The sequence below is a fragment of the Pseudomonas sp. 5Ae-yellow genome, assembly GCF_014077575.1.
Taxonomy (GTDB): domain Bacteria; phylum Pseudomonadota; class Gammaproteobacteria; order Pseudomonadales; family Pseudomonadaceae; genus Halopseudomonas; species Halopseudomonas neustonica.
Genome location: NZ_JACGWE010000001.1, coordinates 114,694 through 229,273, shown reverse-complemented (window position 1 = coordinate 229,273; position 114,580 = coordinate 114,694). Strand labels below are relative to the sequence as shown.

The 114,580-nt window shown below is 57.2% G+C and carries 102 protein-coding genes, 4 tRNA genes and 1 riboswitch (2 of these 107 running past the window's edge); of the genes, 54 read left to right on the top strand and 52 right to left on the bottom strand.

Annotation, left to right across the window (positions count from 1 at the left end):
- Positions 1–105: the 3' end of a GMP/IMP nucleotidase gene (gene yrfG, locus H4J77_RS01080; protein WP_182246867.1), read on the top strand. The gene continues 558 nt to the left of window position 1, outside the view; the window shows 105 of its 663 coding nt (coding positions 559–663); its start codon lies beyond the left edge, outside the window; it ends in the stop codon at positions 103–105.
- A 287-nt stretch (positions 106–392) separates the two neighbouring features.
- Here yrfG and rimK read toward each other — a convergent pair whose 3' ends face one another.
- Positions 393–1,298, bottom strand: coding sequence for a 30S ribosomal protein S6--L-glutamate ligase (gene rimK, locus H4J77_RS01075; RefSeq protein WP_123888424.1), 906 nt, complete (start codon positions 1,296–1,298; stop codon positions 393–395).
- Positions 1,299–1,342: 44 nt separating this feature from the next.
- Positions 1,343–1,804 (bottom strand): ATP-dependent zinc protease, encoded by a 462-nt coding sequence (locus H4J77_RS01070; RefSeq protein WP_123888425.1) that lies wholly within the window; start codon positions 1,802–1,804, stop codon positions 1,343–1,345.
- A 102-nt stretch (positions 1,805–1,906) separates the two neighbouring features.
- Here H4J77_RS01070 and H4J77_RS01065 point away from each other — a divergent pair, with 102 nt between their 5' ends.
- The 6 genes from H4J77_RS01065 to H4J77_RS01040 all read left to right on the top strand — a co-directional run bounded on the left by H4J77_RS01065 (position 1,907) and on the right by H4J77_RS01040 (position 5,412).
- Complete coding sequence (locus tag H4J77_RS01065) at positions 1,907–2,314, top strand: RNA-binding S4 domain-containing protein (protein WP_123888426.1); 408 nt, start codon at positions 1,907–1,909, stop codon at positions 2,312–2,314.
- Positions 2,315–2,349: 35 nt separating this feature from the next.
- The gene (gene hslO, locus H4J77_RS01060; protein ID WP_182246662.1) at positions 2,350–3,231 is read left to right on the top strand and encodes an Hsp33 family molecular chaperone HslO; all 882 of its coding nucleotides are present in this window, start codon (positions 2,350–2,352) and stop codon (positions 3,229–3,231) included.
- 174 nt (positions 3,232–3,405) lie between these two features.
- Positions 3,406–4,953 (top strand): phosphoenolpyruvate carboxykinase, encoded by a 1,548-nt coding sequence (locus H4J77_RS01055; protein WP_123888428.1) that lies wholly within the window; start codon positions 3,406–3,408, stop codon positions 4,951–4,953.
- Positions 4,954–5,154: 201 nt separating this feature from the next.
- Positions 5,155–5,230, top strand: a tRNA-Asn gene (locus H4J77_RS01050).
- A 14-nt stretch (positions 5,231–5,244) separates the two neighbouring features.
- Positions 5,245–5,321 (top strand) — tRNA-Pro (locus H4J77_RS01045).
- Positions 5,322–5,336: 15 nt separating this feature from the next.
- Positions 5,337–5,412, top strand: a tRNA-Lys gene (locus tag H4J77_RS01040).
- Positions 5,413–5,653: 241 nt separating this feature from the next.
- On the opposite strand, the gene H4J77_RS01035 is transcribed toward H4J77_RS01040, so the two are convergent.
- Positions 5,654–6,976 (bottom strand): NAD(P)/FAD-dependent oxidoreductase, encoded by a 1,323-nt coding sequence (locus tag H4J77_RS01035; RefSeq protein ID WP_182246660.1) that lies wholly within the window; start codon positions 6,974–6,976, stop codon positions 5,654–5,656.
- Between the two features lie 177 nt (positions 6,977–7,153).
- Entirely contained in the window at positions 7,154–7,330 is a 177-nt protein-coding gene (locus H4J77_RS01030; protein ID WP_123888430.1) for a DUF3094 family protein, read from the bottom strand.
- A 245-nt stretch (positions 7,331–7,575) separates the two neighbouring features.
- Between H4J77_RS01030 and H4J77_RS01025 the strand changes: the two genes are divergently transcribed.
- Positions 7,576–8,262, top strand: coding sequence for an energy-coupling factor ABC transporter permease (locus H4J77_RS01025; RefSeq protein WP_182246658.1), 687 nt, complete (start codon positions 7,576–7,578; stop codon positions 8,260–8,262).
- A 62-nt stretch (positions 8,263–8,324) separates the two neighbouring features.
- Complete coding sequence (locus H4J77_RS01020) at positions 8,325–8,540, top strand: hypothetical protein (protein ID WP_123888432.1); 216 nt, start codon at positions 8,325–8,327, stop codon at positions 8,538–8,540.
- A gap of 72 nt (positions 8,541–8,612) precedes the next feature.
- Here H4J77_RS01020 and H4J77_RS01015 read toward each other — a convergent pair whose 3' ends face one another.
- A complete protein-coding gene (locus H4J77_RS01015) occupies positions 8,613–9,320 on the bottom strand; it encodes an SIMPL domain-containing protein (RefSeq protein WP_182246656.1) in 708 nt (235 codons plus the stop codon).
- Positions 9,321–9,472: 152 nt separating this feature from the next.
- Here H4J77_RS01015 and H4J77_RS01010 point away from each other — a divergent pair, with 152 nt between their 5' ends.
- The gene (locus tag H4J77_RS01010) at positions 9,473–10,750 is read left to right on the top strand and encodes an ATP-binding protein (protein WP_182246866.1); all 1,278 of its coding nucleotides are present in this window, start codon (positions 9,473–9,475) and stop codon (positions 10,748–10,750) included.
- Positions 10,740–11,294 carry a response regulator transcription factor gene (locus H4J77_RS01005; protein WP_182246654.1) on the top strand — a complete coding sequence of 185 codons (555 nt, stop codon included), beginning with the start codon at positions 10,740–10,742 and terminating at the stop codon, positions 11,292–11,294. Before H4J77_RS01010 ends, H4J77_RS01005 begins: the two co-directional genes overlap by 11 nt.
- Positions 11,295–11,421: 127 nt before the next feature.
- On the opposite strand, the gene H4J77_RS01000 is transcribed toward H4J77_RS01005, so the two are convergent.
- Positions 11,422–12,252, bottom strand: coding sequence for a Tim44 domain-containing protein (locus tag H4J77_RS01000; protein ID WP_259364655.1), 831 nt, complete (start codon positions 12,250–12,252; stop codon positions 11,422–11,424).
- Between the two features lie 123 nt (positions 12,253–12,375).
- Between H4J77_RS01000 and H4J77_RS00995 the strand changes: the two genes are divergently transcribed.
- Positions 12,376–13,407 carry a Glu/Leu/Phe/Val dehydrogenase gene (locus H4J77_RS00995; protein ID WP_182246650.1) on the top strand — a complete coding sequence of 344 codons (1,032 nt, stop codon included), beginning with the start codon at positions 12,376–12,378 and terminating at the stop codon, positions 13,405–13,407.
- 23 nt (positions 13,408–13,430) lie between these two features.
- Here the strand turns inward: H4J77_RS00995 and H4J77_RS00990 are convergent, their stop codons facing one another.
- The 18 genes from H4J77_RS00990 to H4J77_RS00905 all read right to left on the bottom strand — a co-directional run bounded on the left by H4J77_RS00990 (position 13,431) and on the right by H4J77_RS00905 (position 37,285).
- On the bottom strand, positions 13,431–14,249 hold the full coding sequence (locus H4J77_RS00990; RefSeq protein WP_182246648.1) for an SDR family oxidoreductase: 819 nt from the start codon (positions 14,247–14,249) through the stop codon (positions 13,431–13,433).
- A gap of 19 nt (positions 14,250–14,268) precedes the next feature.
- A complete protein-coding gene (locus H4J77_RS00985; RefSeq protein ID WP_123888438.1) occupies positions 14,269–14,733 on the bottom strand; it encodes a hypothetical protein in 465 nt (154 codons plus the stop codon).
- A 58-nt stretch (positions 14,734–14,791) separates the two neighbouring features.
- On the bottom strand, positions 14,792–15,586 hold the full coding sequence (locus tag H4J77_RS00980; protein ID WP_182246646.1) for a TatD family hydrolase: 795 nt from the start codon (positions 15,584–15,586) through the stop codon (positions 14,792–14,794).
- A gap of 173 nt (positions 15,587–15,759) precedes the next feature.
- The gene (locus H4J77_RS00975; RefSeq protein WP_123888440.1) at positions 15,760–17,349 is read right to left on the bottom strand and encodes a peptide chain release factor 3; all 1,590 of its coding nucleotides are present in this window, start codon (positions 17,347–17,349) and stop codon (positions 15,760–15,762) included.
- Positions 17,350–17,706: 357 nt separating this feature from the next.
- Entirely contained in the window at positions 17,707–21,534 is a 3,828-nt protein-coding gene (locus tag H4J77_RS00970) for a DUF1631 family protein (RefSeq protein WP_182246645.1), read from the bottom strand.
- An 86-nt stretch (positions 21,535–21,620) separates the two neighbouring features.
- Entirely contained in the window at positions 21,621–23,423 is a 1,803-nt protein-coding gene (atzF, locus tag H4J77_RS00965; protein ID WP_182246644.1) for an allophanate hydrolase, read from the bottom strand.
- Complete coding sequence (gene uca, locus H4J77_RS00960) at positions 23,420–27,034, bottom strand: urea carboxylase (RefSeq protein ID WP_182246643.1); 3,615 nt, start codon at positions 27,032–27,034, stop codon at positions 23,420–23,422. Before uca ends, atzF begins: the two co-directional genes overlap by 4 nt.
- An 87-nt stretch (positions 27,035–27,121) precedes the next feature.
- Entirely contained in the window at positions 27,122–27,763 is a 642-nt protein-coding gene (locus tag H4J77_RS00955; RefSeq protein WP_123888444.1) for an urea amidolyase associated protein UAAP2, read from the bottom strand.
- Between the two features lie 11 nt (positions 27,764–27,774).
- Entirely contained in the window at positions 27,775–28,491 is a 717-nt protein-coding gene (locus tag H4J77_RS00950) for an urea amidolyase associated protein UAAP1 (protein ID WP_123888445.1), read from the bottom strand.
- A 28-nt stretch (positions 28,492–28,519) separates the two neighbouring features.
- Positions 28,520–29,302, bottom strand: a complete 783-nt coding sequence (locus H4J77_RS00945) for an ABC transporter ATP-binding protein (protein ID WP_123888446.1) — start codon at positions 29,300–29,302, stop codon at positions 28,520–28,522.
- Positions 29,302–30,120 (bottom strand): ABC transporter permease, encoded by an 819-nt coding sequence (locus H4J77_RS00940; protein ID WP_123888447.1) that lies wholly within the window; start codon positions 30,118–30,120, stop codon positions 29,302–29,304. Before H4J77_RS00940 ends, H4J77_RS00945 begins: the two co-directional genes overlap by 1 nt.
- Positions 30,121–30,294: 174 nt before the next feature.
- A riboswitch (guanidine-I (ykkC/yxkD leader) is annotated at positions 30,295–30,396 on the bottom strand.
- 226 nt (positions 30,397–30,622) lie between these two features.
- Positions 30,623–31,744, bottom strand: coding sequence for an alpha-hydroxy acid oxidase (locus H4J77_RS00935; protein WP_182246642.1), 1,122 nt, complete (start codon positions 31,742–31,744; stop codon positions 30,623–30,625).
- Positions 31,744–32,427 carry a Fe2+-dependent dioxygenase gene (locus H4J77_RS00930; RefSeq protein WP_182246641.1) on the bottom strand — a complete coding sequence of 228 codons (684 nt, stop codon included), beginning with the start codon at positions 32,425–32,427 and terminating at the stop codon, positions 31,744–31,746. Before H4J77_RS00930 ends, H4J77_RS00935 begins: the two co-directional genes overlap by 1 nt.
- A 70-nt stretch (positions 32,428–32,497) precedes the next feature.
- Entirely contained in the window at positions 32,498–34,753 is a 2,256-nt protein-coding gene (locus H4J77_RS00925) for a TonB-dependent siderophore receptor (RefSeq protein WP_182246639.1), read from the bottom strand.
- Positions 34,754–34,907: 154 nt separating this feature from the next.
- Positions 34,908–35,663 (bottom strand): energy transducer TonB, encoded by a 756-nt coding sequence (locus tag H4J77_RS20145; RefSeq protein ID WP_182246637.1) that lies wholly within the window; start codon positions 35,661–35,663, stop codon positions 34,908–34,910.
- A complete protein-coding gene (locus H4J77_RS00915; RefSeq protein WP_182246635.1) occupies positions 35,660–36,088 on the bottom strand; it encodes a biopolymer transporter ExbD in 429 nt (142 codons plus the stop codon). Before H4J77_RS00915 ends, H4J77_RS20145 begins: the two co-directional genes overlap by 4 nt.
- Positions 36,085–36,480, bottom strand: coding sequence for a biopolymer transporter ExbD (locus tag H4J77_RS00910; RefSeq protein WP_158611237.1), 396 nt, complete (start codon positions 36,478–36,480; stop codon positions 36,085–36,087). Before H4J77_RS00910 ends, H4J77_RS00915 begins: the two co-directional genes overlap by 4 nt.
- Entirely contained in the window at positions 36,470–37,285 is an 816-nt protein-coding gene (locus H4J77_RS00905; RefSeq protein WP_218565702.1) for a MotA/TolQ/ExbB proton channel family protein, read from the bottom strand. The genes H4J77_RS00910 and H4J77_RS00905 overlap by 11 nt, the downstream gene beginning before the upstream one ends.
- 473 nt (positions 37,286–37,758) lie before the next feature.
- On the opposite strand from H4J77_RS00905, the gene H4J77_RS00900 reads away from it, so the two are divergent.
- A complete protein-coding gene (locus tag H4J77_RS00900; protein WP_123888454.1) occupies positions 37,759–38,922 on the top strand; it encodes a type III PLP-dependent enzyme in 1,164 nt (387 codons plus the stop codon).
- A 180-nt stretch (positions 38,923–39,102) separates the two neighbouring features.
- Positions 39,103–39,852 carry a hypothetical protein gene (locus tag H4J77_RS00895; RefSeq protein WP_182246633.1) on the top strand — a complete coding sequence of 250 codons (750 nt, stop codon included), beginning with the start codon at positions 39,103–39,105 and terminating at the stop codon, positions 39,850–39,852.
- A gap of 50 nt (positions 39,853–39,902) precedes the next feature.
- On the opposite strand, the gene H4J77_RS00890 is transcribed toward H4J77_RS00895, so the two are convergent.
- The 8 genes from H4J77_RS00890 to H4J77_RS00855 all read right to left on the bottom strand — a co-directional run bounded on the left by H4J77_RS00890 (position 39,903) and on the right by H4J77_RS00855 (position 51,851).
- Positions 39,903–43,142, bottom strand: coding sequence for a DUF3427 domain-containing protein (locus H4J77_RS00890; RefSeq protein ID WP_220469194.1), 3,240 nt, complete (start codon positions 43,140–43,142; stop codon positions 39,903–39,905).
- A gap of 76 nt (positions 43,143–43,218) precedes the next feature.
- Positions 43,219–44,124 carry an SDR family oxidoreductase gene (locus H4J77_RS00885; protein WP_182246631.1) on the bottom strand — a complete coding sequence of 302 codons (906 nt, stop codon included), beginning with the start codon at positions 44,122–44,124 and terminating at the stop codon, positions 43,219–43,221.
- Between the two features lie 239 nt (positions 44,125–44,363).
- Positions 44,364–45,059: an urea ABC transporter ATP-binding subunit UrtE gene (gene urtE, locus H4J77_RS00880; protein WP_182246629.1), complete on the bottom strand. Its 696-nt coding sequence runs from the start codon at positions 45,057–45,059 to the stop codon at positions 44,364–44,366.
- A 3-nt stretch (positions 45,060–45,062) separates the two neighbouring features.
- A complete protein-coding gene (gene urtD, locus H4J77_RS00875; protein ID WP_123888459.1) occupies positions 45,063–45,899 on the bottom strand; it encodes an urea ABC transporter ATP-binding protein UrtD in 837 nt (278 codons plus the stop codon).
- Positions 45,899–46,954 carry an urea ABC transporter permease subunit UrtC gene (urtC, locus tag H4J77_RS00870; protein ID WP_259364668.1) on the bottom strand — a complete coding sequence of 352 codons (1,056 nt, stop codon included), beginning with the start codon at positions 46,952–46,954 and terminating at the stop codon, positions 45,899–45,901. The genes urtD and urtC overlap by 1 nt, the downstream gene beginning before the upstream one ends.
- A gap of 81 nt (positions 46,955–47,035) precedes the next feature.
- On the bottom strand, positions 47,036–48,703 hold the full coding sequence (urtB, locus tag H4J77_RS00865; RefSeq protein WP_123888461.1) for an urea ABC transporter permease subunit UrtB: 1,668 nt from the start codon (positions 48,701–48,703) through the stop codon (positions 47,036–47,038).
- Positions 48,704–48,807: 104 nt separating this feature from the next.
- Entirely contained in the window at positions 48,808–50,109 is a 1,302-nt protein-coding gene (gene urtA, locus H4J77_RS00860) for an urea ABC transporter substrate-binding protein (RefSeq protein WP_182246625.1), read from the bottom strand.
- A 560-nt stretch (positions 50,110–50,669) separates the two neighbouring features.
- Positions 50,670–51,851, bottom strand: a complete 1,182-nt coding sequence (locus H4J77_RS00855) for an acetyl-CoA C-acyltransferase (RefSeq protein ID WP_182246623.1) — start codon at positions 51,849–51,851, stop codon at positions 50,670–50,672.
- Between the two features lie 217 nt (positions 51,852–52,068).
- Between H4J77_RS00855 and H4J77_RS00850 the strand changes: the two genes are divergently transcribed.
- The 4 genes from H4J77_RS00850 (at position 52,069) to H4J77_RS00835 (ending at position 57,238) form a co-directional block, all read left to right on the top strand.
- Entirely contained in the window at positions 52,069–53,751 is a 1,683-nt protein-coding gene (locus tag H4J77_RS00850; protein WP_182246621.1) for a fatty acid--CoA ligase, read from the top strand.
- Positions 53,752–54,196: 445 nt separating this feature from the next.
- A complete protein-coding gene (locus H4J77_RS00845) occupies positions 54,197–55,558 on the top strand; it encodes a DUF1329 domain-containing protein (protein WP_123888465.1) in 1,362 nt (453 codons plus the stop codon).
- A 264-nt stretch (positions 55,559–55,822) separates the two neighbouring features.
- Positions 55,823–56,467: an MBL fold metallo-hydrolase gene (locus tag H4J77_RS00840; RefSeq protein ID WP_182246619.1), complete on the top strand. Its 645-nt coding sequence runs from the start codon at positions 55,823–55,825 to the stop codon at positions 56,465–56,467.
- 117 nt (positions 56,468–56,584) lie between these two features.
- Positions 56,585–57,238 (top strand): OmpA family protein, encoded by a 654-nt coding sequence (locus H4J77_RS00835; protein WP_182246617.1) that lies wholly within the window; start codon positions 56,585–56,587, stop codon positions 57,236–57,238.
- A gap of 83 nt (positions 57,239–57,321) precedes the next feature.
- Here H4J77_RS00835 and H4J77_RS00830 read toward each other — a convergent pair whose 3' ends face one another.
- Genes H4J77_RS00830 through H4J77_RS00820 form a run of 3 tightly spaced genes read right to left on the bottom strand, consistent with a single transcriptional unit; the run spans position 57,322 to position 61,636 of the window.
- Positions 57,322–58,242 (bottom strand): acyltransferase, encoded by a 921-nt coding sequence (locus H4J77_RS00830; RefSeq protein WP_123888468.1) that lies wholly within the window; start codon positions 58,240–58,242, stop codon positions 57,322–57,324.
- Positions 58,243–58,292: 50 nt separating this feature from the next.
- Positions 58,293–60,434: a phosphate acetyltransferase gene (gene pta / locus H4J77_RS00825; RefSeq protein WP_182246615.1), complete on the bottom strand. Its 2,142-nt coding sequence runs from the start codon at positions 60,432–60,434 to the stop codon at positions 58,293–58,295.
- Positions 60,431–61,636 carry an acetate/propionate family kinase gene (locus tag H4J77_RS00820; protein ID WP_182246613.1) on the bottom strand — a complete coding sequence of 402 codons (1,206 nt, stop codon included), beginning with the start codon at positions 61,634–61,636 and terminating at the stop codon, positions 60,431–60,433. The genes pta and H4J77_RS00820 overlap by 4 nt, the downstream gene beginning before the upstream one ends.
- Before the next feature lie 225 nt (positions 61,637–61,861).
- On the opposite strand from H4J77_RS00820, the gene H4J77_RS00815 reads away from it, so the two are divergent.
- The 3 genes from H4J77_RS00815 (at position 61,862) to H4J77_RS00805 (ending at position 64,286) form a co-directional block, all read left to right on the top strand.
- Positions 61,862–62,347: a peptidylprolyl isomerase gene (locus H4J77_RS00815; RefSeq protein ID WP_123888471.1), complete on the top strand. Its 486-nt coding sequence runs from the start codon at positions 61,862–61,864 to the stop codon at positions 62,345–62,347.
- Positions 62,348–62,503: 156 nt separating this feature from the next.
- A complete protein-coding gene (locus H4J77_RS00810) occupies positions 62,504–63,091 on the top strand; it encodes a TetR/AcrR family transcriptional regulator (protein ID WP_123888472.1) in 588 nt (195 codons plus the stop codon).
- Between the two features lie 85 nt (positions 63,092–63,176).
- A complete protein-coding gene (locus tag H4J77_RS00805) occupies positions 63,177–64,286 on the top strand; it encodes an NADH:flavin oxidoreductase (protein ID WP_182246611.1) in 1,110 nt (369 codons plus the stop codon).
- A 21-nt stretch (positions 64,287–64,307) separates the two neighbouring features.
- Here the strand turns inward: H4J77_RS00805 and H4J77_RS00800 are convergent, their stop codons facing one another.
- The gene (locus H4J77_RS00800; RefSeq protein ID WP_182246609.1) at positions 64,308–65,510 is read right to left on the bottom strand and encodes a glycosyltransferase family 1 protein; all 1,203 of its coding nucleotides are present in this window, start codon (positions 65,508–65,510) and stop codon (positions 64,308–64,310) included.
- Between the two features lie 53 nt (positions 65,511–65,563).
- Complete coding sequence (gene cysZ / locus H4J77_RS00795; protein ID WP_182246607.1) at positions 65,564–66,307, bottom strand: sulfate transporter CysZ; 744 nt, start codon at positions 66,305–66,307, stop codon at positions 65,564–65,566.
- Positions 66,308–66,445: 138 nt separating this feature from the next.
- On the opposite strand from cysZ, the gene H4J77_RS00790 reads away from it, so the two are divergent.
- The 5 genes from H4J77_RS00790 to H4J77_RS00770 all read left to right on the top strand — a co-directional run bounded on the left by H4J77_RS00790 (position 66,446) and on the right by H4J77_RS00770 (position 71,308).
- Complete coding sequence (locus H4J77_RS00790; RefSeq protein ID WP_182246605.1) at positions 66,446–67,045, top strand: peroxiredoxin; 600 nt, start codon at positions 66,446–66,448, stop codon at positions 67,043–67,045.
- 113 nt (positions 67,046–67,158) lie between these two features.
- Positions 67,159–68,106, top strand: a complete 948-nt coding sequence (gene trxB, locus H4J77_RS00785; RefSeq protein WP_123888476.1) for a thioredoxin-disulfide reductase — start codon at positions 67,159–67,161, stop codon at positions 68,104–68,106.
- A 111-nt stretch (positions 68,107–68,217) separates the two neighbouring features.
- Entirely contained in the window at positions 68,218–68,934 is a 717-nt protein-coding gene (locus H4J77_RS00780; protein WP_182246603.1) for a ZIP family metal transporter, read from the top strand.
- Positions 68,935–69,065: 131 nt separating this feature from the next.
- Positions 69,066–69,380 carry a DUF2388 domain-containing protein gene (locus H4J77_RS00775; RefSeq protein ID WP_182246601.1) on the top strand — a complete coding sequence of 105 codons (315 nt, stop codon included), beginning with the start codon at positions 69,066–69,068 and terminating at the stop codon, positions 69,378–69,380.
- The gene (locus H4J77_RS00770; protein WP_259364651.1) at positions 69,377–71,308 is read left to right on the top strand and encodes a DUF4105 domain-containing protein; all 1,932 of its coding nucleotides are present in this window, start codon (positions 69,377–69,379) and stop codon (positions 71,306–71,308) included. The genes H4J77_RS00775 and H4J77_RS00770 overlap by 4 nt, the downstream gene beginning before the upstream one ends.
- Before the next feature lie 102 nt (positions 71,309–71,410).
- On the opposite strand, the gene H4J77_RS00765 is transcribed toward H4J77_RS00770, so the two are convergent.
- Positions 71,411–71,497, bottom strand: a tRNA-Leu gene (locus H4J77_RS00765).
- A 152-nt stretch (positions 71,498–71,649) separates the two neighbouring features.
- On the opposite strand from H4J77_RS00765, the gene queA reads away from it, so the two are divergent.
- The 5 genes from queA to secF all read left to right on the top strand — a co-directional run bounded on the left by queA (position 71,650) and on the right by secF (position 77,078).
- Positions 71,650–72,699: a tRNA preQ1(34) S-adenosylmethionine ribosyltransferase-isomerase QueA gene (gene queA, locus H4J77_RS00760; protein ID WP_182246599.1), complete on the top strand. Its 1,050-nt coding sequence runs from the start codon at positions 71,650–71,652 to the stop codon at positions 72,697–72,699.
- 5 nt (positions 72,700–72,704) lie between these two features.
- On the top strand, positions 72,705–73,823 hold the full coding sequence (gene tgt / locus H4J77_RS00755; RefSeq protein ID WP_182246862.1) for a tRNA guanosine(34) transglycosylase Tgt: 1,119 nt from the start codon (positions 72,705–72,707) through the stop codon (positions 73,821–73,823).
- 59 nt (positions 73,824–73,882) lie between these two features.
- Positions 73,883–74,218, top strand: a complete 336-nt coding sequence (yajC, locus tag H4J77_RS00750) for a preprotein translocase subunit YajC (protein WP_123888480.1) — start codon at positions 73,883–73,885, stop codon at positions 74,216–74,218.
- A 63-nt stretch (positions 74,219–74,281) separates the two neighbouring features.
- Entirely contained in the window at positions 74,282–76,153 is a 1,872-nt protein-coding gene (gene secD / locus H4J77_RS00745) for a protein translocase subunit SecD (RefSeq protein ID WP_182246597.1), read from the top strand.
- A gap of 10 nt (positions 76,154–76,163) precedes the next feature.
- Complete coding sequence (gene secF, locus H4J77_RS00740; RefSeq protein WP_123888482.1) at positions 76,164–77,078, top strand: protein translocase subunit SecF; 915 nt, start codon at positions 76,164–76,166, stop codon at positions 77,076–77,078.
- A 348-nt stretch (positions 77,079–77,426) separates the two neighbouring features.
- Here secF and suhB read toward each other — a convergent pair whose 3' ends face one another.
- On the bottom strand, positions 77,427–78,242 hold the full coding sequence (suhB, locus tag H4J77_RS00735; RefSeq protein WP_123888483.1) for an inositol-phosphate phosphatase: 816 nt from the start codon (positions 78,240–78,242) through the stop codon (positions 77,427–77,429).
- Positions 78,243–78,377: 135 nt separating this feature from the next.
- Here suhB and trmJ point away from each other — a divergent pair, with 135 nt between their 5' ends.
- The 12 genes from trmJ (at position 78,378) to der (ending at position 90,415) form a co-directional block, all read left to right on the top strand.
- Positions 78,378–79,157, top strand: coding sequence for a tRNA (cytosine(32)/uridine(32)-2'-O)-methyltransferase TrmJ (gene trmJ, locus H4J77_RS00730; protein WP_182246595.1), 780 nt, complete (start codon positions 78,378–78,380; stop codon positions 79,155–79,157).
- Between the two features lie 2 nt (positions 79,158–79,159).
- Positions 79,160–79,978, top strand: coding sequence for a serine O-acetyltransferase (gene cysE, locus H4J77_RS00725; RefSeq protein ID WP_123888485.1), 819 nt, complete (start codon positions 79,160–79,162; stop codon positions 79,976–79,978).
- 9 nt (positions 79,979–79,987) lie between these two features.
- Positions 79,988–81,142, top strand: coding sequence for an IscS subfamily cysteine desulfurase (locus H4J77_RS00720; protein WP_182246593.1), 1,155 nt, complete (start codon positions 79,988–79,990; stop codon positions 81,140–81,142).
- Positions 81,143–81,258: 116 nt separating this feature from the next.
- Positions 81,259–81,690, top strand: a complete 432-nt coding sequence (ndk, locus tag H4J77_RS00715) for a nucleoside-diphosphate kinase (protein WP_123888487.1) — start codon at positions 81,259–81,261, stop codon at positions 81,688–81,690.
- Between the two features lie 39 nt (positions 81,691–81,729).
- Positions 81,730–82,884, top strand: a complete 1,155-nt coding sequence (gene rlmN / locus H4J77_RS00710; protein ID WP_123888488.1) for a 23S rRNA (adenine(2503)-C(2))-methyltransferase RlmN — start codon at positions 81,730–81,732, stop codon at positions 82,882–82,884.
- A 23-nt stretch (positions 82,885–82,907) separates the two neighbouring features.
- Positions 82,908–83,657 carry a type IV pilus biogenesis/stability protein PilW gene (pilW, locus tag H4J77_RS00705; protein WP_123888489.1) on the top strand — a complete coding sequence of 250 codons (750 nt, stop codon included), beginning with the start codon at positions 82,908–82,910 and terminating at the stop codon, positions 83,655–83,657.
- A gap of 2 nt (positions 83,658–83,659) precedes the next feature.
- Positions 83,660–84,631: a RodZ domain-containing protein gene (locus tag H4J77_RS00700; RefSeq protein ID WP_182246591.1), complete on the top strand. Its 972-nt coding sequence runs from the start codon at positions 83,660–83,662 to the stop codon at positions 84,629–84,631.
- Positions 84,632–84,645: 14 nt separating this feature from the next.
- A complete protein-coding gene (ispG, locus tag H4J77_RS00695) occupies positions 84,646–85,758 on the top strand; it encodes a flavodoxin-dependent (E)-4-hydroxy-3-methylbut-2-enyl-diphosphate synthase (RefSeq protein ID WP_123888491.1) in 1,113 nt (370 codons plus the stop codon).
- A gap of 24 nt (positions 85,759–85,782) precedes the next feature.
- Positions 85,783–87,060 carry a histidine--tRNA ligase gene (hisS, locus tag H4J77_RS00690; protein WP_259364649.1) on the top strand — a complete coding sequence of 426 codons (1,278 nt, stop codon included), beginning with the start codon at positions 85,783–85,785 and terminating at the stop codon, positions 87,058–87,060.
- Between the two features lie 40 nt (positions 87,061–87,100).
- Positions 87,101–87,745: a tetratricopeptide repeat protein gene (locus tag H4J77_RS00685; RefSeq protein ID WP_123888492.1), complete on the top strand. Its 645-nt coding sequence runs from the start codon at positions 87,101–87,103 to the stop codon at positions 87,743–87,745.
- The gene (gene bamB / locus H4J77_RS00680) at positions 87,745–88,890 is read left to right on the top strand and encodes an outer membrane protein assembly factor BamB (RefSeq protein WP_123888493.1); all 1,146 of its coding nucleotides are present in this window, start codon (positions 87,745–87,747) and stop codon (positions 88,888–88,890) included. The genes H4J77_RS00685 and bamB overlap by 1 nt, the downstream gene beginning before the upstream one ends.
- A gap of 91 nt (positions 88,891–88,981) precedes the next feature.
- Positions 88,982–90,415: a ribosome biogenesis GTPase Der gene (gene der, locus H4J77_RS00675; protein ID WP_123888494.1), complete on the top strand. Its 1,434-nt coding sequence runs from the start codon at positions 88,982–88,984 to the stop codon at positions 90,413–90,415.
- A gap of 66 nt (positions 90,416–90,481) precedes the next feature.
- Here the strand turns inward: der and H4J77_RS00670 are convergent, their stop codons facing one another.
- Complete coding sequence (locus tag H4J77_RS00670; RefSeq protein ID WP_182246589.1) at positions 90,482–91,588, bottom strand: alkene reductase; 1,107 nt, start codon at positions 91,586–91,588, stop codon at positions 90,482–90,484.
- Between the two features lie 139 nt (positions 91,589–91,727).
- Here H4J77_RS00670 and H4J77_RS00665 point away from each other — a divergent pair, with 139 nt between their 5' ends.
- Positions 91,728–92,108, top strand: coding sequence for a helix-turn-helix domain-containing protein (locus H4J77_RS00665; protein ID WP_182246587.1), 381 nt, complete (start codon positions 91,728–91,730; stop codon positions 92,106–92,108).
- A gap of 15 nt (positions 92,109–92,123) precedes the next feature.
- On the opposite strand, the gene leuA is transcribed toward H4J77_RS00665, so the two are convergent.
- From leuA to xseA, 3 genes are all read right to left on the bottom strand, one after another.
- A complete protein-coding gene (gene leuA, locus H4J77_RS00660; protein WP_123888496.1) occupies positions 92,124–93,794 on the bottom strand; it encodes a 2-isopropylmalate synthase in 1,671 nt (556 codons plus the stop codon).
- Between the two features lie 209 nt (positions 93,795–94,003).
- Complete coding sequence (locus tag H4J77_RS00655; protein WP_182246585.1) at positions 94,004–94,834, bottom strand: M23 family metallopeptidase; 831 nt, start codon at positions 94,832–94,834, stop codon at positions 94,004–94,006.
- Between the two features lie 3 nt (positions 94,835–94,837).
- Complete coding sequence (gene xseA, locus H4J77_RS00650; RefSeq protein ID WP_182246583.1) at positions 94,838–96,214, bottom strand: exodeoxyribonuclease VII large subunit; 1,377 nt, start codon at positions 96,212–96,214, stop codon at positions 94,838–94,840.
- Between the two features lie 135 nt (positions 96,215–96,349).
- Between xseA and guaB the strand changes: the two genes are divergently transcribed.
- Positions 96,350–97,819 (top strand): IMP dehydrogenase, encoded by a 1,470-nt coding sequence (guaB, locus tag H4J77_RS00645; protein ID WP_123888499.1) that lies wholly within the window; start codon positions 96,350–96,352, stop codon positions 97,817–97,819.
- 84 nt (positions 97,820–97,903) lie between these two features.
- Positions 97,904–99,484: a glutamine-hydrolyzing GMP synthase gene (guaA, locus tag H4J77_RS00640; RefSeq protein ID WP_182246581.1), complete on the top strand. Its 1,581-nt coding sequence runs from the start codon at positions 97,904–97,906 to the stop codon at positions 99,482–99,484.
- Between the two features lie 149 nt (positions 99,485–99,633).
- Here the strand turns inward: guaA and H4J77_RS00635 are convergent, their stop codons facing one another.
- Positions 99,634–100,509 carry an AraC family transcriptional regulator gene (locus tag H4J77_RS00635; protein WP_182246579.1) on the bottom strand — a complete coding sequence of 292 codons (876 nt, stop codon included), beginning with the start codon at positions 100,507–100,509 and terminating at the stop codon, positions 99,634–99,636.
- Between the two features lie 166 nt (positions 100,510–100,675).
- On the opposite strand from H4J77_RS00635, the gene H4J77_RS00630 reads away from it, so the two are divergent.
- Positions 100,676–101,119 (top strand): putative quinol monooxygenase, encoded by a 444-nt coding sequence (locus H4J77_RS00630; RefSeq protein WP_220469193.1) that lies wholly within the window; start codon positions 100,676–100,678, stop codon positions 101,117–101,119.
- A 55-nt stretch (positions 101,120–101,174) separates the two neighbouring features.
- Here the strand turns inward: H4J77_RS00630 and H4J77_RS00625 are convergent, their stop codons facing one another.
- The 6 genes from H4J77_RS00625 to H4J77_RS00600 form a co-directional block, all read right to left on the bottom strand.
- Entirely contained in the window at positions 101,175–102,470 is a 1,296-nt protein-coding gene (locus H4J77_RS00625) for a sodium:proton antiporter (RefSeq protein WP_182246577.1), read from the bottom strand.
- A gap of 139 nt (positions 102,471–102,609) precedes the next feature.
- On the bottom strand, positions 102,610–103,251 hold the full coding sequence (locus H4J77_RS00620; RefSeq protein ID WP_182246575.1) for an ABC-type transport auxiliary lipoprotein family protein: 642 nt from the start codon (positions 103,249–103,251) through the stop codon (positions 102,610–102,612).
- Positions 103,248–104,186 (bottom strand): MlaD family protein, encoded by a 939-nt coding sequence (locus tag H4J77_RS00615; protein ID WP_123890392.1) that lies wholly within the window; start codon positions 104,184–104,186, stop codon positions 103,248–103,250. Before H4J77_RS00615 ends, H4J77_RS00620 begins: the two co-directional genes overlap by 4 nt.
- Positions 104,187–104,189: 3 nt before the next feature.
- Entirely contained in the window at positions 104,190–104,996 is an 807-nt protein-coding gene (locus H4J77_RS00610; RefSeq protein ID WP_182246573.1) for an ABC transporter ATP-binding protein, read from the bottom strand.
- Complete coding sequence (locus tag H4J77_RS00605) at positions 104,993–106,132, bottom strand: ABC transporter permease (protein WP_182246856.1); 1,140 nt, start codon at positions 106,130–106,132, stop codon at positions 104,993–104,995. The genes H4J77_RS00610 and H4J77_RS00605 overlap by 4 nt, the downstream gene beginning before the upstream one ends.
- Positions 106,133–106,185: 53 nt before the next feature.
- Positions 106,186–106,731 (bottom strand): YhcB family protein, encoded by a 546-nt coding sequence (locus tag H4J77_RS00600; RefSeq protein ID WP_220469192.1) that lies wholly within the window; start codon positions 106,729–106,731, stop codon positions 106,186–106,188.
- Positions 106,732–106,748: 17 nt separating this feature from the next.
- Between H4J77_RS00600 and H4J77_RS00595 the strand changes: the two genes are divergently transcribed.
- Together H4J77_RS00595 and zapE are read left to right on the top strand one after the other, a co-directional pair.
- Entirely contained in the window at positions 106,749–107,552 is an 804-nt protein-coding gene (locus H4J77_RS00595) for an alpha/beta hydrolase (RefSeq protein ID WP_404940745.1), read from the top strand.
- Positions 107,553–107,766: 214 nt separating this feature from the next.
- A complete protein-coding gene (gene zapE / locus H4J77_RS00590; protein ID WP_123890396.1) occupies positions 107,767–108,858 on the top strand; it encodes a cell division protein ZapE in 1,092 nt (363 codons plus the stop codon).
- Here zapE and H4J77_RS00585 read toward each other — a convergent pair whose 3' ends face one another.
- Together H4J77_RS00585 and H4J77_RS00580 are read right to left on the bottom strand one after the other, a co-directional pair.
- Complete coding sequence (locus tag H4J77_RS00585; protein WP_123890398.1) at positions 108,859–109,872, bottom strand: GlxA family transcriptional regulator; 1,014 nt, start codon at positions 109,870–109,872, stop codon at positions 108,859–108,861.
- Between the two features lie 145 nt (positions 109,873–110,017).
- Positions 110,018–111,058: an NADP(H)-dependent aldo-keto reductase gene (locus tag H4J77_RS00580; RefSeq protein WP_182246571.1), complete on the bottom strand. Its 1,041-nt coding sequence runs from the start codon at positions 111,056–111,058 to the stop codon at positions 110,018–110,020.
- A gap of 266 nt (positions 111,059–111,324) precedes the next feature.
- Between H4J77_RS00580 and rplM the strand changes: the two genes are divergently transcribed.
- From rplM to H4J77_RS00555, 5 genes are all read left to right on the top strand, one after another.
- Positions 111,325–111,753: a 50S ribosomal protein L13 gene (gene rplM, locus H4J77_RS00575; RefSeq protein ID WP_123890402.1), complete on the top strand. Its 429-nt coding sequence runs from the start codon at positions 111,325–111,327 to the stop codon at positions 111,751–111,753.
- A 12-nt stretch (positions 111,754–111,765) separates the two neighbouring features.
- On the top strand, positions 111,766–112,158 hold the full coding sequence (rpsI, locus tag H4J77_RS00570) for a 30S ribosomal protein S9 (protein ID WP_123890404.1): 393 nt from the start codon (positions 111,766–111,768) through the stop codon (positions 112,156–112,158).
- A 266-nt stretch (positions 112,159–112,424) separates the two neighbouring features.
- Positions 112,425–113,018, top strand: a complete 594-nt coding sequence (gene petA, locus H4J77_RS00565; RefSeq protein ID WP_123890406.1) for a ubiquinol-cytochrome c reductase iron-sulfur subunit — start codon at positions 112,425–112,427, stop codon at positions 113,016–113,018.
- Complete coding sequence (locus H4J77_RS00560; protein ID WP_182246569.1) at positions 113,018–114,241, top strand: cytochrome bc complex cytochrome b subunit; 1,224 nt, start codon at positions 113,018–113,020, stop codon at positions 114,239–114,241. Before petA ends, H4J77_RS00560 begins: the two co-directional genes overlap by 1 nt.
- Positions 114,241–114,580: the beginning of a cytochrome c1 gene (locus H4J77_RS00555; RefSeq protein ID WP_123890410.1), read on the top strand. The gene runs 449 nt beyond the window's last position; the window shows 340 of its 789 coding nt (coding positions 1–340); the start codon lies at positions 114,241–114,243; the stop codon falls past the right edge of the window. The genes H4J77_RS00560 and H4J77_RS00555 overlap by 1 nt, the downstream gene beginning before the upstream one ends.

Sequence of the window (114,580 nt, the reverse complement as noted above, 5' to 3'; positions counted from 1 at the left end):
GGTCATCTATTGGCAGTACGCGAACCAGATAGTCGCGGCAGCGCGCGCGATACTGAAGAGTTTGACGCTGTTGAAGACTACGCTGCGTTGATTGCGGGGCTTTGAGCTTCGCTAAGTCGCAAGCGCCAAGCTGCAAGCCGCAAGCCGCAAGCCGCAAGCCGCAAGCTAAAAGCTAAAAGCTAAAAGCTGATCGGGGTGGGTTGCGGGTGTTGGGTGTTGGGGCAGGCTTAGAGCTGGAAGCTAGAAGCTTGAAGCTAGAAGCTAGAAGCGTGGGCAGCTTTTTTTAGGTGTTTGGAGCGGGTTGCGATGCTTGCGGTTGATCGGTTTGCACTGATCCCGCTTGCTGCTTGCCGCTTGCCGCTTGCCGCTTCTAGCTTTGAGCTGGCGCCGGCTTAGCCGGTGCCCTTGGTGCTGGTCTTGTTTGGGCGCCAGTTCTTTTCTATATGCTGGATGATCAGGCCTGCAACGTCCTTACCGGTGGTCGACTCGATGCCTTCGAGGCCGGGCGAGGAGTTGACTTCCATTACGACAGGACCATGGTTGGAGCGCAGGATGTCGACCCCGGCTACATTCAGCCCCATCACCTTGGCGGCCCGCACTGCGGTCATGCGTTCTTCCGGCGTGATCTTGATCAGGCTGGCGCTACCGCCGCGATGCAGGTTAGAGCGAAACTCGCCGGCTTTGGCCTGGCGCTTCATCGCCGCGATCACCTTATCGCCAACGACCAGGCAGCGGATATCGGCACCGCCTGCTTCCTTGATGTATTCCTGCACCATTATGTTGGCTTTTAAGCCCATAAAGGCTTCCAGGACGGACTCGGCCGCCTTTTCGGTTTCGCACATGACGACCCCGATACCCTGGGTGCCTTCCAGCAGTTTGATCACCAGGGGAGCGCCGCCGACCATGTTGATCAGGTCGGGAATATCGTCCGGCGAATGCGCGAAGCCGGTTACCGGCAGGCCAACACCGCGACGTGACAGCAACTGCAAGGACCTTAGCTTGTCGCGCGAGCGGCTGATGGCCACTGATTCATTGAGGGGGTAGACGCCCATCATCTCGAATTGGCGAAGTACCGCCGCACCGTAAAAAGTGATCGAGGCCCCGATACGCGGAATGATGGCGTCAAAGCCTTCGAGCTCTTGCCCTTTGTAATGAATTGACGGCTTGTGGCTGGCGATATTCATATAGGCACGCAGCGTATCGATGACTCGTATCTCATGGCCGCGCTCGGTCGCAGCCTCCACCAGGCGACGGGTGGAATAGAGGTTTGCGTTGCGTGACAGAACCGCAATTTTCATGGTGTTTCCTTAAAGCATTGGTGCGGTGTTGGGGTGCCGATAGTTCAGGCAAATTCTTTGGTTTGTGGCTTGTCTTGCACGAAACGTAACCCAGGGTTTATGACCAGGTTGCCATCCAGCATGGCAGTGCAGCCCATCAGCATGCGATAGCGCATGGACTTGCGACAGGTCAGCGTAAACTCGACAGGCCAGCTTCGATCGCCGAGGACCATTTGCGTGCGAATGGTGTGTCGCTCCTGCAGATGGCCGTTCGAACTTTTAACGCGTTTGAGTTCTATTAGTTGTGCTTCGCATTTTGTGGTTCGCTGCTTGTTGCGGCTGCCCGTGTGCGCATTGAAGCGGACCCAGGTTTCACCATCGCGTTCAAATGTCTCGATGTCGCTGGCATGCAGGGAAGAGGTTTTGGCGCCGCTGTCGATTTTTGCCAGAATCTGATCAATGCCAAGAGCAGGCAAACCCACCCATTCACGCAGACCGATAACGGTTAAATGGTCAAAGGTTTTCACACTTTGTTCTCCAGACCTTGGGCCAATTGCGCGCATCATGCGTTAACGCAAGGTTTTCGACAAGCCTGTTAAACTGCAGGGCGAAAGGGGAGTACAGACGTTATGCAGCAGGATGGCAAGTTACGCTTGGATAAATGGCTCTGGGCCGCGCGTTTCTTCAAGACGCGAGGGCTAGCCAAGGCCGCTATCGAGGGCGGCAAAGTGCAGTGCCAGGGCGAGCGCTGCAAGCCGAGCAAGGAGATTCGTGTCGGTGATCGGCTACAGGTTCGCCAGGGCTTCGATGTGCGCGACGTGGATGTGCTGGTGCTTAGCGAGCAGCGCCGGGGCGCGCCGGAAGCGCAAGCGTTATATGCCGAGACGGATGACAGTATCAGTCGCCGTGAAGCGGCTATCGCTCAGCGAAAAGCCCTGGGTGCGGGTGGTTTGATCAGCGAACATCGGCCAAATAAGAAGCAGCGCCGGCAAATTCATCGCTTTCGCGATGAACGTAATGCACCTAGTGATGATTGATTGGGTATAATTCCGCCTTTTGCGAGGAGTCCAGCATGGCGTCGCAAGACATTACCCAGCGCTTTCTGTTCGAGAACGCCGACGTGCGCGGCGAAATGGTATCGGCAGATCAGAGCTATCGCGAGATCCTTGCCAAGCACGACTATCCCGAGCCGGTAAAGGCGCTGTTGGGCGAAATGCTCGCAGCAGCGGTGCTGCTGTCCACCACGATCAAGTTCGACGGCTTGCTGATTCTGCAGGCCAAGTCCGAGGGACCGCTCTCTACGCTGATGGTTGAGTGCTCCAGCGACCAGGCGGTTCGCGGCATCGCCCGTTACGCCGATGACTTGCAAGAAGGCAACCTGACGGAGCTCATGCCCGATGGCGTGCTGGCGATTACCATTGACCCTGCCAACGGGCAGCGCTACCAGGGCATAGTGTCCCTGGAAGGCGGCTCGCTGGCGGCAGCTTTGGACGGCTACTTTGCCAACTCCGAGCAACTGCCCACCCGTTTCCGGCTGCAGGCCGATGGCCGCATAGCGCGTGGCTTTCTGCTGCAGGCGTTACCGGCCGACCGCCAGCTCGACCCCGAGGATCGCGCTGCTACCTGGCAGCACCTGAATGTGCTGGCAGATACCCTGACAGCGGAAGAACTGATCGGTCTGGACAATGCGACTGTGCTGCATCGCCTGTTTCATCAGGACGATCTGCGACTTTTTGACGCACAGGCTGTCCGCTTTGAATGCAGCTGCTCGGCAGAGCGCTCCAGTAATGCGCTGGTCAGTCTGGGCAAAGATGATTTGCTCGCATTGCTGCAGGAGCAGGGTGGTCGCATCGAAGTTGATTGCCAGTTCTGTAACGCCCGCTACGAGTACGATGTTGACGCAATCGAGGCGCTTTTTAGCGCCGTAGACGAGCATGCGCGCCAGCTGCACTGACAGATGAGCGATCAGATTTAGCGCTGCAGGTATTTTTTTGGCATAATGGCGCGCCTGCGCGCTGAGTCAGCGCTGTATCAATGGATGATCAATAAACCCTATACCCCCACGCGCTGAGGCCGAATTGTCGGTCTTTCTGGAATATTCGGTCTAAGTCGAAGAGGACTATGTTTGATGACACAAGCTACCAATACTGTGTACACCGATCTGAGCATCGCTCAGCTTATTGAGCTGGCTATTCAGCGCAAGGAAGGCCAGTTGGCTGACAACGGCGCATTGGTAGTCAAGACCGGCGCACGTACAGGCCGCTCGCCAATGGATCGTTTCATTGTTGAAGAGCCTTCCACTCAGGATGCCGTCGCTTGGGGCCCAATCAATCGTCCGTTCCCGGCCGACAAGTTTGCTGCCCTGTGGGATCGTGTTGCAGCCTACCTCGGCAACTGTGAAAGTTTTGTGTCACATGTGCACGTCGGCGCTGACCCTGAGCATTACCTGCCGGTAGTGATGGAAACCGAGACGGCATGGCATAACCTCTTTGGCCGTACTCTGTTTATCAATCCGCAAAGCTATAACCCGTCTGCGAAGGGCCAGTGGCAGATCCTCAATGCGCCTCACTTTGAGTGTGAGCCAGAGCGAGACGGTACCAACAGCGATGGTTGTGTGATCCTCAACTTTGCCGAGCGCAAGGTGTTGATTGCGGGTATGCAGTACGCAGGTGAAATGAAGAAGGCGATGTTCTCCGTGCAGAACTTCCTGCTGCCAGCCAAGGATGTATTGCCAATGCACTGCGCCGCCAACGTTGGCGATGACGGTGATACCACCTTGTTCTTCGGTTTGTCCGGTACTGGCAAGACAACCTTGTCTGCCGATGAGTCGCGCAATTTGATTGGCGATGATGAGCACGGCTGGGCCGAAGGTAGCGTCTTCAATATTGAAGGTGGCTGCTACGCCAAGTGTATCGATCTGTCGCAGAAGAATGAGCCGGTGATCTGGAATGCCATCAAGTTTGGCTCCATTGTTGAGAACGTGGTGATTGATCCCGTCACTCGTACCGCCGATTACGCCGATGTTAGCCTGACGCAGAACACCCGCGCGGCTTATCCGCTGGTGCACGTCGAGAAGCGCGTTGAAGCCAACCGTGCCGGCGAGCCTAACGCCATCATTTTCCTGACGTGTGATTTGACCGGCGTATTGCCTCCGGTATCCATTCTGAATAACGAGCAGGCTGCCTATCACTTCCTGTCGGGTTACACCGCACTGGTTGGCTCTACCGAGATGGGATCGGGCAGCGGTATCAAGTCCACCTTTTCTACCTGCTTTGGTGCGCCTTTCTTCCCGCGTCCGGCGGGCGAGTACGCTGAGTTGCTGATCAAACGTATCAATGCGTTCGGCAGCAAGGTTTATCTGGTCAATACCGGCTGGACTGGCGGTTCTTACGGCGAAGGTACGCGCTTCAGTATTCCGACTACCCGTGGCATCATTTCTGCCATTCAGTCGGGCGCGCTGATCGGTACCGAGACTGAGCACCTGCCAGGTATCAACCTGGATGTGCCAAAGGCCGTACCTGGCGTTGAGACCAAGTTGTTGAACCCACGTAACACTTGGGCAGACTCAGCTGCTTACGACAAGGCTGCAACCGATTTGGCCGCGCTGTTTGTTGAGAACTTCAAGAAGTTCGACGTTGCTGACAGCATCGTTGCAGCGGGTCCTCAGCTGAGCTGAAGCCTGTGCTGTAGCGCTTGACAAAACCCGCCGCATGGCGGGTTTTGTGTTTCTGGGTGACTGTATGGGTGTTTACATAGCACATTGAAATAAAAGACATAAAAAAGGTTGACAGCTTTGCGCTGGCAGGTAAAATGGCGCGCCTCAGCAGGGGATATGTAGCACCAACCACTACCCAGGCTGAGATGTTTTGAAGGTAATTCCGCGATAGCTCAGTTGGTAGAGCAAATGACTGTTAATCATTGGGTCCCAGGTTCGAGTCCTGGTCGCGGAGCCACTTCTAAGCAAGTTCGGGGTATAGCGCAGCCTGGTAGCGCGCCTGCTTTGGGAGCAGGATGTCGAGAGTTCGAATCCCTCTACCCCGACCATTTTTTTTGAGCATTGGGTCGTTAGCTCAGTTGGTAGAGCAGTTGGCTTTTAACCAATTGGTCGTAGGTTCGAATCCTACACGACCCACCACTCAATCCCTCGCAAGACCCTCCGTATTTCGCTAGTCTCCGTAATTACCCTTCTTTTTATGCTTTTGCTTCTCGACCTGATTCGTCGGGGCTTCTTCGTGTCTGATTGATAGGCTTCGTCGATGTCTTGAGCGTCCAGGCATGACCCAGGCCCCTATTCTTCGTGCAAGGGTGCATGTGGGCTTTCAGGCGAGTTTGAAGCGTTAAAGGAAGGGCAGTGTAGCCCTTCCTTTTGCAAAGCCTTAGTGCAGCTTCAGGCGTGGCTCTGTGGAGCGACCGAACCTATCACTGAGCATCAGCATCATGGTCCTTGGCAGGCCATACAGGGCTATCTGGTGCAGACGGTACAGCGAGACGTAGAACATGCGAGCCAGCCGACCTTCCAGCATGACATTGCCAGTCAGGTTACCCATCAGATTGCCTACCGCACTGAAGCTCGACAGTGAGATCAGTGAGCCGTAGTCACGATAGCGGTACTCTTCCTGTGGTTTGCCCTCAAGCAGCTTGCGCAGGTTCTTGGCGAGCAGGCTGGCCTGTTGATGAGCCGCTTGCGCGCGTGGCGGCACAAAGCGACCTTCATCACCCATAGGGCATGCGGCGCAATCACCAAAGGCGAAGATCCGATCCTCGCCTTTCACCAATAGGGTGCGCTCAACCTCGAGCTGGTTGATGCGGTTAACCGGCAGGCCCAGCTGAGTCAGAAAGGCCGGTGCGCGGATGCCTGCCGCCCACACCTTGAGCGTCGCCGGAATCTCCTCGCCATTGGCCAGCACCAGACGGTCTTCCTTCACCTCCTTCACTGCCGAGCCGGTGTGCAGTTTGACGCCCAGGTCCTTGAGCACCTGCGTGACCGGGCCGCTGATGCGCTCGGGTAATGCGGGCAGCAGGCGTTCGCTGGCCTCGATGATGTTGATGTTGAGATCTTCCGGGTTGATACGGTCGAAACCATAGGCCTTGAGCATCTGCGCCGCGTGGTGCAGTTCGGCAGCCAATTCAACACCGGTCGCGCCGGCGCCGATAATGGCGACGTTGATCGGCTGACCAGGGCCTTGTAAGTCCGTTGTTTGGGTTTTCATGTACTGGTTTAGCAGTGCGCGGTGAAAGCGCTCAGCCTGCGCACGGGTGTCCAGAAAGAGGCAGTGATCAGCAGCGCCGGCGGTGTTGAAGTCGTTGGTGGTGCTGCCGACCGAAATGACCAGGTAATCGTAGTCCAGTTGTCGACTGGCGATCAGCTCGTTGCCCTTTTCGTCAAGAATCGGCGCCAGGGTTATGCTGCGCCGTTCACGGTCAAGTTCGGTCATGGCGCCCAGTTGGAAGCGGAAATGGTTCCACTTGGCCTGGGCAACATAGTTGAGCTCATCATCGGTGGAGTTCAGCGAGCCAGCTGCTACCTCGTGCAGCAGAGGCTTCCAGATGTGGGTCATGTTGGTATCGACCAGGGTGACACTGGCCTTGCCTTTCTTGCCCAGCTTGCGGCCCAGCGTGGTGGCTAGTTCAAGGCCGCCTGCGCCGCCGCCGACGATCAGGATTCGGGGTTGCGGGCTAGCCTGTGATGCATCTGACATAGGTGTTTACTCACGGAAGTATAGGAAACCGGCGTCAGTCAGGCTCTGCAGGGCCAAAGATCGGTATCGGGACGATCTGACGTGTCATGGCGGCTTTGAAACCGTCGCTGCAACGCTACGTCCTGTTGCTATGCATGTCCTTGTCTTGCGCGTTATGCGCTGGCGAACCAGTCTGCGCTAGGCGACCACTAACTGCCCGAGCATGCGCGAGAGCAGACCCAGGACTACAACCGATCCGGCGACCAATGCGAGCAGAATCCAGACCTTGAACGGTCTGCGTGGCACCTGGTGTATGGGTGACTCGAGGTACTTGTCGACCCGTTGCTGATCTTGCGGGTTCAGGCGACTGGACATGCGATGACCTTTTTTTGTCGGCGGCGCAGTACATTGCTGCGCGGGGGGCTTGACTGACTTTGTAATCATTCTAGCCCTCTGTTGCGGTTATTGCATCAGTCGCTGCTAGCGGGCGGGTAAACTGGTGACATTGCCGGAGCTGCACTGAAATTGAGTCACTGCTGGCAGGATTCTGCGCTGTTGCCAAGGCTGAGATTCGCGTCGCTGGCTGCTATTATGTCCAGCTGTTGATCAGGAGGTTGCGCATGCTCTCTGCCGATTTGCTGACACCCGGTCAGCTTGTTATCTGTGCGCTGCTTTACGCAGTGGCGTTGCTGTGGGCATTGATGCGCGTGCGTTGGGTTGAATTGATAGCCGATACGCGACGTCATCACCTGTTCTTCGGCAGTGTTTTTGCTCTTTTCGTGCTTTGGTTGGTGCGACGCGAGTTCGATAACGGGCTAACGGTGCACTTCATTGGCCTGACTGCGGTCATGCTGATGCTCGACTGGCCGCTGGCAATTGTCGCCGGCAGCCTGGCGCAGCTGGCTTTGTGCCTGTTGGGGCTGGATGACCTCGCCGCGTTGGGCGCCAATGGGCTGCTGCGCATTCTGGTGCCCGTTGGTATCACGCTATTGCTCAGCCGCGCTTTGGAGTCTTTTCAGCCACGCAATCTTTTCCTCTACATATTTGTCAGCGGTTTTTTTGCAGCCGGCCTGGCGGCAGCGGCCACAGTGCTGGTGGGCATGGGGCTGTTGCAGTGGTCGGGTGCCCTGCAGCCGCCCGCCAGTTTTCTCGAATTGTGTGGTTATCTGCTGCTGGTGATGTTCCCGGAGGGCTTCATCAATGGCACGGCAGTGACTGCGCTGATCGTGTTTCATCCGGATTGGGTCGATACTTTTGATACCGACCGTTATCTTCAGGAGCCATTCGATCACGACGGAAAATCCTGAGACAGATCAATGCCCGCGATACCGGATTATGCATAATTGGTGTTTTACACAGGAGAGCGTAAATGTCCGCATACAAAATAGCGAAGGAAGTGATGGCGCAGGCAATTGAACAGGCTGCAGCGGCTGGTTATGACGAGCAGGCGCTGGCGCGGGGATTAATGACTGAAGTGATCAATGTTTACAAGCGCGGGCGTAGCCATGCGGATATCGCCAGCGAGTTGGCTTTTCTTGCTGACAACCTCAACGATGACGAAGATTACGCCTTCATGCGGCCATGATGATGAAGTGTCTGCTGGCGGGGTAGTCCACGCCCGATTCAGGATTGAAAAGGGCGTGGCTGGGAAGCGTGCTTACAGGCCTTGAACTTCGATGGTGCCATCGGCGCTCACGGTAACGTCAGACTGACCGCCAGCCACTTCAGGTGTGCTCATTTCCATATCGGCGGACATCATCATTTTCTGTTGACCGCGGTAGCGCATGGGCTGCATGTACTGGGTGTTCAGGTTCAGGTTGACGATTTTATAGCCAGCGCCGCCCAGGCTGCGCGTAGCAATGTTGGCGCGTGACTTGAACGCCTCAATGGCATCGGCGACCAGAGTATCTTCGGTTTTGCTGCGGCTATCAGCAGATAGGCTGAACTGCATGTCGGCCAGGCTCAGATCGCCCAGCAGCTCGCCGGTAAGGGCAGAAATCGCGGCGAAGTCGCTACCTTCGATAACGATCTCGCCACGTTCGCGCCAGCCGATGATGTTCTCACGCTTCTCGTCATAAACCGGTTGGCTGCTGCGGTTACCGCTGCTGACACTGACTTTGTCTTCAGCGCGTGCGGTTTGCAGCGCTGCGTTCAGGGTTCGAGTGATCTTCTCTGCCAGTTTGGCCGGATCCTCGTCCTGTGCTTCGGTGAACAGGGTCACGCTCATGGTGTCATGGTTAACCGACTGCTCGACCTGCGCGTGCAGAGAAACCTGGTTGTAGCGCAGGGGCTCTGCCTGAGCACCAGCGGCGAGTAGACTCATACCCAGAAACAGGCCGGACAGGGGAAGGTGAAGTGAACGCATAAAGTAGGTCTCCTTGATCTTGCGTAATCTGACCCGATACTAGCGCACAGGTTCCGCTCTCCCAAGAATCCGTGCTTTGTGCGACCCTGTGTCGCGCGAGGCGCTAGCCTCGCCCGCCTATACTGGAGTTTGGTATGTCCACGCGATCATTCATGAGCCCTAATACATTGGCGTTATCGCCCTCGCGTCAGAATTTGTGGCGCTTGATCCTTATCCGTTTATTGGTATTGCTGGCGCAAAGCGTATCGGTCCTGGCCGCGTACCTAAGCGGCTGGTTTCCCTTGCCCTGGGGGCCCTTGCTGTTAGCGCTGGGTGGGTCTGCGCTGGTTAGCATCCTGACGCTGTTACGGCTGGGACGAGGCTGGCCGGTAACGAATCTGGAATATGGCCTGCAGTTGCTGTTCGACATGTTTATCCACAGCGTGCTGCTCTACTACTCAGGCGGACCAACCAATCCCTTCGTATCCTATTATCTGGTGCCCCTGACCATTGCGGCGGCCACTTTGCCCTGGTTCTTTACTGCCGTACTGGCGGTGGTCGCGGTCACTTCCTACAGTGCGTTGCTGGTCTGGTATGAGCCGCTGACGGCATTTGATATTCCCTTGGGCGGTGGCCTGGTTAGCCTGCATGTTATTGGTATGTGGCTTAATTTTGCCATGAGCGCCGGTTTGATCAGCCTGTTTGTTGTGCGTATGGCCGACGCGCTGCGCCAGCACGCCGAACGGTTGGCTGAGCGTCGCGAGCAAAGCATCCGCGACGCTCAACTGCTGGGCATCGCCAGTGTGGCAGCAGGTGCCGCACACGAGCTGTCAACGCCGTTATCAACCATGAGTGTGCTGCTCAAGGATCTGAGCAAGGACTATCCCGAGCCCGAGTTGCAGGAGGACCTGGCGGTACTCCAAGAGCAGGTCAGACTGTGCAAGGAGAGCTTGCAGCACATGGTGCGTAGCGCGGAAGATAATCGGCGTCAGCCAGAGCGGATTGAGCCTGCGGACAGCTGGTTGCGAGCCATGCTGGCGCGCTGGCAGTTGATGCGTCCCGAGGTCTCGTGGCAATGGCAGCCGCTGCCTGGCGGTGAGGTGCCCTGTTTGCAGGCTAGTCCGGAGTTGGGGCAGGCCATGCTGAATCTGTTGAATAACGCGGCGGATGCCTGCGCCGAGGGTATTCGTATCAGCCTTGAATGGGACCAACGCTTTATAACCCTGCGCATCCATGATCGTGGGCCGGGTGTGCCGTTGCATATTGCCGAGCAGCTGGGCACCGCTTTTCTAACCACTAAGGGCAAGAAAGGCTTTGGCCTTGGCTTGTTTTTAAGTCAGGCCGCCGTTGAGCGCATCGGTGGCACGGTAAGACTGTTCAATCAGGATGAGGGTGGTACCTTGACTGAAGTGATATTGCCGATTGCACAGGAGATCAGGCATGAGCGATGAATTAAGCCCGGAAGAGCAGCCACTGCTGTTGTTGGTAGATGATGACCCCACTTTTACGCGGGTACTGGCGCGTGCACTGAGTCGTCGCGGCCTGAGGGTAGATACCGCCGGTGGTGCCGAGGAAGCAATGCAGATCGCCCGTGAGCGTCAGCCGGACTTCGCCGTACTCGATCTGAAGATGGAGGGTGACTCCGGTTTGGTGCTGATGCCACGCTTGCTGGAACTCTATCCCGATCTAAAAATTGTCATACTGACCGGGTATTCCAGTATTGCGACCGCTGTTGAAGCGATCAAGCGGGGGGCCTGTAACTATCTGTGCAAGCCAGCCGACGCGGATGACGTATTAACCGCGTTACTGTCCGATCAGGCCGACCCCGACACCTTGGTGCCGGAACACCCAATGTCGGTTGACCGGCTACAGTGGGAGCACATCCAGCGGGTATTGGCAGAGCATGACGGCAACATTTCTGCCACAGCGCGTGCCTTGGGAATGCACCGCCGAACGCTGCAGCGCAAGTTGCAGAAGCGGCCTGTCAGGCGCTGATAAGCTTTCCAGGCTTGAAGCTTCAAGCAATAAAAAAAGCCCGAGCCGATCTCCGGCACGGGCTTCTCACTGTTTCTAGCTTCTAGCTTCTAGCTTCTAGCTTGATACGAACGCGCCCGCGGCGCGCTCAGTTCTGCCTGATCCCGGTAATGATCCATGGTTGACCTTCACCGTCGGCGCGTTCTAGCGCCCAGCTTTCGTCAAACCGATGTCCGGGGTCTTCAGCACTATCGCGGTCCAGGCCGGTAAAGCTAACCGTGACCAGTGTGCGGCCCTGGGTCTGGGTAACCCCATCCAAGCGAACGTCGAGGTCGTCGACAAAGCCGTTCGCGGTAGGTGGTTGCTCCTCGCGTGCCTGCATCAGTTGTGTCAGCAGCTGCGGGTTGAGATATTCGGCCATGCCGGCAGTGTCGCCATCGCGCCAATGACGCTGCAGGGTGTAAAAGTGCTCTGTGGCTGCACGCAGAAACAGCTCCGCGTCAAACCAGGCCGGTGCGTCCTGTTGGGCGGGGTCAGCACGAAACTGAGTGCTGGCGGCTGACGCTGCCTTGTACTGCGGCGTTGCCTCGCGCTGCACGGGTGCGCCACCGGCCGGCTGTAACTGTGGCTGCGGGCGGCGGCTGAACAATTTGAACAACATGAAAGCAATCAATCCGAGGATCAGAATGTCGAATAGCTGAAAGCCTTCGAAGCCATCGCCGAAAAACATGGATGCTAATAATCCGCCGGCAGCAATACCGGCCAGGGGGCCGAGCCAGCGGTTGGCACCGGAGCTGGCTGCGGCCGCGCCCGGTTGTTTGCCTGGTGCGGCTTGCTGATCGCGCGGAGCCTGCTGGCGCTGAGCTGGCTGGCTTTGATGGCTTGGGGTGCTGCCGAAGCTTTTACCACCGCCCATGCGACGGGCTTCGGCGTCGGGAACGCTAACGGTGATCATCAACAAAACAGTTAGAAACGGCATTAGCCAGCGCATGTTTTACTTCTCCGAATAAAAGGACTACCAGTTTGCCAAAGCGTCACGGGTAACGAATAGGATTAGTGTGTATTGTTGTTTCAGACAACCAGCAAAGCAGGAGAGGCCTAAATGTTCACAGCAATGCGGGCGGAGCGTATGCAGGGGCTGCATTTCTTTTCAGACCAGGCAAGCGGGCTGGAGGCTATCGTTGCTATCCACAACACTTACCTTGGGCCGGCGCTGGGTGGCTGCCGTTACCTTCCTTACAATAGCCTTGATGAGGCGGTTGCCGACGCCATGCGTTTGGCACGTGGTATGAGTTACAAAGCCGCGCTTGCTGGGCTTGAACAGGGCGGGGGCAAAGCCGTCATCTTGCGACAGCCCCACGTTGCCAATCGCGCGGCTCTCTTTGAGGCCTTTGGCCGCTGTATCGAATCCTTGCGCGGTGGCTATATCACCGCCATGGACAGCGGTACCAGCAGCGCTGATATGGACTGCATTGCCCAGCAAACGGGCCATGTAACCAGTACTACCGAAGCGGGTGATCCCTCACCCCACACCGCCCTGGGTGTATTGGCTGGCATAAGGGCTGCCGTGCGGGCGCGCCTGGGGCAGGAAAGCCTCAGTGGCGTTCGTATAACTGTGCAGGGACTGGGCAATGTGGGTTATGCGCTGGCCCAGCTACTGCACGCTGAGGGAGCCGAGTTGATGGTCAGTGACCTGGATCAGGGTAAGGTACGCTTGGCTGAAGAGGAACTGGATGCGCAGCCGCTGGCACTGGATGCGGTATACGAAGCGCCTTGCGATATCTTTTCACCCTGTGGACTCGGTGGTGCGATCAATCAGCGCAGCATCTCGTTATTGCGCTGCGCTGCGGTGGCGGGCGCAGCCAACAATCAGCTGATAGACATTGATATGGCCGATCAACTGGATGCGCGTGGCATTCTCTATGCGCCGGATTATGTGATCAATGCCGGCGGCTTGTTACATGTGGCGTTGACGCATCGAGGTGTGGCGCACGGCAAAATAGCGGCACGGGTCAAGGCCATAGGTGAGCGGCTGGATAGCATCTTTACGCAGAGTCAAAGCGAAGGGCGCTCGCCGGCAGAAGTCGCTGATCGCCAGGCAGAGCGCATAATCTATCCTGACGCCTCGGGTTAAGGCGTCAGCTCAGTAACAGCGCATTATTCCAGCTTGAAGCGTTTGCGCATGCGTTTGTCGAGCATGGACAGCGGCAACCAACGCTTCAGGCGCACCATGCTGCGTGCGCTGTGGCCAATCAGCGCCTGTTCCGGGCGGACCGGATTCTTCACGTAACCCAGCAACTCCTTGGCAAAGTCTGCAGCACTGGTGGATTGGGCGTTCTGCGACGCCTTGGCGCGTGCTTGCACGGCTTTTTCCCAAGGCTTGAACCAGGATGTTTCTGCCATGGTGATGGCGGCGCTGGCGTTATTACCGAAGTCCGAAGCAATAGCGCCCGGCAGCACCGTCAGTACCTGAACACCAAAGGGGTGCAGCTCCATCCGCAGGGCATCGGAAATCGCGTGCAGCGCGGCCTTGGAGGCGCAGTACACGCCGGAAAACGGCGTCGTGGTTACGCCAGAAACGCTACCGATATTGACGATCAGGCCTTTGCTGTCGCGCAGTAAGTCTGCGGTGTCGCGCACCAGTTGCAGCGGCGCAAAGACATTGGTGTCGAATTGCTTGAGCAGGGTGTCGCGATCCGCATCCATGATCGGTCCCATGGCACCGTAGCCAGCGTTATTGATCAGCAGGTCCAGGCGGCCGGCCTCTGTGCGCAGGCGCTCTGCGCAGGCTTGCCGCTGCTCTGCGTTATTCACATCCAACTGCACGGCAATGGCGCCCCGAGCGACCAGCGGTGCCAGTGTTTCCGGATTGCGGGCCGTGGCCCAGACCTGATAACCGGCATCCAGGCAGCAATGGGCCAGTGCCTGACCGATACCGGTGGAACAGCCTGTGATCAACGCGACTTCTTGTGGCATCTTTTATTATCCTTGTTGGTTAGTTGATGAATTCTGCGCTGACCTCATCGGCCTGGTAGTCCAGCTCGGCTTCGCGGTAGCCGCGTCGCAGGCGCGGCACGCTGAAACACAGCTTTACCTGCTCACCGGGTGCCAGGCGAGTAGGGCTGCTGAAGTCCAGCGCCACGCCAGCATCCAGCAAATTGGTGTTGTAGCCCGGTTGGCTAGCCACCAGCTGCCAGTGAATGTGCTGCACCGCTGAGTCACTCTGGTTGCTTATACGCACCACCAGTGGTTTGCCAAACTCACATTGCTCAGGCTGGTAGGCGAGGTCGAAAGCCAGTTGCTCTACTCGCTGGGCTTGTTGCCACTGCAGCAGGCCCATGACCAGGCCCAGCAGCAGGCCCAGACCCGCCAGCACGCCGCTTACCGGCAGCATCACCCTGGGGAAGCGCAACAGTAGAACCAGCCAGACCAGAAAAATGGCAACGCCTAGAAAAGGCATGGGGTTTCTCCTCGGTTTGCCACTTGGAAAGACTCTCGACTGTAACAGACCGCCCTGCTCAAGACACTGGCGTGGTGGCCCAGTCGAATAATTCACAGCTGTTATGCCAGCACTGCTCGGCGAACTGCTGCACTGGTTGTTTGCGCAGCTCAGCCAAGTGCCTGGCGATCGCAGGAATATTTTGCGGGCTATTACGTTGCGACACCGCGAAGCTGGGCGGCATATCGGGTGAGTCGGTTTCCAATACGATGCTATTGGCAGGCAGTTGGGCGATAGTGCGATGCATTCGTTTGGCCTGGGGCCATGTTGCGGCTCCGCCAATACCGAGTTTGAAGCCCAGCTTGAGATACTCCTGCGCTTCTTCCAGGCTGCCAGAAAAGGCGTGGATGATGCCGCTGCGCTGGAGTTTGAATCGCTTTAAGGTAGCAATACATTGCGCATGTGCGCGACGCACGTGCAGCAGCACGGGTAGCGAGAAGTCGGCCGCCAGTGCCAACTGCTGTTCAAACAGCTGTTGTTGGGCGTCGCGGTCGGTATTGTCGAGGTAGAAGTCCAGACCAAACTCGCCTACGGCACAGAGTTGGCGGTGGCCGCTGCAGTTCTGCAGTTGCTGGCGCAGTTGATCCAGGTGCTGCGGCTGATGCTCGGCACAGAACATCGGGTGCAGGCCGAAGGCTGCGTGCAACATGGGCTGCTGCTGAGTCAGTTGCCATACTTTTTGCCAGTTGCTGGCGGCCACCCCCAGTACTACCAGTCGCTCGACACCCAGCTGCAAGCAATCATCCAGCACCGCGTCACGGTCGTGGTCAAAGGCGGCGAAGTCCAGGTGGGTATGGGTATCTATGTAGCGCATTGGCTAACGCTACGCTGGCAAGCCGCAAGCCGCAAGCCGCAAGCCGCAGACTTCGAGCCTCAAGCCTCAAGCCTCAAGCTTCAAGCGAAAAGCCCGAACCAAAACACTGGAACGGGCTTCTAATTGCTTGCAGCTTGCAGCTTGCAGCTTGCAGCTGCGCGTAGCGTAGCGCGTCAGTGATGCTCGCGGGTTGCGCGGAAGGCGATGTCGGGCCAGCGTTCTTCGGTCAGGCTGAGGTTAACGCGGGTAGGGGCCAGATAGGTCAGGTGGCCGCCGCCGTCAATCGCCAGGTTGTCGGTGGCCTTGTTGCTGAATTCTTCCAGTTTCTTGCGATCACTGGACTCGACCCAACGCGCTGACCAGACATTGATCGGCTCATAAATACACTCGACCTTGTATTCCTGTTGCAACCGTGAGGCAACTACATCGAACTGAAGCACACCAACCGCGCCAAGGATGATGTCGTTGTTGCGCTCCGGGAAGAATACCTGGGTGGCGCCTTCCTCAGCCAGCTCCTGCAGGCCCTGACGCAACTGCTTGGATTTCAGCGGGTCCTTCAGGCGCACGCGGCGAAACAGCTCAGGTGCGAAGTGCGGGATGCCGGTGAAACCGATCTTCTCGCCTTCGGTAAAGGTGTCGCCAATCTGAATGGTGCCGTGGTTGTGCAAGCCGATGATGTCGCCAGCCCAAGCCTCTTCCAGATGCTCGCGCTCGGCAGCGAAGAAGGTCAGCGCGTCGGCGATACGTACATCCTTGCCGGTGCGCACGTGATGCAGCTTCATGCCTTTTTCGTAACGGCCGGAACAGATACGCAGAAACGCGATACGGTCGCGGTGTTTGGGATCCATATTCGCTTGAATCTTGAACACGAAACCGCTGAACGAGGCTTCAGTCGGCTGAACTGTACGCTCGTGGCTATCGCGAGGTTGTGGTCGTGGAGCCCAGTCGACGATGGCATCGAGTACCTGGTCGACGCCAAAGTTACCCAGTGCGGTGCCGAAGAATACGGGGGTCATTTCGCCTTTGAGAAACGCTTGCTCGTCAAACTCGTGGCAGGCGCCCTGCACCAGTTCCAGCTGCTCGACAAAGTCGTCGTAGAGGTCGCCCAGGTGAGCGCGCGCTTCGTCCGAGTCGAGCCGGTCGATGGTTTTGGTTTCCGTGCGCTCGTGGCCATGTCCTGCCTCGTAAACGATGATGCAGTCGCGCTTGAGGTGATACACACCCTTGAAGTCGCGGTAGCAACCGATCGGCCAGGTGATGGGCGCAGCCTTGATGTTGAGCACGTCTTCGATTTCATCCAGCAGCTCAATCGGGTCGCGTATATCGCGGTCGAGCTTGTTGACGAAGCTGACGATGGGCGTATCGCGCAGACGGCATACGTCCATCAGGGCGATGGTGCGTGGCTCAACCCCTTTACCGCCGTCGAGTACCATGAGCGCTGAGTCGACGGCGGTCAGGGTGCGGTAGGTATCTTCCGAGAAGTCTTCGTGGCCGGGGGTATCGAGCAGGTTGATCATGCCGTCACGATAAGGGAACTGCATCACCGAGGTGGTCACCGAGATACCCCGTTCCTTCTCCATTGCCATCCAGTCGGACGTAGCATGGCGGTCGGATTTCCGCGACTTGACGGTGCCGGCTACGCTGATCGCTTGCCCCATCAGCAGCAAGCGCTCGGTGATTGTGGTCTTACCAGCGTCAGGGTGAGAGATAATGGCGAAAGTGCGGCGTTTACCGACTTCCTGTGCGATTGGAGCGTTCGACATCAGCAGAGGTATTCCAGATTTTTTGCTGCCGGCGCAGCCTGATTGGCGTGGCGGGCGGCTTTAAGCGAAAAGTGGTGGTCATTTTCCCTGATCCGCGCGGTATACACAATCGACAGGACACAAATGCATCGGCTGTCGCCCCCCGAAGCTCGGGCATCTTCAGCTTTTTAAGCGCCTATTCTGTCTCCGGTATGACGCAAGTCGACAAGGCTTTATGCGCGACGATCCGGGTAATAATCTGCGCCTGCTGTGCCGTTGCTGCTAATCCACCGGCCGATAGCTGATTCCGGCAGTGACCTGCGCACTCGGGGATGTGTCAGGGACCCTTAGCGTTGGGCGGATTATTTAGGCGGTTTCTCAGAAGCGTGGATTGTTGCGCAGATCCAGTTGATCAAGCATTACTGGCATACCAAACTGGTAGCCTTGCGCATAATCCACGCCGATATGCGTCACGGTGTTGAGAATCGCTTCACTGCTGACATACTCGGCGATAACCTTTTTCTTCAGGTAATGGCCCATCTCGGTGATGGATTTGACCAGAGCGTAGTCGACATCGTTGGTATTGATATCGCGCACAAATGCACCGTCGATCTTGATGAAGTCCACTGGCAGGCGCTTTAAGTAAGAGTAGGACGATTGGCCTACACCAAAGTCGTCGAGCGAGAAGCGACAACCGATGCTGCGCATTTCCTTGATGAAATCAGCAGCGTCGTCGAGGTTGGTGACCGCTGTGGTTTCGGTTATCTCGAATACCAGCTTGTTGCGCGGGACCGGGTAGCGCACCAGTGCGTCAAAAATGAAATCCAGGAAGGTTTCATCGTTCATGCTGTGGCCCGACAGGTTGACCGAAAAGCCACCAAACAGGTGCAGTTCGTCCAGGTGGTCGTACATCCACTGCAATACATGCTCGATCACCCAGCGATCTACCGCGGCCATGCGGTTGTACTCCTCGGCAAACTTGATGAACTCGGCGGGTGGCGAGTCTTCACCATGTTCATCCAGCACGGTGAGCAGTACTTCGTAGTGCGCTAGGGTGCGCGCGCTGCCGTTGATCGGCGCGATCTTCTGGCAGCGTAGCTTCAGGTTATCGTTGTCCAGTGCACGATTGATGCGGGTGACCCAGGCCATTACCTCGTCCAGAGCTTCCAGCCGCTGGTCGCCCGGCCGCACTACCTGCACGTCTTTATAACCGGTTTTCTTGGACAGGCTGGTCGCCGACTCGACTGCACGTAATAACTCCATGACCTTGTGGTTGCTGCGGTTCAAGCCGACCAGCGCCAGCGCGGTCTTGATAACAAAACTATGCTCTTCGTACTCAAAACGCTTTTCTTCGACGACGCCCTTGAGTTCGCGTGCGCTGCTGTAGCCAAGGGTTTCGGCATCTTCCTGCAGTAATATGGCGAACTGGTCAGCTCCCATGCGACCAACCAGACTACCCTGCTTGAGAAAGCTGCGCAGGCGCTGTGCAAGCGTGCTGAGAAAGCGATCCCCGGCTTCGTAGCCGCAGGTGTTGTTGATCACCTTGAACTGCATTATGTCGATAAAAATAAGGCTGAACCGCTCGGTCTCCTCGTTAGCGCCAGCTACAGTTTGTGCCAGTGTTCGGCAGAATTCTTTGCGGGTTAGAAATCCGGTAAGAGGATCGTGACAGGAGTCGAAGGCCAGCTTGTCGTAGACTTTCTGCACCAGCGCATCGAACCCTTGCTCAACGGCGGGCAGTGCCGCATCACTGAGCAGTACCAGGTTTCCGTCGCGCAGCAGGGTGGCCACCCGCTCCAGCGGCAGTTCGAGTTTTTGTGTGCCCTGGTGATTGGCAAATACATAGTGGCTGTGGTCATCGGCAGTCCAGGCCAGTTGCACCAGTTTTTCCTGTAGTTGGCCGTGACTCAGTTCAAACCACTGGGATACTTTCAGGCCACGCGCGCGTTTGATCCAGCGTTGCAGTGATAGCCCGCCATCGGGCAAGGCATCCAGGCGGTCCTGCAAGCTGGGTTCTGCTCCCAGCGGGTCCTGATAGGTGCCGATGCTGATGTCGTTGGGGTCGGTATCCAGCATCTGCCTGACCTGCGCCACCAGTTCGAGGTGGCTCAACTGGCCTTCCGGTATCTTGGAAAGCCCTCTTTCGACCAGCAGCAGCAAGTTCTCTTCGCCGAGCGGTTTTTCCATTGAGGTTAGACGGGTGCTATCGCGGTTGGCCGCCAGTTGCTCAATGACCTGCAGCGTTATTTCCCAGGAGCGGCTGGACATTCCTTCACGCAGGTAACTCAGACGCATCAGGTCGCGCCAGCCATTTTCCAGAAGCGAGATAACCGGTTGCGGTATGGGGGCAGTCAGGACGCGCTCCAGCTCGCATTGAATCTGCCTATTGGCATGGCGCAGCCGTTGCTGCCCATCGCAGCCCTGACGAATGCGCTGCAGGTTACGTTCGATCAGGCGTTTTTCGCGGCCGACCAGTTGATCCAGTCTGTCGATGCTTTGGCTGAAGCCTTTACCGTCGGTTTTGTCCGCCAGAATCCCGCCGATGGCCTCGCGAATAGCAGGGGTATTGGCGGCTAGATTGCTGCTGCCTTTATCGGCCAGCAGGGCAATGTAATTCAGTGCCTGACGGGCGGGATGAGCTTCGGCTGAAAACAGCTCAGGGTCCTGCAAAATGGCGCGCAGCAGCGGCACCTGCAGTTTGCGGAACTCATCACGCAGATCGGCGTTGATGCGGTCGCTCTGCAGGATACTGTCGAATAAACCTTCGATGGTATCGGCGGCGTCCTGTTCCTGCTCGGATAGCGGTTGAGCGCTGCCCTTGGCTTGCCGCAGTAGTTCTTTCAGTGCGCCAGTCTGCACTAGCTGCACATCACCTCTAATCAGGCTTTCCTGCAATTGGCCAAGTTGTTGTGCGGTGGCTTGGCTGTGGTGTCCATCACTATCGCTGGCAGCGACCGTTTCACCTGTCGCTTGGCGGCGCAGGCCCATCAGCTGACTAACAGTGCCGTAGGCTGAAGGCGGCTCGGCAGACGCCGCTGTATCCGACTCTTTCTCCAGCGTGCCGGTGACGTTTTCTTCTGCCGCCAGTGATTTGCTGGGCGGCGCGGTAGCCTTGCTGCTTTCTTCGGCCTCAGCTGCTGACTCGGGGCGATTCAGCAGCGCCTGTTCGGCCAGATACTGGGCTATGTCAATGTCCGGCAGAATGTCGGCATCAATAAACACTTGATTCAGCTGCTGGTAGAAAGCCTGGAGTTCGCCGAGCAGGGTTTTCTGCAATACGGCATAAACCACCTGTAACTGGGCGTGCGGCAACTGCAGGTGGTGAATTTGTTCAAAAAAACCGTTACATAGCGCCGCCGGGGAAAAAGGGTTGGGCGGGCGCTGACCATCGCGTTTGCCAAAGGCTGCATCGATACGAACCTGCAGCTCTATCAGTGCGTCACGTTGTTTCAATTCAGCCTTGGAGATGGCAACCCTCACCAGTAGCCAGTCTTCAAAGTCGTCCTTGGTGATCAGCTCCAGTGGCGAAGCTCTCTTGCTTTGGTCAGCCGCGGATATGCCCGCTAGCGCGTAAATGCCTTTGCTGAGTGCCATGGCGTCAGCAATGATGCATTGGCTGAGGCTGGCAAAAATGCGCTGGCGGTCCTTGCGAAACTGTTTGGTGGCAATAAGAAAGTGCTGCTGCGCACTGGTGTCGTGTTGCTGGTCTGCGGCGGCGAAGAGTTCATGCTCGAGTTGATGGCAAAACCCTGCGTACTGTTGCCGCAAAAAGTCGTGCAGCACCCGACAGGCGGACTGCATTAGGCTCTTTTTGTGTCGCTCGCTGAGTGCCGGCTGACTGCTGGCCAGGCTGGTGGATTGTTTGTTCTCTTGCGCCTGCGCGACCGAGAGATGCTGCAATACTCGGTAGACGGCGGGATCGGGGTTGGGAACGTGCAGGCCAGCGCCTTGTGGGGTCAGGCGAACAATAGCAACGGGTAAGCGCAGATATTGTTGCGCCTGGCGGAAACTGATGCTGGCATTACTATGGTCTGCCGCCACGCGCCTGAGACTGTTGATGATGCCGCCGGCGATGGCGGCATCAAAGCTAACCTGCAGGCCGCCCTGACTGTACTCGACGATGGTGCAGTGGTGACTGTCTCCTTCCGCCACTGAGAGCACGGCATCAACGTTACATATCTGGCGAGGGAACTTCCGCTTTTCCATAAACTGCACCCAGATCGACTACTTGGTCTGAAATCAGTTTATGTGCTGTGTTGGTAAAAGTCTCGTTTCCCCTTTTTATCCCTTGTTCAGCGTTGTGCCATATAAGCGCGCCAGCCACCCAAGGCAGAAATATCGCTGCTGCCTTCGAGTCCGTAGGGTTCACAGATAAAGCCGCAGACCCAGCTACCGTCGGCAATCTGCACCTTGCCGATGCCCAGCGGTGCTGGAATGCCAGCGACAAAGCTGCCGAACTCGCTCTTCGGCATAGACCATATTTCCACCTCAATAGCCACGCCTGCCGCTTCATCGCGAATCAATCCGGGACGGAACGGCGGGCCGCCGGCCAGCGCATACATCAGGTAGTGGGGGGATGTTTGGGTATGTTGTTTGAGTACCGCACCGCGCTCCAGTAACTGCCAGTTCAGCGGCAGCCCTTCAAGGTGCGCACCGCAGACCAGCACGTCGATGCTGTCGGGGTTGCCGACTGCCTGGCCGCTAAGGGCCGGTTGTGGCAGATCCAGCGCACCCTGGGGCAAGGGTAGCGTCTGCTGTATGCGGTTGGCGATGGACAGCAGCGCACGGTCGCTGAACGCTGGGCCGACCAGGGTGATGCCGAAGGGCAGGCCGGCTTCGGTGAATGCCGTGGGTACCGCGACCGAGGTCATGTCGACCAGGTTCATGTAATTGGTGTAGTAGCCCAACTGGCTGTTGCGCAGAATCGGCTCTTCGAGCATTTCGGCGATGGTAAACAGGCGGCCAGCGGTCGGCGTCAGCAGGCAGTCGAGCCCCTTGAGCTGATCATGACAGGCCTTTTTCAACTCCTCCAGTCGGTACTGCGCCTTGAACAGCGCGGTAGCGGGTGGCTTGCCACCGGGCGCTATGATCTCGCGAACCACCGGGAAGATGGCCTCGGGGTTGTCATCGATCAGCGGCTGTGCAGCCAGGTAACGTTCGGTGACCCAAGGGCCTTCGTACAGCAGCAGGGCGGCTTCGTTGAAGGGTGTGTAGTCGATGGTGACCAGCTCGATACCGGTAGCGGCGAGCTTTTCCAGGGTCGCGGCATAGGTGGCGGCGTAGGCCTGGTCACCAAAGAACTGTAAATGCTCCTCGGTCAGTACACCGATTTTTAGCGCACCACCACGGCGACCGTATTGGCGGTTCTGATTGTTGAACGGATTAGCGCGGCTATAACCGTCGCGGCTATCGAAACCTTCGGCGCAGGCCAGAACGCTGTTGGCGTCATCACTGTTCAGCGCAAAGATGCTGATGCAATCCAGGCTGCGGCACGCCGGTACCAGCCCGCTGGCCGACAGTAGACCACGTGTGGGTTTCAGTCCTACCAGGTTATTAAAGCACGCGGGTACTCGGCCTGAGCCGGCGGTATCGGTACCCAGGCTGAAGGTGGCCAGGCCCTTGGCGACAGAAACCGAGGAGCCGGCGCTGGAGCCGCCGCTGATGTAGTCAAAATCAAAGGCATTGTGACAGGGGCCGTGCGGTGAACGCGTGCCGTTCAAACCGGTGGCAAACTGGTCCAGGTTGGTCTTGCCGATCGGGATGGCGCCTGCGTCGATCAGCTGCTGCACTACCTGCGATGACTCGGCAGGCGTATAAGCAAAGGCGTCGCAGCCGTTGGTGGTAGCAACACCCGCCAGGTCGATATTGTCCTTGATGGCAAAGGGTACACCCCAGAGCGGCGTGGTAGCCGGGTCCTTGGTTGCCAGCGCATCGAGATAAGGCTGATGCTCGGTTTCGGTCAGCAGGTAAATCCAGATGTTGTGGTCGGATAAAGTGACGGCTTGCTCACGAATACTGGCCAGCAGTTTGGCCGGGGTAAGGCTGCCTTCACGGTAGGCCTGCTTCAGGCCTGTGATGCTCATATCAATTTTCATGCTGGGTTCTCCTGCGCAGCGTCCTGCAATACCACCAGCGGCTGGCCGGCGTGTACGCGGCCACCGGCCTGCTGCAATACGTGGGTGACGACGCCGTCGCACGGCGCCTGTAAAGGGATTTCCATTTTCATGGATTCAAGAATCAACAACACCTGGCCCGCCTTGACCTGATCGCCGACCTTGACCGCTGCTTGCCACAGGCTGCCGGATACGGGGCTATCGACGCCCACGCTATCCTCGGGCCAACTAATGTCATCAGCGGCGTCTTCCAGCTCCTCGCTTGCGAAGTTGAACTGGCCGTTGGCGTGCCACTGGCGCAGCTCCTCGGTGAATGCGGCGTTACGCTGTTGCTTGAAGGTGTCGATTTCGTCGGCGTTATCGGCAATGAAGGCCTCGTGCTCGGCCAGACTGAAATGGCTTTCTTCAATGCGCAGTGGATACCGGCCCTGCGGGAAGTCGCGGCGAATCTGCTGCAGTTCGTCGTGGCTGACTTCATAAAACCGGATCTGATCGAAGAAGCGCAGCAGCCAGGGCTTGCTGAATTCGCGGGTCTGGCGGTAGCGGTTCCACATCTGCAAGGTGCGGCCGACGAATTGGTAGCCGCCGGGGCCTTCCATGCCGTAAACACACAGGTAGGAACCGCCGATACCGACCGAGTTCTCTGCTGTCCAGGTGCGCGCCGGATTGTACTTGGTGGTTACCAGGCGGTGCCGTGGATCGGTTGGCGTGGCGACCGGCGCGCCGAGGTACACATCACCCAGGCCCATGACCAGGTAGGAGGCGTCGAACAGCACCTGCTTGACGTCGTCGATGCTATCCAGCCCGTTGATTCGGCGGATGAACTCCAGGTTGCTCGGGCACCAGGGCGCGTTGCTGCGTACCGATTGGGTATATTTCTCAATGGCCTGCTGGCAAGCCTCGTCATCCCAGGACAGCGGAATATGCACGATGCGCGAAGGCACGGACAGCTCGTTTAGCCGCTCGGACAGCGCCTGCTCGCCCTTAAGTAGATGTTCCAGTAGCGCTGCATGGCTCAACTGCTGGCTGTCAAAATGCAGTTGCAAAGAGCGTATCCCCGGCGTCAGCTCGCGCATGCCGGGTAGCGGGTTTTGCTGCAGCCACTGCATCAGCGCGTGCGCACGGAAGCGCAAGCGAATATCCAGCATCTGCTCGCCATACTCGACCAGCAGGAAATGATCGCCGGCGGCGCGATAGACGATCTCGTCGCCAAATTGCTCAGCGGGCAAGCGCTTGATAATAGGCGTTTGTGGCGCGACGGGCTGCCACTCCAGCGGTTGCGCCTGCAAATTATCGATAGCGCTGATTTGGGCCGCCTCCAGTGCGACCGCCTGCTCGATGCTGATTGGAACGAAGCGCACGGTGTCACCGGCGCGCAGTTGGCCCAGCTTCCATAGGTCAGCGGTGATTACGGTTGCTGGGCAGACAAAGCCGCCTAGCGAAGGGCCATCCGGACCCAGAATGACCGGCATGTCGCCGGTGAAATCCACGGTGCCGAAGGCATAAGCATTGTCGTGAATGTTGGAAGGGTGCAAACCCGCCTCGCCGCCGTCTTTGCGCGCCCAGTCGGGTTTGGGGCCGATCAGGCGCACGCCGGTGCGGCTGGAGTTGTAGTGAATTTCCCAATCGGTATTGAAGAAGGTCGCTACATCCTCGTCCGTGAAAAAGTCCGGCGCACCGTGCGGTCCGTAAATGACGCGCACTTCCCACTGGTTGTCGAGGTTCGGGCGTAGGGCGTCTGGCACGCTGGCGCTCGCCACGGTGCTGGCACTGCTGTCCAGATGCAAGACGTCGCCGGTACGCAAAGCGCGGCCGTTGTGCCCGCCGAATTTACCGAGGGTAAAGGTCGACTTGGAACCCAGGTAGTCCGGGCATTGCACGCCACCGAGCACGCTCAGATAGGCGCGGGTGCCGGATTCCTTGATGCGGCCCAGGGTCAGGGTTTGGCCAGCGGCAACATCGATGACCTGCCACAGGGCAACGGCCTGATCATCCAGTCGTGCGTCCAGCGGCGCACCGCTGAGCACGATCTGGGTCGCCTGGGCGAAACGCAGCGTCGGGCCTTGCAGGGTGATTTCCAGGCCCGCAGCGTCTTTGGCGTTGTTCAGCAGACGATTGCCGAGCCGGAAGGCATAACTATCAAAAGGCCCGGAGGGCGGCACGCCCACATCCCAGCTACCGGCGCGGCCGGGAAAATCCTGAATGGTGGTCTGGGTGCCGCCGGCCAGCACGTCAATGCGTGCCGGGCTGTAGCGAAAGCTGTTCAGATAGCGTGTGGTCACTTCACCGGCAGCCAGCACCGGATCGCGACTCAGCGCACGCAGATAATCGAGGTTGGTTTCGCTGCCATACAGGCGGGTGGCGTCCAGCGTGCTTTGCAGCTTGCTCAGTGCCTGCTCGCGAGTTTCAGCATGCACAATCACCTTGGCCAGCATGGGATCAAAGTAGGCGGGTACTTCCAGCCCGGATTCGATCCAATGGTCGATGCGAATGCCGTCACCTGACGGAAAGACAACCTCGCTCAGCAAACCTGCGCAGGGCTGAAAGTCGCGGTACGGATCTTCGGCATACAGACGCACCTGTATGGCATGGCCTTGGGCTTGCAGGTTGGCGCGTTGTGCATCCAGATCTGGCGCATCGCCAGCGGCCAGGCGAATCATCCACTCGACCAGATCAACACCGTAAACCTCTTCGGTCACGCCGTGCTCAACCTGCAGGCGGGTATTCACTTCAAGAAAGTAAAATTCGTGGCTGTCGGCGTCGTAGATGAATTCTACGGTTCCGGCGTTGCGGTAGCCGATGCTGCACAGCAGGTTCTCGGCAGTGCTATGCAGCTCGGCGCGAATCGCGTCAGTCAGGTTGGGCGCAGGGCATTCCTCCACCACTTTCTGATTGCGGCGCTGGCTGGAGCAGTCGCGCTCGCCCAGCGCCAACGCCTTGCCTGCGCCGTCACCGAACATCTGCACTTCAATATGCCGGGCGCGAGCGATAAATTTTTCCAGGAACACGCCATCATCGGCGAAGTTGCTGGCGCCAAGCCGCTTGACGCTGTCGAACGCACCGTTCAGCTCTTCCAGACTGTGGCACAGCTGCATACCGATGCCACCACCACCGGCGGTGCTTTTCAGCATCACAGGGTAGCCAATACGCTCGGCGGCTGCTTGCGCGGCACTCAGGTCTTGCAGCAGATCGGTACCCGGCAGCAGAGGCACGCCGGCCTTCTCGGCCAGCTCGCGGGCACGGTGCTTGAGGCCAAACTCCACCATCTGTTCCGGTGTGGGTCCAATAAAGGCAATGCCGGCCGCCTCGCAGCGGCGCACGAAGTCGGCATTTTCACTGAGAAAGCCGTAACCGGGATGGATGGCCTGAGCGCCGGACTCGGCCGCAATTGCCAGCAGCTTATCGACCTTCAGGTAGGTATCGGCTGCGGCGCCGTCACCCAGGCAAAAGGCTTCATCGGCCAGCCGCACGTGCAGGCTTTCAGCGTCGCACTCGGCGTAGACCGCGACCGAACCAATGCCCATATGGCGCAGGGTGCGAATAATGCGCGTGGCGATGGCGCCACGGTTGGCAATCAATACTTTATTGAACATCACTCTAGCCTTTGCCGGGCCGTCCCAGACATAAAGTACGACAGTGGTCGTCCACTGAAGCAGGTGAATCTTGGTGTTCGCGGCGAATCAGTTATCCCAGACCAGCAGCTCAACCGGCGTCGGGTTGTAACCGTTGCACGGGTTGTTCAACTGCGGGCAGTTGGAAATCAGCACGACCACATCCATCAGGGCGGTCAGCTCAACGTACTTGCCGGCGCCGGAAATACCGTCTTCAAAGGTCAGACCGCCGTCGCTGGTAACCGGAACGTTCATGAAGAAGTTGATGTTGTGGGTAATGTCGCGCTTGCTGATGCCGTATTCGGGATGCTCGGCTACTGCCAGCATCCAGCTGTCGCGGCAGGAGTGCATGCAGCGTTTTTCCAGGTCGTAACGGATAGTGTTGCTTTCGCTGGCGCAGGCGCCGCCCAGGGTGTCGTGGCGGCCACAGGTGTCGGCGACGATCTCCAGCATGGGGTTGTTTTCATTGGAGCGGATCACCGAACCAGCGGTGAGGTAGACATTGCCCTGTTCGCGCAGGGTGTCGGTCACGCTGTAACGCTCGACCGGGTTGGCGGCGCTGAAGAACAGGGTGTCGGCGGCCTGATTGCCTTCCAGGTCGAGCAGGCGCAGGGTCTGTCCGGCCTTGACGGTACCGATGTAGTAATCGCCGGCGCCGATGGTGCTGCGTTGCGAGGCCGTCTCGGGTTGGCGTGAGCTGGTCTTGATCATGGTGTCCTCGCTTACTTGCCCAGGTGATACAGGGCGTTGTTCATGAAGCCGCGCTGGTTTTCCGGGCGGAAGTTGCGGCAGTAGTCGTCATCGTCCACCGGGTCGGCGGGTGTCAGATCAATCTGCACCGGCGTGTAGGGATAGCTTGCGGCATTGTTCAGTGGGTGTGGGCAGGTGTGCAGCAGCACCAGAGTGTCCATCTCGAAGCGCAACACGACCTCGCTGCCCGGTTTGCTGTGCTGTCCGTCGAGCGTCATGTTGCCGTCGTCGTCGGTAGCGATCTTGCTGAACAGGTTGAGGTTGGCGGCCATGTCGGCACGGCCCAGCCCGTATTTGGCCAGCTCGACCAGGAAGGCGTCATAGCCATTCTGATGCCAGTCGTTGCGGTCGTGCTGATAATCACGTTGGCCCCAGCGCGCCTTGACCTGCTCGGCATTGCTGTTGCCGCACACGGTTTCGTGCCAGCCGAGGCTGTCTTCAACGATGGAGGCAAACACCCGCCCCATATCGGAGTACAGGCAGTTGCCCTTGCTCAGCTTGAAGGTGTGCTGGCCCTTGAGCGTATCCGGTGCGTTGTAGCGCTCCAGCAGGTTCTCCGGGTTGTAGAACAGCATGCCAACGTTGGCGCCGCCGTTGATATCGGTCAGGCGCATCTGCACTCCCTTGCGCACGCGCAGGGACCAGTGGCTGGCGCCGGGAATTTCTGTGTTGTAGTGAGTCATGCTCATTACCCTTGTCTCCGTGGCTGTTTAGCGCTCAGCTGGCACTGTGGGCCAGCAGCGGCGCTATGGCTTCTGCAGTGGTTTTAGCTGCCGGTTGCCGCGCGCTGCTATCGACCGGCAGGTCGTAAGTGATGGTGGCGCCAAACGCCTGCGGGGCGTGTGGGTCCTGCCGCACCTTGTCGAATACCCAGAGACGGGTGCCGAGATAAAAGCCTTCCTTGATGTCGTGGGTCACCATGAAGATGGTCAGTTTGTGTTCTTTCCACAGGCGCAGCACCAGTTCGTGCATATCGGCGCGTATGCCGGGGTCGAGGGCACCAAAGGGTTCGTCGAGCAGCAGAATGCGCGGTTTTCCGAGCAGCGCCTGGGCAATCGCCAAGCGTTGTTTCATGCCGCCTGATAGCTCGTGTGGGTACTTTTTCAGTGCATGCCCCAGGCCGACCTCGTCAAGTATTGCCTCGGCGTCCAGCCGCGCCTGTTTGCGCTTGGCGCCGAACAGGTAACCAGTCAGGCCTCGTTGGGCAAAGCCAACGGCGGACATGACGTTGTCCAGAACGGTCATGTGCGGGAATACTGAATACTGCTGAAATACGATGCCGCGATCCGGGCCTGGCTCGTCGGCGATAGGCTTGCCGTCGAGTAGCAACTCGCCGCTGGTCGGTGATTCGGTGCCCAACAGCATTTTCAGAAAGGTACTCTTGCCGCAGCCGGAGGCGCCGACCAAGGTGACGAACTCGCCTTCCTTGACCTTGACGTTCAAGCGCTCAAGCACCGGGTTGCCGTCGTAGCTCTTGCCCAGGTTGTTCACTTCAATCATTAGTTGCCTCCTTGTACGTTCCAGGGGAACAGTCGGCGGCTCAGGGTCGCCAGCAGCCAGTCGAAGAGAAAGGCCAGCAGGGTGATCCAGGCGACATAGGGCAGGATGACGTCCATCGACATATAGCGGCGGACCAAAAAGATGCGATAGCCGAGACCATCGGTAGAGGCAATGGCTTCAGCGGCGATCAGAAACAGCCAGCCAGCGCCCAGCGACAGACGAACGGCATCGATCAGCTTGGGCATCAACTGTGGCAGTAATACTCTGACCATGATCTGGCTGGTGTTGGCGCCCAGCGTCTGTGCCTTGACCAGTTGCTCACTCGGTATCTCCTGCGTGCGCCGCAGCAGATCGCGGGCGATGAAGGGGGTAATGCCGAGCACGATCAACATCACCTTGGATAGCTCGCCCAGCCCGAAGATGATGAACAGCACCGGCAGGATCGCCAGCGGAGGGATAAGCGAAACCACCGTCAGTAGCGGGCTCATGCTGGCGTTGATCACGGGCAGCGCGCCCGTTAGCAGGCCGATTGCCAGGCCGATACTGGCGGCAATGGCAACACCCATGCCGAGCCGTTTCAGGCTGCTGGCGGTATCCACCCAAAAGATGTAATCGCCGCTGCGCTTACTGGGCTCCAGTGCCATGCGATCAATGGCCGCGCCCATTTGACTGAAGGCTGGCAGCAGCTTGTCGTTGGGGTTGGCCTCCAGGCGCGCGTCGGAGGCCACGATGTAAACCAGCAACAGGAGCACGAACGGCAGCAATCCGATAAAGACTCGGGTGACTGGCGTGGGGGACAGATTGATCAGTCGCTTCATGGTGTTTCCTTGCGGTGGGGTAGTGCCCCAAAGGGTTCAGCGGGACGAATTAAAGCCGCTCGCCGGTCATTAACGTTGCGATGGTGCAAAGCAGGTGGGATAGCGCGGATAGCTTCTTCATCTTGAACCTCTCAGTCAGTGACACGCGGAGCACTCCTGGCGTTTTCGCCAATAGTCTCCCGGGCTTTTGTCCCGCCGTGTAACCTTTGTCTGAAAGGTCGAGTGCTCTTGGACCAGTCACTGAACAGCTCAGCCGGAACCCTAGCGCTCTATTTGCAAATTGTGGTGTCGCGCAATAAAACGGAGTGCGAACACATTACTCAAAGCAATATACAGACCAAAAACCTGACCATGCGTTTATTCAGGCCCTACAGGACTGTAGTCGGCGGGATTAGCAGAGTAAGTGCTCGTTAGTGGGGCGCCCGCTTTTGTGTGGCGCACTGATTTGGTGCTATGTGCTGCTGGGCGCCTGCCCGTCGGGTGCGGGCAGGCTAACCGGCAGCTACGGGCTGGCTCGCCAGAGGGAGGCGGGAGTGATGTCGGCGATGGTTGCCGTGCCCGCCAGCGCCATGCTGACTTCCAGTTCTTCGCGCAGGATGCGCAGCATATGCGCGACGCCCAGCTTGCCAGCAACGGCCAGTGCGTAGAGCTGTGGTCGCCCAAGCAACACAGCATTGGCGCCCAGCGCGATGGCTTTGAATACATCGGTGCCACGCTCGATACCGCCATCCATCAATAGGGCAAAATCCGCCCCAACTGCCTGTCGAATGGATGGCAGCAGATCGATGGGTGAGGGTACGGAGTCCAGCGTGCGGCCGCCGTGGTTGGAAATAACCGCGCCAGCCAAGCCCATTTGCTGCGCTTTTTGTACATCGGCCGGATGCAGTAGCCCTTTCAGGGTAATCGGCAGGCGGGTTTGCTGCTGCAGCCAGGCGATGTCATCCCAGTTGGGCACCTCGCTCATCATGCCCTGAAAGACGATGCTCTGGCTGGGCTCGAAGCTGGCGCTGGGCAGCGGCGGGCGATCCTTCAAATTGACCGCTTCCACGCCGGGCGGCAGCTCATAACCGGCCCGCTGCGCGCGGTTGCGAATGCCGTGCAGGGGCGCGTCTACCGTGACCATCAACTGGGTGTACCCGGCAGCCTCGGCGCGGCGTACCAACTGCAGCGTGAAGTCCCGGCTCTGCTGCATGTACAGCTGGAACCATTTGGGCGCGCTGCAACGCGCGGCAATGGCCTCAAGGCTGACACTCGACAGGGTACTGGTAACCATGCCGGTTTCCAGCACGCTGGCAGCGTCGGCCGTGGCCAGCTCGCCTTCGGGGTGCACCAGCGTCTGAAATGCCACCGGCGCCAGCAGCAAGGGATGCCGCAACCGCTCACCCAGCACTTGGGTATGGGTGCCGCCAGCGGTGCAGTCGACCAGCGCCCGCGGCAGTATTTGCAGGGCATCCAACGCGCTGCGATTGCGCTTCAGGCTCAGCTCATCAGCACCGCCCCCGGCGATGTATTCCATGATGGCATGCGGGATGAACGCTGGCGCGTAGCGCGCGTAATCGGCCACGCTGACGAGGTCGGTTGGGATGGTGCTCAGTGGTTTACGGTACTGGGTTGTGTCAGACATCAGGTATCGGCCCATTGGCGGATCAGATTGTGATAAACCCCCGATAACCGCACCACGTCGTCATGGCCTGCGCCCAGTTCGGCGGTCAAGGACTGCACGCTTTGATCCAGCTCGAACAGGGTTTCGCGCTGCTGGTTGCTGCGCACCATGCTTTGCAGCCAGAACACCGCGCAGGTGCGGGCGCCATCGCTGACCGGGGTGACGGTATGCAGGCTGGTGGACGGATAGAGCACCAGGTCACCGGCGTTGAGCTTGACGCGCTGGCTGCCGAAGTTGTCTTCAATGACCAGTTCGCCGCCCTCGTACTCCTGCGGATCACACAGAAACAGGGTAGCCGACAGGTCGGTGCGAATCGGGGTGGGGTTGCCGGGTACGTAGCGAATGGCGTTGTCCACGTGCAAACCGTAGGTGTTGCCGGTGCGGTAACGATTGAACATCGGCGGAAAGATTCTGAGCGGCAGTGCCGCAGAGACAAAGGTTGGCTGTTGCGACAGGGTATTGATGATCACATCGCCCAGTTGTTGGGCAATCTTGTTGTCCAGTGCCAACTGCTGATTGTGTTTCACCTGCTGCGCCTGGCTGCCAGCGGTAGTGCTGCCATCCTGCCACTCGGCTGCGTCCAGATGACTGCGGATCTTGCTGACCTCGCTGGCGGAGAAGACCGCCGGAATAACGATGATCATGTCTTCCTCTCCCTGAAACAAAACAGCGGCGGAGTTGCCCCCACCGCTGTTGTTAACTCTACTTTAGGCGTTAGAACTTGTAACGTGCCGTCAGCTGAGCATTCCGGGCTTCGCCCTTGTAGACAATGCTGCCGCCGCGATAAACGGCAGTGTAATAGTCTTTATCAAAGACGTTCTGCAGGTTGGCGCGCAGGTCGAGCTGCTCGTTGACCTGGTAGCTGGCAAACAGATCGTACACGGTGTAACCGTCCAGTTTGATGCTGCCGCTGGCGCCCTCATCCGGTTGGCCGCCGAGCATTTCGCTGGAGTAGGTCATGGTGCCACCAAACGCGAAAGCGGGCGTCAACTGATAACGCAATTGGGCGTTGGCACTTTTCTCTGCGAAGTTGGCTTTGGAGCGGCCCTCGTTTTCTTCGTCAAAGGACTTGAGGGTATCCGAATTCATTACCGCCGCCCCGATCTGGCCGCTCAGGTTGTCGGTGATGTTACCGGATAGGCCCAGTTCGACGCCGTGGACGCGGTTCTTGCCGGTGTTCAGGCTGCCGCCGGTCTGATAAGAGTCGTTACCGCCCTCAATGACGTCATCCTTGGTGGTCTGGAACACGGCTGCAGTCAGCAGCAGACGATGATCCAGCAGGTTCCATTTGGTACCCAGTTCCCAGTTGGTCGACTGTTCTGGATCAGCGGACGCGTAATTGCCTGCGTCGTCGACACAGATGCCACCATAACCGCAGTTGGTGCCGGCGTCGGCTTCGCCACCGTTGATGTTGGAAGACGTGCTCCAGCTGACGTAGACATTACCGTGCTCCCAAGGCGAGTAGACCACACCCAGGTGGCCGTTCCAGAAGCCATCGTCATATTCGTAGGTTGCCGCAGGAATAATCACGCCGCCACGGCCGGTGCGCTCTTCGGTGTCCAGTGCGTAGTCGAACCGGTCGTAGCGCACGCCACCGAAGACTTCCCAGTCTTCATTGAGGGTTACCGTGTCCATCACGTAGGCCGAGATGGTTTCCAGCTCCAGTGCACTGAGCTTGTCACTGCGAGTTTTGGTGCCGCTCCAGGCGTTGTTGTCGGGGTTGTAGGGGTCGACCACAACACTGCTGGGCGTAGCGGAATAGCCGCCGGCATCGGTTTGCTCGTTAGCGTACTCGCCACCGACGATTACGGTGTGGCGTACGTCGCCCCACATCTTGTCGATAGTCAGGTTGGTCTGGTTACCGATGTAGTCGTTTTCCTGCCAGCCACCAAAGCTGCGCGTTCCACCGCTACGCGAGCTGTAGGCCGTCACGATATAGCTGTTCTCGGTTGAGCCGACCCGGCTCTTGTTTTCCAGCTTGACGCCGTCACCCAGCTCCCACTCGAAGCCCAGGGTGAAAATGTCGGCGCCGGTTTCCTGGAAATCCAGACCGCTTTGGCCAACGTACTTGGCGTCGTCATCGGGCTTGCCGTTGTTCATGAAGGTGCCGGGGTCGGTACGGTCGTCACTGCGGGCGTAGTAATAGTCAGCCAGCACCTTGAACTCGTCCAGCGGTTGATACACGCCGGACAGCAGGGCGCCTTCACGGCGCTTTTCCGCAGGGGCGCGGTCGGGCACTTCGGCTTCGGTGTACAGGCCGTTGAAGCGAATGGCCACCTCGTCAGAAAGCACCTTGTTGGTGTCCAGGGTGTAACGCTGGAAGGCGTCGGTGCCCAGACCGCCTTCTACGGTCGTGAAGTCATCCCAGATATTGGCTTTCTTGGTCACACTGTTGACCGCGCCGCCGGTAGAGCCACGGCCAGCAAAAGTGGAGCTGGGGCCCTTGGCGATTTCGATCTGTTCCAGTGCGAAGGTTTCACGGGTGATCAGGCCCGGGTCACGCAGGCCGTCGGTGTAGATGTCGCTGCGCGCTTCATAACCGCGAATGATGTAGCGGTCGCCAAAGGAGTTGCCACCACCTTCACCCGTACCCAGGGTGATACCGGGCTGGGCGCTGAGGATGTCCTTGAGTTCGGTCTTGCCGGAATCTTCGATAGCGCTTTTGGTGATGACCGTCATGGTCTGCGGTGTATCGGCAATCTCGCGGGTGTGACGTGAGTCTGATAGCACGCGTGCCTTATAGGGTGCGGCTTCTTCGGCGTAAGGGTTGGCCTCAGCGGCAATGCCCGAGTCCTCAACAACCAGGGTGTCGAGATTTACTTCATCCTCGGCGGCGTAAAGGTTGCCGACCATAGTGCTCGAGATGGCGAGTGCCAGCGAGGTAGCCATAACACGCTGGCCATTATTTTTACGCAGGCTCGGCTCCATGCTTGGCTGGCTTGTACGTTTGATGCTGTAGTTCGATGACATGCTTTTTCCTTTAGATGGTGTCCTTGGCTCTCCGGCTTGGTTCCCGGATACCTCTCTGTTGGAGGTTTCCCGGGTGCGGAACAGGCCTGGCGGTTGGCGCCGCGACTATCGGTATCTACTTATCAGGCTTAAGGCTCGGATCGGGTTTGGCTCGCTAACGGCCGTTGTTAAGTTTGAACGCTACGGGAATCGTGATAGTGAGCTGCTGCTCGGTCATCTCGTCACTGAACTCGGGAAGCGGCGTGGCACGCTCCAGCATGTCGAGTACCGCATCATCCAGGCGTCTGTAGCCTGAACTGGTGCGAATACTCGCCTGGCTGACCGAACCGTCCCGGGCGACGACAAAAAACAGGGTCGCTGTGCCTTCTTCGTTGCGCCGACGCGACGCGGAAGGGTAGCGTTTGTTGCGCGCCAGCTTGGACGCCAGCATCGAGTAATAATTTTTGGTCGCTCCGCTTTGCCCGCCAGAGGTATTCGCATTACCTGATCCGGTGGACTGCTTGAGCTGAGTTGTATCGGTTTGGCTATCGCCCGACTCAACCGCCGCCGTGTTGCTGACGTCCTGGTTCACTGGTTCCTGCACCGGCTCGGGTTCGCGTGGTGGTTCGGGCTCGGGCTTGGGCGGTGTCTTCACCTGCGCGGCCGCTTGCTGGCGTGGCGGTGCCGGTGGTGGTTCTGGCGGCGGTGGTGGCGCAGTCACCTTTGGTTTAGGTGGTGCGACCTCTTCAGGCTGCTCGGTTTCCTGTGCTTCGCCCAGGTCGCCAAGCATGCCCAGGTCTATTTCAATGCCTTGCAGGCCTTGTTCTGCTGCGTCACCTTTGGGGTCGTTATACGCCAGTACGGCGAAAGCAGCCAAATGCGCCGCGAACGCCAGCAAAATAGCGACAATCCAGTGCTGTGGACGAATCATGGCGCTTCACCACTGGGCTGTGTCAGCAGGGTAATACGGCGGAAGCCGGCTGCTTTGATGCTGCGCATCACGGCTTGCAGTGTCTCAACCGGCACCTGGCCGTCCGCCTTGACCGCGATGCTGAAACTTTCAGGGTCGCTTGCTTGTTCAAAGGCGGCTACCAAGGGCTGCTCAAGCGCCTCCAGGGTGATCTCCTGATCGTTCAGCCAGAGGACTTCATCGGCATCGATCAGCACGCGCGGCGCATCGGCGTCGGTTGGGGCTTCACTGATGGACTCCGGCGGCTCGATGAACTGCGCGTCCTGTTCGCTGATCTGGCCGGCCACCATGAAGAAGATCAGCATCAGAAACACGATATTGATCAGCGGAATCAACTGATCATCGGTGTTGTCCTTGCGCGGCGCTTCCTGACCAGTGAAGTTCATGGCAACACTCCGGTCATGGAGACTTTGTCGGCACCGGCTTTATGCAATTGGTCCAGCACGGAAACCAGCGTCTGTGTTTTTACTCCGGCGACTGCCTCAACCGCGTACACGGCATCCGGCTCGGCGGCGACCAGCGCGGTCAAGCCAGCAAGGTCTTGCAACGCAAAGCGCTTGCCGTCGTGGCTGAGCTCACCCGAATCGCTTTCAATACGGATCAACTCGACGCTGTCGGGGTTGCTCTCGGTCTCATTGGCCGATGACAGGCTTATTTGCCGCCAGTGCATAAAATCCGAAGACAGCATGAAAAACAGCAGCAGAATAAACACCACATCAATCAGCGGTGTCAGGCTGATGCCGCGGCGCTTCTTGCCAGGAAAGGCCTCAAGCAGCATTGGCGATCTTTCCGCTCTGCTGTGGCTTGGGCTGGTGCGTGAATACCTGGGTAACCGCATCGTTCAAGCTAGCGGCGATGCGCTCAACGCGTCGTTCCAACCAGCTGTGAATAGCTACCACAGGAATGGCTACAGCCAAGCCAACTGCGGTGGTCAGCAGTGCTTGCCAGATGCCGCCAGACAGAATAGAAGGGTCGACCCGACTGCCGGCAGACTCCATCTGCTGGAATGCCTCGATCATGCCCAAGACCGTGCCCAGCAAACCCAATAGGGGCGCCAGATTGGCAATGACCTCAAGCGGGCGCAGCAGTAATTTGAGTTGATTCAGCCGATAGCTGGCTACTCGCTGGACTTCTTCGCGTAGCAGCGTCTGATCGGCACCCTTGCGCATTCCGCGCATCGCCAACAGAAGTACCGCCGGCACTGTTTGGCGGGTGTTCAGTTGTTCGATTGCTGCCTCGGTTTCGCCTTTGTGCCACAGCGAGAGACTGCGGTTCACCGCGCGCGCGCCCTCGGGGCGGGGCAGGTTGAACTGCCACAATTTGATCAGCAGGATGGTCAGCGCGACTATCGACATGGCGAGCAGAATCCACACCACGGGACCGCCAACGACTAACCAGCCCTTAACCGTCTCGGCGACAGTGGTCGCCGCAACGGCATTGTCATGCAGCCCGTTTACTATCTGTTCAGCAGGCAGCTGCGAGGGATCAGCAACAGCGGCGGCAGTGTCCGGCCCTGCAGGAAGAGTGGAGGCGTTGGTGACGGCTGCGCCTGAGGCGTCAGTAGTAGCGGCTTCAGTGCTCACGGGAGACTCCAGATAAAATTAGAGGCGCAAATGATAGATGTTCGCATTTTCATTGGCAATGCCTTTATTGAACCTGTGTCGCGCTTTCCCTGTTTCTATTCTGTAAGGCCAATTTGATTAGCTACTATTGACCCTAAGGTCACTTGGTTTTATGGTTCGCTCCGAACGTTGAGGCTGGCACGATCCATACGGCTCAAGTACTGACGACGAGACAGCAAGGCCGCGGGTTATAGCGGGCTTATTGCTTTCGGCGCACGCCTTGGGAAGTAGGCGAACCAAAGTGGGGATACTGATCAGACGTTCGCACCCCCGGGTTGTGTGTTGGCTAACAGCGTTCAGAGTCGCTTCCGTCGGAAAGCGTGCCGTATGGTTTCTGCACTGCGCAGGGGCATTGGTACGCGTGCCTGCCCTGCATCTGATCTTCCTGCCCCCACGCGGTCCGCAACCAGAACTTACGCTTTGGAGCCGACGCCATGTCTATCAAGCTTGATGATTATTTCGACCGTGAGACCTTCAGCCGCATCAAAGAGCGTGCTGAGCAACTCGAAACCCCCTTTCTGGTCGTAGACCTGAAAACCATTGACCGCGCCTACGACGAACTGGTCAGCGGCTTCCCGTTCGGCAAGGTCTATTACGCCGTCAAAGCCAACCCCTCCAACGAAGTGCTTGAGCTGCTGAAGAACAAGGGCTCCAACTTCGACATCGCCTCCATCTACGAGCTGGAAAAAGTGATGGCGCTGGGCGTCAAGCCCGAGCAGATCAGCTTTGGCAATACCATCAAGAAAGCACGCCACATCCGCGCCTTCTACGAGAAGGGCGTGCGTTTGTACGCCACTGATTCTGAGGCCGACCTGCGCAACATTGCCAAGGCCGCACCGGGTTCCAAAATCTACGTACGGATTTTGACCGAAGGTTCTACCACCGCTGACTGGCCGCTATCGCGCAAATTTGGCTGCCAGACTGACATGGCTATGGATCTCCTGGTGCTGGCCAAGGAACTGGGCCTGGAGCCCTACGGTATCTCCTTCCACGTGGGCTCGCAGCAGCGCGATATCGGCGCCTGGGATGCTGCCATCGCCAAGGTCAAAGTGATCTTCGAGCGCCTGAAGGAAGAAGACAATATCACCCTGAAGATGATCAATATGGGCGGTGGCTTCCCGGCCAACTACATCACCAAGACCAATACCCTGAAGACCTACGCGGAAGAAATTACCCGTTTTCTGCAGGAAGATTTTGGTGATGAACTGCCCGAGATCATCCTTGAGCCTGGCCGCTCTCTGATCGCCAACGCCGGTATTCTGGTCAGCGAAGTGGTGCTGGTCTCGCGCAAGTCGCACACCGCGCTTGAGCGCTGGGTGTATACCGACGTGGGCAAGTTCTCCGGCCTGATCGAAACGATGGACGAGTCCATCAAGTTCCCGATCTGGACCGAAAAGCAGGGCGAACTGGAAGACGCCGTGATCGCCGGCCCGACCTGCGACAGCGCCGACATCATGTACGAAAACTACAAGTACGGCCTGCCGCTGAACCTGGCTATCGGCGACCGTATGTACTGGCTTTCGACCGGCGCCTACACCACCAGTTACAGCGCCATCGAGTTCAACGGCTTCCCGCCGTTGGAGGCGTTTTACGTTTGACGTAGCAGGTAGCGGCAAGCTTTAAGCTGCAAGAGAAACCCCGCGTCGGTAACGGCGCGGGGTTTTTTGTTGCAGGCATGGGTCGCAGTTTTGATAGGTCGTGTGGCTTGTGCCTAACAGGCGGCTCTGGAGTTTGTTAGAGTCCGCGCAGGATAGACACAACTGCATATAGGGAGTCGTATGCTTGAGTTTGCTTTGTGGGGTTTGCTCGGGTTGGTGCTGATCGGACCATTGTTTATGAATACTGTTGGCCCCTTTATCGTTTGGCGCACGCAAAAAATTCCAACCAGTGTCCAGTTTGAACCACTATCCGATGACGAGTTTTTTGTGCAATGCACAGAAGCTGTCCCCTATTTGGATGAGCAGATGGGCGATGCTGGGTTTGTGGTGGTAGGTAACTCGTCGTTGAGCGACACGCACACCGCAACTTACTTTCGGGTCTATTGGCATGAGCAGTTAAAACTGGCTGGGACGGTTGTTGGTACCACTGCCACCAACCAGCCGGATTTCACTTACTGCGAACTCTCGCAAAAATTCTCCGATGGCCGCTGGCTGAACGTCTCCAACAGCAGCAGTCCGGAAGCTTACCCTGAACTGTCGATCAAACAGAGCTTTCGGTTTCCGGATGTTCTCGAGGTTGGGCAGTTGTTGTCACGCCATGCTCAACTGCGGCACCGCCTGAAGCGCGACAAGCAACCCGTTGCCTACCAGGCCGATCAAGGCTTTGCCGAGATCGCCGCCTTCCTGCGTGAAGAGTCAGATTTGCTGCTGGCCAAAGGGCTGCTGAAACCTGAGGTCGACACGAATGGCAAGCGCTCACTAACACTCCACGGCGCCTTCGCGATGACCTGGCGGTCGGTGTGGCCGGGGAGGGTGATTCTTGCTGCTGTGGGGAGGTGGCGGCGGCGAAGGCTTCTCGGTCAGGCTTGATGACGGATTTGATAATGCAGGCGCACCTGCCGGGTGCGCGGTTTGATAAATTAGCCAACCAACACGGAGAATTCTTTAAACATTGCCGCAGGCAACGGTTCTTGCAACCGCCAGGTAATGCTCATTGGTTTATTGCCATGCGACTTTTCCAAAACGGCCGGGCCGCACGCTATATAAGGCGACTGTTTGTTGGTTCTGACGAACAACTGAAAACGCCAACCGTTATCTGGGCTTTGCAGGTAGCGTTGACCTGTTTTGGTCATTGGGCCAGCCGAGTTCTGTGATTGCCAGTGAAATAGGTCATTGCTAATTGCATAGTCGTGATAAGCCACGCCTTCATGCAACGCGTTGCTCTTGTCCAGGGTTACAAAAAGCAGCTCGGTATTGATGTCCTTTAGCGCTAGAACCCCTGCTTGGAATGGGGCACGTTGGGCCCCAGTCAGAAAGCCGACTGCGGTGAGGATCTCGCGTATTTGGTAAGCACCGTGTAGCTGCAACGGTGTGTGTTCCATTTGACGGAGGGGTTTAGTTTGGCGATCTACATGCGCGAGGAGGTACTCACTTAGCTCTACCAGCTCTTGGCATACTGTTGGGGTCTTTTGCAGGCGGTCTAGGAATTCGGCGCCTGTACCTGTCTGCATGTGTTGCCCATCGATTTGATACGCGAGCATCTGGGCTCTTAGGTGTTCTTGGGGGGTGTTAAGGCTATACCGCCCTCGTTTTTCGCCCACTTTGTGCAATAACGTAAGTTGTTGGACGTCGTTGACATGCAAAAGGCTGGAGAAGCGGCGGCTGAAATAGTTTTCTTCATCGTCTACTGGTTCTGTGAGTAAGCCTGCAGCGCGCTTCAAGTTCGTCCAACCTGTGTTACCGCTGCTTGTATCGCGGTAAATATCGTTGATATCGAGATGTTGGTCTTTAAGAAAGTCTGCCAGGTTTGGGGGGCGGCCTGAATTTAGCTGTGCGTAGCCGCTTAGTTCGCGTTGTAGCTTTTTCCAATTCTGATTGAGTGTGTTGCGAAGGCTACGCAGGATTTGCTCTCGGGCTTGCTTCTGCAGTTGCATATGGCAGCCGCTAGGCAGTCGTGCAAAGCCCTTCTCGACTCCTTCAAGAAGCTCGCGCTTGTTTAGTCCGGTGATACTGCTATACAGCAGGTCAAAGCGATAGTGCTCAGCATGTTGGCCGACAAAGTCGAGCACCAAGCAGCTCTTTTTTCGGTCGTGCAAACGCAAGCCGCGCCCTAGCTGCTGCTGGAATACCGTGGCGCTTTGCGTGGGCCGCAGTAATAGCAAGGTGTCTACAAAGGGCAGGTCGACACCTTCGTTGAAAATGTCCACGGTCACGATCGCGTGAATGCTTCCAGCTTCCAAATCTTTGGGGATCTGTGCACGTTCTTGCTGAGATGTGCCGGCGGTAATCACTTTGCTAATGATGCCCAGTTCGTTGAATAACTGACTCATAAACTCTGCATGCGCGACGTTTACGCAGAATACCAAGGTGCGGCAATCGCGAGGGTCGGTGACAAGCTCATTCCACGCTTTAACGACGGATTTGGCGCGTTGGACGTTGTGGCTAATAAGCATGCCTAGTGCAGCTGTTTCTTCCGCGCGTTGCCACGGTACGGAACTCAGGTCGGTCTCATCATCACAAGCGTAGTATTCAAATGGGCACAACAACTGCAAATCTAGCGCGCGCCAAAGGCGCAGTTCTGCGGCGGGAGAGCCGTCAGGACGGTTATTGAAGTGGTGGAGGATGTTTTGTCCGTCTGCCCGCTCGGGAGTAGCCGTAAGGCCGAGCAGAATCTTTGGTTGGATTGCTGAAATCAGTTTTAGAAAGCTCGCCGCTGCTATGTGGTGGCACTCATCAATAACGACAGTGTGCCAATAGTCAGGGCCGAGTGTGGCTATCAAATCGCGATTGTTGACAGTGGTAATGCTGGCGAACAAGTGGCTGTGGTTGTCAGGCTCATGGTTGCCGTCTAGGAGCTCGCCAAAATTAGCATCGTTGAGTACTTGGCGATACACGTGACGGGCTTGCCGTAAGAGCTCGGATCGGTGTGCGACAAAAAGCAAGCGCGGCCGACCTCCGACTGATCTGCAGTTTGCCCTGTAGTCGAATGCAGCCATGACCGTTTTACCTGTACCGGTTGCAGCCACCAGCAGGTTGCGCCATCTTCCCATAGCGCGCTCGCTTTCAAGCTGCTCAAGGATCTCCTGTTGGAAAGGCTTAGGTGTGACTTCCAGAAAGGTGGTTACAGCTGGACCGAAGCCGTGACTATCCTCTCGCTTGAGAGAGGCCTTCAGGAGTTGACGGTGTTGAGGGTCATCAGGGTTGTAGTGCTGAAATTCGCCGTCTTCCCAGAGGGTTTCAAAGTGTGCCTGGGCCCGGTGAAATAGATTGTTCTGGCCTTTTTCTGTGAACTTTACTGTCCACTCCAGCCCACCCATGAGGGCTGCGCCTGATAGATTGGCGCTACCTACATAGGCAGAACCGAACCCGGTCTCTCGCTGAAAAATCCACGCTTTGGCGTGCAGTCTAGTGCGCCTGCCGTCGAGCGATATGCGTACTTCCGTATTGGGCAGCTGTGCGAGCATGTCGAGCGCTTTTTGCTCAGTTGCGCCGGTGTAGGTAGTAGTTAGAACGCGAAGTGTGGTTTGTGACCTACCTTGGGCATCTGCGCTGGTTATGCGCTTCAAGGTGTCGATGATCTTGCGAACGCCGGAGACGGTTATAAAGCTGACCAAGATGTCTACCTGATCGCAGCAAGCCAGCTCTGCCTGCAGCTCATGTAGTAGGGGCGGGGAGTCCCTGCCTGCGGTGAACAGCCATGGCTGGGCCAAGCCAATACTCGGTAAATCAGGCATTGCCGCGACGGGTGATACGGCCTTTAGCAAGGAAGGGGGTAGCGCAACTTCGGGCAGACCCAAATGCATTGCACGTAGCTGCAAGAAGCGGACTAGCTCATTGATCAGCTCAGCTTGAGCGAGTGATTTATTGTTCTCGGTTACTCTAGTCTCCGCGAGAGTACGTGACAGCAGCTCAGTGAGTAACTCTGCAAGTCGTTCGTGGCTCCACTCTGGTGCAAGAGGCTCCGTCTGCTGATATAGCGGAGAATCAACGAGTTTTTCCTGTATGTCGGTTGTGATTAGTGCGTCATAGAGTCCTGGCAATAAGTGGTCTGACATACAGGCGTCCTTGTCGTTAACAGCGGCGACCAGGTTAATAGCTTTCGTTTGTAGGATCGAGCACAAACAGTATCCACCCAAACAAAAAGCCCGCCCCTTTTGCAAGGAGACGGGCTCTTCAGACTTGTTTCCAGCTTTCGACCTTCAGCTTAGCGTTTGCGGCTTAAAGCTTAAAGCGCCGTTAGGCAAACTTCTGGATGTTAGCCATCAGTTCACGCAGTGCTTCGATGTTGTCTTTTGGATGCACGGCGCCTTCGAAGTTGCACAGTTGCTCGAAGTTGGCTGCAACGTCTTCCGGGGTGAAGCCTTCATCGGGATTGAAGCCGATGCCCAGTGAACGCTCCCAGCGTACTTTACCCATCCAGCCGCCGCCGACTTCGAACAGGCTGCCGGTTTCTTTGCAGTCGTCGGAGCAGAGGAAGGCAACCAGCGGGCTGACCAGCTCAGGCTTGAGCTTTTCGAACGCGCCTTCTGGGAACAGACCTTCAGTCATGCGCGTGCCGCCGGTAGGGGCGATGGCGTTGACGAAGATGTTGTTCTTGCGGCCTTCGATGGCCAGGGTGCGGGTCAGCCCGTACAGGCCCAGCTTGGCCATGCCGTAGTTGGCCTGGCCAAAGTTACCGTAGATACCGGAGGTGGACGCGGTGAAGATGACGCGACCGAAGTTGCTGTCCTTCATGTGCGGCCAGGCAGCGTGGGTCACTTTGTAAGCGCCTTCAACGTGAACCTTGTAAACCAGGTCCCAGTCGGCATCGCTCATCTTGACGAAGCTCTTGTCACGCAGGATACCGGCGTTATTGACGACAACGTCAACACGGCCAAAGTTGTCCATGGCGCACTGAACGATTTTCTCGCCGTCGATCACGTTGTCAGGGTTGGCAATCGCAGTACCGCCAGCGGCTTTGATTTCTTCAACAACCTTGAGTGCTGCATCGCTGTTGGAGCCTTCACCCTGGGTGCTGCCACCCAGATCGTTAACGATGACTTTGGCGCCATGCTTGGCGAACAGCAGGGCGTGCGCGCGGCCAATACCGCCGCCAGCGCCGGTTACGATGACAACTTTGTCGTCAAAACGAATATCGCTCATGGGGTGTTCCCTTCAGTGTGCGGATGAAAAATCGGAGCTCAGTGTCGAACAGTCGTTTGATTAAGGCAAGGGCAGCCTGACGGGTGAATAGCTTGATATAAACCGTATTCAGTCTACCAAGTGAGTCTTTGATCGGGTTTTACGTGAGTTGATTAGCGGCAGGGCTTTATCATGCAGATATCGATTGTCGGTAACAATGACGGATCAGGCGTGATTCAGGCGCCCGAGCCGTCAGCCTGTTAAACGGTGAGATAACGCTGAATCAGCTCATCATCCAGCGTCTCCATCTCGCCGTTAGCGACCACCCGGCCACGCTCCATGATAAAGAAGTGCTCGGCTACGCGACGGGCGAAGGGCAGCTTTTGCTCGACCAACAGGACGGTCAGTCCCAGCTCGCTGTTGAGCTTGCGGATCACCTCGCCAATGTCGCGCACGATATTCGGCTGAATGCCTTCAGTCGGCTCATCCAGAATCAGCAGCTTGGGATCGAGCACCAGTGCGCGGCCAATCGCCAGCTGCTGCTGTTGCCCACCGGACAGGTCACCGCCACGGCGGTGCTTCATTTCTTTGAGTACCGGGAACAGTTCGTAGATGTGCGGTGGTATCTGTCGTGCCTTGTCGGGGCGCGCGCCGAGCGAGATTTTCAGGTTCTCCTCGACGGTCAGCAGCGGAAAAATCTCACGCCCCTCTGGCACGTAACCGATGCCCGAGCGGGCGCGGTTTTCGGTGCTCATGCGGGTGATGTCCTGCCCCTTGAGGCTCAGCTGTCCGTCGCGCACCGGTAGTAGGCCGGTAATGCATTTGAGTAGCGTCGTTTTGCCCACGCCGTTGCGCCCCAGCAGACAGCTGCAGCTACCTTCTTTCAGTTCCAGATCAAGATCCCAGAGAATGTGGCTCTGGTTGTAAAACTGGTTGATGCCTTGAATATTCAGCACGCCTTATTCCCCCAGATAAACTTCGACCACACGCGGATCGCTCTGTACTTGATCCATGCTGCCCTCGGCTAGCACAGAGCCCTGGTGCAGCACCGTGACCTTGTTGGCGATGGAGCGTACGAACGCCATGTCGTGTTCCACCACGATCACCGAGTGACGGCCTTTTAGCGAGGTAAGCAGCTGCGCCGTGTGCTCGACCTCTTCACCGGTCATGCCTGCCACCGGTTCATCCACCAACAGCACGCGTGGGTTCTGCACCAGCAGCATGCCGATCTCCAGCCACTGCTTCTGGCCGTGGGAGAGTGCGCCGGCTTCCTGTTGGTAGTGGTTGGTAAGGCCGATCTGGGTAAGCACTTCATCGATGCGGTCACGCTGCTCGCCACTGAGATGATGATTCAGGGTGTACCAGACGTGTTTGTTGGAGGCAGTGGCCAGCTCCAGATTCTCGAACACCGAGAGCGCCTCGAAGATGGTCGGTTTCTGAAACTTGCGGCCGATACCACCGCGCGCTATCGCATGCTCCGACAGCTTGAGCAGGTTGATGCGCTGACCAAAGTAGACACTGCCGCTATCGGGTTTGGTCTTGCCAGTAATCACATCCATCATGGTGGTTTTACCGGCGCCATTGGGGCCGATAATGCAGCGCAGCTCACCATCGTCGATGTACAGGTTGAGGTTGTTCAGCGCCTTGAACCCATCAAAGCTGACGCTCACATCCTCAACGTAGAGGATCGGGCCGTGTTTGGTATCCAGTGACTTGTCGAATGTTGGCGTTGGCTGGACCAGGTCGAATACCTGGTCCGGGCGCCAGGTTTCGCGCAGGCGGTTTAGTGGATTCATTATTTTTCTCCCTTGCGGCGGAAACGATCAAACAGGCCGACAATGCCCTTGGGCAGCAGCAGAGTAACCAGTACAAACAGGCCGCCGAGGATGAACAGCCAGGTTTCCGGCGAGTAGGTAGTAAAGAAGGTCTTGGCATAGTTCACGCTGAACGCCCCGACAATGGCGCCAAACAGGGTGCCGCGCCCACCGGTTGCGACCCAGACCACCATTTCGATCGAGTTGAGTGGCGCAAACTCGCCAGGGTTGATGATGCCGACCTGCGGCACATAAAGCGCACCGGCCACGGCAGCCAGCATGGCGGAGAAAACGAACAGCCAGAGCTTGTAGCTTTCTACCTGATAACCGCAAAAACGCGTGCGGCTCTCGGCGTCGCGGATCGAGACGATGACGCGCCCGGCACGGGAGGTGACGATATAGCGGCAGGCCAGATAGCCGAGCACCAAGGCAATGGCTGAGGCGATAAAGAGGCCCACGCGGGTAGCTTGCGCGGCGAGATCAAAGCCGAGTATTTCCTTGAAGTCGTTCAGGCCATTATTGCCGCCAAAGCCCATCTCGTTGCGGAAAAAGGCCAGCATCAGCGCATAGGTCAGGGCCTGGGTGATGATGGCAAAGTACACCCCGGTTACCCGCGAGCGAAACGCCAGCCAGCCGAAGGCGAGGGCCAGCAGGCCGGGCACCAGCAGCACCATCAGCATGGCAAACCAGAACATATCAAAACCCTGCCAGTACCAGGGTAGTTCTTGCCAGTTGAGCACCACCATGAAGTCCATCAGCTCGGGGTGGCCATAGACGCCACGGTCGCCGATCTGGCGCATCAGGTACATGCCCATGCCGTAGCCGCCGAGGGTGAAGAAGGCGCCATGGCCGAGCGACAGGATGCCGGCATAGCCCCAGATCAGGTCCACCGAGAGCGCGAGCAGGGCAAAGCAGAGAAACTTGCCGAGTAGCCCGACAGTAAAGTTGGAGATATGGAGCGGTGAATCACCGGGCACCGCCAGATTACATATGGGTACGATAATCGCCATGAGGACCACCAGGCCCAGCACCAGCATTCCGCCCCGATCACTGAGTAACAGTCGTTGGGTTAGCATACTTCCCTCGTTAAATTTATTTGCTTATGGAAGGCGGGGCGATCAGTCAGCCGCCGCCCGTCCTTTTTGCGGGAAGAGTCCCTTGGGCTTTTTCTGGATGAACAGGATCAACATGATCAGCACCAGTACCTTGGCCAACATGGCGCCGGCATAGGGCTCAAGAAAGTTGTTGATCAGTCCCAGGCTCATGGCGCTGACCAGCGTGCCCCAGAGGTTACCTACGCCGCCAAACACCACCACCATGAAGGAATCGATGATGTAGGCCTGGCCGAGATTGGGTCCCACGTTGGTCAGCTGTGAGAGCGCGACACCGGCGACGCCAGCCACGCCCGAGCCAAGGCCAAAGGTGAGGGCGTCGACCCAGCTGGAGCGCACACCGACGGCACGAGCCATGGCGCGGTTCTGTGAGACGGCGCGTACCTTCAGGCCGAGCGTTGTGCGCTTCATGACCAGCATCAGCGCAAAGAACACCATCAGCCCGAAGATCAGGATGTAAAGACGGGTATAGGTGATCGACAGCACCGGGTTGATGCTCAGCGTGCCGCTGATCCATTCCGGCGAACTGACCGAACGGTTGAGTGGGCTGAACAGGGTCCGCACGGCTTGTTGCAACACCAGGCTCAAACCAAAGGTAGCGAGCAGGGTTTCCAGCGGGCGACCATAAAGGAAGCGAATCACCCCGCGTTCGATGGCGATGCCCACCAGCGCGGTAATCAGAAAGGCGGCGGGTACGGCAATCAGCAGGCTCCACTCGATCAGATCCGGGAAGAGCACCTGCACGCCCCAGGTGGTGTAGGCGCCAATCATGATGAGTTCGCCGTGCGCCATGTTGATCACGCCCATCACGCCGAAGGTGATGGCCAGGCCGATAGCGGCGAGTAATAGAACGGAGCCCAGGCTCAGGCCGAAGAACAGGTTCTCGACAAAGCGGTAGAAGCTGATGCGACTCTGAATCGACTCGATGGCCTCGGCAGCGGCACTGCGTAGCTCAGCGTCGGCATCGTTCTCGGCAATGCCGCGCAATGCGTTACGCGCTTCCTGCTCCAGCGAGCCGCTGAGTTCATCGATGGCGGCGAGGCGGATGGCGCGGTCATCCGATTGCAGCTGGTAGACCGCAAGTGCGGTAGTGATCGCGTCCTGCACCCGGCCGGAATCTTCGACTTGCTGATGGGCGCGCAGTAACGCGGCGGTTTCGTCGTCTACGCCATCGCGAATAAAGCGCTCTACTGCAGCATAGCGCTTGTCGGTATTGGGGTGGTTGAGGTTGAGTTGCGCCACCTGGCCGCGCAGTTGGGTGCGCAGGCTGTTGTTGACCGGAATACGGCGCAGCCGCTGCGTGCCGGTCAGGTCGGCGCCGCTGAGGGCGTCAGTCAGACGCTCACCGTCGCGGATCGCGATCACCGGCGGTTTGTCCTTGTTGGCCAGCAAGTCACCGGCCACTAGAGCGTTGAAAACATCGGCCAGGCGTTCATCGCTCTGGCTGGAAAGCTGGTTAACGGTGGCAGCACGGTCACGCAGGCTGCCGCCGGCCAGTTGTTGTACCAGTTGCTCGAAGGTGGGCTGTTGCGCCTCCGCAGCTGCGGTGGACGGCGTCTCTTCGGGCGCGGAATCGGTTGTTTGCGCGTTGGCGTGCAAAGGCAGCAGGCAGGTCAGCCAGAGCAGCACAGCGGGCAGGGTATGCCGGGGTGTAATGCGGCAAAGTGGGTTCATAACTGCGGTCCTGAAGGTGTTATTCCGGGGCAAGCAAAGGAGGTGTGGTTGTACACACCTCCCGCTCCGCTGGCGCCTATTGCCGCCAGCGGGTTCGATCCTGCTTATTCTTCAGCTTGGGCGCCGACGCAGGTTTTGGTTTTAGTGTTGTAGTTGCCGCAGCTGATCGGAGCTGTCCAGTCGGAGATCAGATCCTTGCTGCCTTCCAGATAGTCGGACCAGGCATCGCCGGGCACCAGCTCATCTGTGCTGGAGACCGTCAGGAACTGGCCGTCATCCTGGATTTCACCGATCAGCACTGGCTTGGTGATGTGATGGTTGGGCAACATGGTGCTGGTGCCGCCGGTCAGGTTGGGTACTTCTATGCCCACCATGGCATCGATTACCTTGTCGGTATCGGTGGTGCCGGCTTTCTCAACTGCTTTTACCCACATGTTGAAGCCAATGTAGTGCGCTTCCATCGGGTCATTGGTGACGCGTTTCTCGTCGCCGGTGAACTGATGCCAAGTGTTGATGAAGGCTTCGTTTTCTGGCGTGTCTTCACTCATGAAGTAGTTCCAGGCAGCCATATGGCCAACCAGCGGAGTGGTATCGATACCGGACAACTCTTCTTCACCTACAGAGAAGGCAACCACCGGAATATCTTCAGCGGATACGCCCTGGTTACCCAGCTCGCGATAGAACGGCACGTTGGCATCACCGTTGATGGTTGAAACCACTGCGGTCTTTTTACCGGTGCTGCCGAAGCGTTTGATCTCGGCCACAATGTTCTGCCAGTCGGAGTGACCGAAAGGCGTGTAGTTGATCATGATGTCATCTTCCGCCACGCCGGCTGACTTCAGGTAGGCCTCCAGAATGCGGTTGGTGGTGCGCGGGTAAACGTAGTCGGTACCGGCCAGTACCCACCGCTCTACACCCAGTTCGTCTTTCAGGTAATCAACCGCCGGAATCGCTTGCTGGTTTGGCGCGGCGCCGGTGTAAAACACGTTACGTGATGATTCTTCACCTTCGTACTGCACGGGATAAAACAGCATGCCGTTCAGCTCCTCGATCACCGGCAATACTGATTTGCGTGACACCGAGGTCCAACAGCCAAAGATGGCATCCACATGGTGCTGTTCCAGCAATTCGCGGGTGCGCTCGGCAAACAGCGGCCAGTTGGACGCCGGATCAACGACTACCGGTTCCAGCTTCTTGCCGAGCAGGCCGCCCTTTTTGTTCTGCTCTTCAATCAGCATCAACATAGTGTCTTTCAGTGTGGTTTCTGAAATCGCCATGGTGCCGGACAGCGAATGCAGTACGCCGACCTTGATAGTTTCTTCTGCCTGCACGCTCAGCGCGCCGAGCGCCATACTGCAAGCTACGCCAAGTGCGCCAGCCTTTTTGACCAGATTCTTCAGTTTCATGGGTACATCTCCATTGTTGTGATTGTGTCCAGTTGGGGTAAAGACAGCATTGCGCCGAGGCCACCAGGACCTTTGCCGCTGCAAGGAGTAAACAAGGCGTCCGCAGGCAGGTTTGGCGCGAGGCGCTGGCCGTTGCCGGATGGGCGTCGCGGAGGAATTGGAAGACGGGTACGGCGGGCTGCCATGACCGCGAAGCGGCAGTGGCTCTTGGTGCTCTGGTGGTGCCCCTGTAATAAGCGAGTCATCGGTGTCCTGTCCGTCGCGGTTGATTGCCTTGTAGGCTTCAAGAGCAGAGCAGGGACCGTGCCAAAACTTGACAATGTGTGACATTGTCAAAAAAAGTGACGTTAAAACAACGGTTTGTAGGCTTTTCTGGCAGGGCTGCCAGTAGGTTGGCGCGAATCGCAGCGCATCACCCGCGCAGATGCATGCGCCTATTTGGTGCGTCGCTCCAGCTTGGTGCGTTGCTGATTGATGCAGGGATGGGCCGGATAGGAGAGGGCGTAAATGCGAGCGCTTAAAGAAGAGGTGGCGCCAAGACAGCGCCACCTCTGGAAGGCTTAGATCAGTTCGATAGCGATAGCCGTTGCTTCACCACCACCAATGCACAGCGAGGCCACACCGCGCTTACCGCCAGTGTTCTGTAGTGCGTTGATCAGCGTGATGATGATGCGCGAACCCGTTGAGCCAACCGGGTGTCCCTGCGCGCAGGCGCCGCCATAGATGTTGACCTTGGCGTGATCCAGATTGTGCTCACGCATGGCCAGCATGGTCACCATGGCAAAGGCTTCGTTGATTTCAAACAGATCGACGTCTGCAACGCTCCAGCCCGTCTTGGCAAACAGATTGCTCATGGCGCCAACGGGCGCAAGGGTGAATTCGCTAGGGTCCTGACTCTGGGTCGCATGGCCGACGATACGGGCGAGTGGCTTCAGGCTTCTGCGTTCAGCTTCGGCTGCACTCATCAGCACCAGCGCACTGGCACCGTCGGAGATTGAGCTGGCGTTGGCGGCGGTAATGGAGCCGTCTGACTTGAACGCTGGCTTCAAGCTGGGGATTTTGTCCAGGTTGGCGTTGTGTGGCTGCTCATCGTGTTTGACCACTACTTCACCCTTGCGGGTTTTTACCGTGACCGGGACGATTTCCTTGTCCAGCACGCCGCTCTCGATTGCTGCCTGGGCGCGCTTTAACGACTCAATGGCGTAGGCGTCCATGTCGGCACGGGTGATGTCGTTCTGGTCGGCGGTATCCTGTGCAAAGGAGCCCATCAAGCGGCCGCTGCGCGCATCTTCCAGGCCATCGAGAAACATGTGGTCCTTGATCTCGCCATGGCCCATGCGCAGACCAGTTCGGGCCTTCTCCAGCAAATAAGGTGCATTGGACATGCTTTCCATGCCGCCAGCGACCATGATGCTGTTGCTGCCCGCCTTGATCAAATCATGCGCGAGCATCACGGCTTTCATACCAGAACCACAGAGTTTGTTGATGGTGGTGCAGCCAGTTGCGGCGGGGAGCCCGGCGTTGAGGCTGGCCTGGCGGGCAGGGCCCTGTTTCAAGCCAGCAGGCAAGACACAGCCCATGATGACTTCTTCTATGGCGTCGGCTTCAATGCCTGCACGGCTAACGGCTTCACGAATGCTCAGTGCGCCAAGCTCGACTGCGCTGATGCTGGAAAGGCTGCCCTGAAAGCCGCCCATGGGCGTGCGTGCTCCGCTGACGATGACAATACTGTTGTCGGACATGTTTATTGCTCCGGTATTATATTTTCTGACTACGGTTTGAATATTAGTCACAAGGCGACTTTTACTTACAATAATACCCTTAATGAGCTCAGATAAAATCCGTATCATATTTAGCGTTTAAGCTACCTGCGCTATTCTCTAGACTGCTTTCGAGTGGTCGCGTGAGCTCTAGCAAAGCTCCCATGCCCTGACAATCCCAACAACACTAGGTCATTTCATGCTCAATACTCGTATCCTCAAGCCCACAGACGAGGCACGCTCCACGCCCCTGCTGATCAAGAATCTGCTACTTTCCGGTCAGCGTTACGAGCGTACCCAGGAAATTATCTACCGCGATATCAGCCGGTACGATTACGTTACCTTTAATGAGCGCGTCTGCCGCCTGGCCAATGCGTTGACCAAGGCTGGCGTCAAGGCTGGCGATACGGTCGCCATGATGGACTGGGATAGCCATCGCTATCTGGAGTGCATGTTCGCTGTGCCCATGCTTGGCGCGGTTATGCATACCATTAACGTACGCCTGTCGCCGGATCAGATTCTCTACACCATGAACCACGCTGAAGACGTTGTGGTACTGGTTAACAGTGAATTTGTACCCATATACAAGGCCATCGAGAATGACCTGACGACGGTTACCACCACCATTTTGCTGACTGACGAAGAAAGCAAAGTAGCTGATCTACACGGTCTGGCGGGTGAGTATGAACAATTGTTGGCCGCCGCCGAGCCTACCTACGAATTTGCCGATTTCGATGAGAACTCGGTTGCTACTACCTTCTACACCACGGGGACTACGGGTAACCCGAAGGGCGTCTACTTCACTCATCGTCAGTTGGTGTTGCACACGCTGTCTCAGGTAGCGTCACTGTCCGGGTTGGATAGCGTGCGTCAGCTGGGTAACCGTGATGTCTATATGCCAATCACGCCGATGTTCCACGTCCACGCGTGGGGTATTCCCTACACCGCCACCTTGATGGGGGTTAAGCAGGTCTATCCAGGCCGCTATGAGCCTGAGATGTTGGTCAAGTTGATCAAGGATCACGGCGTGACCTTCTCGCATTGCGTACCGACCATTCTGCAGATGGTGCTCAAAGCCGAGGGAGCCAAGGACCATGACTTTGGTGGTATGCGTGTGATTATCGGCGGCAGCGCCCTGAATCGTTCGCTGTTTGATTTAGCCAAATCCAAGGGTATGCATCTGGGCGCAGCCTACGGTATGTCGGAAACCTGTCCTTTGATCTCGGCGGGTTACGTCAACCTTGAGCTGGAAGCCGGTAGTGAAGATGACCGCATTTCGCACTTGATCAAGGCCGGGGTCCCTGGGCCTTTGGTGGAAGCGAAAATCATGGCGCCAGATGGCTCCTTTTTACCCAATGATGGTAAGACGCAGGGCGAATTGGTTTTGCGCGCGCCCTGGCTGACCCAAGCCTATTTCCGTGAGCCTGAGAAAAGCAAGGAGCTCTGGGCTGGCGGCTGGATGCATACCGGTGATGTGGCTACCATTGACCCGATGGGCTTTATCGACATTCGCGACCGCATCAAGGACGTTATCAAGACTGGTGGTGAATGGTTGTCTTCGCTGGAGCTGGAAGATCTGATCAGTCGCAGCGCGTCAGTCAGTGACGTAGCTGTGGTCGGTATTCCTGATCCGCGCTGGGACGAGCGACCCTTCGCACTCGTAGTTGCGGCGGCAGGGCAGCAAGTGACGGCGGCCTCGTTGTGTGAGCACTTACAGCCATTTGTCGACGACGGTCGCATCAATAAGTGGGCGATCCCCACACAGATTGCGGTTGTCAGTGACATTCCCAAGACCAGTGTCGGCAAGCTTGATAAAAAGCGGATTCGTACCGAAATTGCACAATGGATTGAGTCGGGCGACGACTGTATTTCATCCTTGTAAATCGCGCCCTGCGTGACCGCTAGCCGCCAGCCGAGCAATCGGTTGGCGGTTTTTTTGTGCGTAGCAAGACGCTGATCAATAGTTGCTTACTGTCTCATTTTTGTGGCTGCAATACGGTATCAATTTGTCTTGCAGATCGCGTAAATCAAGCGCTTCAGCGCTGTATGATGAAGTGCCAAGTGCTCTGGTGTGGGACACTTGGGCTTGATTGCCTGCACGCCAGCCTATAAAGTGCCCATCTCCTCAAGGAATATAAAAAGCCTAATAATCCTGAACGCTGTGATGTCACCGTCTAATATGTCGGTACAACACGGGCGTTTTCGTGCGTCCGCTTCAGTGGCGGGCGTAATGGCAGTGCTTCCTTGTCGTCACCCGTCCGGCCTTCTGCTGTGCACTGTGTCAGCAGCGCTGAGCCGTAAATAAACAAGCAAAACAGGGCGAATCGATGAAACCCATTATCCTTGCTTCTACTTTCCTGGCCTCTGCGCTGGCTGCTCAGATCAGCTTTGCTGCTGCCGATGCCCAGCAAGTTGCCGAACTGGGCAATTCTCTCACTCCTGTCGGCGCTGAAGCGGCCGGCAACGCGGCGGGCACCATCCCCGCCTGGACCGGTGGTTTGGCAACTGATGCTGCTGCGGTTGATGCAAATGGCTTTTTTGCCAACCCTTATGCTGACGATCAGCCGTTGTTCGTTATCACTGCGGCCAACTACGAAGAGTATGCCGATAACCTGGCTCCCGGTCAGATCGCCATGTTCAAGCGTTATCCTGAAACCTTCAAGATGCGCGTGTTTGAAAGTCGCCGCAGCGCCGCCCTGCCGCAAGCAGTGAATGATGCGGCCAAGCACAACGCAGCCAATACCGAGCTGGTTGCCGGCGGCAATGGCTTGACCAACTATCAGATGGCTTATGCTTTCCCAATCCCCAATGACGGCCTTGAGGTTATCTGGAACCAGATTACGCGCTACCGTGGTGCTTCACTCCAGCGCACCGTTACGCAGGCCACGCCTCAGGTAAATGGTAATTACAACATTGTGCGCTTTGTAGAAGAGTACGTGTTGCCTAGTGCGCTGAGCGATTATAGCGCCGGCGACAGCACTGAAATGCTGTATTACTTCAAGCAGCAGGTGACGGATCCGAGCCGTCTGGCCGGTAATGTGCTGTTGGTACACGAAACCATCAACCAGGTCGCCAACCCTCGCATGGCGTGGATCTACAACGCCGGCCAGCGCCGCGTGCGCCGCGCACCTCAGGTTTCCTATGATGGTCCAGGTACCGCAGCTGATGGTATGCGTACCTCTGACAATCTGGATATGTACAACGGTGCGCCCGATCGTTATGACTGGAAACTTAACGGCAAGCGCGAGATGTTTGTTTCTTATAATAACTTCGAGCTGGCCTCGCCCGACGTCAAGTACGATCAGATCTTTAAAGCAGGTCACATCAATCAGGATCTGGTGCGCTATGAGCTGCACCGTGTCTGGGATGTTGAAGCAACCGTCAAGCCGGGCGAGCGGCATATTTATGCCAAGCGTCATGTCTTCCTCGACGAGGATTCCTGGCAGGCGGCTCACATCGATCATTACGACGCGCGCGGTGAGCTGTGGCGTGTGGCCGAGGCTGAGACCCTGCAGCGCTTCCCGGACAAGGTGCCTAGCTATGCTATGGAGACCCTGTATGACCTCATGGCCGGGCGTTATCTGGCAATGGGCATGAACAACGAAGAGCGCAGCAATTATGACTACAGCTACAAGGCGTCAAGCAATGACTTCACGCCAACTGCGCTGCGTCAGGCAGGTGTTCGCTAACTAGGGTGCTATCGAGCCAGCGTGCGGTACGCTCGCTGGCTTCGCCCGTAAAATAGGTGTGTGGAAGCGATTCCGCGCGCCTTTTTTTATTCCTGCAGGGTGTCTCTACGATCCGAGCAGGCTCTGACTGTTGCTGTTTTAGCGCGCTGACGGTAGCCGCGGCTTTTGCATCCTGCGAAAGAAAAAACAGGCGCTGCTGGGTATACTGATTGCTATTCGATATAAGGCTTTGGCCTTTTCGCCCTGGCCCCTACAGGAGTTTGCATGACAGCCCTGCAACCCGCGCTGATCCGCGAGACTTTCCCGGTAGGTCCGCTGCAGTGCAATTGCACCATCGTTGGCGACCCGGTGACAAAAAAGGCACTGGTAATTGACCCCGGTGGTGATCATCAGTTGATTCTGGATCGCCTGGAGGCGCTCGGCCTGAAGGTGGTAAGTATCATTCACACCCACGCGCACTTGGACCACTTTCTTGCTTCGGGTGAAATAAAGAAAGTGACTGGCGCTAGTTTACATCTGCATAAAGAAGATCAATTTCTTTGGGATAACCTGGAAATGCAGTGCAAGATGTTTGGCGTGCCCTATAAGCCGGTACCGGCCCCTGATCAGTGGCTGCACGATGATGAGGAGTTGGCGTGCGGTTGTGGTGTCGCTTTGCATACACCCGGGCACACGCCGGGCTCAATGAGTTTCTGGTTTGAGCGGGACAAGTTGCTGATTGCGGGCGATACTCTCTTTCGTGGTGGCATTGGCCGCACGGATCTGTGGGGTGGTGACTATCAGAAAATTGAACGATCTATTCGTGATCGGCTCTATAGACTGGATGAAGAGGCTGTAGTGGTAACTGGCCATGGTCCAGATACACGTATCGGTGACGAAATTCGCACTAACCCCTTTATTCGCGGTTAGTGTGAGTGATCAGCCTGTCTGATACAGCGTTAAGGGAGAGTGCCGTTGACGCTTGTCCGGCCCCATCTCCTGTTATGGTAGTAGATGTTCAAGATAATAGATGAAAGGGAAATAATTATGAAAAGCCAAGCTTTGATTGCTGCCGGCGTATGTGCGCTGGTATTGACCGGTTGTACTAATAATCCTTACACCGGCGAAGAACAGGCAGGTAAGTCTGCAATTTATGGCGGTATCGGTGCGGTAACTGGCGCTGCTATCGGTGCTGCTACCTCCAGTAGCAAGGATCGTGGCAAGGGTGCACTGATTGGCGCCGCAGTCGGCGGCGCTGCGGGCGGTGGTTATGGTTTTTACGTAGACAAGCAAGAACAGCGTCTGCGTCAGGAGCTTACCGGGACAGGTGTGCAAGTTGTCCGCAATGGCGACAGCATTCAGCTGGTGATGCCGGGTAATATTACTTTCGCGTCCGGCTCTGCTGATATTTCGAGCAGCTTCTATCCCACCTTGAACTCGCTGGTGAAGGTGTTCAAGGAATTTGATCAGAACGGCATCAATATCGTCGGCCATACCGACAGCACTGGCTCCAACGAACTGAACATGCGTTTGTCCCGTGAGCGTGCCAGCGCGGTAGCGGCTTACCTGTCGGGTCAGGGCGTGCCTGGCGGTCGTATCAGCAGCGCGGGTGTAGGTCCTAGCCAGCCAATTGCCAGCAACGATACCGAGTCGGGTCGTGCGCAAAATCGCCGGGTAGAAATTAACCTGCGTCAGTTGTAATACGCAGTAAAAAAGCCGCGCCGGATCATTCCGGCGCGGCTTTTTTGTGCGCGTATGCTGTCTTTAAAAACGTACTACGGGTGTTACTTTTTGGCGCGGTCAGCCGGGGTAGGGTACTGGGCGTGCAGTCGAGCCAGGTGCGCGTCCTTATCGACCCAAAGTTGGTTTACCCAAGCCTGAAATTCGGCCCTGAACGCTTCATCATTCTGGTAATCCTTGCCAAGAAACTCGGGCGGAATCGGCTTTAGCTCACAATGTATGACTACCTCTGGAACCTTGCCGCTGAGCAGGTCCCAGAAACTGGGATTACCGCCTGGGTAGTGAATGGTGATGTCCAGCAGTGAGCGTAACTGATTGCCCATCGCGTCCAGCACAAAGGCAATACCGCCAGACTTTGGCTTGAGCAGGTAGTTGAAAGGTGATTGCTGTTCAGCATGCTTGGCCGGTGTCAGGCGCGTGCCTTCGAGGAAGTTGAATACTGCGACCGGCGTGGTCTTAAACTTTTCGCAGGCTTTACGCGTGGTTGCCAGATCCTGACCAGCCTTCTCGGGGTGCTTGGCCAGATACGCCTTGCTGTAGCGTTTCATAAACGGAAAATCGAGCGCCCACCAGCATAGACCGATGATGGGTACCCAGATCAGCTCCTGCTTGAGGAAGAACTTGAGCATGGGCATGCGACGATTCAGTACGTGCTGTAGGGCAATGATGTCTACCCAGCTCTGGTGGTTGCTGGTGACCAGATACCACCCGCGGTAGTCCAGTTGCTCCAGGCCTTCTATTTCCCAGCGGGTATTGCCGGTCAAGGCCATCCACCCGCTGTTGCAGAGTATCCAGAATTCCGCAACGCGGATCATGATGATCGTGCAGCGTTTCTGCAGCGTGGGAATAGGCAGAAGCTTGACCAGCGCCAACAGAAATAGAACTGAAGCGCAGCAGATGGTATTCAAGGCCAGTAATAGGATAGCCAGGGTGCCGCGCAAAAACGCTGGCAGGAATGAAAGCATGATGTTGGGCTCTTCGGCAGGACCGCCTTAAGGCGGTCATTCTCGTTATGTTATTGGTTTTTATAGGCCTGTATAGCCGTCAAGGCTATGGTGTAAACGATATCGTCTACCAGTGCCCCTCGTGACAGATCGTTAACCGGTTTGCGCAGTCCCTGCAACATCGGGCCGACACTGACGACGTTGGCGCTACGCTGGACTGCCTTGTAGGTGGTGTTGCCGGTGTTCAAGTCTGGAAACACGAACACGGTGGCTTGACCGGCTACCGGACTATCTGGCGCTTTCTGCCGACCAACGCTGGCAATGGCGGCGGCATCATACTGGAGCGGGCCGTCGAGCAACAACCCTGGTTCGCGCTCCTTGGCCAGGCGGGTGGCCTCACGTACTTTCTCGACCTCACTGCCACTGCCTGAGCTGCCGGTTGAATAACTGATCATCGCGACCTTGGCTGGGATGCCGAATGCTTCTGCCGAACGCGCGCTCTGGATGGCAATTTCTGCCAGGTCTTCAGCGCTGGGGTCTGGGTTTACCGCGCAGTCACCGTAAACCAGAACTTGCTCGGGTAGCAGCATAAAGAAGATGGAGGACACCAGGTTGTAGCCAGGTGCCGTCTTGATCAGCTGAAAAGCCGGGCGGATCGTATTGGCTGTGGTGTGAATGGCGCCGGAGACCAGGCCGTCGACTTCATCCAGTGCCAGCATCATGGTTCCCAGCACCACGTTGTCTTCCAGCTGTTGCAGCGCCATGGGTCCATTAAGGCCCTTGCCTTCGCGCAGCTTAACCATGGGGGCGACGTAACGCTCGCGTACCTCGTCCGGGTCTACTATCTGTAGCCCCTCAGGTAAGGTGATGTGCTGCGCGCGGGCAACGGCTTCAACAGCGTCGCGCTTGGCCAGCAGTATGCAGTTGGCAATGCCGCGACGCTGGCAGATGGCAGCGGCTTGCACGGTGCGCGGCTCATCGCCTTCGGGCAACACAATGCATTTGGCTGCACGCTGGGCCTGACGTACCAGCTCATAGCGAAACGCGGGTGGTGACATGCGTTTTTCGCGGGGCGTATCGCAGCGCTTGGCGAGCCAGGTTTGATCAATGTGCGAGGCGACAAAGTTGGTGACGCGTTCGGCGCGGTCACGGTCATCAATGGGGATCTCGCGGTTCATGCGGTCGAGCTGAGTGGCGGTGTCAAAGCTGTTGGTGGCAACGCCGAGGATGGTCAGCCCCTGATCCAGTGCGGGCTGGCATAACTGCACCACTCGCGGATCAGGCGGCATGTCGCCGGTCAGCAACAGGCCGGCCAACGGCGTGCCAGCCAGTGACGCCAGGCTGCTGGCGATGATGATATCGTCACGGTCGCCTGGGGTAACTATCAATGTGCCCGGTTTAAGCCGGTCGATAATATTGGGTACCGTGCGTGCGCAGAGCGCTATCTCCATTACACGGCGCTGGTGCATCTCGCCGGGATGATAGATGGTAGTTTTCAGTAAGTTGGCAATGTCGGAAGTGCGTGGCGCGTTGAGTTCGTCCTGCCAGGGTACGCAGCCAATCAGACGAAAGTCTTCAGTGTCCAGTCGGGCGGATGCTGTTTTCAGTTCCTGTGCGAACGTTTTCAGCGTGCTTTTTAGTGCACGTCCGTCTGGCACATCGGCCAGTGCTTCGTCTTCCAGTCCGTGTACCTTGTTGACGATGACCCCAAGCACCTTGGGATGCGTTGGTCCACCGAATGCCTGGGCGTGAATCTCTATGCGATCAGCCAGGGTGGCCATGTCGTCGCCATCCGGTGTGGTGACCAGGATGACATCGGCATCCAGACTTTTGGCCAGAGCCTGATTGATCTGCGCGGTATAGCTGCTTTGGCGCGTGGGTACCATGCCTTCGACCACCACTACATCCGCATCCTGTGCGGCCTGCTGATAACGCCCGACCATTTCTTCCATCAGGTCGTCCAGTTCGCCGATCGCCAGCAGATGTTCTACTTGTGCCAGCGGCATAGCAGGGGGCGGCGTTAGTCCCAGGGTGCGGCTGATCAGTTCGGTGGAGCGCTCGGGGCCTTCATCGCCAGGGTGTGGCTGGGCAATGGGCTTGAGAAAGTGCACGCGCAAGCCGGTGCGTTCGAGTGCACGTATCAGCCCAAGGCTGGTAGAGGTGAGACCGACGCCAAAGCCGGTAGGGGCGATAAAGAAAGTATGCTGGCTCATGCCGGGGTTTCCATCTCCAGGTGCTGACGATCTAGAAGGGTGAGGCTTTCTTCGGCAATCTGCCGCTCCTCATCCGTGGGTATGACCAAAATGGCGGGCGAACCTGTTGCTTCAATGCGGCCCGCTTCGCCGCGTTTCAGCGCGCTATTGCGGTCCGGATCGACGCGCAGGCCCATGACCGCCAGATGGCTCAGCGTGAGGGCACGCGTGAGTGCCGAGTTTTCGCCGATACCGCCGGTGAAGATCAAGCCATCGACGCGCGGCAATGCGACGGCAAGGCCGGCCAGTGAGCGCGCGAGGCGGTAGCAGAACACCTCAATGGCCAACTGGGCGCCGCCGTGGCCTTGAGCGCGAGCCTGCTCCAGCTCGCGCATGTCGTTCGACAACCCGGAAAGACCAAGCAGGCCGCTCTCGCGATTCAGTAGGCGTTCAATGCGGGGTAGATCCCAGCCCAGGGTGCGCGCCAGATGCGCGTGCAGGTTAGGGTCTACATCGCCGCTACGCGTGCCCATGACCAGGCCTTCCAGCGGTGTCAGTCCCATGCTGGTGTCCATGCTTTTGCCATCGAGGATGGCGCAGCTGGAACAGCCATTGCCCAAGTGTGCGCTAAGCCATGCGCCAGCCGTTTCGGCGCGACCGGTCAGCAGGCTGGCCTGATGCGCTACATATTGATGGCTGGTGCCATGAAAACCATAGCGGCGCACGCCGTGTACGGCGTACAGCTCGTCGGGTAGCGCATAGCGGAAGGCGTGCGGTGGCATGCTTTGATGAAAGGCAGTGTCGAATACCGCGACTTGCGGAATATCCGGCAACAGTTTCATGGCGGCACGAATCCCGCTCAGGTTAGCTGGGTTATGCAGGGGCGCCAGTGGTGCATTGGCCTCGATACCGGCAAGCACTTCATCGTTGATCAGGCGTGGCCCGGTAAACTGCTCGCCGCCGTGAACGACGCGATGGCCCACCGCGCTGATCGGTTGATCGAGGTGCGCGTCGAGTAGTGGCAGTAGCGCATTCAATGCATCTTGATGGTTGGCGTCGGGTAGGCTGCATTCGCTGCCACCCGGAAAGCTGTAACTGGCTTGCGGGGTATTCAGGCGTTCGGCCTGAGCTTCAAATACGGGTTTTGAACTTCCCTGTTTACGCAGTGCCAGCTTGATAGATGAGCTGCCACCGTTGATGACCAATACCAGGCGGTGTGTCATGGTAACGTCAATGTTCCTGTGTCTATGGGCAGTTTCTGCTGCCGGTAATAAACCGCATTCAGCGTAGCGTGTGCTCGCTTGGATGCTTATCGGTACGCAAGGTTCAGCTGGCGTAACGTCGTATATCTGACATCTTCAGTCGCGCCGCTAGTCGGGTCAAGCCGTGCGTTTGAGACCTAATCCGCGTACACTCACGATTTTTAAGCAAAAGATAGGAACGATATTATGCAGATTGCTGCCAACAAGGCTGTTTCCATCGACTACACCCTGACCAATGCAGATGGCGAGGTGCTGGATTCCTCCGATGGTGGCGCTCCGCTCGTCTACCTTCAGGGCGCTGGCAACATTATTCCAGGTCTGGAAAAGGCATTGGAAGGTAAGCAGGCTGGTGATGCGGTCAATGTGACTGTTGAGCCTGCCGAAGCCTATGGCGAGTTTAATGCCGAGCTGATTGCTGTGCTGGGCCGCAACATGTTTGAAGGCGTTGACGAGTTGGAAGTGGGCATGCAGTTTCATGCGTCCGGTCCTGACGGTAGCATGCAGATTGTTACTATCAAGGCGCTCGAAGGCGATGAGGTTACTGTAGATGGCAACCACCCGCTGGCCGGCGAGCAGCTGACCTTTGATGTGAAGGTAGTTGAAGTGCGTGACGCAACTGAAGATGAAATGGCCCACGGTCATATTCATGGTGAGGGTGGCGTGGAGCACTAAGCTCCCCCAAGCTTGCGCAGTAAAAACCAGCCAGCGATGGCTGGTTTTTTTTCGCCTGCCGTTTGGCGCTGGGCGAAATGGATTCCCCGTCATCAATAGAATCAATGATGGGCGGCTTTTGTATTCAAGCAAGTTGACCAGTCGTATAGTGCTCACATGAATACGATCCAGGATAAACGTGCGCGCATTTTGGCGGCCGGCACCAGCGTGATGTTGCGCAAGGGTTACAACGGCACCGGGGTGCAGGAAATCACTCAGGGTGCCGGTGTGCCCAAGGGCTCTTTCTATCACTATTTCGAGAGTAAGGAAGACTTCGCTATTCAGGCGCTGCACTACTATTACACGCCTCGAATTGAACGATTTGCTGCCGCTCTGAGCACACCAGAGCTATCACCACGCGAGCGCATCCTGCGTTGTTATCGTGACCTGATTGGCTACTTTGCCAATCAGGAACAGCCGCTGCATCAGTGCTTTATTGGTAGTCTCTGCCATGAAAAGGCTGATGAAAGTCAGCCAATAGGCTTTGCTGCGGCGGCCATATTGCATAGCTCCAGCCGGGTGCTGGCTGAGTGTCTGCAGCAGGCGCGCGATGCTGGTGAGATTCCACAGGATCAGGACCCGGCTGCGCTTGCCAGCTTTATCGGTGCTGCCTGGGAGGGGGCTCTGCTGCGAATGAAAACGGATCGGCAGATCGCCCCGCTAAGGGTATTTATCGATCAGCTTGAGCGCATGCTGCAAGTTTGAGCCGCGCTCCCTGCAAAAAAACCAAGACGACCGGTCAGCTCTGCTTTAGACCAACCTATTGTTCACGATCTATGAGGATTAATGCATGTCTGCAGATGTAACTCCACTGTTTACCCCCTTTAAACTGGGTCCGCTGACCCTGAGTAACCGCATCGTTATGGCGCCCATGACGCGTAATTTTTCACCCAAGGGTGTGCCGGGTCAGGCGGTGGTTGATTATTACCGTCGCCGCGCTGAATCAGGTGTAGGCCTGATCGTGACGGAAGGCACCGTGATCAACCATCCGGGTGCCAGTGGCTACCCAAGTGTGCCGCACTTTTATGGTGAAGACGCGCTGGCTGGCTGGAAACAGGTTGTCGATGCTGTGCACGCCGCCGGTGGCAAGATCGCTCCGCAGCTTTGGCACGTAGGTAACGTGCGCCGTTTAGGTACCGAACCTTATCCGGACGTACCGGGTTTTGGCCCGATGGAAAAGCAGAAGGAAGGCAAAGTCCTGGTCAAGGGTATGACGCAGGCTGATATCGATGACGTGGTTGCCGGCTTCGCACAGGCGGCCAAAGACGCTAAAGAGATTGGTTTTGATGCCATCGAGCTGCACGGCGCCCACGGTTATCTGATCGATCAGTTCTTCTGGGAAGGCACTAACCAGCGTACCGACAATTATGGCGGTAGCATGGAGAATCGTGGTCGTTTCGCGGTTGAAATCGTGCGTGCGGTACGCGCTGCTGTCGGGCCTGATTATCCAGTAATTTTCCGCTTCTCGCAGTGGAAACAGCAGGATTACACCGCACGATTGGCGCCAACGCCTGAGCTGCTGGAGCAGTTCCTGGCACCGCTGTCTGACGCTGGTGTGGATATTTTCCATTGTTCACAGCGTCGTTTCTGGGAGCTGGAGTTTGAAAGTTCCGATCTCAACCTGGCGGGTTGGACGCGTAACATCACCGGCAAACCCGCGATTACCGTCGGTAGTGTTGGTCTGGATGGTGAGTTTCTGGAGTTCATGGTCAATACCGACAAGATAGCGCAGACGGCCAATATTGATGACCTGCTGACTCGCCTGGCGGCCAACGAGTTTGACCTGGTTGCCGTGGGTCGTGCGTTGCTGGTTGATCCTCAGTGGGCTGACAAAGTGCGCGAAGGTCGCTTTGGCGACATTCAGCCCTTCAGCCGCGAAGCGCTGAAAACGCTGGTCTAAGCCTTGCGCGCGCAAGCGGTTCTATTTGCTTGGAACTGCTTGCGCCGGGATGGTATGACTGAGCGCTGCATGCTGCAGGTAGCGCTCAAAGCGTTGCACTATGGCTTGCCAGTCTAGCTGGCAAGCCCGGTGCCGGGCGTGCAGTCGAATACTGCGACGGCCTTCTACGTCCTGCGCCAACCACTGTAAATTGTCGTTGAACAACTGATCGTGACCGGCTGGTGCAAGGCTGCCACTGTAACGATCCTGGATATGCTGGTGCGCGGCAGCGGTATCAAAAGCGCACACTGGCAAGCCGGATGCCATGGCTTCGGTAACCACATTGCCGAAGGTTTCGGTCAAGCTCGGGAAGACAAAAATATCCGCGCTGGCATAGGCGCCTGCGAGGGCGGAGCCGGTCAGAGCGCCGGTGAATATAGCATCTGGCATGCGTTTGCGTAGCTCGTCTGCCGAGGGCCCGTCGCCCACGATAACCATATGTAACTTTCGCTCGGCATCATGGTAAGCCGTTTTCAGCTTGCTCCAGCTCTCTACCAGTAACTCTGGGTTTTTCTCCGGTGACAACCGGCCTACGTGCAGCAGCACGGTATCTTTTGTACCTGCACCCCATTGGCTGCGCAGCGTTTCACAACGATGGGCAGGGTGAAACTGTTCGCAATCCACGCCGCGTCCGAGCATCGAGAGGTGCTGTACACCCAGGCGAGTGAGTTCCCGCTGCTGTGTTGTGCTGGCCACCAGGGTTAGTTGCGTCTGGTTGTGAAACCAGCGTAGGTAGCGCATGGCGGGCTCGTGAAACAAGCCCAGATGAAAGTAGTTACTGTACTGCTGGAAGTTGGTGTGAAAGCCGCTAATGACCGGGATTTTCATCCGCCGTGCCAAGCGCAGTGCAGACCAGCCGAGCGGGCCTTCAGTTGCCAGGTAGATCGCGTCCGGACGTTCTCTGCTCCACAGTTGCTTAAGCTTGCGCTGTGCCGGTAGGCCCCACTGGAGGCCGGGGTAGCCAGGTATCGGCAGGCCGCGCACGCAACGTTCCAGCAAGTTTCCGGCTTGGCGTGAGCCGGGCTTTTCGCCCGGCAGGGCGGGTCTGATCAGCTGGATTCGATGGTTGCGGCCAAGTAGCCCCTGACAGAGTTTGCCCAGCGTATTGCTGACCCCGTTAATCTGCGGAGGATAGGTTTCGGTAACCAGTGCGAAGCACTGGCCGGGAGGCTGGGCTATGTTCATGCCCCGAGTATGGAGTCGGGGTATGATGCCGGCGTGACAGATTTATTACGGTTTTATGATGGCTGAACGCGCCGCTCGCGTATCCACAGCAGGGTGGAACCCGCTACCGCAGATGGCATGACCAGTAGATTGACCAGCGGGATGAGCATGCCTATATAAACGAGAAACCCAAATCCCAGCGAAAGCCCCCGGCGGCCGCGCATCCAGCGCAGCGTATCGATAAAGCTGACTTTCTCGTTGTCTGCCTGATAATCGATGTACTGCACCGCCATCATCCAAACGCCAAACACCAGCAGCAGCGGTGAGGCAACCAGGTTGACCACTGGAATCAGCGTCAGCAACAGCAATATCACCAAGCGTGGCAGGTAGTAGAGCAGCTTGCGCAGTTCGCGCCCGATACTTTGGGGGACTACCAGCAAGATATCGCGGTAGCTGGTAGGCGGGCTGACTTCATTGCGCTCGCGCTCGGCGATCTTCTCGGCGAGAAAGCCATAGAATGGTGACGCGATGATATTGGCAACGACGCTGAAGCCGAAGAACAGCACCAGTAATACCACCAACGCAAACAGCGGCCAGAGCAGCCATTCAATGAAGCTCGCCCATTCAGGCAGTTGCGGCATCAAGCGCAGCATCAGCAGATCGAACTGCTTGGCGCCCCAGCTGATGAGCGCGGCAAATACGATCAGGTTAAGCATCAGCGGAATCAACACGAAGCGGCGCAGACCTGGCTGCCTGATAGTACGCCAGCCCTCTTTGAGGTAATCGGGTCCGCGCAGTACGTCGAATGTATCCTTCATGGTGTTGGGTTCCTCAATGAAAAACGGGCTAGGCAAAGGCTATAGGGGTAAACTATTTGGCTGATACAGTCTTTGCAATTTCCACATGTCTTTGGACGCTTTAAGCTGCGTCCCTGTAGATGGCTCGGGAGGGTCGCTATGAGTGTACTGGTTAACCGGGTGGCACCAGATTTTACCGCACCAGCGGTATTGGCTGACGGCAGTATTGTAGAGGATTTCGCGTTCTCTTCGCTGCGCGGCAAATATATTGTGGTATTTTTCTGGCCGCTGGATTTTACCTTTGTCTGCCCCTCGGAAATTATTGCCCACAATAATCGCATGGAGAAGTTTCGTGCGCTGGGTGTTGAAGTAGTGGGCATTTCGGTTGATTCGCAGTACACCCATTACGCGTGGCGCAATACGCCAGTAGAGAAGGGCGGTATTGGTCCGGTCGGCTTTACCATGGTGGCTGATGTCAAACACGAGATCACGCAGGCTTATGGGGTAGAGCATGAAGACGGTGTAGCGCTGCGTGCCTCCTTCCTGATTGATCGCGCTGGCGTAGTGCAGCACCAGGTAGTGAATAATTTGTCACTGGGGCGTGAGGTCGACGAGATGATTCGTTTGATTGAAGCGCTGCAATTTACCGAAGAGCATGGTGAGGTGTGTCCCGCTGGATGGCGCAAGGGGCAGAAAGGTATGCAGGAGAGCCCGGAAGGGGTCGCCAGCTACCTCGCTGAGCACGCCGCCAAGCTCTAGGTTCTAAGTTCGAATCGATTTTCCAGAGTGATCAGCCGCTTGGCGGGGTCCCCTTACCCCAGGATTGCTCTGCTTTTTTAGCTCGCCACTGTGGTGGTGAATCGGAGGATTTTATGTCTGAAGTGCGTCACTCTCGTCTGATCATTCTGGGCTCGGGCCCGGCCGGCTACAGTGCAGCGGTTTACGCCGCTCGAGCCAATCTCAAGCCGTTATTGATCACCGGTATGCAGATGGGCGGTCAGTTGACCACCACGACCGAAGTGGATAACTGGCCGGGTGATGTTGAAGGTCTGCAGGGTCCTGACTTGATGGAGCGCATGCGCAAGCACGCAGAGCGCTTCGAGACCGAGATTCAGTTTGATCACATCAACAAGGTTGACCTCAGCAAGCGTCCCTTCACTTTGTGGGGCGACAGCGGTGAGTACCAATGCGATGCGCTGATCATTGCCACTGGCGCGTCTGCTCGTTACCTGGGCTTGCCGTCTGAAGAAGCCTTTATGGGTAAGGGGGTTTCTGCCTGCGCCACCTGTGACGGTTTCTTTTACCGTAATCAGGAAGTTGCGGTCGTGGGTGGCGGTAACACAGCGGTCGAAGAAGCACTCTACCTGGCTAATATCGCCAAAAAAGTAACTGTGGTGCATCGCCGCGAAGTTTTCCGCGCTGAGAAGATACTGGTCGACAAGCTGCTGGCTCGTGTTGCTGAAGGCAAAATCGAACTGAAGCTGAACGCGACGCTGGATGAAGTGCTGGGCGATGAAACCGGCGTGACCGGCATGCGTATCGCGCTGAACAGTGGCGGTACTGAGGATATTGCGTTGGCCGGGGTCTTTATCGCCATTGGTCATACACCGAATACCAGCTTGTTCGAAGGCCAGCTGGACATGCACGACGGCTATCTTAAGATCAAGAGCGGCACCGAAGGCAACGCGACGCAAACCAATATCGCCGGCGTTTTTGCCGCGGGTGACGTCGCTGATCACGTCTATCGCCAGGCGATTACCTCTGCCGGTGCCGGGTGTATGTCAGCACTGGATGCCGAGCGTTTTCTGGACGAACTGTAAGGCGCAGATAGTGACCTGAGTGGTTAGGAAAGCCCTGTTTGTGCAGGGCTTTTTTGTGTCTGCGCGCGATGATGACAAGCGTAGCGACCGGTATTGAAAATGGAGAGGTAGATGCAGGAGTTTTATCTGGTCATCGCACTGACCTTCATGGCGGGTATGGCCATGCCGCTGGGCGCGTTGCTGGCGGGCGTTGATCAGCTGCGGCCCACTTGGCTGACGGATGAATATCGTCACGGCATCATCGCTTTTGGTGGTGGTGCCTTGCTGTCGGCGGTGGCGCTTGTGCTGGTGCCAGAGGGCATCGCGCCGTTATCGACCTGGTTGGCTGCGTTTTACTTTGTGGCGGGTGGTGTCGCCTTTATGGCTCTGGATGTTCTGCTTGATCGTGTAAAGACGCCGGCGGGGCAGCTGGCTGCGATGCTATCCGATTTTCTCCCCGAGTCGCTGGCGCTGGGCGCCGCTTTTGCCGTGGGCGAAAGCAGTGGTGTGTTGTTGGCCTGTCTGATGACGCTGCAGAATCTGCCGGAAGGATTCAACGCCTGTCGAGAATTGCGTGCTGCTACACATTATGGGGCTCGGCGTATCGCGCTGATTTTTGCAGCAATTGCCTTGCTTGGGCCGATATTTGGCGTGCTCGGATACAGCTGGTTGTCAGCTTACCCCTCAGTGGTTGCTATGGTCATGCTGTTTGCTGCTGGCGGGATTTGCTACTCGGTATTTCAGGATATTGCCCCTCAGGCACAGCTGGAGAAACATTGGGGGCCGCCCATGGGGGCCGTCTTGGGCTTTGTCCTGGGTATGGTGGGGCACCAATTGACCATGGCGTAACGGCGGTCTGTGACAGAGTCCGCGAGTATCGGCTGGTGAAACCAGCTATTATTTAGCGGCGGTAAGCGCCTTGTTGCCCTGGTTGATTGGTTGCAGCGGGTGTCACTTTTGCTTTGCTTAGGAGCGCTCCCATGAAACGTCTTTCCCTGTTTGCTGCTATCGGTGTGTTTGCTTTCTCTGGTCTGGCCTTTGCGAGCAGCTTTATCGCTACTACAGATACCATTGGTGCGTCCCTGGCTAATAGTGTTGAAGGTACCAGTGACGTCAGCTCGGGCGGCAACGACAAGGTGCTGCTGCAAGCCCAGGATGATGCGGCCAGCTTCGTTGCCAGTGGTGGCAGCATTCGTGGTGTGCGCCTGGAAGCTGCGTTGGCGCACATTCGTCAACAACAGCCTGCTCTGAGCGCCAGCGACATGCAGTTGGCTGAGGCCATCCTCGCCCGTTGAGCGGCGTTCGGCTTGGTCTGCTGACGTTTTTGCTGCTGTTGTGCCTGCCGGCACAGGCAGCATTGCGTCTGGTCTTGCAGTCTGACGACTTGAATCAGGCGGAACTGGCGGCCAGCCAGGCGCTGTTGGCTGACGTCAGCAGGGTGCTGCCACCTGTTCTGCTCAGCAGGCTTGATGCCGAGGTGCCTGTGCGCTGGAGCTCGGCACTGGATGCCAGTGTGGTCGGTCGAGCGAGCGCAAGTGGCAAGCTCCTGCTCAATCGTCGGCAGCTGTCTGTGCTTGTCGCTGCGCAGGACGCTGATCCTACACGCCAGCAACTGCTGGCAACCCTGGTTCATGAGATAGCTCATCTCTACGACCGAGGCCGTTACGGCTCCGACCGGCAGCGTCGGCTGTTCCAGCACTGCCAGTCACAGCAACAAAGCCTTGGGCTGGTGGGGTTGCCGTCGTGGTGCCGTGGGCAAGGCGAGCGACGCTTTAGCCTCAGTGATGATCCACGTTTGCTTGACTTGGCTGGCTGGCCCGAGCGGGTAGGTGAGCGCGGCGCACGCGTCAATGTTAACCATCAGCGTGATCGCAGCCCTGATCGTTACGAGCTGACCAGTCCCAGTGAGTTCGTCGCAGTGAATGTCGAGTATTTCCTGCTCGACCCGCAATACGCTTGTCGCCGCCCGGCGCTGTTTGCTTTTTTCCGTCAGCACTTCAACTGGGCGCCGGAGCATGTGCAGTCCTGCTCCGCTAGTTATCCCTACCTCAATGCCAGCCTGGATCCTGCGCAGCAGGCGTTGGGGCGAATCGATCCGCAGCGTGTTTATGCGGTGCACTATCTGCTGGCCGAGCCTAACCAGGCCTGGGCTAGTCGCTGGGGGCACAGCATGCTGCGCTTGGTGATCTGTGCGCCGGGCCGCCCGGTTGGACCGGACTGTATGCTGGACGTCGATCAGCATCTGGTCCTGTCGTTTCGTGCGTTCGTAGAGGATGTTCAGCTCTCCAGCTGGGACGGCCTCACCGGCAACTACCCCTCTCGGCTGTTCATTCTGCCGCTCACTCAGGTCGTCGATGAATACACCAAGCTGGAACTGCGAAGCCTCAGCTCGATTCCCTTGCAGCTCAATGAGCAGGAGCGTAAAGGTTTGATTGAGCAGGCTGCACAGCTGCACTGGAGCTATGACGGTACCTACTATTTCATCAATAACAACTGCGCGGTTGAAACGCTCAAGCTACTGCGCAGCGGCACGGCCAATACTGAACTGGCGGACCTCGAAAGCATAACGCCCACAGGGCTGCTGGCGCTGCTTAAGGGGCGAGGTTTGGCTGATGACATTGCGCTGGCTGATCGCGAATGGGCAATGCGTCGTGGCTATTTTTTTGACTCCTACGGTGAGCGCTATCAGGTCATGCTTGACGTGGTTCGGGCCAACCTTGAGGTGCCTGCCGAGCGTGTCGATGATTGGTTGGCGTTGGGTGCAGCGCAGCGCGCTGCCTGGTTGTCAGCGGGCGATCAGCGCACTACTGCAGCACTGCTTCTGCTGGAGCAGGCCGCGCAGCGCCGCCAGATGCTGCTGGTGCGTCAGGAGCTGAAGGCGCGCTATCAGGCGTTACGTGGTACCGGGCATAAGGGCCTGGATGACACTGAACAGCTGATGCAGCAGTTACTGGCGAATAGTGGCTATCTCAGTCGTCCGGCCGAGTTGCTGGGCGCCGGTTATGGGCTGCCGCAAGCAAGCGAATGGCAGCAGTTGCAGCAGCGCAGCGCCGAGCGGCGTCAGGGCTTGCTGGATATGGCCGGTAATCTTGATGAGCACCTGCTGGCGTTACTGGACGCTGGGCGGCGCAGCGAAATTGAGTTGGGCAAGCACAACATTCGCCGGTTGGCTGGGCGTCTGCGTGCACTGCATCGTGCGGAGGGTGGTGTGCAGCTGCCCTGATGCTGAGTCAGGCGAGCGGCGGAGCTGAAATTCAGGCACAAAAAAACCAGCTCAGGGCTGGTTGTTTTCAGGGTCTTGCCACAACCATCTGAGTGAGTCAGATGGTGCCTCGAGGGAGAATCGAACTCCCACTCTGTCACCAGAAACGGATTTTGAATCCGCCGCGTCTACCAATTCCGCCATCGAGGCTTTGCGCTTCATGCAAGCCGGCGCGGAGTATACGAAGCAGTGGGCATAAAGGTCAATGCTCAAATGACATTCGTTTGTGTGAATGATCGCGGCGGGTCGTGTTTTCCGCTATTATGTGCACCCTTTCAAACTCCTCCGGAACCGCTGCCTGCATGCGTCTCAGTGATTTTGCCTTCGATTTGCCCGACGAACTTATCGCGCGTCATCCATTAGCTGAGCGTAGGGCTAGTCGTTTGCTCTGTCTGGATGGTCCTAGCGGCGAATTGAGTGATCGGCGTTTTGCTGATCTGCTCGATTATTTGCGCCCTGACGACCTGATGGTGTTCAACAATACGCGGGTGATTCCAGCGCGGCTGTTTGGCCGCAAGGAAACCGGCGGGCAGCTTGAAGTTCTGGTTGAGCGGGTGCTGGATGAGTATCGCGTGCTGGCGCATATCCGCTCGAGCAAATCGCCCAAGCCGGGAAGCCGGATTTTGCTTGATGGTGAGGGTGTCGCTGAGATGGTGGCGCGCCATGATGCGCTGTTTGAGCTGCGCTTTGCCGAGCCGGTTTTACCGCTGCTGGATCGCGTCGGGCATATGCCGTTGCCGCCCTATATTGATCGGCCGGATGAAGAGGCGGACCGTGAGCGCTATCAAACGGTTTATGCCAAACGTCAAGGCGCGGTAGCCGCGCCCACCGCCGGACTACATTTTGATCAGGCATTGCTGCAGGCCATAGCGGACAAGGGCGTAGCGACTGCAGAAGTGACATTGCATGTTGGCGCGGGTACCTTTCAGCCGGTTCGGGTTGAGCGCATTGAAGATCACGTGATGCATCAGGAATGGCTTGAGGTCGGTCCTGAGGTAGTCGCGGCGGTCGAGCAATGCAAGGCCCGTGGCGGTCGTGTTATCGCGGTGGGTACCACCAGCGTGCGCTCGCTGGAGTCGGCAGCACGTGATGGGCAGATCAAGCCGTTCACAGGTGATACCGATATTTTTCTGTATCCGGGCAAGACCTTTCATGTCGTCGATGCGCTGGTGACCAACTTTCATTTGCCGGAGTCGACGCTGCTGATGCTGGTGTCGGCCTTTGCTGGCTATCCCGAAACCATGGCCGCTTACGCGGCGGCTGTAGCCGGTGGTTATCGTTTTTTCAGTTACGGTGATGCCATGTTTATCACCCGCAATCCAGCCGCTCGCGGCCCCGAGGTTACCCCATGAGTCACATGTCCTTTGAATTGCTGGCCACCGATGGCAAGGCCCGTCGCGGACGCCTGACCTTTCCGCGTGGTGTCGTGGAGACGCCTGCCTTTATGCCTGTAGGTACCTATGGCACCGTCAAGGGCATGTTGCCGCGCGATGTAGAAGCGATCGGCGCGCAGATTATTCTCGGTAATACTTTTCACCTCTGGCTGCGCCCAGGGACCAAGGTGATTCAGCAACATGGCGACCTGCATGATTTCATGCAGTGGAAGGGCCCGATTCTCACTGATTCCGGTGGTTTCCAGGTGTTCAGCCTGGGCGCTATGCGCAAAATCAAGGAGGAGGGCGTGTATTTTTCCTCGCCGGTCGATGGCGCCAAGGTGTTTATGGGGCCGGAAGAGTCCATGCAGGTTCAGCGTGAACTGGGCTCGGATATCGTGATGATCTTTGATGAGTGCACGCCTTATCCCGCCGATGAAGATACTGCGCGGCGCTCCATGGAGTTGTCACTGCGCTGGGCCAAGCGCTCTAAAGCTGCGCACGAAGGTAATCCTTCGGCGCTGTTTGGTATCGTTCAGGGTGGTATGCACGAGAGTCTGCGCCTGCGCTCGCTGGAAGGGCTATGCGAGATCGGCTTTGATGGTCTGGCGATTGGCGGCCTGTCAGTGGGCGAGCCCAAAGACGAGATGATGCGCGTGCTGGACTTCCTGCCCGGCCACATGCCGCCAGAAAAACCTCGTTACTTGATGGGTGTTGGCAAGCCGGAAGATCTGGTGGAAGGTGTGCGGCGCGGCGTGGATATGTTCGATTGCGTGATGCCTACGCGTAATGCGCGCAACGGGCATTTGTTCACCGAGGCGGGGGTCATCAAGATCCGTAATGCGGTGCATCGTCACGATCGGAGCCCGCTTGATTCAGCCTGTGATTGCTACACCTGTCAGAACTTCTCACGGGCGTACCTGCATCACTTGGACAAGTGTGGCGAAATGCTTGGCAGCATGCTCAATACTATCCATAACCTGCGGCATTATCAGCGGCTTATGGCAGGTTTGCGCAGTGCCATTCAACAGGGTACATTGACCGACTTTGTGGAAGACTTCTACGCCAAGCTGGGTCTGCCGGTTCCTCCATTGCAGGCTTGATTGGCGCTCGGATCGCCCCCATAACCGATTTTCTAGCAGTTTAATAACAGGAGTATCACATGAGCTTTTTCATCCCCGCCGCTATGGCGCAATCAGCTGGCGGCGCAGCCGCGCCTATGGGTGCCGGTTTTGAATGGATTTTTCTGGTCGGCTTCGTCGTTATTTTCTATCTGATGATCTGGCGTCCGCAGTCCAAGCGTGCGAAAGAGCACAAGAACCTGCTGGCAAATCTGTCCAACGGCGATGAAGTAGTGACCGGTGGCGGTATTCTGGGCAAGGTCAAGAAAGTGACAGATGAGTTCGTGGTGCTGGAAGTGACTGACAGTCAGGAACTGAAGTTTCAGAAAGGCGCTATTGTCGCCGTGTTGCCCAAGGGCACGCTGAAAGCCATCTAATCCCTCATGTAGAACTCTGTTCCGGGCGCCGATAAGGCGCCCGGACTGCTATCAGGCCCTGATATGCTCAACCGTTACCCCCTCTGGAAGTACTTGCTGATTGTGGTCGTGCTCGCGCTTGGCCTGATCTATGCCACGCCTAACCTGTATCCGGACGATCCTGCCATTCAGATTTCCGGTGCCAGCTCCACCCAAACTATCGAACAGACCGACCTTGATCTTATTGAGCAGGCGCTGGCCAGTGCTGGCCTGCAGACCAAGGGCAGTGAACTGGGCAGTAATGGCCGTTCTGGTCTGGTGCGCCTGGTAAATCGCTCTGATCAATTGGGCGCGCAGGATGTGGTGCGCGATGCGCTGGGCCGCGATTACGTGGTAGCACAAAATCTGGCGCCAACCACGCCAGAGTGGCTGATGAATATCGGCGCAGGACCTATGACTCTGGGTCTGGATCTCTCCGGTGGTGTGCACTTCCTGCTGCAAGTTGATATGGACAAGGCTTTGGAGACGCGGGTCAATGTCTATCAAAGTGAAGTGCGTGGCTTGATGCGTACCGAAAAGTTGCGTTATCGCAGCTTGCCTACCCAGGGCACTACCCTGCAATTTGGCTTCGCCAATGAAGAGGATCTGTCGGCCGCGCGGCGCCTGATCGGTAAGCAGTATCCCCAGTTTGCACTGAACTCGGTCGAGCGGGGCGATCAGCAGGTGTTGCAGCTGACCCTGACCGAAGCGGAAATTTCCAACATTCGTGAATATGCGGTTCAGCAGAACCTGACCACTGTCCGTAATCGAGTCAATGAGCTCGGTGTGGCCGAGCCGCTGGTGCAGCGTCAGGGTGCCAACCGTATCGTGGTTGAACTGCCGGGCGTTCAGGATACCGCTGAAGCCAAGCGGGTGCTGGGTAAGACTGCGAACCTCGAGTTTCGCCTCGCTGCTGAGCCTGATGCGCCTGCGGCAACCACCGAAACTTTTGAGTATCGGGGCAGCAGCGGCCGTCCGCCGGCTCAGGTTGAGCGCAGTCTCATCATTACCGGTGATCAGGTTACCGACGCCCAGTCCAACTACGACGAAAACGGTCGCCCGCAAGTTAATATCAAGCTGGATAGTCACGGCGGCGAATTGATGAACCGCGCTACGCGCAGCAATATCGGTCGTGGCATGGCGGTACTGTTCATCGAGCAGCGCGAGATCAGTCGCACTGTTACCCAGGAAGTTGATGGGGTAGAGCAGCAGGTCGAGATTCCGGCCTTTGTTGAAGAGAAATCGATCATCAGCTTGGCGACCATCCAAAGCGCGCTGGGTAACCAGTTCCGCATCACCGGTCTGGATTCGCCCGCTGAGGCCTCTGAGCTAGCGCTATTATTGCGTGCAGGCGGGCTAGCTGCGCCGATGCATTTTGTTGAAGAGCGAACTATCGGCCCCAGCCTGGGCGCAGAGAACATTGCCAAGGGTGTGACGGCTACGCAGGTCGGTTTTGCGCTGGTATTGATTTTCATGGTGCTGGTGTATCGCGCATTCGGCGTGTTTGCTGGCATAGCGCTGACCTTCAATCTTGTGCTGCTGTTGGCGCTTATGTCGCTGTTGGGTGCCACGCTGACGCTTCCCGGTATTGCCGGTATCGTGCTGACGCTGGGTATGGCGGTCGACGCCAACGTGCTGATCTTTTCGCGTATCAAGGAAGAAGTTGCCAACGGGATATCGCCGCAGCGCGCTGTGCATGAGGGCTACGATAAGGCGTTCTCCGCCATTATCGACGGTAACCTGACGACGCTGCTGGTCGGGGTAATCCTATTTGCCATGGGTTCCGGTCCGATCAAGGGCTTCGCCGTTACACTGTCGCTGGGGATTCTGACCTCGATGTTCAGTGCCATCATGGTCACCCGTGCCATGGTCAACTTGTCCGTCGGTGGACGCGACATCAAGAAGCTGTGGCTGTGAGGATCAACCCATGACTAACATTAAAACCATTAATTTCCTCGGGCTGCGCAAGGTCTTCTTTGGTCTTGCCATAGTGCTGATGCTGGCGTCGATTGCCAGTCTGGTAGTCAAGCAGCTCAATCTGGGGCTCGACTTTACCGGTGGTGCGCTGGTGGAGCTGAACTATAGCCAGCCGGCTGATCTGGAAGAAATTCGCGGTGTACTGCGCGAGAACGGCTGGAACGATGCGGTGGTGCAAAACTTTGGCGCGTCGACGGATGTGCTGATTCGTCTGCCCAGCGAGAATCCTGATCTGGGCGCTGAAATTGCCCAGTTGGTGAAGCGCCAGGATGGCAATGACGTATCGGTTAAGCGTGTCGAGTTTATCGGCCCACAGGTAGGTGAAGAGCTGCGCGACAAGGGCGGCCTCGGCATGCTGTTGGCGCTCGGTGGTATTCTGCTTTACGTATCGCTGCGCTTTCAGATGAAGTTTGCCGTGTCGGCCATCGTCGCGCTTTTCCACGACGTGATCTTTACCCTTGGCATATTTTCACTGTTCGGTCTGTCATTCGATCTGACGGTGCTGGCGGCCCTGCTGGCGGTAATTGGCTATTCGCTGAACGACACTATCGTTGTGTTCGACCGGGTGCGGGAGAATATGCGGTTGATGCGTCAGACTGAGTTGACCGACATCATCAACATCTCGACCACTCAAACCCTGGGGCGTACCCTGGCAACCTCTTTCTCGACCATTCTGGTGCTCCTCGCGCTGTTCTGGTTTGGCGGTGAGAATATTCACGGGTTCGCGACGGCGTTGCTGATCGGTGTGGGTGTGGGTACCTACTCCTCCATCTACATTGCCGGTGGTTTGCTAGTGACTATGAAGCTGACGCGTGATGACCTGATCCCGCCGCAGATCGAAGAGGCCATTGACGACCGGCCCTAGCATCGGCTTTGCCGATGTAGCTGCAAGCTGCAAGCCGTAAGCTAGAAGCTAGAAGCTAGAAGCTAGAACAAAAAGCCCATACCGGATTTTGGTATGGGCTTTTTTCGTTGCTGGACTTGACTCTGGGTTCGCGCGGGACATCCTTGGCTTCCAGCTTCCAGCTTCCAGCTTCCAGCTTCCAGCTTCCAGCTTCCAGCTTCCAGCTTCCAGCCAAAAAAAACCCACAAAAAAAGGCCCATACCGAACTAACGTATGGGCCTTTCTATTCAAGCCTGCACAATCAGCTTGTAGCTTGTAGCTTGTAGCTTGTAGCTTGTAGCTTAAAGCTTGCCGCTGGGCATGAAACTCTTAGAGTTTCATGCCGGAGGTCAGGTGCGGCTGAATGGCGGTTAGCACCGCTTTGAAGCACTTGGGATTGCCAGCGACGATGTGGCCTTTGTCGAGGAAGTGGTGGCTGCCAGTGAAATCACTGACCAGGCCACCTGCTTCCTGAATCAAAAGCGCGCCCGCAGCCATATCCCACTCGGCCAGGCCAAATTCCCAGAAAGCGTCGTAGCGACCGGCGGCCACGTAGGCCAGGTCCAGGCTCGCAGCGCCAGCGCGACGGATGCCAGCAGTTTGACCCACCAGGCTGCGGAACATGCCCAGATAGTTGTCCAGCGCGTCGATCTGATTGTCCCGGAAAGGGAAGCCGGTACCCAGCAGGGCGCCGTCCAGGGTTTTGCGGTTGCTCACTCGCAGGCGACGGCCGTTCAAGGCAGCGCCACGGCCGCGGCTGGCGGTAAACTCTTCCTGACGAATAGGATCGAACACTACAGCGTGTTCAGTGCGGCCTTTGACCCGGCAAGCGATGCTGATCGCAAAATGCGGTACGCCGTGGATGAAGTTGGTAGTGCCATCCAGTGGGTCGATAATCCACACGGTATCTGCGCCGTCGCCCTGGCCAGGCTGAAATCCGGACTCTTCAGCCTGGATACTGTGATCGGGGTATGCCTTGCGCAGATGGGAAATAATGGTCTGCTCGGCGGCGCGGTCAATTTCGGTCACGTAGTCGCGAGCGTCCTTCTCGTCGACGGTAAGAACATCAATACGTTCCATGGAACGGTAGATCATTTCTCCGGCGCTACGTGCGGCGCGGAGGGCGATGTTCAGCATGGGCTGCATAGGGATGTATCTCTGTCGGGAAGATGAAAAGCCGGAAATTGTAGCAGATAACCTTGGCAACATGAATGCATCATGGCTATCGCCCTATAGCTTTTGTAATATGCAGGGTTCATTCAGGTGCCCAAAGGTGTTGCAGTGTTGAATAATGTGCGTGTTGTATTGGTCAATACCAGCCATCCTGGCAACATCGGTGGTGCGGCGCGAGCGATGAAAAACATGGGCCTGCACGAGTTGGTGCTGGTCGATCCGGTGCGTTTCCCTGACCAGCAAGCCAACGCTCGCGCTGCCGGTGCTGAAGACGTTTTGCAGGGCGCGCGCATCGTAGAAACCCTGGAAGAGGCCATTGCCGACTGTGTACTGGTACTGGGTACCAGTGCCCGTGATCGCCGTATTCCCTGGCCTGTGCTTGACCCGCGCGAAGCGGCAGATGAAGTGCTGAATCGTCTTGAGTCCGAGCAAAGCGGTCCGGTCGCTATTGTCTTTGGGCGTGAAGATGCGGGCCTGACCAGTGAAGAGCTACAGCGCTGTCAGTATCACGTGCACATCCCGTCAATGCCGGACTTCAGTTCACTCAATCTGGGCGCGGCGGTGCAGGTGTTGGCCTATGAATTGCGTATGCAGTCGTTGCAGCGCGCCGGTGCACCGACCAAGATGCATAAGATTGAGACCACCGCGCTGCCTAATGAAACCCCGACTACTGCCGGAGAGCTGGAGCAGTATTTTCAGCATCTTGAGCAGGTGCTGGTTGAAATCGGCTTCCACGACCCTCAAAAACCCAGACAGTTGATGCCGCGCTTGCGCCGTTTGTACGGTCGTATTCAGGTCAATCGGATGGAGATGAACATCCTGCGTGGTATTTTGACCGAAACCCAAAAAGCCATCGGAGTCAAAGCATCCGGTGAGCGGAGACGTTAAGCATGTTTGAACGCATGAAAGAAGATATAGCCAGTGTTTTCCATCGTGACCCTGCTGCGCGCAACACGCTGGAAGTGCTGACCTGCTATCCAGGCTTGCATGCGGTCTGGATGCACCGTCTGTCGCATGGTTTGTGGGTGCGTAATGCCTTTTTACTGGCGCGCATGGTGTCGCATCTCGCGCGCTGGTTAACCGGTATCGAGATTCACCCGGGTGCCAAGCTGGGTCGCCGCTTTTTTATCGACCATGGTTTTGGTGTGGTAATTGGCGAGACAGCCGAGATCGGTGATGACGTCACCCTGTATCAGGGCGTCACGCTCGGGGGGACCAGTTGGGATCATGGTAAGCGCCACCCAACCCTGGAAGATGGCGTAGTGGTCGGTGCGGGCGCCAAGGTGCTGGGCCCGTTCACCGTCGGCAAGGGTGCCAAGATCGGCTCCAACGCAGTGGTGACCAAAGCGGTGCCTGCTGGTGCGACTGCGGTGGGTATCCCAGGCCGAATAATCGTCAAGGAGGCGGAGCAGTCGGCTGATCAGCAACAGCAGGCCAAGCGCCAGGCCATGGCTGAAAAGCTTGGCTTCGACGCCTATGGCGTCAGTCGTGACATGCCGGACCCTGTTGCCCGTGCCATCGGTCAGATGCTGGACCATATGCATGCGGTGGACGGTCGGCTTGAAGGTATGTGCAATGCGTTGAGCGAGCTGGGCAGCGATTACTGCGCCAAGGAGCTGCCAACGCTGGGTGGTGAGGATTTTGAGTTGCTGAAGGATGACGGCGAAGTGGCAGTGGATGCTGAAAGTAATGACTCCATTGCACGCTGAGGTGAATCCATGAAGCAACCCATTTACCTTGATTACGCGGCCACAACGCCAGTCGACCCGCAGGTGGCGGAAAAGATGATGGCCTGCCTGACGCTGGACGGTAACTTTGCCAACCCCGCGTCACGTTCACATCTTTACGGGTGGAAGGCCGAAGAGGCTGTCGAAATGGCGCGGCGTCAGGTGGCCGATTTGGTTGGTGCAGATCCGCGTGAGCTGGTCTGGACCTCTGGTGCTACCGAGTCCGATAACCTGGCGATCAAGGGTGTGGCGCATGCGCTTGCCGATCAGGGGCGGCACATTATCACCTCAAAAATAGAACATAAGGCAGTGCTCGATAGCTGCCATCAGCTGGAGCGCGAGGGGTTTGAAGTTACCTATCTGCAGCCTGGCGCTGAAGGGATAATCAGTCCCGAGCAACTAGAGGCAGCTTTGCGTGACGACACCGTGCTGGTGTCGCTTATGCACGTTAATAATGAGCTGGGCACGGTCAATGATATTGCTGCTCTTGGCGCCGTCGCCCACGCGCACAAGGTTCTGTTTCACGTTGACGCGGCGCAGTCGACCGGCAAACTACCCATAGATTTGAAGGCCTTGCCTGTTGACTTCATGTCGTTCAGCGCCCACAAGACCTACGGCCCCAAGGGTATTGGTGCGCTATTCGTGCGTCGTGGCTTGCCGCTGCGGCTAGAGGCGCAGATACACGGCGGTGGGCATGAGCGCGGCATGCGCTCCGGCACCCTGGCAACCCACCAGATTGTGGGAATGGGCGAGGCTTTCGAGCTGGCTGGCTCGTTAATGCAGGCTGAGGTGCAGCGTATTAGCGCCCTGCGCGATGCTTTGATGGCCGGTTTGGCTGAGCTGGATGGGGTAACGCTCAACGGCAGCGCTGATGCGCGCGTGCCGCACAACTTGAATCTTGCTTTTGCCGGTGTTGATGGCGAGCTGTTGTTGCTGGCGTTAAAGGATCTGGCATTGTCCAGTGGTTCAGCCTGCACCTCAGCGGCGGTGGAGCCCTCTTATGTGCTGCGGGCGATTGGATTGAGTGATGAGCTGGCGCATAGCTCAATTCGTCTTTCGCTCGGCCGCTTTAGCTCCGAGCAAGACGTGGCGCGCGCCGCCGAGGTTATCTGCCTGGTGGTAAATCGCCTCCGAAACGGCGGTTGAGCCAAACCTCAATTGGCATCCTTGCAGCTGTTATCTATTTGTCTTTAACCTGCGTATAATCCGCAGGTTAACCATTTTTTATCATTTCAATCCGAAAATACTGTCTGGAGAGTTACATGGCTGTTGAACGTACCCTGTCTATCATCAAGCCCGATGCCGTTGCCAAAAACGTTGTTGGTCAGATTCTGAGCCGCTTCGAGCAGGCTGGTCTGAGCGTCGTTGCTGCCAAGATGGTTCAGCTGTCTCAGTCCGATGCTGAAGGCTTCTACGCCGAGCACAAAGAGCGTCCTTTCTTCAAGGATCTGGTTGGTTTCATGACGTCCGGCCCCGTTGTTGTGCAAGTACTGGAAGGCGAAGGCGCCGTGCTGAAAAACCGCGACCTGATGGGCGCAACCAACCCGAAAGAAGCGGCTGCCGGTACCATCCGCGCTGATTTCGCTGAGTCTATCGATGCCAACGCTGTGCACGGTTCTGACTCTGCTGCATCTGCCGCTCGCGAGATCGGTTATTTCTTCGCAGAAACTGAGCTGTGCCCACGCACTCGCTAAGTTCAAACTCTTCTGCACCAACCAAGTGATGTGATCGCCATGACTAATGCCACCAGCAAGACCAATTTGCTGGGTTTGACCCAGCAGAAACTGGAAGCTTTCTTCGAGCAGTTGGGAGAGAAGCGTTTTCGCGCCGGCCAGATCATGAAGTGGATTCATCACTATGGTGTCGACAACTTTGATGAAATGACCAACGTTGGCAAGGCCCTGCGCGAAAAGCTCAAGGCCTGCGCCGAGATCCGCGGTCCGGAAGTTGTCAGTGAGGATATTTCCCGCGATGGCACACGCAAGTGGGTCGTGCGGGTTGCCTCGGGCAGTTGCGTAGAGACGGTTTACATTCCGCAGAATGGACGAGGCACCTTGTGTGTATCTTCCCAGGCGGGCTGTGCGCTGGACTGCAGCTTCTGCTCGACCGGCAAACAAGGTTTCAATAGTGATCTGACGGTGGCGGAAATTATCGGCCAGGTCTGGATTGCCAACAAATCTTTCGGTTCGGTGCCTGCCACCGTTGATCGCTCGGTGACCAACGTGGTGATGATGGGCATGGGCGAGCCGCTACTGAATTTTGATAACGTCGTCGACTCTATGCAGTTGATGATGGATGACATGGGTTATGGCATTTCCAAGCGTAAGGTGACACTGTCCACCTCAGGCGTGGTGCCAATGATCGAGAAGCTCGGTGAGATTACCGATGTGGCCTTGGCGCTATCACTTCACGCGCCCAATAACGAGCTGCGTAGCCAGCTGGTGCCGCTGAACAAGAAGTACCCGTTGGAGGTGCTGTTGCCGGCCTGCAAGAAGTACATTGCCGGTCTCGGCGAGAAGCGCTCGCTGACAATCGAGTACACCCTGCTCAAGGATGTTAATGATCGTCCTGAGCATGCAGCGGAAATGATCGAGTTGCTGCGCGATATTCCCTGCAAGATCAATCTGATTCCTTTTAATCCGTTTCCGCACTCTGGTTATGAGCGTCCCAGCAACAATGCTATCCGTCGTTTCCAGGATATGTTGCATCAGGCGGGTTATAACGTCACCGTACGGACCACGCGTGGCGAAGATATTGACGCGGCCTGTGGCCAATTGGTCGGCCAGGTGATGGATCGTACTCGCCGCAGTGAACGTTATATTGCAGTGCGCCAATTGGCGGCCGAAGCGGACGTTGTTGAACCCGCTCGCGATAACAATCACTCGTAGTTTCTGCCAGAAAGGATGAGCGCATGATTAAGTCTGCAGCCTTGATGTTAACGCTGAGCCTGTTTTTGAGCGGCTGCGTTACCACAGGCGACACTGGCCGTAAGGTTGACCCGATTCAGGCACGCGATTCCTATATTCAGCTGGGTTTGGGTTATCTGCAAAAAGGCGAAACCGAGCGGGCCAAGAAGCCACTCAGCGAAGCTTTGGCGATCGACCCCCGGTCTGCCTCCGCGAATACGGCATTGGCGCTGGTGTTTCAGTACGAAGGTGAGTACGAGACGGCCGAGAAGCATTTTCGTGCTGCGCTGAGTGCGGAGCCCAACGATTCACGGATTTTGAACAATTACGGTGCCTTCCTGCTGGACAGGGAGCGCTATCCCGAGGCCTTGGGTTACTTTCAGCAGGCTGCGGAAGATACGCTTTACAGCGAACGTTCTCGGGTTTTTGAGAACCTGGGTATTACCTACCAGCGCATGGGCGCAACCACCGAAGCGCGTGAAAGCTTCGAACGTTCGTTGCGCTTGAATAGTCGTCAGCCCCGCGCCCTGCTTGAATTGGCTCAGCTTGAATATCAGGCGCAGGACTATGTGCCGGCGTGGCAGCATTACCGAGCCTTTGCCGACATGTCGGGGCAGAATGCCGCCAGCCTGGCGCTGGGTATCCAGTTGGCCAAGCGCTTCGAAGATCACAGTCGTGCGGCTAGCTATGCCTTGCAACTCAAACGACTCTACCCTGCTAGTCCTGAAGCGAAAGCGCTTATGGAGTCCGAATAATTATGAGTTCAGAACGCCCTGATGCACCGGCAGCTCCCGCTGAAAAGCAGCTCATGAGTAACCCGGGTGAGACGTTGCGGGAGGCGCGTGCCGAGCGCAAGATGTCGCAGCTCGATATTGCACAAAACCTGAAAATTTCCGTTGCCGCTGTCGATGGTATCGAGAACGGGCTATACGATCGCCTGCCCGGAGATACCTTTGCACGCGGCTATATTCGCAGTTATGCCCGTATGGTAGGGCTCGATCCTAATCGCCTGGCCCTTGAGTTTGACCGTTATCGCGGCATTGAAGTACGCGAGCGCTCGGTTAATGGGATAAGCCGGATCGCCGAGCCACGTCGCAGTGGTGGCGGGCTTATGCGCTGGGTCAGCTTGCTGATTCTTCTCATACTGATCGCGTCGGTAGCCTGGTGGTATGACAATCGCGGCAGTGAAGTGCCGTCAGTACCGGCTGATCCTCTGGCGGGCGATCAATTGATGGATGAGGTCGAGGTAGACTCTCTCACCTTGCCAGCGGCTATCGCAGAGCAGGCCGAGGCGCTGACCGGCGGAAATCTCGGACTGGATGAGGTCGAGCAGGCGCAATCACAATCGGCTGTTACGGATGTGAGTGGCGATGAAGATGCTGCGAGCGCCAGTGGCGTCGATACAGCGGTTGTTGCTGATAGCGCTGCAGCCGTTGCATCGCAAGACAGTCCTGCCATCGCTGCCGCTGAGCCGCAGCCGTCTGCAAGTGCTGCTTTGAGTATGAGCTTTGTGGCTAATTGCTGGGTGCAAGTAAAGGCGGTGAGTGGCGAGGTGTTGCACAGTGGTTTGATGCAGGCCGGGCAAACGCTGAACCTGAGCCATCCGGGCGCTGTCGATCTGGTGATTGGCGATCGTAGCGCCGTGCAAAGTATCAACTATCGGGGTGAGCAAATTACGCTGCCGCAACAGAGTCAGTCAGGCGTCGCGCGCCTGCGCTTGGGTCAGTAAGAGGTTATTCCGCTATGCAGCATCAATCGCCGATTAAGCGTCGTGTGTCCCGGCAGATCAAGGTAGGTTCGATTCTTGTCGGAGGCGATGCGCCTATTTCAGTGCAAAGTATGACCAACACCGAAACCTGTGATGTGGCGGCTACGGTCGACCAGATTCAGCGTTTGGAAGCTGCCGGTGCTGATATCGTGCGGGTGTCGATTCCCAGCATGGAAGCGGCCGAGGCGTTTGGTGAGATTCGCAAGTTGACCAGCATGGCGTTGGTTGCTGATATTCATTTTGACTACAAGATCGCTCTGCGAGTTGCCGATCTGGGTGTGGATTGCCTGCGCATCAACCCCGGCAATATCGGCCGTGAAGACCGCGTCAAGGCGGTGGTCGATGCGGCCCGTCACAACGGGATTCCGATTCGCATAGGCGTGAACGCCGGGTCGCTGGAAAAGGATCTGCAGAAAAAGTATGGCGAGCCAACCCCGGCCGCGTTGGTAGAGTCCGCGTTGCGTCATGTCGAGCATCTGGATCGGCTTGATTTTCAGGACTTCAAGGTCAGCGTCAAAGCGTCCGACGTGTTTATGGCCGTGGGTGCTTATCGTTTGTTGGCGCAACAGATTGATCAGCCGCTGCACTTGGGTATCACAGAGGCGGGTGGGCTGCGTTCCGGTACCGTGAAGTCATCTGTCGGCTTAGGCATGCTTTTGGCTGAGGGTATTGGTGATACCATCCGCATCTCGCTGGCGGCCGATCCGGTCGAGGAGATCAAGGTAGGCTTCGATATCCTGAAGTCGCTGCACCTTCGTTCGCGGGGCATCAACTTTATTGCCTGCCCCAGCTGCTCACGGCAGAATTTTGATGTCATCAAAACCATGAACGAGCTGGAAAGCCGTCTGGATGATGTGCTGACGCCGCTGGATGTTGCTGTGATTGGCTGTGTAGTAAACGGTCCGGGTGAGGCCAAAGAGGCCGATATCGGCCTGACTGGTGGCTCGCCGAACAACCTGATCTATCAGGATGGTAAACCCGACCAGAAAGTAGATAACGCTGATCTGGTTGATCGGCTGGAAAAAATGATTCGCGACAAGATTGCCGCTAAGCAGGCGCTGGACGCCAATACCATCGTCCGCGGCTGAAGCGGCAATGAAAGGAAATACGCTTTGAAAACCCTGCAAGCCGTGCGCGGCATGAATGACATTTTGCCCGCCGATAGCGCCCTTTGGCAGTACCTCGAACGCACCGTGGCAGATTTGCTGACCAGCTATGGTTATCAGCAAATTCGTTTGCCGATTGTTGAGCCTACCGAGCTATTCAAACGCACCATCGGCGAAGTGACCGACATTGTCGAGAAGGAGATGTACACCTTTGATGACCGCAATGGCGACTCTCTGACGCTGCGCCCAGAGGGTACCGCGGGTTGTGTGCGTGCCATGGTACAGCACGGTCTGCTGGGGAGCGGCGTAGGGCAGAAGGTCTGGTACACCGGGCCGATGTTTCGCCATGAACGGCCACAGAAAGGACGCTATCGTCAGTTTCATCAGGTTGGCGTGGAAACCTTCAATCTCAGGGGGCCGGATATTGACGCCGAGCTGATCGCGCTGTCCTGGCGCTTATGGCAGCGCCTGGGGATCAGCGATGCAGTCAAACTTGAACTGAACAGCCTGGGTACGTCGGCCGATCGGGCACGCTATCGCGATGATCTGGTAGCTTATCTGAATGAGCGTTTTGATCAGCTGGATGAAGATAGTCAGCGTCGTCTGAGTACTAATCCACTGCGGATTCTGGATAGTAAAAATCCTGAGACCCAAGCGCTGTTGGTTGATGCCCCCAAGTTGGCGGATTATCTGAACGAAGAGGCAAAGGCACACTTTGCCGAGCTGCGTAGTCTGCTTGATGCGGTTGGCGTCCCTTATGAAATCAACCCAAGGCTGGTGCGTGGGCTGGACTATTACGGTCTCACGGTGTTCGAATGGGTGACCGACAAGTTGGGAGCGCAGGGTACCGTTTGTGCCGGTGGACGCTACGATGGTCTGGTCGAGCAGTTGGGCGGTAAATCCGCTCCGGCGGTAGGGTTCGCCATGGGCGTTGAACGGCTTCTGCTGTTGATCGAAACCCTTGATAAAGTGCCCGCCGAACTGGCTCGCCAGGTTGATGTCTATCTCGTCACTCTGGGTGATGCGGCCGTAACGGCCGGTTTGCGCCTGGCAGAAGAGTTACGTGACGCGCTGCCGAACCTGCGGTTGGTAGTCCACGCCGGTGGCGGTAGCTTCAAGAGTCAGTTCAAGAAGGCAGATAAGTCGGCGGCACTCTATGCGCTGGTGCTGGGCGAGAGCGAAGTAGAGCAACAGCAGATAGGTCTCAAGCCACTGCGCACTGAAGAAGAACAGGAAAATCTGAGCTGGCAGGATCTGCCGGCTCGGCTTGCACAGATTATTTGAGCGACAATCGAATCGCTTGTTGAAGGCTAAGGAGTGAAGGGTGGCTTACGAGACAGAAGAAGAACAGGTAGAGAAAATCAAGGATATGTGGCGTCGGCATGGTATGCCTCTGCTGACCGGTGTTGCTATCGCGCTGGCCGGCGTTTTTGGCTGGCAGGCCTGGAACAACTATCAGGATACCCAAGCGCGTAACGCCTCCACGCTCTATCAATCGATGCTCGAATCCGTATTGGCCAGTGACTCCGAGGCATCACGTGCGCGTGCGGCCGAGTTGGCGGCGCAAGTACGCGAGGAATACGCCAGTACCCGATACGCTGATTATGCCGCGCTGATGCAGGCGCGCCTGGCGGTTGAAGCGAAAGACTTTGCGGTCGCCGAGCAAAGTTTGCGCGAAGTGATGGATGGCAGCAAAAACGCGACCTTGCAGGAAGTGGCTCGTCAGCGCCTGGCCCGTGTGCTGGGTGAAGAGCAACGCGCCGAAGAAGCGCTGGAGCTGTTTTCCACTCCGGTTGAAGGTGCTGAGTTGCGCGCAACTCGTGAAGAGATACGTGGTGACCTGCTGTTAACGCTGGGTCGTGGTGATGAGGCGCGTGAAGCCTACAAGGCTGCGAAGGAAGCGTTGGAGGATGCGTCAGCGCGCCCTCAGCTGCAATTGAAGCTGGATGATCTGGCGGAGGAAGCCTAGTGAACCTGAAGTCTCGTTATCTTGTTGTTGCGCTGAGTGCGCTGGTTGTTGCTGGCTGCGGTAGCAGCAGCAAGAAGGAATTGCCGCCAGCGGAGCTGCAAAAGTTTAATGCCGAAGTGGAGCTGGACCGGGTCTGGAAACGCAACATCGGCAACGGTCAGGGTGACCTTTACAACAACCTGACGCCAGCAATGGATGGTTTGACGCTGTACGCTGCCGATGCCAAGGGCCGCGTTGTCGCGCTGGATCGTGATGATGGTTCAGTCAAATGGCAGGTTAAGCTCGACGAGCCGCTGTCCGGTGCTGTGGGTGCAGGCGGTGGGCGCGTTATGGTCGGCACGCTCGACGGTCAGGTGATCGTTCTGGATGATACCGACGGCACGGAAGAGTGGCGCAAATCGGTCACCAGTGAAGTTCTGGCTGCGCCGCAAACCAACGGCGACGTGGTGGTAGTTCAGACGCAGGACGACAAAGTGGTTGCGCTGGATATCAGTAGCGGTGATCAGCGCTGGATCTATGAAGCCAGTCTGCCGGTGCTGACAGTCCGCGGTACCAGCACTCCTTTGGTTAATTTGCGTCAGGTCTTTGTCGGCTTGGCCAGCGGTAAGGTCGTCGCGCTTGCTGCTGAGAACGGCATTCCCATGTGGGAGCAGCGCGTAGCGCAGCCACAGGGCCGCTCCGAGCTGGAGCGCATGGTTGATATCGATGGCCAGCTTCTGCTTGCCGATGACAAGCTCTACGTGGGTTCTTTTCAGGGTAATGTAGCAGCCCTGGATGCGCAGTCTGGCCGTCCTTTGTGGGTGCAGCCAGCATCAACTTATGTTGCTCCTGGCGTTGGTTACGGCGGTGTTTTTGTTAGTGAGGCTAACGGCACCGTTGAGGCCTTTGACGAAGGTAGTTCGTCTGCGCTGTGGAGCAATGACAGTTTGGCCCGACGCCAGCTGACAGCACCGGTAGTCGTCAGCAGCTATGTGGCGGTAGGCGACTTTGAAGGCTATCTGCACCTGCTGGCGCAGGCTGACGGTCGCATGGTTGGTCGCATCAAAGTCGATGGCGACGGCCTTCGCGCCAAGCCGATTGTGCTCGGTGATACCCTGTTTGTGTTCGGTAATAGCGGTGATCTGGCAGCCTATAAGCTGCAGTAAACCGAAACGCGTTATACTTCTTCGGCCGCTGCGCGCAATTGCGTAGCGGCCGTTTTGTTTTTTTGGCACGCCAGGCGTGCGCGGAGTGATCATGGTTCCTGTTATCGCCCTCGTGGGGCGGCCGAACGTCGGCAAATCCACGTTGTTCAACCGTCTGACCAAAAGTCGTGACGCCATTGTTGCCGACGTATCTGGCCTGACCCGCGACCGCCAATACGGCGAAGCCGTATGGCAGGGCAAACCTTATATTGTGGTTGATACCGGGGGTATCACCGGCGACGAGCAAGGCCTTGATATGATCATGGCTGGCCAGTCGCTGCAGGCTATCGAAGAAGCCGATGCGGTGTTGTTTCTGGTCGACGCGCGTGCCGGTCGTACCGGGGGTGACGAGCTGATTGCCGAGCATCTACGCAAGCGCAACAAGCATACCTATCTGATCGCCAACAAGATTGATGGCGCCGATCCGGATGCGATTCTCGGTGAGTTTTCCCAGCTGGGTCTGGGCCACCCTATCGGCATCGCCGCGGCACATGGCCGCAACATCAATCCGATGCTCGATGCGGTGCTTAACGATGAAGGCTTGCAGGCTGCCGGTGAGGGTGAAGACGGCACTGCGATGGTGGTTGAGCCGATCGGTACCAAGATCGCCATCATTGGCCGCCCTAACGTAGGTAAGTCGACGCTGGTTAACCGCATGCTGGGTGAAGACCGGGTTGTGGTATTTGATCAGGCTGGTACCACCCGCGACAGTATCTATATTCCCTACGAGCGCTACGAGAAACCTTACACGCTGATTGATACCGCAGGTGTGCGGCGCCGCGGCAAAGTGTTTGAGGCCATCGAAAAGTTTTCGGTGATCAAGACCTTGCAGGCGATCAAGGATGCCAACGTGGTCATCTTTGTGGTCGATGCGCGCGAAGGCATCGTCGAGCAGGATCTGCATCTACTGGGCTTTGTGCTGGAGTCCGGCCGTGCTTTGGTTATTGCGGTGAACAAATGGGACGGCATGGAGAATGAGGAGAAGGAGTTCGTTAAAACCGAGCTTCAGCGCCGCCTGATCTTTGCCCAGTTCGCCGATTTGCACTTTATTTCAGCCCTGCACGGCAGTGGTGTGGGTCTGCTTTACAAGTCGGTGGACAAGGCGTTTGAAAGCGCCATGACTAAAATCCCGACGCGTCGCATGACCGAGATCCTCGAAGATGCCGTCACCGAGCATCAGCCACCCATGGTCAATGGTCGTCGGATCAAGCTGCGTTACGCGCATTTGGGTGGCTCCAATCCGCCGATCATTATTGTTCACGGTAATCAGGTGGATTCGATTCCGCGTTCATACACCCGCTATCTGGAGAATACCTACCGTAAGGTGCTCAAGCTGGCCGGTACGCCGATTCGGGTAGAGTACAAGGGCGGTGATAACCCTTACTCGGAAGTGAAGAACAAGTTGACCGAGCGTCAGGTTAACAAGAAGCGGCGCTTGATGAGCCACAACAAGAAGAGCAAGAAAAAGAGCAAGGATCGTCGCTGATCTTTCGCATACAAAAAAGCCAGCAGAGATGCTGGCTTTTTTGTATCTGCATACCGCTGGCTGGTATTAGCCTGCCATGGTGGGATAATCGGTATAGCCCACTTCAGCACCGCCATAGAGGGTGTTGGGATTGATCTGGTTCCAGGGGGAGCTCTGCTTGATGCGCTCGACCAGATCGGGGTTGGCGATAAAGGGCCGGCCAAAGGCAGCAAACTGCGCCAGCCCGGAAGTAATGGCCTGCTCTGCGCTGTCGGCATTCAGACCGCCAGCGAGGATGATGTCGCCCTTGTACACTTCACGCAGCGCTTGCAGTAGATCTTCAAAGCCCTCGTAGCTGCCACCAGCCCAGTCGGGTTTGTTGATGTGTACATACGCCAGCTGACGGCTGTTCAACTCGTTCAGCAGGTAGCTGAAGGTTTCCAGCGGGTTGGCGTCATTCACATCGTTGAAGGTGCCCATCGGTGAGAAACGCACGCCTACGCGGCCGGCGTCGCCCATTGCCGCAATAGTCGCATCTACCACCTCAAGCACCAGTCGAGCGCGGTTTTCCAGGCTCCCGCCGTAGGCATCGGTACGCTGATTGCTGTCTGAGCAGAGAAACTGGTCAAGCAGGTAACCGTTGGCCGAGTGCACTTCAACACCATCAAAACCGGCCTTGATCGAGTTGGTTGTTGCCTGTGCATAGGCTTGCACTATGCCCGCAATTTCGTCGGTCTCGAGCGCTTTTGGCATTGAAGCGGCAGCCTTGTGATGGCTACCGTCGGCCTCCTGCACATAGACGTCCGCTTTGGCATGAATGGCGGAGGGAGCCTGTGGTGCCTTGCCGTTGGGCTGCACCAGCGTGTGCGAAATACGGCCCACATGCCATAGCTGCGCGAACATGCGCCCACCGGCACCATGCACAGCATCAGTCACCTGCTTCCAACCAGCAATCTGCTGCTCGCTATGAATGCCGGGTGTCCAGGCATAACCCTGACCCTCAGGTGTAATTTGCGTGCCTTCACTGATAATCAAACCAGCGCCCGCACGCTGGCGGTAGTACTCGGCATTCAGTGCGTAGGGTACATTGCCCGGCTGCTGACTGCGTTGGCGGGTCAGCGGAGCCATTACGGTGCGGTTGGGGACTTCAAGACTGCCAATGCGTGCTGGCTGCAGTAATAGCGGGGTACTCATGCGATGGGTATCTCCTGAATGGGGTATCTGGTTGATACCTTCATGCCGGTCATTATGGGGGTGGCATTCTTTATAACAAGTACGTACGATTTTAGCAGTTACTTACCTATTGGTAAGTTAAGGTTTCGGAGGCGAGTAGATGGCGATCAGTGAACAGCAAGCCAAGATTGCGGAAGGCAAGCGTCTGGTGCAGGGTGATAAGGTTTACAGCACGCCCATTGAGGTCACGCTGGAGGTGATTGGCGGCAAGTGGAAGTCGGTTATTACCTACCATATTATTCAGGCGCCACAGCGGTTTTCCGAGCTGAAGCGATTGATTCCGGATGTCACCGAAAAGATGCTGACGCAGCAGCTGCGCGAGCTAGAGCGTAACGGGGTGATAACCCGCACCGTCTTTGCCGAGGTGCCGCCGCGAGTGGAGTACCGAATTACCGAGCACGGTGCTAGCTTGCGACCGGTGCTTGAGGCGATGTGTTTATGGGGCAGGGGGCATTGGCAGCAACAAGCTGCCAAGCCCTAGTCGTTCATCAGGTGATCAGGCTGCTTTGGCGTCGGCTTGGCGCAGCGCCCGGTTCAGCGCGCTGAACAGCGCACGGAAGCTGGCAGTGGTCAGATTCTCGTCAATGCCAATACCGTGCAGTGGGCGGCCGTTTTCCAAGCGGATTTCGACATAGGCAGCAGCCTTGGCGTTGCTGCCAGAGCCAATCGCGTGCTCATGGTAATCCATGATTTCTACCTTGACGGGCAGACCGGCGACCAGCGCTTCCAGCGGACCTTTGCCCAGGCCGCGCCAGTGCAGCGTCTCACCCTTGTTCAGGACTTCCACATCGACGGCGCTGGTGCCGTTCTCTTCCTGTAAGCGGTGACGAATCAGCGCGTAGGGGTTAGTCGCCTGCACGTATTCACGCTCCAGCAGATCGTGGATCTGCGCGGCAGTCAGTTCCAGACCCAGGCGGTCGGTCTCGCCCTGTACTACCTGGCTGAACTCGATCTGCATTCTGCGCGGCAGACTGATGCCGTATTCCTGCTCCAGCAGATAAGAAATACCGCCCTTGCCTGACTGGCTGTTGACCCGAATTACGGCTTCGTAGCTGCGGCCGATATCAGCCGGATCAATCGGCAAATAGGGAACTTCCCAGACGCCCTCGCTCTGTTGCACCGCAAAGCCCTTTCGAATCGCATCCTGATGCGAGCCGGAGAACGCGGTGTGAACCAGATCGCCAACATAAGGGTGGCGCGGGTGAACGGGCAGCTGATTGCACTCTTCAACGACCTTGCGCACGGCGTCTATGTCGGAGAAGTCCAGGCCCGGGTTAATGCCCTGGGTGTACAGATTCAGTGCCAGGTTGACCAGGTCAACGTTGCCGGTCCGCTCACCGTTACCGAACAGGCAGCCCTCGACCCGGTCGGCCCCTGCCAGCAAGCCCAGTTCCGTAGCGGCGACGCCGGTGCCCCGGTCGTTGTGCGTGTGCAGGCTGATCAGCACGCTATCGCGGCGACTGATATGGCGGCAGAACCACTCGATCTGATCGGCGTAAATGTTTGGAGTAGAGACCTCAACAGTCGCTGGCAGATTCAGAATGGCCTTGTTCTCTGGCGTCGGTTGCCAGACGTCCAGCACGGCATCGCAAACCTCAATGGCAAAGTCCAGCTCGGTAGAGGTGAAAATCTCCGGTGAATACTGGAAGGTCCATTGGGTTTCCGGTTGCTTGTCGGCCAGTTGCTTGATCAGCTTGGCGGCGTTGACCGCGATATCGGTTACCCCCTGTTTGTCTTGCTTGAAGACAATACGGCGGAAGCTCGGTGCGGTGGCATTGTAGACGTGGATGATGGCTTTTTTCGCGCCACGTACCGACTCAAAGGTGCGCTCGATCAGGTCAGCACGAGCCTGTGTCAGCACCTGAATGGTGACATCATCGGGGATGTGGCCGTCTTCGATCAGGGTGCGCACGAAATCAAAATCGGTTTGTGAAGCGGAGGGAAATGCCACCTCAATCTGCTTCATACCGATCTGCACCAGGGTCTGGAAAAAACGCAGCTTGCGTACCGGATCCATCGGCTCAATCAGCGACTGGTTGCCATCACGCAGGTCAGAGCTGCACCACAGGGGTACCTCTGTGATGGTCTTTGACGGCCACTGACGGTCTGGAATGTCGATGGCCTTGAAGGCGCGGTATTTGCTGGATGGATCGTTGAGCATGCTCATTTTTGTGTGTCCCTGCTGCACCAGCCTCTCGTGAAGGCTGGGTGGTTAACGTAGGTGTTTGTTGCAGTAAAAGGTAATGACTGGGCGAGACTATTTCAATAGGCAATAAAAGTTTGGCAGAAATGCGCGTGTTTTCTGTTTTTTGCGCATATTTTTCTGCGCTGTGGCGATTTTGTGCGTTAGTTTTGCGCAAAACGCGGCAGTCACTTTTAGGGTTTGAAAGCGCCGATGAAAATAGCCGGGTCTACCCGGTTACCATTGAGGCTCACGTTCCAGTGTAGATGTGGTCCGGTGGCGCGGCCGGTGGAGCCGACCTTGCCGAGTACGCCGCCACGCGGCACCTCGTCTGCGACGGCCACGTCGATCCGGGAGAGGTGACAGAACATGCTGATCAGCCCTTGGCCATGGTCGACAAAGACGGTATTACCGTTGAAGAAATAGTTGCCAGTCAGAATGACCTTGCCTGCAGCGGGCGACTTGATTGGGGTCCCGGTAGCTGCAGCAAAGTCGAGGCCTGAATGCGGGTTACGTTCTTCACCATTAAAAAACCGGCGCAAGCCGAAGGCGCTCGATAGCGAGCCGGGTACGGGGCGATCAAGCAGAAGGTTGCTCGGCTGGCGCGGGCTGAACTGGGCGTAAGCATTCAGCTGGGCGTCCAATTCGCGCTGAATACGCTCCAGCTGAGCGGGTGCCGGGTTTACCTGACTCTTGTTGCGCAGGGTGATGTGTTGTTCTTCGTAGCGTTTGCTACCCACATCAAAGCTGATCTGCTGCCCGCTATCGAGTTGCAGCTGCTGCTCGCCGGGTGCTGTTTTCAGATCAATGCCGACAATGGCAATCCAGCGCTCTTGTTCTTCGCGGATGATGAGTACCGGCTTGCCTTGATATTCGGCGCGTGGCGCGCTCGCTTGCTCAGGCAGGGTGATAACGGCTACGCCACCGGGCACCGGTTGATTCAGCAAGCGAGTAATAAAGCCCTCGGCCTGGGCGGAGAGACTGAATAGGCCGAGCAGCGCGGCGGCGAGCAGGTTGCGAAGCATGAATTAGTCCAATAAAGAAAGAGTGTAGGGCGTTTCGGCCTCGACCCGTACGTTAAGTTCACCGTCGTGCAGACGCGCTTTCAGTCGCTGACCGGCGCTGGCGGCGCTGGCGCTGCGTACCGCGGTGCCGTTGTCGTCCAGCAGAATGCTATAGCCGCGCCCCAGGGTGGCCAGCGGGCTCACCAGATGTAGCGTTTGCGCTAGTTGCTCCAGCTGCTGGCGTTGCTGCTTGAGTTGATTGTGCATCGCGCGCGGCAGGCGAGCCTCAAGCTGTTCTAGCTGGTCGCGCAGTTGGCTCAGGTGACGGCCGGGATGCTGGGTCTGCAGGCGTGTGCGCAGGTGCGTCAGTTGCTGTTGCTGTTGGGTTAATTGTTGGGTCAGTGCCCGGCGCAGGCGCAGCTCCAGCTCATCCAGTCGTTGTGCCTGCTGAGCCAGGCGCTCGCCAGGATGGCGAAGGCGTTGGCGCAGATTATCCAGTTGCAGTCGCGCGCGACCAAGACGCTCGCGTAGGCGCTGCAGCAGGCGACGCTCAAGCTGCTCGACCTGGCGCAGCAACGCCTGCGTATCCGGGCTAAGCAGCTCGGCGGCGGCCGAGGGCGTGGGCGCGCGTACATCGGCGACAAAGTCACTAATGGAAATGTCGGTTTCGTGGCCCACGGCGCTGATGGTGGGTGTCTGGCAGTCGGCTATGGCGCGAGCAACCATTTCCTCATTGAACGGCCAGAGGTCTTCCAGCGAGCCGCCGCCACGGCTGACGATCAAGGCATCAAAGCCGGCGCGGTCAGCCTGCTGCAGTGCACGCACCAATTGCGGTGCGGCTTCACGGCCCTGAACGGCAGAGGGCACGATAACCAGCTCAATGAAGGGCGCGCGGCGTTGAAATACGCTAATGATGTCGCGCACCGCCGCGCCACTGGCTGAGGTGATGACGCCGATCCGCTGTGGGTGGGCTGGCAGCGGACGCTTGAGGCTTTGCTCGAACAGCCCTTCGGCCTGCAGCTTGGCCTTCAGTGCCTCAAACGCCTTACGCAGTGCGCCGTCACCGGCCGGTTCTATACTGTCGACAATCAGTTGATAGTCGCCGCGCCCCTCATACAGGCTGACCCGACCGCGTGCGCGCACCTGCAGGCCATCCTTCATGGCGACCTTCAGGCGGGAGGCATGCTGGCGAAACAGGGCGCAGCGAATCTGGGCGCGATCGTCCTTCAGGCTGAAATAAAGGTGCCCAGAGGAGGGGCGCGCCAGATTCGAGAGTTCGCCTTCTACCCAAATACGCGGGAAAACATCTTCCAGCAATTGTCGGGCGCGGGCGTTGAGTTGGCTGACGCTGAGCACGTCGCGCTCGGCACCAAGCTGTTTAAACAGGGCATCATCATTCATGCGAGCATTCTAGTGCATTCGCTGCTGCTCGGGTACGCGCCAAGTAAATTCGCATTGAAGCATCATTGTAATTGAGTGTAGGGCAGTGGATAGGTATAATGGCGCGCTTCCATTTTCCCGCTCGGGAGCCCTGCTATGCTGCGTATTAGCCAAGAAGCCCTTACCTTTGACGATGTTCTGCTGGTGCCCGGATATTCTGAGGTGCTGCCGAAAGACGTCAGCCTCAAAACCCGGCTTACCCGGCGTATTGAATTGAATATCCCTTTGTTGTCCGCTGCTATGGACACTGTCACCGAAGCCCGCCTGGCCATCACCATGGCGCAAGAGGGTGGCATGGGGATTATTCACAAAAACATGACCATTGAGCAGCAGGCTCTTGAGGTGCGCAAGGTCAAGAAGTTTGAATCCGGCGTGGTCAAGGACCCCATCACCATTGAAGCGGATGCCACCGTGGGTGATCTGGTTGAGCTGACGCGTCAGAACAACATTTCCGGTGTCCCCGTCGTCGCTGGCCGCGACCTCGTTGGTATCGTCACTGCCCGTGACATCAGGTTTGAAACACGCATGAATGCGTTAGTCAGTGATGTTATGACCCCCAAAGACAAGCTGGTTACTGTCAAGGAAGGGGTCGCCGCCGCTGAAGTCCGTGAGCTGTTGCATCGCCATCGCATCGAAAAGGTGCTGATCGTCGACGACGCTTTCCACCTCAAGGGCATGATGACCGTCAAGGATATCGAGAAGGCCAAAGCTTACCCCCATGCCGCCAAGGACGACCAGGGTCGCCTGTTGGTGGGTGCTGCGGTAGGCACTGGTCCGGAGACGCCGGCTCGCGTTGAAGCCTTGGCCGCTGCGGGTGTGGATGTGATCATCGTGGACACGGCGCATGGCCATTCCAAGGGCGTGTTGGATCGCGTGACCTGGGTCAAGCAGACCTTCCCTGACATTCAGGTAGTGGGTGGCAATATCGCCACGGCCGCTGCTGCCATCGCGCTGGTTGAGGCGGGTGCCGATGCAGTCAAGGTGGGTATTGGCCCTGGCTCTATCTGTACTACCCGCATCGTCGCCGGGGTTGGCGTGCCGCAGATTTCGGCCATTGCCGATGTGGCTGCTGCGCTTAAAGGTACTGACGTACCGCTGATTGCTGACGGTGGTATCCGCTTCTCTGGTGATCTGTCCAAGGCGATTGCCGCGGGTGCTTCGGTGGTGATGATGGGCTCCATGTTCGCCGGTACCGAAGAGGCGCCAGGTGAAGTTGAGCTGTTCCAGGGGCGGTCTTACAAGGCATACCGTGGCATGGGCTCGATGGGTGCCATGTCGCAGAGCCAGGGCTCTTCTGACCGTTACTTCCAGGATTCCAGTGCCGGTGCCGAGAAACTCGTACCCGAGGGTATTGAAGGTCGCGTGCCTTACAAAGGCTCGCTATCAGCGATCATCCACCAGCTGATGGGTGGCCTGCGGGCGTCCATGGGCTACACCGGGGCCGGTGATATTGAAGAGATGCGCACCAAGCCGGAGTTTGTGCGTATTACCGGTGCAGGCATGAGTGAGTCACACGTACATGACGTGCAGATCACCAAGGAAGCACCGAACTACCGGATTGGCTAATCCGTAGGTATGCGACGCGACAGACCCTGCATCATGCAGGGTCTGTAGTTTTGATTTCCCTTTCAGCTCAGGCTAGAGACAGATATGGCTTCCCACGATATTCACGCTCACCGCATTCTGATTCTTGATTTCGGCTCCCAGTACACTCAGCTGATCGCACGCCGCGTGCGTGAAATCGGTGTCTACTGTGAGATTCGCGCCTGGGATATGACCGAGGCCGAGATTCGCGAGTTTGCCCCCAAGGGTATTATTCTGGCGGGTGGGCCTGAGTCTGTGCCGCAGGCAGGCTCGCCACGCGCGCCGCAGGTGGTATTTGAACTCGGGCTGCCGGTGTTGGGTATTTGCTACGGTATGCAAACCATGGCCGAGCAGTTGGGCGGCAAGGTGCAGGGCTCCGAAAAGCACGAATTTGGCTACGCCCGTGTCGATCTGGTCGCGCAGGGTGCGTTTCTAGAAGGCATCGAAGATGCCGTCAGCGATACCGGCGCCTATGCGCTTGATGTGTGGATGAGCCACGGCGACAAAGTGATCAGCCTGCCGGAAGGCTTCCATATTCTGGCCAGCACACCCAGCTGCCCGATTGCCGCCATGGGCGATGAAAGCCGTCATTTCTACGGCGTTCAGTTTCATCCTGAGGTGACTCACACCAAACAGGGGCTGCGCATTCTGTCGCGCTTTATCCTTGAGCTGTGCGGCTGTGAGGCACTCTGGACTCCGTCCAACATCGTTGATGATGCCATCGCTACCGTGCGCGAGCAGGTGGGCGATGCCAAGGTCTTGTTGGGATTGTCCGGTGGCGTCGATTCGTCTGTAGTCGCGGCACTGCTGCACCGCGCGATTGGCGACCAACTGACCTGCGTTTTTGTCGATAACGGCTTGCTGCGTCTGCACGAAGGTGAGCAGGTGATGGCCATGTTTGCCGAAAACATGGGCGTTAAGGTGATTCGCGCCGATGCGGAAGATAAGTTCCTGTCGCGCCTGTTGGGTGTCACCGACCCGGAAGAAAAACGCAAGATCATTGGCCGCACCTTTATCGAAGTCTTCGATGAAGAAGCGACCAAGCTTCAGGGCATCAAGTTTCTGGCGCAAGGCACCATCTATCCTGACGTGATCGAGTCAGCCGGGGCCAAGACCGGTAAGGCGCACGTAATCAAGTCGCACCATAACGTCGGCGGCCTGCCTGACGATATGCAGTTCGAGCTGGTTGAACCACTGCGTGAGTTGTTCAAGGATGAGGTTCGCAAGATCGGTCTGGAGCTGGGTCTGCCTTACGATATGGTCTACCGTCATCCTTTCCCCGGTCCAGGCCTGGGCGTGCGGATTCTGGCGGAAGTGCGCAAGGAGTACGCAGAGATTCTACGTCGTGCCGATTATATCTTCATTGAAGAGCTACATCGCGCCGATCTGTACCAGAAGACCAGCCAGGCCTTTGCGGTCTTCCTGCCGGTCAAATCGGTTGGCGTGGTGGGTGATGGCCGTCGCTACGAATGGGTTATTGCCCTGCGCGCGGTGGAAACCATCGACTTCATGACCGCCCGCTGGGCGCATCTGCCCTACGATTTCCTGGAGCTGGTATCCAATCGCATCATCAATGAGATCAGCGGTGTATCGCGAGTTACTTACGATATCTCCAGTAAGCCGCCCGCCACCATCGAGTGGGAGTAAGCGCCAAGCGGCCCTAGGGTCGCTGCGCTCTCAGCGCCTGCTGCAAGCTTCCTGCTTGCAGCAGGCGTTTTTCGTTCTGTTCTGCGATCTTCTGTTAGATGTCCCAGCCCCAAGCTAAGTTGCCGCCTATCAGCGCAGACTGGCTGACGTCACTCAGCGCGTATGTGCGCCGCTTGTCGATCTTGTCGGGGTGGCAGGTTGAACATGCGGCGGTACTCTCGAGTGAATTGCGAGATGCTCTCGTAGCCCACCTTGAACGCGACCGTGCTAATGGACTGGCCGGTATTGAGCAGCAGTCTGCGCGCCTCAATCAATCGCAGCTGCTTCTGAAACTGCAACGGAGATAGCGAGGTAACGGCGCGAAAATGCTGGTGAAAGGCCGAGCGGCCCATACCCGCTGCGGCGGCAAGGCGTTCTACAGTCAGCCGTTGTTTGTAGTTTTCTCGTAGCAGCGCTACTGCCCGAGCAATACGCTGCACCTGGCTATCCGGCATGCCTAGGTTGCGCACGGCAGCGCCTTGGGGGCCCAGCAGCAACCAGTGATGTATCTCTCTCAGCAAAGCTGATTGCAATACCGCAAGTGAGTGCGGCTGCTCCAGCAACTGCAGCAAACGGCGCACGGCCTCCCTCAGCTCTAGCGAGGCGTCATGCTGGAGCGCGGAGCTGCCTGGCGTTTGGGTGCTAGCCAGGTTCAACTCGGCAATGATACAGGGGTCCAGATCGAGCGCAATCGACAGATAGGGCTTGCTCGGGCTGGCGCTGATAATGCGGCTGACAGTGGGCTGGTTGCTGGTAACCAGCATGGTCTCGTCAGCACCGAAGCTGCAATCGCTATTACCCATACTCACTTGCTTGCAACCCTGTAATACCAGACATAACAGCGGGCGCACTATCGCGTGTTCCAGCTCAGTCGGGCGCGTGCTGCGGATCAGTACCAGACCAGGCACGGTTGTGCGCGCAATACCATCGCGATCGCTATGCGTCTGAGTGTATTGATGGGCGGTTTGCAGGAGTGAGTTTGCCATGAGGTATTCTGCTGTGTGGCGGTGATCGGGTAAAGCTAGCATGGATAATCAGGCAAAAAGTTGCGAGGTTTCGACACCACGCTGTGCTGCCGCTTTATTAGAGTGGAGTCTTCTTGGCGGGTTGATCAACCGCTGTGATCTTTACCAATTGCCTTAGGAGCAAGTCATGACAGATAAGCCGACAGCAAAGCAATCCTATTCAGTTACCTGGCCGGCCACGCAGGATTCTGCTGGCTATCATCGCGGAGTGGAGGTTCTGGGAGAGCAGGGTGCAGAGGGCAGGAAGGCATTCTACATCCAAATAGAGGCTTTACCGGGCAAGGAAGAGGCGGTGCTGCAGATGCTACGTGATATCAATGCCTGCGTAGAGCAAGAGCCTGCTACCGGTCCCTGGTTTGCCGTGCGGTTTGGCCCCTCCAGCTTCGCCATTTTCGAGGCCTTTCCTGACCTGGCGGGGCGGCAGGCGCATGTGGAGGGCGGTGGTGGGGTCATTTTTCGCGATATTGAACGAATGAACGCCATCCTCGCCTATCCCGCGCAGGTCCATCGCGCGGACGTGCTGATCAGTAAGGATTACTTCTCCTACGCGGCAAATGAATTGAAGGCTTGAGCTCCTATCACGGTTTGCTGGCGCTCCGCTGACAGCGGACATGCCCATAACGGTATCAGTCCTCTTGTCGGGTCTCGGACGCCGAGGTCGATCCGCTACTTCTGCGGATCACCCGGCCAACGGTCAACCCTTGGACGATAATCGAGAACACCACCACGCAGTAGGTCAGGGTCAGGATCAGACTGCGGGAGCCACTTTCCGGAATGGATAGCGCCATTGCCACCGAGATCCCCCCGCGCAGCCCCGCCCAAGTGAGAATGGTTATGGCACCTTTTGATTGTTTCGTCATCCAGCTGAGTGGGCCGATGATGCCGGCTACGCACAGCCAGCGTGCTGCCAGCACGATAGGTATCGCCAAGGCGCCGGCTAATAACCAGCCGCGTTCAAACGGCATCACCAGCAGTTCCAGTCCGATCAGCATAAAAAGCACGACGTTCAGAATCTCATCGATCAGCTCCCAGAACGCGCCAATGTGCTCGCGCGTCTTGTGTGTCATCGCAGATGATCGTCCGCGATTACTCAGGAACAGCCCGGTTACTACAACGGCGATGGGGGCTGACAGGTGCAAGGCATCCGCCAAGGCATAGAGTCCCATCGCCAGGGCGAGGGTGATCAGCACGCCTACTTGGTAGTTGTCGACGCGTCTGAGCATCTCATGCGTGACCAAACCCGCCGCTAGCGCCAGTACCAGTGCACCGCCTATTTCCTTGAGTAGTACTAACCCAATGGCAGTGACATCCAGTGACGATTGAGTGGTGATGCCATCTGCACCGGCGCCATCCAGCCCGGAGAGGTGCAGCAAAATCATGAAGGCGACGACGCCGAGGCCGTCGTTGAACAGTGACTCGCCGGCTACCTGAGCATCGAGCTGCCGCGATGCGCCAACGGATTTCATGATGGCGCCGACAGCGATTGGATCAGTCGGCGATATCAGTGCACCAAACAATAGGGCATGCAGGATTGGAATGCCCAGCCCCAGCAAATCCAGCATCAGCCAAGTGAGGGCGCCAACAATGCAAGTTGATATCAGCGTGCCGCAAACCGCGAGCAGGGAAATGGGTAGCCATTCCTGATGCAGGCTTTTGGCATCCACATGAATCGCTGCAGCAAACAGCAGGAACGCCAGCATGCCGTGTAGTACGACCTGGTCAAAGTCGATTTGTGACACCAGAGTTGCCGCCTGCTCGCGCAACCCGTCGGCGTAAGGGCCGATAATGATCAATGTCAGCGATGCAACCAGTGCCACCAGCATGACGCCGATGGTTGTCGGCAATTTGATGTACCGATAATTGAAGTAGCTTGATACCGCCGCGAGCGTTATCAGAATGCTGACGAGGGAAAAAAGGCTCACGGTTACTCCGGGAAAGGTGCGTTAACCCAGAGGATGATAACCGTTACAAGCGCGCTTGGTTGCTGGGCACCGGGTTTATTACGCTTATCATGCGTCGCGTCCAACGCTCGGCAGGCTTGGCGGAGAAGTTCATAAGCGTCTATTCAGGTTGCTGAAGGCGAACCGCATCCATTTTTGCCAGGCTGCTGCGGCTCCAGCTAATCAGCTCGCGTGCCAGCTCGTCTGACGCTGCGCCCAGGCCTGCTACCACTGCGGGTACCTCAGGGTTATCAAGTTCGCGTGTCAGTTGAAAGTGCCTTGCGGCGATGACCTGACGGGTGGTGGGGTCTACCAGCTTGGCATCCAGCGTAACGGCTATCTCCGGTACACCATCAACGTAGCGTGTCTGAAATTGACGCAGGTCGCTGTACAGGTGGACGTCTGATTGCAGCGCATGGCTTTCGTTGCTGACTGTGCGAAAGCTGCCGTCCTGCTGAAATGCCTGGATCAGATGCTCGCGCATGAGCGCGGTGTTGGGGTCGCTCCAGCGTGCACCTTCATAGCTATTGATGGTGTTTTCATCAGGGCTAACCATGATGCGCGGTGTTTGCAAGGCATAGCTGGCATCTGGCGTGGTGATGCGCAATGACAGCTGCATTGGTTGCGCTTGATTAGGCTCCAGCTGCGGTGTGGGCAGTTGGTAGAACGTAGTCGGGGCCGATTCTGGCAGTACCGAGCAGGCGCTCGCCAGGCTGAGTGCCAGCAGGGCGGCGCCAATCTGCACAACGCGACGCTGGATCATGGTTGAAACTCCTGTTTGTTATCGCGCCCAAGCAAAAAGCGGGCAGGGTCATCCTGTAGTCGACGGGTTAGCAGGCGCAGCTCGGAGAGGGTTGAGCGTAGCTCATTGATGGCAGGATCAAGCTGCCCCAAGCCCTGCATGCCGCTGGAAAAAGAGGCCTGGTTGTCGACCAGTATCTGCTCGAGTGTGGCGCTGGACTTGGCGACTGATGCCATAGCCTCTTCAGCGCTACTGAGCGTTTGCGCGCCCTGGTTGGTTACCAGCCGATCGGCATTGGCAATCAGTGTATTGCTTTGTTCCAGCGCCGCCTTCGCCGCACGGCTGGTCTCTTTCAGCTCGACCAGGAGTTGCTGCAGGTTGCCATCCGGGTTGCTGATGCTGTCAGTAGCCTGATGCAGACCCTCCAGCGTCTGGCTGAGATGCTGTACGTTTTCTTCCGAGAAGATGTCGCGCGCATTGATGATCAACTTGTTGATATTGGTCATCAGATCTTCGCCGTTCGCAAGCAGGCTGGCAAAGGGCGAGGGTTTGGCGTAAATCACCGGATCTTCGCCGTTCTTGCTTTGCAAGGGCGGGCTGCTTGGGTCGTCATGGCTGAGCTCGATGACCGAGTTGCCGGTGATGCCGGTGAACGACAGACTGGCAACAGTACTTTCCTTGATCGGCACGCTGGGATCGATGCGGATGCGTGCGCGCACCTTGCGTGGGTCTTCCTTGTCGAGTGTGAGCTCGGTGATGTCGCCAATACGGATGCCGCTGAATTGCACCGCGCTGCCGCGCGAGAGGCCGGTCACCGCCTGCTTGAAGAGTACGGTGTAGTAGCGGTACTCGCTGCTGGTGCTGGAGCTGCTCATCCAGATAGCAAAACTGATGGCTGCCAGTGCTGAAAGCACTGTGAAAAAACCGATCAGCACGTGATGGGCACGGGTTTCCATGATCTAGTTAGGCTCCGGGTTGAGGGCGTGTTGACCTGATGCGGCGCGGCCTCTGGGGCCATGAAAGTAAGCTTGAATCCATTCATTGTCGGTGTTGCTGACGGTCTGCAGGTCGTCAGCCACCAGCACGCGCTTTTGCGATAGTACCGCAACGCGGTCACAGATGGCGTAGAGGGTGTCGAGGTCATGGGTAACCAGAAAAACACTCAAACCCAGTGCGTCGCGCAGGGTCGCGATCAATTGATCAAAGGCTGCTGCACCAATGGGGTCAAGGCCTGCTGTGGGCTCGTCGAGAAACAGAATGTCGGGGTCGAGCGCCAGCGCACGTGCCAATGCGGCGCGTTTGACCATGCCGCCAGACAGCATTGAGGGATATTTATCGCCTGCTTCGGGAGGCAAGCCGGTCAGCGCTACTTTCATCTTTGCCAGATGCTCGGCATCGTCGCGGCTAAGCCCGGCATGCTCGATCAGCGGTAGCGCGATGTTTTCCAGTACGGTCAGCGATGAGAACAGCGCGCCGCCCTGAAAAAGCACGCCAAAGCGCCTTTCCATTTCTGAGCGCTGCTCGGTTGACAGGTTTTCCAGCTCCTTGCCAAACACCTTGACAGAGCCACCGGTAGGGCGGCGCAGGCCGACTATGGAGCGCAGCAGTACCGATTTGCCGGTGCCGGAGCCACCCACCACGCCGATAATTTCGCGCGGAAAGATATCGAGATCCAGCTGGTCATGAATCGTTTGGCTGCCAAAGCGGTTAACAAGCCCGCGCACGGAGACCAGTGGCTGCTGCTGTTTATCAGTTTTTTCGCTCACCAGCCCATCTCCATGTAAAACAGCGCCGCCAGAGCATCAACCAGGATGACCACAAAAATGCATTGCACTACGCTGGAGGTCGTATGTTCGCCGACTGACTCAGCGCTGCCGCTGACCTTGAAGCCTTCCATGCAGCCGATCACCGCAATCAAAAAGGCAAAGATGGGTGCCTTGGCGATACCCAGCAAGAAATGCCTAACCTCAACATTCTGATGCAGCATGCTGATATACATGGTGGGCGATATATCCAGCGACAAGGCGCAGACCATAGCGCCACCGAATAGACCTGAGAGCATGGCAATAAAGGTCAGTACGGGCATGGCTACCATTAGCGCCAGAACACGAGGCAGTACCAGGATTTCCAGCGGATTGAGTCCTAGCGCTCGAATCGCATCTATCTCTTCATTGGCTTTCATCGAGCCGATCTGCGCAGTAAAGGCGCTGGCGGTGCGACCAGCCATCAAAATGGCTGTCAGCAATACGCCGAACTCGCGCAAAAAAGAAAAGGCAATCAGGTCAACGGTATAAATGCTGGCCCCAAAGGACTCAAGAACGGTGGCGCCCAGAAAGGCAATGACAGCGCCCACCATAAAGGTGAGCAGCGCCACTATGGGAATGGCATTGAAGGCCGTCTGCTCAATCTGCGCAACGATAGCGGTAATCCGCCAATTGCCCGGGCGCACCAAATTTCGAGCGAGCGCGCTTAACGTCAGCCCGATAAAACCAAGCAAGTCGATCAGGTGGGCATAAAAGCCAAGCATGGATACGCCGATTTGCTCTAGAAGAGCAATTATCAGCCCAGGTTCGGTTTTTTGGTTATCGGTGCTTTCAGGACAGCTACTGGCGATACGCTGCAAAAGGGTGCGGCGCTCGCGTGCCATGTCGGGACTGTTGTCGCTGACCTGCTTGAGCTGTTCTGCCCCGAGCAGCTCAGCCAGCAGCTGGCCGCCCGCTGTGTCCAGTCCTGCCAATTGACTCATATCCACTTGGGTAAAGTTCTGCCGCTGCTTTTCCGGTATTTGCCCGATCAGCGTGCGCAGTTCCGCGTAGTGTTTAAGAGTCCAGTCGCCGGAAATACGTAAGATGTCCGACGGGTCTTTGGGTAGTGTCAGGAATGGGGGCTGGGTTGAGGGCATAGGTGGCATGGGGTGAGGTGCCCGCGCTCAGACGTTCACGCGGGCGGATTGGCTCAAGGCTTGCGCTTGATGCCGTAGTCTTCAGACAAGGTGCCGGGGCCGCCGGCATCCTTGGGAGCATAATCGCGTGGCGGCTCCAAGCTGTCGAAGGCGCTTTCGCTTGGCTTGCGGCTGCTGGGTGCGATCGGGGCGTCCTGATCGAGTGCCGCTAATAGACGTTGACGTGTCATGTCGTCGGGTGCCAGTTCCAGAGCGCCGTGGGTCAGGTGCTCCTGTATGTCCTGGTAGCTGCGATTCATGCGTCCAGCCAGATTGGCTGTGGTTTTGAAGTGTGCAGCGACTTCCTGCTGATATTCTTCAAAACGCAGCTGCAGGCTTTCCAGTTGAGCCTGGGAGCTAGATGAGCTGCCGCCACTGATGCGACGAGATACGCGCGCCAGTACGACACCGACTATGATTCCCACTGCCAGGGCAATGGCTGCTGCTATCCACAAGTTCTCGCTTGCTTCCACCTTGGGTCCCTCACTTTCGGTTGGTGCTTCCGGACAATAATGATGCTCTTGCCCCAGTAGCTTAGGCTTACGGTAACGACATTTCATCGCCAAGGCTAGTGTCTATGTCGGCACTGTTGTTTCCGGTGCGAACATCAGACCTGTCTGGCACTAGCAAGTTGGCTTGGCGCTTCTTCTTGCCAGGCTCAACGAGCAAAGGTCAGAATATCAGATTGGAGTGCTGGCTGTGCTGGCAGTTCCACGTCTACGACGCCATTCATGCAGCAGCAGTCACGGAGAAACCCATGAGTCGTCCGGGTGAAGAGCAGGTTGTTATCGAAGGGCCCGCTGGCCCAATTGAAGCCGTTGTTACGACAGGAGACCGCGCAGGTCTGGTTGCGATTATCTGTCACCCCAATCCGGTGCAGGGCGGCACCATGCAAAACAAGGTGGTGCATACCCTGATGCGCACGGCCCGCGATATGGGAGCTAGCACGCTGCGCTTCAACTTCCGCGGGGTGGGGCGGAGCGCGGGAGAGCATGACTATGGTGTGGGCGAGGTTCAGGATTGCCTTGCTGTGATTGCCTGGGCACGTGCCGAATTGCAGATGGACCAGTTGTGGTTGATGGGTTTCTCCTTTGGTGGTTATGTCGCTGCTGCGGCGGCCAGTGAGTTGCCCGCGTGGCCAGAGCGCCTGGTGTTGGTCGCACCCTCTGTTGAAAAGCAGCGTTTTGGCGACCTAAAGCCGCTCGGCGGCGCAGCAATCGTGATGATGGGTGAGGCAGATGACGTCGTTGCACCGCAGTCGGTATATGAAGCCTTCGCCGATGAAGCCGATTCTACGGTGGTGCGCTTTGCCGACACCGGCCACTTCTTTCATGGCCAGTTAGTGCCGCTTAAAACGGCAGTTGAAGAGGCTCTGAGCTGAGTTTTTGTTGTTTATTTGTATGCGACCTACCGGTTGAACTAGTCGGCAGTGATGGCCGTATGCCTTTCAGGGCGGTTTATCTAGCGTGTCGGGCGCCAGGATTCTTGGCGCTCTGCGCGCTCCAGAGCCGCATGCAGGCAGGGAGCTCGATTGCCAAGGTGGTGGCGTCCGAGTAGAGTATCGCACCCGTCGAACCCCCTTTTGGTAACAGCGTATGTCTCCCCTTGAGCGTTACAAGGCGGACCTCCAGCGTCCGGACTTTTTTCATGATCCAGCCCAGGAAAAGGCAGTGCGTCATTTGCAGCGCCTGTTCGAGGAGCTGGTCGCCAACGAGCACGCCAAGCCTGGACTGCTCGGTAGGCTGCGCGGCAAAAAGCCGGAGCCGGTTAAAGGTATTTACTTCTGGGGTGGCGTCGGTCGCGGCAAGACTTATCTAGTCGATACTTTTTTTGACGCTCTTCCTTTTAAGCGCAAGATGCGCACGCACTTTCATCGTTTTATGCAGAGGGTGCACCAGGAGTTGCGGGCGATGAAGGGTAAAAAGGATCCGCTGAAGCTGGTTGCTGCTCAGTTTGCGGAAGAGGCAAAGGTGATTTGCTTCGACGAGTTTTTCGTTTCCGATATTACCGATGCGATGATTCTGGGCAGTTTGATGGAAGAGCTGTTTGCTCAGGGCGTGACCCTGGTTGCTACATCCAATATCGTGCCGGATGGGTTGTACAAGGATGGTCTGCAGCGCGCGCGCTTCCTGCCTGCTATCGCTCTGCTGAACTCTCGGACAGAGGTAGTCAATGTGGATAACGGCGTTGACTACCGTCTGCGTGCGCTGGAGCAGGCGGAGCTGTACCACTGGCCGCTGGATTGTGAAGCGAATAACAGCTTGCAGCGCAGCTTCGACAGCCTGGTTCCGGATATGGATGAGGTGGTCGAAGGCGAAGAATTGATTATCGAGAATCGGGGGATAAAATCGGTGCGCGTCTGTGAAGATGTTGCCTGGTTCGAGTTTCGCGATCTCTGCGATGGGCCGCGCAGCCAGAATGACTACATCGAGCTCGGCCGTATCTTTCATGCGGTACTCATTGCCAACGTTGAGCAGATGGATGTCAGCAAGAACGACATGGCGCGACGCTTCATTAACTTGGTAGATGAGTTCTACGACCGCAACGTCAAACTGATCATTTCAGCTGAGGTAGCACTCAAAGACCTGTATACCGGTGGAAGGCTGGAGTTTGAATTTCAGCGTACCTTGAGCCGTCTGCTGGAAATGCAATCCCACGAGTTCCTGGCGCGCGCGCACAAGCCCTGATTACTCGGTAATCTGCCGCTGGTACTGCCGGCGGTATTGGTTGGGTGACTGGTTGGTGTGCTGGCGAAATAGCCTGGCGAAAAAGCTCGCGTCGTCATAGCCCACTTCATAGCTGATGGTCTTGATGCTGAGCTGGCTGGTGCTGAGCTTGCTTTTGGCAATCTCGATGCGCATTCGCTGCAGGTACTGCAAGGGTTTGTCTCCCGTTGCCTGCTGGAATCGGCGCATAAAGTTGCGGATGCTCATGCCGTGACGGCTGGCCAGGTCCTCAAAGCGAAACTTGTCGGCAAAATGACTTTCCAGCCATTGCTGAATCTGCAGGATGGCCGGGTCATGATGCATTTTTTGCCCGCCAAACCCGATCACGCCAAGACTATAGCTGCGCTGCACCTCGTAGAACACGTCCCGGGCCACCGTTTGTGCAACGCCAGCCCCGCATAGTCTCTCTGCCAGATGAACAAATAAATCCCGCCCCGAGTCTATGCCAGCGGCACACAGGATGCTGCCCGCATCCGTAAGGTGTTTGTCCCGCTGTAGGTCAACGCGGGGGAAGCGCGCGCTGAAGTCGTCTTGATAGCGCCAGTAGGTAGTTGCTTCTTTTTGGTCAAGCAGGCCCGCTGCGGCGGCCCAATAGGCTCCGTTGGCAACGGCGCCGATTACGGCACCCTTGCTGTGTGCTTCACGCAGCCAGGGGAGCACTTGAGGATATTGCGCAGTCAGTTGGTCAAAATCGCCCCAGAATGCCGGCAGGATGATTAGCTGAGGCTCCACCTGGTCTATTCGTGCTTGAGCGGGCAAAGGGTCCTGACTGAAACTGTTTGCTGGCTGATCATCTGCGGTCACGATCAGGGTTTGGAAGCTCGGCTGCAGGCCGATGCCGCGTTGCCGGCCGTCGTTCAGGCTGGCCATATAAAAGAAGTCTTTAGCCTGCATGACGGTAGAGGCGATGGTCAGGTTGGTAGCGAGTATTGCAACCTCCTGCAAAGGGGGCAGGGAAGAGGTTTGCGTGAGCATGATTATTATCTTTGTGTGCTGGATCGGCCAATAGTGGCTGAAATGTCGTCTTGTCTGGCAGTCTCGCTGGTCTGCAATTAGGGGTCAAGCGTGGCTGCCTATAGGCAGCCACGCTGTGAGGTGGGGTTTTTGCCTGGCGCTTTGTTCAGGGGGCAGGGTTGGGCTGGCTCTGGTGGATCTCGGCAATCGCCTGCAAGACGCTGTCAGTCAGGCCCATGTTGACGCTGCTCAAGTTACGGTTGAGCTGATCCATGTTGGTGGCACCAATAATGTTGCTGGTGACGAAGGGTTGCCGAGTGACGAAGGCAAGCGCCATTTGAGCTGGGTCCAAGCCATGGTCACGCGCTAGCTGCACGTAGCGGGCGCAGGCTTTTTGCGCTTGCGGGTTGCTGTAGCGGTTGAAGCGGGTGAACAGCGTCAGGCGGCCCTTTTCCGGTTTGAGGCCGTTGAGGTATTTACCAGTCAGTGCGCCAAAGGCCAGTGGCGAGTAGGCGAGAAGGCCACACTGCTCGCGCAACGACATCTCGGCCAATCCGATCTCGTAGGTGCGGTTCAGCAGGTTGTAGGGGTTTTGCACGGAAGCGACCCGCGGCCAGCCGCGCGCGTCGGCTAACTGCAAAAAGCGGCTCACGCCCCAAGGGGTTTCGTTAGAAAGACCAATATGGCGGATCTTGCCTGCTTTAACCTGCTTGTCCAGCGCTTCAAGCGTGTCTTCAAAAGGCGTCAGCTCATCGTCCGGGTTGTGCTGATAGCCCAGTTGACCAAAGAAGTTGGTGCTGCGGTCGGGCCAATGCAGCTGATACAGGTCGATGTAGTCGGTTTGTAAGCGCTGCAGGCTAGCGTCCACCGCGCTCTCGATGTGTTCCTGAGTAAAGCGAGTGCGGCCATTACGCAAATAGTTCATGCCGTTACCTGGGCCGGCTATTTTGCTGGCCAGGATCCACTTCTCGCGTTCGCCGCGTTGCTTGAAAAAGTTGCCTATGATGCTCTCGGTAGCACTATAGGTTTCAGCCTTTGGTGGTACCGGGTACATTTCGGCGGTATCAATGAAATTGACTCCAGAGTCGCGTGCGCGATCGATTTGCGCGAATGCGTCCGCCTGGGTGTTCTGTTCACCCCAGGTCATGGTGCCTAGGCACAAAGCGCTGACTTTCAGGTTGGTGCGGCCGAGGGGGCGGTATTGCATGACGAGCTCCTTGGTTGCCGGAATGATGTGGCCCATTATTGACCATCAATTCAAATAAAGGTTGTATTTTTTCAACGCCTTGGCATAATGCCCGCCACTTTCGACAGGATGCCTAGCCTGTCGTTGTTGTTTACAGCGCAGATGCCACCCAGACCCACGCAGCCCCCACTGAGTGTCTGTACTAGGCTTTGTTGTCTTGTAAAAACACATTTCATTCTGTAAGATTCGCCCTCTTATTATTAGAGCGGCCTCTGAGGCTAGGATTAATGAAAACCTTCAGCGCAAAAACTGAAACCGTAAAACGTGATTGGTATGTTGTAGACGCCAATGGTCTGACCCTGGGTCGTCTTGCTACCGAGATTGCTTCACGTCTGCGCGGTAAGCACAAGCCCGAATACACCCCGCACGTTGATACCGGTGACTACATCGTAGTTATCAATGCAGAAAAAGTGCATGTGACCGGTAACAAAACTCAGGACAAGATCTACTACAGCCACTCCGGTTTCCCGGGCGGCATCAAGTCGATCAACTTCGAGAAGCTGATTCAGCGTGCTCCTGAGCGTGTTATTGAAAGCGCCGTGAAAGGTATGTTGCCGAAGAACCCACTGGGTCGTGCCATGTATCGCAAGATGAAGGTCTACGCAGGATCTGTTCATCCGCATACCGCACAACAACCCCAAGAACTGAAGATCTAACAGGAGTTCACTATGTCGGCGACACAGAACTACGGCACCGGCCGTCGTAAAACCGCCACCGCTCGCGTATTCCTGCGTCCGGGTTCTGGCAATATTTCTATCAACAACCGTAGCATCGATGTGTTCTTCGGTCGCGAAACTGCTCGCATGATCGTGCGTCAGCCGCTTGAACTGACAGAAAACACTGAAAAGTTCGATGTTTTCGTCACCGTTAGTGGTGGTGGTATTTCCGGTCAAGCCGGTGCTATCCGTCACGGTATCACCCGTGCACTGATGGATTATGATGAGACTCTGCGTGGCGAACTGCGTAAAGCGGGCTACGTAACGCGTGATGCGCGTGAAGTTGAGCGTAAGAAAGTGGGTCTGCGGAAAGCACGTAAGCGTCCTCAGTACTCCAAGCGTTAATCAGTCTTTGGCGCTTAAAACGCCCGGCCTCCCTAGGGGAGTGCCGGGCGTTTTTGTGTCTGCGGCAAGGTGTCGCAATGAACTATGCTATCTGTGGCAGTTGTATGGAGTGGCTTTAGGTATAGTGTCTACTAGCCTTGGAAGTGGATATCACCTTGTCAAAAAAGGGGTTTTTCATTACCATCAGGTTCATTTTGTGCAGGCTGTATAAAACTTGAAAAAAGTCCTTGGAAAAGGTCTGAAATTAGCTGATGGGAGACGACTGGATGAGTAATGACGGCGTGAATAATGGCCGGCGTCGCTTCCTGGTGGCCGCTACTAGTGTGGTAGGTGCCGCCGGAGCAGCAGGGGTAGCAGTCCCCTTTGTGGGATCTTGGTTCCCGAGCGCCAGAGCCAAAGCGGCGGGTGCGCCGGTGAAAGTGAATATCAGCAAGATCGAGCTGGGCCAGCAGATCGTGGTTGAGTGGCGCGGTCAGCCGGTATTCGTCTCTCACCGCACGCCTGAAGCGTTAGCGCTGCTGGACGATACCGACTCAGAGGTGGCCGATCCGCAATCCGAAGCCTCCAGTCAGCCAAGCTACGTTGATGGTAAGACACGGGCTATCAAGCCTGAGTTGTTGGTGGTCATGGGTGTGTGCACACACTTGGGCTGCTCGCCATTGTTCAAGCCTGAAGTGGCTTCTGCCGAGATGGGTGCTGACTGGAAAGGCGGTTATTTCTGTCCTTGTCACGGTTCTCATTACGACATGTCCGGTCGAGTTTTCAAGGGCCAGCCTGCGCCGTTGAATCTGCCGGTTCCGCCTTACTCCTACGAATCTGATGACATTATTGTTGTCGGCGTGGGGCAGGAGAGCGCCTGATGAATAAATTGATGCAGTGGGTCAATGCGCGGATGTCCGTCACCCGGGTGATGGAAGATCACCTGACCAAGTACTATGCGCCCAAGAACTTCAACTTCTTCTACTTCTTCGGCTCTCTAGCGATGCTGGTGCTGGTTAACCAGTTGGTTACCGGTATCTGGTTGACCATGAGTTATGAGCCCTCGGCGAGCGGTGCCTTTGCGTCAGTCGAGTACATCATGCGTGATGTGAAATACGGCTGGTTGCTTCGCTACCTGCACTCCACCGGCGCTTCTGCGTTTTTTGTGGTGGTTTACCTGCACATGCTGCGCGGTATCATGTACGGCTCTTATCAGAAGCCGCGTGAGCTGATTTGGCTGTTCGGTATGATGATCTACCTGGTGTTGATGGGTGAAGCCTTTATGGGTTACCTGTTGCCCTGGGGGCAGATGTCGTACTGGGGTGCTCAGGTTATTATTTCGCTGTTTGGCGCCATTCCCTTTATTGGTCCTGATCTGGCCCAGTGGGTGCGTGGTGACTTCCTGATCTCTGGTATTACCCTCAACCGCTTTTTTGCCTTGCACGTTGTGGCTTTGCCGGTTGTTTTGCTTGGCTTGGTTGTGTTGCACATCATTGCCTTGCACGAAGTGGGTTCCAACAACCCGGACGGCGTTGATATCAAGAAGTTCAAGGATGAAAACGGCAAGCCACTCGATGGTATTGCTTTCCATCCGTACTACACCGTGAAGGATATCGTAGGTGTGGTGGTCTTCCTGTTTGTCTTCTGCTCGATTGTTTTCTTTGCGCCAGAAATGGGTGGTTACTTCCTGGAGAAGCCTAACTTCGAGATTGCCAACCAGCTGAAGACACCAAACCATATTGCGCCTGTCTGGTATTTCACGCCCTTCTACGCGATTTTGCGTGCGGTGCCCTCGATTGCGGGTTCGGCTTTCCCGGGTGTGGTTGCCATGGGTGCGGCTATTGCAGTGCTCTTTGTTTTGCCCTGGTTGGACCGTAGTCCGGTTCGTTCAATCCGCTACAAGGGTTGGATGAGCAAGCTTGCGCTGTTCTTGTTCTGCATTGTGTTCGTGGTTCTCGGGATTCTGGGCGCTGTGCCTTCAACTCCCGCACTGACCAAGCTGTCGCAAGTCTGCACCGTACTGTACTTCGCGTTCTTCATCCTGATGCCGTTCTATACGAGCATGGAGAAGACCAAACCGGTTCCGGAGAGGGTTACTGGCTAATGAAAAAACAATTAATTGCTCTGTTTTTTGCGCTTGTGCCGGCGGTCTCTATGGCTGCTGGTGGTCCCGCGGTAGCGCTTGATGAAGCGAATATCGACCTGACAGACAAGGCCGCTATGCAGGATGGTCTGCGTACCTTTGCTAACTACTGCATGGGTTGCCATTCGGCTCAGTATCAGCGCTATGAGAGGGTTGCCAATGATCTTGGTATCCCTGAGCAGCTGATGCTGGACAATGTCGTGTTTACCGAGGGTACTTTGATCGGTGAGCATATGAAAAATGGCATGCGTCACGATGACGGCAAGACCTGGTTTGGTGCTGCGCCACCCGACCTGACTC

Bases quoted from the DNA above. Each gene is read 5' to 3' on its own strand.
- rimK (WP_123888424.1), bottom strand. From the start codon at position 1,298: ATGAAAATTGCGGTTCTGTCACGCAACGCAAACCTCTATTCCACCCGT.
- H4J77_RS01065 (WP_123888426.1), top strand. From the start codon at position 1,907: ATGCAGCAGGATGGCAAGTTACGCTTGGATAAATGGCTCTGGGCCGCG.
- hslO (WP_182246662.1), top strand. From the start codon at position 2,350: ATGGCGTCGCAAGACATTACCCAGCGCTTTCTGTTCGAGAACGCCGAC.
- H4J77_RS01055 (WP_123888428.1), top strand. From the start codon at position 3,406: ATGACACAAGCTACCAATACTGTGTACACCGATCTGAGCATCGCTCAG.
- H4J77_RS01035 (WP_182246660.1), bottom strand. From the start codon at position 6,976: ATGTCAGATGCATCACAGGCTAGCCCGCAACCCCGAATCCTGATCGTC.
- H4J77_RS01030 (WP_123888430.1), bottom strand. From the start codon at position 7,330: ATGTCCAGTCGCCTGAACCCGCAAGATCAGCAACGGGTCGACAAGTAC.
- H4J77_RS01025 (WP_182246658.1), top strand. From the start codon at position 7,576: ATGCTCTCTGCCGATTTGCTGACACCCGGTCAGCTTGTTATCTGTGCG.
- H4J77_RS01020 (WP_123888432.1), top strand. From the start codon at position 8,325: ATGTCCGCATACAAAATAGCGAAGGAAGTGATGGCGCAGGCAATTGAA.
- H4J77_RS01015 (WP_182246656.1), bottom strand. From the start codon at position 9,320: ATGCGTTCACTTCACCTTCCCCTGTCCGGCCTGTTTCTGGGTATGAGT.
- H4J77_RS01010 (WP_182246866.1), top strand. From the start codon at position 9,473: ATGAGCCCTAATACATTGGCGTTATCGCCCTCGCGTCAGAATTTGTGG.
- H4J77_RS01005 (WP_182246654.1), top strand. From the start codon at position 10,740: ATGAGCGATGAATTAAGCCCGGAAGAGCAGCCACTGCTGTTGTTGGTA.
- H4J77_RS01000 (WP_259364655.1), bottom strand. From the start codon at position 12,252: ATGCCGTTTCTAACTGTTTTGTTGATGATCACCGTTAGCGTTCCCGAC.
- H4J77_RS00995 (WP_182246650.1), top strand. From the start codon at position 12,376: ATGTTCACAGCAATGCGGGCGGAGCGTATGCAGGGGCTGCATTTCTTT.
- H4J77_RS00990 (WP_182246648.1), bottom strand. From the start codon at position 14,249: ATGCCACAAGAAGTCGCGTTGATCACAGGCTGTTCCACCGGTATCGGT.
- H4J77_RS00985 (WP_123888438.1), bottom strand. From the start codon at position 14,733: ATGCCTTTTCTAGGCGTTGCCATTTTTCTGGTCTGGCTGGTTCTACTG.
- H4J77_RS00980 (WP_182246646.1), bottom strand. From the start codon at position 15,586: ATGCGCTACATAGATACCCATACCCACCTGGACTTCGCCGCCTTTGAC.
- H4J77_RS00975 (WP_123888440.1), bottom strand. From the start codon at position 17,349: ATGTCGAACGCTCCAATCGCACAGGAAGTCGGTAAACGCCGCACTTTC.
- H4J77_RS00970 (WP_182246645.1), bottom strand. From the start codon at position 21,534: ATGGAAAAGCGGAAGTTCCCTCGCCAGATATGTAACGTTGATGCCGTG.
- atzF (WP_182246644.1), bottom strand. From the start codon at position 23,423: ATGAAAATTGATATGAGCATCACAGGCCTGAAGCAGGCCTACCGTGAA.
- uca (WP_182246643.1), bottom strand. From the start codon at position 27,034: ATGTTCAATAAAGTATTGATTGCCAACCGTGGCGCCATCGCCACGCGC.
- H4J77_RS00955 (WP_123888444.1), bottom strand. From the start codon at position 27,763: ATGATCAAGACCAGCTCACGCCAACCCGAGACGGCCTCGCAACGCAGC.
- H4J77_RS00950 (WP_123888445.1), bottom strand. From the start codon at position 28,491: ATGAGCATGACTCACTACAACACAGAAATTCCCGGCGCCAGCCACTGG.
- H4J77_RS00945 (WP_123888446.1), bottom strand. From the start codon at position 29,302: ATGATTGAAGTGAACAACCTGGGCAAGAGCTACGACGGCAACCCGGTG.
- H4J77_RS00940 (WP_123888447.1), bottom strand. From the start codon at position 30,120: ATGAAGCGACTGATCAATCTGTCCCCCACGCCAGTCACCCGAGTCTTT.
- H4J77_RS00935 (WP_182246642.1), bottom strand. From the start codon at position 31,744: ATGTCTGACACAACCCAGTACCGTAAACCACTGAGCACCATCCCAACC.
- H4J77_RS00930 (WP_182246641.1), bottom strand. From the start codon at position 32,427: ATGATCATCGTTATTCCGGCGGTCTTCTCCGCCAGCGAGGTCAGCAAG.
- H4J77_RS00925 (WP_182246639.1), bottom strand. From the start codon at position 34,753: ATGTCATCGAACTACAGCATCAAACGTACAAGCCAGCCAAGCATGGAG.
- H4J77_RS20145 (WP_182246637.1), bottom strand. From the start codon at position 35,663: ATGATTCGTCCACAGCACTGGATTGTCGCTATTTTGCTGGCGTTCGCG.
- H4J77_RS00915 (WP_182246635.1), bottom strand. From the start codon at position 36,088: ATGAACTTCACTGGTCAGGAAGCGCCGCGCAAGGACAACACCGATGAT.
- H4J77_RS00910 (WP_158611237.1), bottom strand. From the start codon at position 36,480: ATGCTGCTTGAGGCCTTTCCTGGCAAGAAGCGCCGCGGCATCAGCCTG.
- H4J77_RS00900 (WP_123888454.1), top strand. From the start codon at position 37,759: ATGTCTATCAAGCTTGATGATTATTTCGACCGTGAGACCTTCAGCCGC.
- H4J77_RS00895 (WP_182246633.1), top strand. From the start codon at position 39,103: ATGCTTGAGTTTGCTTTGTGGGGTTTGCTCGGGTTGGTGCTGATCGGA.
- H4J77_RS00885 (WP_182246631.1), bottom strand. From the start codon at position 44,124: ATGAGCGATATTCGTTTTGACGACAAAGTTGTCATCGTAACCGGCGCT.
- urtD (WP_123888459.1), bottom strand. From the start codon at position 45,899: ATGAATCCACTAAACCGCCTGCGCGAAACCTGGCGCCCGGACCAGGTA.
- urtC (WP_259364668.1), bottom strand. From the start codon at position 46,954: ATGCTGGTGCTGGGCCTGGTGGTCCTCATGGCGATTATCGTACCCATA.
- urtB (WP_123888461.1), bottom strand. From the start codon at position 48,703: ATGAACCCACTTTGCCGCATTACACCCCGGCATACCCTGCCCGCTGTG.
- urtA (WP_182246625.1), bottom strand. From the start codon at position 50,109: ATGAAACTGAAGAATCTGGTCAAAAAGGCTGGCGCACTTGGCGTAGCT.
- H4J77_RS00855 (WP_182246623.1), bottom strand. From the start codon at position 51,851: ATGTCCGACAACAGTATTGTCATCGTCAGCGGAGCACGCACGCCCATG.
- H4J77_RS00850 (WP_182246621.1), top strand. From the start codon at position 52,069: ATGCTCAATACTCGTATCCTCAAGCCCACAGACGAGGCACGCTCCACG.
- H4J77_RS00845 (WP_123888465.1), top strand. From the start codon at position 54,197: ATGAAACCCATTATCCTTGCTTCTACTTTCCTGGCCTCTGCGCTGGCT.
- H4J77_RS00840 (WP_182246619.1), top strand. From the start codon at position 55,823: ATGACAGCCCTGCAACCCGCGCTGATCCGCGAGACTTTCCCGGTAGGT.
- H4J77_RS00835 (WP_182246617.1), top strand. From the start codon at position 56,585: ATGAAAAGCCAAGCTTTGATTGCTGCCGGCGTATGTGCGCTGGTATTG.
- H4J77_RS00830 (WP_123888468.1), bottom strand. From the start codon at position 58,242: ATGCTTTCATTCCTGCCAGCGTTTTTGCGCGGCACCCTGGCTATCCTA.
- pta (WP_182246615.1), bottom strand. From the start codon at position 60,434: ATGAGCCAGCATACTTTCTTTATCGCCCCTACCGGCTTTGGCGTCGGT.
- H4J77_RS00820 (WP_182246613.1), bottom strand. From the start codon at position 61,636: ATGACACACCGCCTGGTATTGGTCATCAACGGTGGCAGCTCATCTATC.
- H4J77_RS00815 (WP_123888471.1), top strand. From the start codon at position 61,862: ATGCAGATTGCTGCCAACAAGGCTGTTTCCATCGACTACACCCTGACC.
- H4J77_RS00810 (WP_123888472.1), top strand. From the start codon at position 62,504: ATGAATACGATCCAGGATAAACGTGCGCGCATTTTGGCGGCCGGCACC.
- H4J77_RS00805 (WP_182246611.1), top strand. From the start codon at position 63,177: ATGTCTGCAGATGTAACTCCACTGTTTACCCCCTTTAAACTGGGTCCG.
- H4J77_RS00800 (WP_182246609.1), bottom strand. From the start codon at position 65,510: ATGAACATAGCCCAGCCTCCCGGCCAGTGCTTCGCACTGGTTACCGAA.
- cysZ (WP_182246607.1), bottom strand. From the start codon at position 66,307: ATGAAGGATACATTCGACGTACTGCGCGGACCCGATTACCTCAAAGAG.
- H4J77_RS00790 (WP_182246605.1), top strand. From the start codon at position 66,446: ATGAGTGTACTGGTTAACCGGGTGGCACCAGATTTTACCGCACCAGCG.
- trxB (WP_123888476.1), top strand. From the start codon at position 67,159: ATGTCTGAAGTGCGTCACTCTCGTCTGATCATTCTGGGCTCGGGCCCG.
- H4J77_RS00780 (WP_182246603.1), top strand. From the start codon at position 68,218: ATGCAGGAGTTTTATCTGGTCATCGCACTGACCTTCATGGCGGGTATG.
- H4J77_RS00775 (WP_182246601.1), top strand. From the start codon at position 69,066: ATGAAACGTCTTTCCCTGTTTGCTGCTATCGGTGTGTTTGCTTTCTCT.
- queA (WP_182246599.1), top strand. From the start codon at position 71,650: ATGCGTCTCAGTGATTTTGCCTTCGATTTGCCCGACGAACTTATCGCG.
- tgt (WP_182246862.1), top strand. From the start codon at position 72,705: ATGTCCTTTGAATTGCTGGCCACCGATGGCAAGGCCCGTCGCGGACGC.
- yajC (WP_123888480.1), top strand. From the start codon at position 73,883: ATGAGCTTTTTCATCCCCGCCGCTATGGCGCAATCAGCTGGCGGCGCA.
- secD (WP_182246597.1), top strand. From the start codon at position 74,282: ATGCTCAACCGTTACCCCCTCTGGAAGTACTTGCTGATTGTGGTCGTG.
- secF (WP_123888482.1), top strand. From the start codon at position 76,164: ATGACTAACATTAAAACCATTAATTTCCTCGGGCTGCGCAAGGTCTTC.
- suhB (WP_123888483.1), bottom strand. From the start codon at position 78,242: ATGCAGCCCATGCTGAACATCGCCCTCCGCGCCGCACGTAGCGCCGGA.
- cysE (WP_123888485.1), top strand. From the start codon at position 79,160: ATGTTTGAACGCATGAAAGAAGATATAGCCAGTGTTTTCCATCGTGAC.
- H4J77_RS00720 (WP_182246593.1), top strand. From the start codon at position 79,988: ATGAAGCAACCCATTTACCTTGATTACGCGGCCACAACGCCAGTCGAC.
- ndk (WP_123888487.1), top strand. From the start codon at position 81,259: ATGGCTGTTGAACGTACCCTGTCTATCATCAAGCCCGATGCCGTTGCC.
- rlmN (WP_123888488.1), top strand. From the start codon at position 81,730: ATGACTAATGCCACCAGCAAGACCAATTTGCTGGGTTTGACCCAGCAG.
- pilW (WP_123888489.1), top strand. From the start codon at position 82,908: ATGATTAAGTCTGCAGCCTTGATGTTAACGCTGAGCCTGTTTTTGAGC.
- H4J77_RS00700 (WP_182246591.1), top strand. From the start codon at position 83,660: ATGAGTTCAGAACGCCCTGATGCACCGGCAGCTCCCGCTGAAAAGCAG.
- ispG (WP_123888491.1), top strand. From the start codon at position 84,646: ATGCAGCATCAATCGCCGATTAAGCGTCGTGTGTCCCGGCAGATCAAG.
- der (WP_123888494.1), top strand. From the start codon at position 88,982: ATGGTTCCTGTTATCGCCCTCGTGGGGCGGCCGAACGTCGGCAAATCC.
- H4J77_RS00670 (WP_182246589.1), bottom strand. From the start codon at position 91,588: ATGAGTACCCCGCTATTACTGCAGCCAGCACGCATTGGCAGTCTTGAA.
- H4J77_RS00665 (WP_182246587.1), top strand. From the start codon at position 91,728: ATGGCGATCAGTGAACAGCAAGCCAAGATTGCGGAAGGCAAGCGTCTG.
- leuA (WP_123888496.1), bottom strand. From the start codon at position 93,794: ATGAGCATGCTCAACGATCCATCCAGCAAATACCGCGCCTTCAAGGCC.
- H4J77_RS00655 (WP_182246585.1), bottom strand. From the start codon at position 94,834: ATGCTTCGCAACCTGCTCGCCGCCGCGCTGCTCGGCCTATTCAGTCTC.
- xseA (WP_182246583.1), bottom strand. From the start codon at position 96,214: ATGAATGATGATGCCCTGTTTAAACAGCTTGGTGCCGAGCGCGACGTG.
- guaB (WP_123888499.1), top strand. From the start codon at position 96,350: ATGCTGCGTATTAGCCAAGAAGCCCTTACCTTTGACGATGTTCTGCTG.
- guaA (WP_182246581.1), top strand. From the start codon at position 97,904: ATGGCTTCCCACGATATTCACGCTCACCGCATTCTGATTCTTGATTTC.
- H4J77_RS00635 (WP_182246579.1), bottom strand. From the start codon at position 100,509: ATGGCAAACTCACTCCTGCAAACCGCCCATCAATACACTCAGACGCAT.
- H4J77_RS00630 (WP_220469193.1), top strand. From the start codon at position 100,676: ATGACAGATAAGCCGACAGCAAAGCAATCCTATTCAGTTACCTGGCCG.
- H4J77_RS00620 (WP_182246575.1), bottom strand. From the start codon at position 103,251: ATGATCCAGCGTCGCGTTGTGCAGATTGGCGCCGCCCTGCTGGCACTC.
- H4J77_RS00615 (WP_123890392.1), bottom strand. From the start codon at position 104,186: ATGGAAACCCGTGCCCATCACGTGCTGATCGGTTTTTTCACAGTGCTT.
- H4J77_RS00605 (WP_182246856.1), bottom strand. From the start codon at position 106,132: ATGCCCTCAACCCAGCCCCCATTCCTGACACTACCCAAAGACCCGTCG.
- H4J77_RS00600 (WP_220469192.1), bottom strand. From the start codon at position 106,731: ATGAAATGTCGTTACCGTAAGCCTAAGCTACTGGGGCAAGAGCATCAT.
- H4J77_RS00595 (WP_404940745.1), top strand. From the start codon at position 106,749: ATGTCGGCACTGTTGTTTCCGGTGCGAACATCAGACCTGTCTGGCACT.
- zapE (WP_123890396.1), top strand. From the start codon at position 107,767: ATGTCTCCCCTTGAGCGTTACAAGGCGGACCTCCAGCGTCCGGACTTT.
- H4J77_RS00585 (WP_123890398.1), bottom strand. From the start codon at position 109,872: ATGCTCACGCAAACCTCTTCCCTGCCCCCTTTGCAGGAGGTTGCAATA.
- H4J77_RS00580 (WP_182246571.1), bottom strand. From the start codon at position 111,058: ATGCAATACCGCCCCCTCGGCCGCACCAACCTGAAAGTCAGCGCTTTG.
- rplM (WP_123890402.1), top strand. From the start codon at position 111,325: ATGAAAACCTTCAGCGCAAAAACTGAAACCGTAAAACGTGATTGGTAT.
- rpsI (WP_123890404.1), top strand. From the start codon at position 111,766: ATGTCGGCGACACAGAACTACGGCACCGGCCGTCGTAAAACCGCCACC.
- petA (WP_123890406.1), top strand. From the start codon at position 112,425: ATGAGTAATGACGGCGTGAATAATGGCCGGCGTCGCTTCCTGGTGGCC.
- H4J77_RS00560 (WP_182246569.1), top strand. From the start codon at position 113,018: ATGAATAAATTGATGCAGTGGGTCAATGCGCGGATGTCCGTCACCCGG.